92 protein-coding genes and 1 tRNA gene (1 of these 93 running past the window's edge) are annotated in these 115,343 nt (G+C 58.8%); 38 read left to right on the top strand and 55 right to left on the bottom strand.

All coding sequences use genetic code 11. The features are described 5' to 3' along the window. The 3 genes from ACTQ1S_RS03130 to ACTQ1S_RS03120 form a co-directional block, all read right to left on the bottom strand. On the bottom strand, positions 1–550 hold the 5' portion of the coding sequence (locus ACTQ1S_RS03130) for a 3-hydroxyacyl-CoA dehydrogenase (RefSeq protein WP_154514839.1). 410 nt of this gene lie to the left of the window's left edge; 550 of the gene's 960 nt are visible here — the first part of the coding sequence; its start codon is at positions 548–550; the stop codon falls past the left edge of the window. A gap of 280 nt (positions 551–830) precedes the next feature. Beyond that, the gene (locus ACTQ1S_RS03125) at positions 831–5,612 is read right to left on the bottom strand and encodes an acyl-CoA dehydratase activase-related protein (RefSeq protein ID WP_441547047.1); all 4,782 of its coding nucleotides are present in this window, start codon (positions 5,610–5,612) and stop codon (positions 831–833) included. An 11-nt stretch (positions 5,613–5,623) separates the two neighbouring features. Then, the gene (locus ACTQ1S_RS03120) at positions 5,624–6,334 is read right to left on the bottom strand and encodes a TetR/AcrR family transcriptional regulator (RefSeq protein ID WP_154514843.1); all 711 of its coding nucleotides are present in this window, start codon (positions 6,332–6,334) and stop codon (positions 5,624–5,626) included. Positions 6,335–6,420: 86 nt separating this feature from the next. Here ACTQ1S_RS03120 and ACTQ1S_RS03115 point away from each other — a divergent pair, with 86 nt between their 5' ends. The 5 genes from ACTQ1S_RS03115 (at position 6,421) to ACTQ1S_RS03095 (ending at position 14,724) form a co-directional block, all read left to right on the top strand. After that, positions 6,421–8,667 carry a hypothetical protein gene (locus ACTQ1S_RS03115; RefSeq protein ID WP_441547046.1) on the top strand — a complete coding sequence of 749 codons (2,247 nt, stop codon included), beginning with the start codon at positions 6,421–6,423 and terminating at the stop codon, positions 8,665–8,667. A gap of 165 nt (positions 8,668–8,832) precedes the next feature. Continuing rightward, complete coding sequence (locus ACTQ1S_RS03110; RefSeq protein WP_441547045.1) at positions 8,833–10,965, top strand: hypothetical protein; 2,133 nt, start codon at positions 8,833–8,835, stop codon at positions 10,963–10,965. Positions 10,966–10,967: 2 nt separating this feature from the next. Next, complete coding sequence (locus ACTQ1S_RS03105) at positions 10,968–12,041, top strand: hypothetical protein (RefSeq protein WP_441547044.1); 1,074 nt, start codon at positions 10,968–10,970, stop codon at positions 12,039–12,041. A gap of 8 nt (positions 12,042–12,049) precedes the next feature. Further along, positions 12,050–13,084: a hypothetical protein gene (locus ACTQ1S_RS03100; RefSeq protein ID WP_441547043.1), complete on the top strand. Its 1,035-nt coding sequence runs from the start codon at positions 12,050–12,052 to the stop codon at positions 13,082–13,084. A 398-nt stretch (positions 13,085–13,482) separates the two neighbouring features. Next, a complete protein-coding gene (locus ACTQ1S_RS03095; RefSeq protein ID WP_441547042.1) occupies positions 13,483–14,724 on the top strand; it encodes a PD-(D/E)XK nuclease family protein in 1,242 nt (413 codons plus the stop codon). 124 nt (positions 14,725–14,848) lie between these two features. Here the strand turns inward: ACTQ1S_RS03095 and ACTQ1S_RS03090 are convergent, their stop codons facing one another. Together ACTQ1S_RS03090 and ACTQ1S_RS03085 are read right to left on the bottom strand one after the other, a co-directional pair. Next, positions 14,849–15,631, bottom strand: a complete 783-nt coding sequence (locus ACTQ1S_RS03090) for a hypothetical protein (protein ID WP_441547041.1) — start codon at positions 15,629–15,631, stop codon at positions 14,849–14,851. 61 nt (positions 15,632–15,692) lie between these two features. Then, positions 15,693–16,790 (bottom strand): RtcB family protein, encoded by a 1,098-nt coding sequence (locus ACTQ1S_RS03085; protein WP_441547040.1) that lies wholly within the window; start codon positions 16,788–16,790, stop codon positions 15,693–15,695. A 222-nt stretch (positions 16,791–17,012) separates the two neighbouring features. Here ACTQ1S_RS03085 and ACTQ1S_RS03080 point away from each other — a divergent pair, with 222 nt between their 5' ends. Both ACTQ1S_RS03080 and ACTQ1S_RS03075 read left to right on the top strand, forming a co-directional pair. After that, complete coding sequence (locus ACTQ1S_RS03080) at positions 17,013–18,023, top strand: helix-turn-helix transcriptional regulator (protein WP_441547039.1); 1,011 nt, start codon at positions 17,013–17,015, stop codon at positions 18,021–18,023. Between the two features lie 7 nt (positions 18,024–18,030). Then, entirely contained in the window at positions 18,031–21,318 is a 3,288-nt protein-coding gene (locus tag ACTQ1S_RS03075; RefSeq protein ID WP_441547038.1) for an ATP-dependent helicase, read from the top strand. Positions 21,319–21,342: 24 nt separating this feature from the next. On the opposite strand, the gene ACTQ1S_RS03070 is transcribed toward ACTQ1S_RS03075, so the two are convergent. The 5 genes from ACTQ1S_RS03070 to ACTQ1S_RS03050 form a co-directional block, all read right to left on the bottom strand. Further along, the gene (locus ACTQ1S_RS03070) at positions 21,343–22,200 is read right to left on the bottom strand and encodes an HAD-IIB family hydrolase (protein WP_441547037.1); all 858 of its coding nucleotides are present in this window, start codon (positions 22,198–22,200) and stop codon (positions 21,343–21,345) included. Positions 22,201–22,287: 87 nt separating this feature from the next. Beyond that, positions 22,288–22,626: a P-II family nitrogen regulator gene (locus ACTQ1S_RS03065; RefSeq protein WP_441547036.1), complete on the bottom strand. Its 339-nt coding sequence runs from the start codon at positions 22,624–22,626 to the stop codon at positions 22,288–22,290. Positions 22,627–22,818: 192 nt separating this feature from the next. Further along, complete coding sequence (locus ACTQ1S_RS03060; protein ID WP_441547035.1) at positions 22,819–24,096, bottom strand: ammonium transporter; 1,278 nt, start codon at positions 24,094–24,096, stop codon at positions 22,819–22,821. Between the two features lie 198 nt (positions 24,097–24,294). Next, the gene (locus ACTQ1S_RS03055; protein ID WP_441547034.1) at positions 24,295–25,314 is read right to left on the bottom strand and encodes a putative ABC transporter permease; all 1,020 of its coding nucleotides are present in this window, start codon (positions 25,312–25,314) and stop codon (positions 24,295–24,297) included. 3 nt (positions 25,315–25,317) lie between these two features. Further along, positions 25,318–25,854 (bottom strand): HD domain-containing protein, encoded by a 537-nt coding sequence (locus ACTQ1S_RS03050; protein WP_441538196.1) that lies wholly within the window; start codon positions 25,852–25,854, stop codon positions 25,318–25,320. Between the two features lie 227 nt (positions 25,855–26,081). Here ACTQ1S_RS03050 and ACTQ1S_RS03045 point away from each other — a divergent pair, with 227 nt between their 5' ends. The 6 genes from ACTQ1S_RS03045 (at position 26,082) to ACTQ1S_RS03020 (ending at position 32,833) form a co-directional block, all read left to right on the top strand. Then, positions 26,082–27,863 carry a 1-deoxy-D-xylulose-5-phosphate synthase gene (locus ACTQ1S_RS03045; RefSeq protein WP_441538198.1) on the top strand — a complete coding sequence of 594 codons (1,782 nt, stop codon included), beginning with the start codon at positions 26,082–26,084 and terminating at the stop codon, positions 27,861–27,863. A 648-nt stretch (positions 27,864–28,511) separates the two neighbouring features. Continuing rightward, positions 28,512–29,507 carry a glutamate ABC transporter substrate-binding protein gene (locus tag ACTQ1S_RS03040; protein WP_154514875.1) on the top strand — a complete coding sequence of 332 codons (996 nt, stop codon included), beginning with the start codon at positions 28,512–28,514 and terminating at the stop codon, positions 29,505–29,507. A 138-nt stretch (positions 29,508–29,645) separates the two neighbouring features. Beyond that, a complete protein-coding gene (locus ACTQ1S_RS03035) occupies positions 29,646–30,305 on the top strand; it encodes an amino acid ABC transporter permease (RefSeq protein ID WP_154514877.1) in 660 nt (219 codons plus the stop codon). Next, a complete protein-coding gene (locus tag ACTQ1S_RS03030; RefSeq protein ID WP_427747661.1) occupies positions 30,302–31,135 on the top strand; it encodes an amino acid ABC transporter permease in 834 nt (277 codons plus the stop codon). The genes ACTQ1S_RS03035 and ACTQ1S_RS03030 overlap by 4 nt, the downstream gene beginning before the upstream one ends. Before the next feature lie 36 nt (positions 31,136–31,171). Beyond that, the gene (locus tag ACTQ1S_RS03025; protein WP_022094659.1) at positions 31,172–31,936 is read left to right on the top strand and encodes an amino acid ABC transporter ATP-binding protein; all 765 of its coding nucleotides are present in this window, start codon (positions 31,172–31,174) and stop codon (positions 31,934–31,936) included. 87 nt (positions 31,937–32,023) lie between these two features. Beyond that, a complete protein-coding gene (locus tag ACTQ1S_RS03020) occupies positions 32,024–32,833 on the top strand; it encodes a gamma-glutamyl-gamma-aminobutyrate hydrolase family protein (RefSeq protein WP_441547033.1) in 810 nt (269 codons plus the stop codon). 71 nt (positions 32,834–32,904) lie between these two features. Here ACTQ1S_RS03020 and ACTQ1S_RS03015 read toward each other — a convergent pair whose 3' ends face one another. Then, positions 32,905–34,785, bottom strand: a complete 1,881-nt coding sequence (locus tag ACTQ1S_RS03015; protein WP_441547032.1) for a diguanylate cyclase — start codon at positions 34,783–34,785, stop codon at positions 32,905–32,907. 211 nt (positions 34,786–34,996) lie between these two features. Then, the gene (locus ACTQ1S_RS03010; RefSeq protein WP_441547031.1) at positions 34,997–35,794 is read right to left on the bottom strand and encodes an alpha/beta fold hydrolase; all 798 of its coding nucleotides are present in this window, start codon (positions 35,792–35,794) and stop codon (positions 34,997–34,999) included. A 235-nt stretch (positions 35,795–36,029) separates the two neighbouring features. Here ACTQ1S_RS03010 and ACTQ1S_RS03005 point away from each other — a divergent pair, with 235 nt between their 5' ends. The 3 genes from ACTQ1S_RS03005 to ACTQ1S_RS02995 all read left to right on the top strand — a co-directional run bounded on the left by ACTQ1S_RS03005 (position 36,030) and on the right by ACTQ1S_RS02995 (position 38,928). Continuing rightward, entirely contained in the window at positions 36,030–36,806 is a 777-nt protein-coding gene (locus ACTQ1S_RS03005) for a radical SAM protein (RefSeq protein WP_441547030.1), read from the top strand. Between the two features lie 169 nt (positions 36,807–36,975). Further along, on the top strand, positions 36,976–37,863 hold the full coding sequence (gene map / locus ACTQ1S_RS03000) for a type I methionyl aminopeptidase (RefSeq protein WP_441547029.1): 888 nt from the start codon (positions 36,976–36,978) through the stop codon (positions 37,861–37,863). 123 nt (positions 37,864–37,986) lie between these two features. Then, positions 37,987–38,928, top strand: a complete 942-nt coding sequence (locus tag ACTQ1S_RS02995; RefSeq protein WP_441547028.1) for a D-2-hydroxyacid dehydrogenase — start codon at positions 37,987–37,989, stop codon at positions 38,926–38,928. A 285-nt stretch (positions 38,929–39,213) separates the two neighbouring features. Here ACTQ1S_RS02995 and ACTQ1S_RS02990 read toward each other — a convergent pair whose 3' ends face one another. Then, positions 39,214–40,599 (bottom strand): M18 family aminopeptidase, encoded by a 1,386-nt coding sequence (locus ACTQ1S_RS02990; RefSeq protein ID WP_441547027.1) that lies wholly within the window; start codon positions 40,597–40,599, stop codon positions 39,214–39,216. A gap of 161 nt (positions 40,600–40,760) precedes the next feature. On the opposite strand from ACTQ1S_RS02990, the gene ACTQ1S_RS02985 reads away from it, so the two are divergent. Together ACTQ1S_RS02985 and ACTQ1S_RS02980 are read left to right on the top strand one after the other, a co-directional pair. Then, positions 40,761–41,846 (top strand): carcinine hydrolase/isopenicillin-N N-acyltransferase family protein, encoded by a 1,086-nt coding sequence (locus tag ACTQ1S_RS02985; RefSeq protein WP_441547026.1) that lies wholly within the window; start codon positions 40,761–40,763, stop codon positions 41,844–41,846. A gap of 140 nt (positions 41,847–41,986) precedes the next feature. Next, positions 41,987–43,066, top strand: a complete 1,080-nt coding sequence (locus ACTQ1S_RS02980; protein WP_154514896.1) for a 6-phosphofructokinase — start codon at positions 41,987–41,989, stop codon at positions 43,064–43,066. Positions 43,067–43,579: 513 nt separating this feature from the next. Here ACTQ1S_RS02980 and ACTQ1S_RS02975 read toward each other — a convergent pair. Both ACTQ1S_RS02975 and ACTQ1S_RS02970 read right to left on the bottom strand, forming a co-directional pair. After that, a complete protein-coding gene (locus ACTQ1S_RS02975; protein ID WP_441547025.1) occupies positions 43,580–46,345 on the bottom strand; it encodes an FtsX-like permease family protein in 2,766 nt (921 codons plus the stop codon). Positions 46,346–46,350: 5 nt separating this feature from the next. After that, positions 46,351–47,052 (bottom strand): ABC transporter ATP-binding protein, encoded by a 702-nt coding sequence (locus ACTQ1S_RS02970; protein WP_427718202.1) that lies wholly within the window; start codon positions 47,050–47,052, stop codon positions 46,351–46,353. 315 nt (positions 47,053–47,367) lie between these two features. Between ACTQ1S_RS02970 and ACTQ1S_RS02965 the strand changes: the two genes are divergently transcribed. Further along, positions 47,368–48,603 carry a chloride channel protein gene (locus ACTQ1S_RS02965; RefSeq protein ID WP_441547024.1) on the top strand — a complete coding sequence of 412 codons (1,236 nt, stop codon included), beginning with the start codon at positions 47,368–47,370 and terminating at the stop codon, positions 48,601–48,603. A gap of 206 nt (positions 48,604–48,809) precedes the next feature. Here ACTQ1S_RS02965 and ACTQ1S_RS02960 read toward each other — a convergent pair whose 3' ends face one another. From ACTQ1S_RS02960 to ACTQ1S_RS02950, 3 genes are all read right to left on the bottom strand, one after another. Next, complete coding sequence (locus ACTQ1S_RS02960) at positions 48,810–49,388, bottom strand: methylated-DNA--[protein]-cysteine S-methyltransferase (protein WP_441547023.1); 579 nt, start codon at positions 49,386–49,388, stop codon at positions 48,810–48,812. A 697-nt stretch (positions 49,389–50,085) separates the two neighbouring features. Then, entirely contained in the window at positions 50,086–51,111 is a 1,026-nt protein-coding gene (locus ACTQ1S_RS02955) for an aspartate-semialdehyde dehydrogenase (RefSeq protein WP_154514908.1), read from the bottom strand. Positions 51,112–51,330: 219 nt separating this feature from the next. Next, on the bottom strand, positions 51,331–52,719 hold the full coding sequence (locus ACTQ1S_RS02950) for an aspartate kinase (RefSeq protein ID WP_154514910.1): 1,389 nt from the start codon (positions 52,717–52,719) through the stop codon (positions 51,331–51,333). Between the two features lie 103 nt (positions 52,720–52,822). Between ACTQ1S_RS02950 and thrC the strand changes: the two genes are divergently transcribed. Both thrC and thrB read left to right on the top strand, forming a co-directional pair. Next, entirely contained in the window at positions 52,823–54,340 is a 1,518-nt protein-coding gene (gene thrC, locus ACTQ1S_RS02945; RefSeq protein WP_441547022.1) for a threonine synthase, read from the top strand. A gap of 203 nt (positions 54,341–54,543) precedes the next feature. Further along, complete coding sequence (gene thrB / locus ACTQ1S_RS02940) at positions 54,544–55,425, top strand: homoserine kinase (RefSeq protein ID WP_154514914.1); 882 nt, start codon at positions 54,544–54,546, stop codon at positions 55,423–55,425. 395 nt (positions 55,426–55,820) lie between these two features. On the opposite strand, the gene ACTQ1S_RS02935 is transcribed toward thrB, so the two are convergent. The 11 genes from ACTQ1S_RS02935 to ACTQ1S_RS02885 form a co-directional block, all read right to left on the bottom strand. Next, entirely contained in the window at positions 55,821–56,453 is a 633-nt protein-coding gene (locus ACTQ1S_RS02935; protein WP_441547021.1) for a helix-turn-helix transcriptional regulator, read from the bottom strand. A 31-nt stretch (positions 56,454–56,484) separates the two neighbouring features. Further along, positions 56,485–57,168, bottom strand: a complete 684-nt coding sequence (locus ACTQ1S_RS02930; protein ID WP_427748370.1) for a DUF3990 domain-containing protein — start codon at positions 57,166–57,168, stop codon at positions 56,485–56,487. A gap of 101 nt (positions 57,169–57,269) precedes the next feature. After that, positions 57,270–57,860 (bottom strand): ribosome biogenesis GTP-binding protein YihA/YsxC, encoded by a 591-nt coding sequence (yihA, locus tag ACTQ1S_RS02925; RefSeq protein ID WP_055252447.1) that lies wholly within the window; start codon positions 57,858–57,860, stop codon positions 57,270–57,272. Positions 57,861–57,902: 42 nt separating this feature from the next. Continuing rightward, complete coding sequence (gene mtnN, locus ACTQ1S_RS02920) at positions 57,903–58,640, bottom strand: 5'-methylthioadenosine/S-adenosylhomocysteine nucleosidase (RefSeq protein ID WP_441547020.1); 738 nt, start codon at positions 58,638–58,640, stop codon at positions 57,903–57,905. A 79-nt stretch (positions 58,641–58,719) separates the two neighbouring features. Beyond that, a complete protein-coding gene (locus ACTQ1S_RS02915; RefSeq protein ID WP_441547019.1) occupies positions 58,720–59,652 on the bottom strand; it encodes a serine hydrolase in 933 nt (310 codons plus the stop codon). 413 nt (positions 59,653–60,065) lie between these two features. Further along, positions 60,066–60,884, bottom strand: coding sequence for a pyruvate formate-lyase-activating protein (gene pflA / locus ACTQ1S_RS02910; protein WP_427718181.1), 819 nt, complete (start codon positions 60,882–60,884; stop codon positions 60,066–60,068). A gap of 187 nt (positions 60,885–61,071) precedes the next feature. Beyond that, positions 61,072–61,926, bottom strand: coding sequence for a DegV family protein (locus tag ACTQ1S_RS02905; RefSeq protein WP_441547018.1), 855 nt, complete (start codon positions 61,924–61,926; stop codon positions 61,072–61,074). Between the two features lie 549 nt (positions 61,927–62,475). After that, positions 62,476–62,727, bottom strand: a complete 252-nt coding sequence (gene grcA3 / locus ACTQ1S_RS02900) for an autonomous glycyl radical cofactor GrcA3 (RefSeq protein ID WP_055252439.1) — start codon at positions 62,725–62,727, stop codon at positions 62,476–62,478. An 85-nt stretch (positions 62,728–62,812) separates the two neighbouring features. After that, positions 62,813–64,864, bottom strand: coding sequence for a formate C-acetyltransferase (gene pflB / locus ACTQ1S_RS02895; protein ID WP_427718174.1), 2,052 nt, complete (start codon positions 64,862–64,864; stop codon positions 62,813–62,815). A gap of 469 nt (positions 64,865–65,333) precedes the next feature. Next, on the bottom strand, positions 65,334–66,356 hold the full coding sequence (locus tag ACTQ1S_RS02890) for a 2-keto-3-deoxygluconate permease (protein ID WP_441547017.1): 1,023 nt from the start codon (positions 66,354–66,356) through the stop codon (positions 65,334–65,336). Positions 66,357–66,464: 108 nt separating this feature from the next. Beyond that, positions 66,465–67,214 (bottom strand): SDR family NAD(P)-dependent oxidoreductase, encoded by a 750-nt coding sequence (locus ACTQ1S_RS02885; RefSeq protein WP_006234857.1) that lies wholly within the window; start codon positions 67,212–67,214, stop codon positions 66,465–66,467. A gap of 288 nt (positions 67,215–67,502) precedes the next feature. Here ACTQ1S_RS02885 and ACTQ1S_RS02880 point away from each other — a divergent pair, with 288 nt between their 5' ends. The 4 genes from ACTQ1S_RS02880 to ACTQ1S_RS02865 all read left to right on the top strand — a co-directional run bounded on the left by ACTQ1S_RS02880 (position 67,503) and on the right by ACTQ1S_RS02865 (position 73,507). Next, on the top strand, positions 67,503–67,952 hold the full coding sequence (locus ACTQ1S_RS02880) for a MarR family winged helix-turn-helix transcriptional regulator (RefSeq protein ID WP_154514934.1): 450 nt from the start codon (positions 67,503–67,505) through the stop codon (positions 67,950–67,952). Next, positions 67,949–70,315: an ABC transporter ATP-binding protein gene (locus tag ACTQ1S_RS02875; protein WP_441547016.1), complete on the top strand. Its 2,367-nt coding sequence runs from the start codon at positions 67,949–67,951 to the stop codon at positions 70,313–70,315. The genes ACTQ1S_RS02880 and ACTQ1S_RS02875 overlap by 4 nt, the downstream gene beginning before the upstream one ends. Further along, positions 70,315–72,171, top strand: a complete 1,857-nt coding sequence (locus ACTQ1S_RS02870; protein WP_427718168.1) for an ABC transporter ATP-binding protein — start codon at positions 70,315–70,317, stop codon at positions 72,169–72,171. The genes ACTQ1S_RS02875 and ACTQ1S_RS02870 overlap by 1 nt, the downstream gene beginning before the upstream one ends. Before the next feature lie 304 nt (positions 72,172–72,475). Further along, positions 72,476–73,507: a 3-deoxy-7-phosphoheptulonate synthase gene (locus ACTQ1S_RS02865; protein ID WP_441547015.1), complete on the top strand. Its 1,032-nt coding sequence runs from the start codon at positions 72,476–72,478 to the stop codon at positions 73,505–73,507. A gap of 528 nt (positions 73,508–74,035) precedes the next feature. Here the strand turns inward: ACTQ1S_RS02865 and ACTQ1S_RS02860 are convergent. Further along, entirely contained in the window at positions 74,036–76,237 is a 2,202-nt protein-coding gene (locus ACTQ1S_RS02860) for an ABC transporter permease (protein WP_441547014.1), read from the bottom strand. Further along, positions 76,227–77,012, bottom strand: coding sequence for an ABC transporter ATP-binding protein (locus ACTQ1S_RS02855; protein ID WP_427728561.1), 786 nt, complete (start codon positions 77,010–77,012; stop codon positions 76,227–76,229). The genes ACTQ1S_RS02860 and ACTQ1S_RS02855 overlap by 11 nt, the downstream gene beginning before the upstream one ends. A 262-nt stretch (positions 77,013–77,274) precedes the next feature. Here ACTQ1S_RS02855 and vsr point away from each other — a divergent pair, with 262 nt between their 5' ends. Next, on the top strand, positions 77,275–78,264 hold the full coding sequence (vsr, locus tag ACTQ1S_RS02850; protein ID WP_441547013.1) for a DNA mismatch endonuclease Vsr: 990 nt from the start codon (positions 77,275–77,277) through the stop codon (positions 78,262–78,264). A 701-nt stretch (positions 78,265–78,965) separates the two neighbouring features. Here vsr and ACTQ1S_RS02845 read toward each other — a convergent pair. After that, positions 78,966–79,823, bottom strand: a complete 858-nt coding sequence (locus tag ACTQ1S_RS02845; protein WP_022095149.1) for a class II fructose-bisphosphate aldolase — start codon at positions 79,821–79,823, stop codon at positions 78,966–78,968. A 334-nt stretch (positions 79,824–80,157) separates the two neighbouring features. Between ACTQ1S_RS02845 and ACTQ1S_RS02840 the strand changes: the two genes are divergently transcribed. Then, positions 80,158–80,961, top strand: a complete 804-nt coding sequence (locus ACTQ1S_RS02840) for a DeoR/GlpR family DNA-binding transcription regulator (RefSeq protein WP_441054961.1) — start codon at positions 80,158–80,160, stop codon at positions 80,959–80,961. A 64-nt stretch (positions 80,962–81,025) separates the two neighbouring features. Here ACTQ1S_RS02840 and ACTQ1S_RS02835 read toward each other — a convergent pair whose 3' ends face one another. Both ACTQ1S_RS02835 and ACTQ1S_RS02830 read right to left on the bottom strand, forming a co-directional pair. Further along, positions 81,026–82,186: an FprA family A-type flavoprotein gene (locus ACTQ1S_RS02835; protein WP_441547012.1), complete on the bottom strand. Its 1,161-nt coding sequence runs from the start codon at positions 82,184–82,186 to the stop codon at positions 81,026–81,028. Positions 82,187–82,315: 129 nt separating this feature from the next. Further along, positions 82,316–83,302: a LacI family DNA-binding transcriptional regulator gene (locus ACTQ1S_RS02830; protein ID WP_154515200.1), complete on the bottom strand. Its 987-nt coding sequence runs from the start codon at positions 83,300–83,302 to the stop codon at positions 82,316–82,318. Between the two features lie 383 nt (positions 83,303–83,685). On the opposite strand from ACTQ1S_RS02830, the gene ACTQ1S_RS02825 reads away from it, so the two are divergent. Beyond that, entirely contained in the window at positions 83,686–84,891 is a 1,206-nt protein-coding gene (locus ACTQ1S_RS02825; RefSeq protein WP_441547011.1) for a galactokinase, read from the top strand. Next, positions 84,882–86,510, top strand: coding sequence for a UDP-glucose--hexose-1-phosphate uridylyltransferase (locus ACTQ1S_RS02820; RefSeq protein WP_441547010.1), 1,629 nt, complete (start codon positions 84,882–84,884; stop codon positions 86,508–86,510). The genes ACTQ1S_RS02825 and ACTQ1S_RS02820 overlap by 10 nt, the downstream gene beginning before the upstream one ends. Before the next feature lie 269 nt (positions 86,511–86,779). Here ACTQ1S_RS02820 and ACTQ1S_RS02815 read toward each other — a convergent pair whose 3' ends face one another. From ACTQ1S_RS02815 to ACTQ1S_RS02790, 6 genes are all read right to left on the bottom strand, one after another. After that, complete coding sequence (locus ACTQ1S_RS02815; protein ID WP_154514968.1) at positions 86,780–87,715, bottom strand: hexose kinase; 936 nt, start codon at positions 87,713–87,715, stop codon at positions 86,780–86,782. A 342-nt stretch (positions 87,716–88,057) separates the two neighbouring features. Continuing rightward, positions 88,058–88,582, bottom strand: coding sequence for a galactose-6-phosphate isomerase subunit LacB (gene lacB, locus ACTQ1S_RS02810; RefSeq protein WP_346981957.1), 525 nt, complete (start codon positions 88,580–88,582; stop codon positions 88,058–88,060). A gap of 63 nt (positions 88,583–88,645) precedes the next feature. Continuing rightward, a complete protein-coding gene (lacA, locus tag ACTQ1S_RS02805) occupies positions 88,646–89,074 on the bottom strand; it encodes a galactose-6-phosphate isomerase subunit LacA (RefSeq protein WP_006234830.1) in 429 nt (142 codons plus the stop codon). Between the two features lie 310 nt (positions 89,075–89,384). Then, positions 89,385–90,395 carry a hypothetical protein gene (locus ACTQ1S_RS02800; RefSeq protein WP_441547009.1) on the bottom strand — a complete coding sequence of 337 codons (1,011 nt, stop codon included), beginning with the start codon at positions 90,393–90,395 and terminating at the stop codon, positions 89,385–89,387. Between the two features lie 411 nt (positions 90,396–90,806). Then, positions 90,807–91,145 (bottom strand): PTS lactose/cellobiose transporter subunit IIA, encoded by a 339-nt coding sequence (locus ACTQ1S_RS02795; RefSeq protein WP_055252615.1) that lies wholly within the window; start codon positions 91,143–91,145, stop codon positions 90,807–90,809. A 214-nt stretch (positions 91,146–91,359) separates the two neighbouring features. After that, positions 91,360–92,364, bottom strand: a complete 1,005-nt coding sequence (locus ACTQ1S_RS02790) for a LacI family DNA-binding transcriptional regulator (RefSeq protein ID WP_427795504.1) — start codon at positions 92,362–92,364, stop codon at positions 91,360–91,362. 357 nt (positions 92,365–92,721) lie between these two features. On the opposite strand from ACTQ1S_RS02790, the gene ACTQ1S_RS02785 reads away from it, so the two are divergent. Next, on the top strand, positions 92,722–94,497 hold the full coding sequence (locus ACTQ1S_RS02785) for a lactose/cellobiose PTS transporter subunit IIB (RefSeq protein WP_441547008.1): 1,776 nt from the start codon (positions 92,722–92,724) through the stop codon (positions 94,495–94,497). Positions 94,498–94,563: 66 nt separating this feature from the next. Then, complete coding sequence (gene lacG / locus ACTQ1S_RS02780) at positions 94,564–96,003, top strand: 6-phospho-beta-galactosidase (protein ID WP_441547007.1); 1,440 nt, start codon at positions 94,564–94,566, stop codon at positions 96,001–96,003. Positions 96,004–96,360: 357 nt separating this feature from the next. Here the strand turns inward: lacG (ACTQ1S_RS02780) and ACTQ1S_RS02775 are convergent, their stop codons facing one another. Further along, on the bottom strand, positions 96,361–97,362 hold the full coding sequence (locus ACTQ1S_RS02775) for a LacI family DNA-binding transcriptional regulator (RefSeq protein WP_441547006.1): 1,002 nt from the start codon (positions 97,360–97,362) through the stop codon (positions 96,361–96,363). 284 nt (positions 97,363–97,646) lie between these two features. On the opposite strand from ACTQ1S_RS02775, the gene ACTQ1S_RS02770 reads away from it, so the two are divergent. From ACTQ1S_RS02770 to ACTQ1S_RS02755, 4 genes are all read left to right on the top strand, one after another. Beyond that, positions 97,647–99,425 (top strand): PTS lactose transporter subunit IIBC, encoded by a 1,779-nt coding sequence (locus ACTQ1S_RS02770; protein ID WP_441547005.1) that lies wholly within the window; start codon positions 97,647–97,649, stop codon positions 99,423–99,425. 75 nt (positions 99,426–99,500) lie between these two features. Beyond that, positions 99,501–100,922 carry a 6-phospho-beta-galactosidase gene (gene lacG / locus ACTQ1S_RS02765; RefSeq protein ID WP_229770599.1) on the top strand — a complete coding sequence of 474 codons (1,422 nt, stop codon included), beginning with the start codon at positions 99,501–99,503 and terminating at the stop codon, positions 100,920–100,922. A 378-nt stretch (positions 100,923–101,300) separates the two neighbouring features. Next, positions 101,301–101,567 carry a type II toxin-antitoxin system Phd/YefM family antitoxin gene (locus tag ACTQ1S_RS02760; protein ID WP_117564761.1) on the top strand — a complete coding sequence of 89 codons (267 nt, stop codon included), beginning with the start codon at positions 101,301–101,303 and terminating at the stop codon, positions 101,565–101,567. Next, complete coding sequence (locus tag ACTQ1S_RS02755) at positions 101,557–101,862, top strand: type II toxin-antitoxin system RelE/ParE family toxin (protein WP_195240938.1); 306 nt, start codon at positions 101,557–101,559, stop codon at positions 101,860–101,862. The genes ACTQ1S_RS02760 and ACTQ1S_RS02755 overlap by 11 nt, the downstream gene beginning before the upstream one ends. A 202-nt stretch (positions 101,863–102,064) precedes the next feature. Here the strand turns inward: ACTQ1S_RS02755 and ACTQ1S_RS02750 are convergent, their stop codons facing one another. Then, positions 102,065–102,829, bottom strand: a complete 765-nt coding sequence (locus ACTQ1S_RS02750; protein WP_441547004.1) for a DeoR/GlpR family DNA-binding transcription regulator — start codon at positions 102,827–102,829, stop codon at positions 102,065–102,067. A 206-nt stretch (positions 102,830–103,035) separates the two neighbouring features. On the opposite strand from ACTQ1S_RS02750, the gene ACTQ1S_RS02745 reads away from it, so the two are divergent. Beyond that, complete coding sequence (locus ACTQ1S_RS02745; RefSeq protein WP_441547003.1) at positions 103,036–104,088, top strand: aldose epimerase family protein; 1,053 nt, start codon at positions 103,036–103,038, stop codon at positions 104,086–104,088. Positions 104,089–104,294: 206 nt separating this feature from the next. Continuing rightward, positions 104,295–104,370 (top strand) — tRNA-Thr (locus ACTQ1S_RS02740). Positions 104,371–104,582: 212 nt separating this feature from the next. Here the strand turns inward: ACTQ1S_RS02740 and ACTQ1S_RS02735 are convergent. Genes ACTQ1S_RS02735 through ACTQ1S_RS02720 form a run of 4 tightly spaced genes read right to left on the bottom strand, consistent with a single transcriptional unit; the run spans position 104,583 to position 107,136 of the window. Beyond that, a complete protein-coding gene (locus ACTQ1S_RS02735) occupies positions 104,583–105,056 on the bottom strand; it encodes a YhcH/YjgK/YiaL family protein (protein ID WP_117778978.1) in 474 nt (157 codons plus the stop codon). A gap of 32 nt (positions 105,057–105,088) precedes the next feature. Continuing rightward, positions 105,089–105,223: a hypothetical protein gene (locus tag ACTQ1S_RS02730; protein ID WP_441062985.1), complete on the bottom strand. Its 135-nt coding sequence runs from the start codon at positions 105,221–105,223 to the stop codon at positions 105,089–105,091. A gap of 37 nt (positions 105,224–105,260) precedes the next feature. Beyond that, complete coding sequence (locus tag ACTQ1S_RS02725) at positions 105,261–106,196, bottom strand: hexose kinase (protein ID WP_441062984.1); 936 nt, start codon at positions 106,194–106,196, stop codon at positions 105,261–105,263. Between the two features lie 58 nt (positions 106,197–106,254). Beyond that, a complete protein-coding gene (locus ACTQ1S_RS02720) occupies positions 106,255–107,136 on the bottom strand; it encodes an aldose 1-epimerase family protein (protein ID WP_154514986.1) in 882 nt (293 codons plus the stop codon). A 155-nt stretch (positions 107,137–107,291) separates the two neighbouring features. Between ACTQ1S_RS02720 and ACTQ1S_RS02715 the strand changes: the two genes are divergently transcribed. Then, a complete protein-coding gene (locus tag ACTQ1S_RS02715; RefSeq protein ID WP_229770598.1) occupies positions 107,292–107,876 on the top strand; it encodes a flavodoxin domain-containing protein in 585 nt (194 codons plus the stop codon). A gap of 75 nt (positions 107,877–107,951) precedes the next feature. Here the strand turns inward: ACTQ1S_RS02715 and nagA are convergent, their stop codons facing one another. From nagA to ACTQ1S_RS02670, 9 genes are all read right to left on the bottom strand, one after another. After that, the gene (nagA, locus tag ACTQ1S_RS02710; protein WP_441547002.1) at positions 107,952–109,121 is read right to left on the bottom strand and encodes an N-acetylglucosamine-6-phosphate deacetylase; all 1,170 of its coding nucleotides are present in this window, start codon (positions 109,119–109,121) and stop codon (positions 107,952–107,954) included. Between the two features lie 117 nt (positions 109,122–109,238). Further along, the gene (gene agaS / locus ACTQ1S_RS02705) at positions 109,239–110,405 is read right to left on the bottom strand and encodes an SIS domain-containing protein (protein ID WP_441016779.1); all 1,167 of its coding nucleotides are present in this window, start codon (positions 110,403–110,405) and stop codon (positions 109,239–109,241) included. Between the two features lie 114 nt (positions 110,406–110,519). After that, positions 110,520–111,251: a GntR family transcriptional regulator gene (locus ACTQ1S_RS02700; protein ID WP_154514994.1), complete on the bottom strand. Its 732-nt coding sequence runs from the start codon at positions 111,249–111,251 to the stop codon at positions 110,520–110,522. A gap of 184 nt (positions 111,252–111,435) precedes the next feature. Further along, positions 111,436–112,518: a PTS system mannose/fructose/sorbose family transporter subunit IID gene (locus tag ACTQ1S_RS02695; protein ID WP_138374505.1), complete on the bottom strand. Its 1,083-nt coding sequence runs from the start codon at positions 112,516–112,518 to the stop codon at positions 111,436–111,438. After that, positions 112,508–113,308: a PTS mannose/fructose/sorbose/N-acetylgalactosamine transporter subunit IIC gene (locus tag ACTQ1S_RS02690; protein WP_154514996.1), complete on the bottom strand. Its 801-nt coding sequence runs from the start codon at positions 113,306–113,308 to the stop codon at positions 112,508–112,510. Before ACTQ1S_RS02690 ends, ACTQ1S_RS02695 begins: the two co-directional genes overlap by 11 nt. Positions 113,309–113,398: 90 nt before the next feature. Beyond that, positions 113,399–113,881 (bottom strand): PTS N-acetylgalactosamine transporter subunit IIB, encoded by a 483-nt coding sequence (gene agaV, locus ACTQ1S_RS02685; RefSeq protein ID WP_154514998.1) that lies wholly within the window; start codon positions 113,879–113,881, stop codon positions 113,399–113,401. A 36-nt stretch (positions 113,882–113,917) separates the two neighbouring features. Then, positions 113,918–114,199, bottom strand: coding sequence for a preprotein translocase subunit YajC (yajC, locus tag ACTQ1S_RS02680; RefSeq protein WP_022094612.1), 282 nt, complete (start codon positions 114,197–114,199; stop codon positions 113,918–113,920). Beyond that, positions 114,199–114,642: a PTS fructose transporter subunit IIA gene (locus ACTQ1S_RS02675; RefSeq protein ID WP_117743271.1), complete on the bottom strand. Its 444-nt coding sequence runs from the start codon at positions 114,640–114,642 to the stop codon at positions 114,199–114,201. Before ACTQ1S_RS02675 ends, yajC begins: the two co-directional genes overlap by 1 nt. Before the next feature lie 628 nt (positions 114,643–115,270). Continuing rightward, the coding region (locus ACTQ1S_RS02670; RefSeq protein ID WP_441015707.1) for an IS3 family transposase at positions 115,271–115,343 on the bottom strand (73 nt) is incomplete at its 5' end.

Here is a 115,343-nt window from a genome sequence, read left to right as displayed (position 1 = left end):
CGGTCTGGTCCTGAGCCATGACCTCGGTCATGTTGTTCTTCCAGATGGAGTTGGCAAAGTGCAGCGACAGGTACTTCTCGGGGCGGCCGGTGTACTTGGCAAAGGTGCTCGGCAGCAGCGTGGAGGAGTTCGTCACGACAACGGTTTTTTGCGGGAGAACCGGGGCGAGCTTCTTGTAGAAGTCGATCTTTGCCTGGGTGTCCTCGGCCATCGACTCGATAACCAGATCGGCGTCGGCCACTGCCTTGGCAAGATCGAGCTCTAGCTTGAGTGTGGAGTAGGCACGCTCGACGGCGGCGAGCGCCGCCTCCTTGTCGAAGGGCTGGTCGCTATCGGCGATACCGGCACACCACTCGCCCGTGCCGTCCGCCATGCCCTCGATAGCCGCGATGTACTCCTCGCGCACATGATCGATCTTGGGCTGAGTGCGGCCGATGCTGCCCTCGCTGCGCAGCCAGATCGTCACATCGAAGCCGCAGTAGGCAGCCTGAAAGGCAATCTGGCTTCCCAACACGCCGCCACCGGCAACGCAAACGGTCTTGTAGCTCATAGGAACAGTCCTCTCTTACGTAATTCCATGGATGTGTATTTATTCAACCGTAAGGATGACGCGCGCTGGGGGTGGGTTCCATAAACGGACGGTAATTTGCGGCGAACGGCTACATATGTTCATTATCTTAGGGTTCCAAGAGCGATTTTTGGTGCCACTGAGACGTCGCATTCGGAAGAGGTGATAGTTGGGGCGTTTACGCAGCATATGTCCAGCAAAACGGGTGGTAGCCGATACGGCTACCACCCGTTTGTCTCATATCTAGCACATAGCAGGCCAACTACCTCTTAATGCCGCGTCCCAGACGCTTGGCGACCGATGCAACGGCCTCCTCGCTGGCCGAGCCACAGCTCACGCAGCCATCATGGTCACGCATCTGGCCAGTGACCTCGTCCATCGCGAGCGGCGCCACCTTCTCGAGCTTAAAGCCCTTACCGGCGCGCATGTTTTCCTTGGCCACGCTGATCATGAGCTTAATGCGGTTGAGCTGGTTGACCTCGGACGCGCCGGGGTCGTAGTCCACCGCGACAATGTTGCTCTCGGGGTGCCGACGGCGCAGCTCCTTGATCACGGCCTTGCCCACCACGTGGTTAGGCAGGCACGCAAAGGGCTGCGTGCAGATGATGTTGGGCGCGCCATGGTCAATCAGGTCGAGCATCTCGGCCGTGAGCAGCCAGCCTTCGCCCATGTTGTTGCAAACCGAAAGCACCGTACGGGCCTTGTCCGCCATGGTGCCGATGCGCTCGGGCGCCTCAAAGCGGCGGGACTTTTGGAGCAGCTCTTCCACCGGCGTACGCATCCAGTCCACGAGCTTGATGAGCGCCTGCATACCAGCGCGCGTGGTTGCAGAGCTTCCGAGCTCATCCTTCTGCAGCTCGGCGTTGCTCATGGAGTACAGGAAGAAGTCCAGCAGGCCCGGCACCACGGCCTCGCAGCCCTCGCGCTCGATAACGTCGACCACGTGGTTGTTGGCTGTGGGGTGGAACTTGACCAAGATCTCGCCGACCACGCCCACGCGCGGCTTGGTGCCCTCACCCACGAGCGGCATGGTGTCGAACGCGCAGATGGCCTCGCGGCACAGCTTGGTGTAGTTGTGGCGGTTAAACTTGGGCGCCAGCTTGCGGGCGCGCGCCATGTACTCCTCGTAGAGTGCGTTGGCGGCACCGGGCGTAGCCTCGTATGGACGACAGCGATAAAGCATCTGCATCATCACGTCGCCAAAGAGCACCGCGTAGACTGCCTGCTTAAGCAGCGCCGGTGTAATCTTAAAGCCGGGGTTGTCCTCACCGAGCGCCACCGCCGAAAGCGAGATCACCGGAATCTCGGGGTGGCCGCTCTCGCGCAGGGCCTTGCGGATGAGTGCGATGTAGTTGGTGGCACGGCAGCCGCCGCCGGTCTGGCTGATAACCACGGCCGTCTTGGACAGGTCGTACCGGCCGCTCTCGATGGCCTCCATAATCTGGCCGGTCACCAAAATGGACGGATAGCAAATGTCATTGTTCACATAGCGCAGGCCGGCCTCGACGGCGTCGTGATCGGTCGAGGGCAGCAGCTCCAAGTTGTAGCCGGCACCGCGGAACACCTCTTTGACCAGGTCAAAGTGGATCGGTGACATCTGCGGGCACAGGATGGTGTAGCCCTCCTCGCGCATCTGCTCGGTAAAGGGCACCTTGGGCCACGCGGTCGATGCGCTCTCGCGCTGAGCCTCGAACGTGTACTTGCGGCTCGCGAATGCGGGAGCATCCGTGGAGGGAGCCACCGGCGCGGCATCGCCCTGCTCGTAGGTCTCGCCCGCGGCCGCGGCCTCGGCCAAGCGCTCAGCCTCCTGGTCCTTAAGCGCGGCCATGAGCGAGCGGATGCGGATGCGCGCGGCGCCCAGGTTGGACACCTCGTCGATCTTGAGCACGGTGTAGATCTTGCCGCTGGCCTCCAGAATCTCCTGCACCTGATCGGTAGTCAGAGCGTCCAGGCCGCAGCCGAAAGAGTTGAGCTGGATCAGGTCCAGGTCGTTGCGCATCGTAACAAAACGGGCGACAGCGTACAGGCGGCTGTGGTACATCCACTGGTCGACGACGCGGATGGGGCGCTCGGGCTTCACCAGGTGCGCAAGCGAATCCTCGGTAAAGACCGCAAAGCCAAAGCTCGAGATAAGCTCGGGCAGGGCGTGGTTGATCTCGGGGTCGTTGTGGTAGGGGCGGCCGGCGAGCACGATGCCGTGACCGCCGTGGTCCTCGACCCACTTAAGGGTCTCCTCGCCCATGGTCTGGATGTCCTCGTGGAAACGCGCATCGGCCTCAAAGGCAGCGTTGACGGCGGCATCGACCTCGGAGCGCGTGATCTTGGGACCGCGCACGCGACCGCGACCGGCCTCAGCATCGGCCACGCGGTCGACGGCAAGCACCTGGTACAAGCGGCGCTTGAGCTCGGTCTTGTCGTGATAGGGCACAAACGGGTACAGGAACTCGATATTCTGCTCACGAATCTCGTCGATATTGAGTGCCAGCGCCGTGGGGTAGCTCATGACGATGGGGCAGTTATAGCAATTGCCAGCCGTCGGATCCTCCTTGCGCTCCCAGCGCACGCACGGCATCCAGATAAAGTCGACATCGCGGTCGATAAGGTTCATCACGTGGCCGTGGCTCATCTTGGCCGGATAGCACACGCTCTCGGACGGCATGGACTCGATGCCTGCCTGGTAGGTCTTCTTGCTCGACTGGTCGGACAGCTGCACGCTAAAGCCCAAGCGCGTAAAGAACGCGTGCCAGAAGGGGTAGTTCTCGTACATGTTGAGTGCGCGCGGGATACCCACGGTGCCGCGCGGGGCCTCGTCGGGGCTCAGCACCTCGCGATTAAAGAGCAACTCGTTTTTCTTTTTGAAGAGGTTAGGGGCCTCGGTTTTTTGCTTTTTGTGGCCGGCGCCCTTCTCGCAGCGGTTGCCGGTAATGAAGCGCCTGCCGCCGCCAAAGTCGTTGACGGTGAGCTGGCAGTTGTTGGAGCAACGGCCGCAGCGGACGTGCTTTTGCGTCACAGTGAGGTGCGCGATGTCCTCGGCCGAAAGGATGGTCGAGGTGCCGTCGGCGCCAGCGCGATCACGGGCGAGCAAGGCCGCACCATAGGCGCCCATGCAGCCGGCGATGTCGGGACGCACGGCGTGAACGCCGGTGAGCTGCTCAAACGCGCGCAGCGTGGCATCGGACATAAAGGTGCCGCCCTGGACGATCACCTGGCTTCCGATCTCCTTGGGATCGCGCAGCTTAATGACCTTGAACAGGGCATTCTTAATGACGGAATAGGACAGACCGGCCGCGATGTCGCCCACCGTGGCACCTTCCTTTTGCGCCTGCTTAACACGCGAATTCATAAAGACCGTGCAGCGACTGCCCAGGTCCACCGGAGCCTTGGTATGGATGGCTGCGTCGGCGAACGCGCGCACGTCCATGTTCATAGAGACGGCGAAGCTCTCGATAAAGCTACCGCAGCCCGACGAGCAGGCCTCGTTGAGCATGATGTGCTCGATAACGCCGTCCTTGACGCGCAGGCACTTCATGTCCTGGCCGCCAATGTCCAGGATAAACTCGACGCCGGGCAGGAACGCCTTGGCGCCGCGCAGGTGCGCGACGGTCTCGATCTCGCCGGAGTCGGCCTTGAGGGCCTCGATGAGCAGCGCCTCGCCGTAACCCGTGGTGGTCACGTGGCCGATGGTGCAGCCGGCGGGGATATGGTTGTAGAAATCGGCCATGATGACCTTGGCCGTACCCAGGATGTCACCGTTGTTGTTGCCGTACCAGGTATGCAGCAACTGGCCGTCCTCGCCCACAAGCGCGGCCTTCATGGTGGTGGAACCGGCGTCGATACCGATGAACACGCGACCGGTGTAGCCTTCGAGCTTGCCCTTGGGGACGACCTCGGTGTCGTGGCGGGTCTTAAACTCGGCAAAGTCCTCGTCGGTGGCAAAGAGCGGATCCAGACGCTCGACCTCGGCGCCCTGCGTGTCACCCAGGGCGTCGATAGCCTCGATGAGCTGCGGGAACGTGCTGAGCTTATTGGACTCGTGCGCCATGGCGGCACCGCTCGCCACAAACAGGTGAGCATTTTGGGGCACGATGCGGTGCTCCTCGTCCAGGTTGAGCGTGAGGTAGAAGCGATGGCGCAGCTCGGAGAGATACTGCAGCGGGCCGCCCAGGAAGGCGACGTTACCGCGGATGGGACGGCCGCACGCCAGGCCCGAGATGGTCTGGGTCACGACGGCTTGGAAGATGGAGGCGGCCACGTCCTCGGGGCGGGCGCCCTCGTTGAGCAGCGGCTGGACGTCGGTCTTGGCAAAAACGCCGCAGCGGCTGGCGATGGGATAGATGGTGGTGGCGTTGGCCGCGAGCTCGTTGAGGCCGCTGGCGTCGGTGTGCAGCAGGGTTGCCATCTGGTCGATGAACGCACCCGTACCGCCGGCACAGGTGCCGTTCATGCGCTGCTCGATGCCGTTATCGAAGTAGATGATCTTGGCGTCCTCGCCGCCCAGCTCGATGGCGACATCGGTGGCAGGTATGAGGGTCTCGACGGCGCGCTTGCTGGCGATGACCTCTTGGACAAACTCCAGGTCGAGCCACTGGGACAGCAGCAGGCCGCCCGAGCCGGTAATGGCGCAGGTCATCTGGGCCGTCGGCAGCACAGTCGCGGCGCCCTCGAACAAGTCGCGGGCGCAAGCGCGGACGTCGGTGTGGTGGCGCTGGTACTTGGCGTAGACGATCTGGTTGTCATCGTTGAGCACGGCGAGCTTGACGGTGGTGGAGCCAACGTCGATGCCCAGGTGCAGGTTGCCGTGGGCGGCCTCGGGGTTGAAGATCGCGCCTTCGGGGGCGTGGGCAGCGGCTGCGGGCTCGGCGGCGGCTGCGGGCTCGCTAGCGACGGACGTCTCCCCTGCCGCATTCTTGGCATCGGCAACTGCCTCGGCAACTTTCTCGGCAGCCGCGGTCGCGGCCTTCTGCGCGGCGTCCACCACGGTGGGCGCAGCCTCGCGTGCGGCGGCGACCATACGGTCCTTGATGCCCTCGACGAGTTTGCTCATTGTCTCTCCTCTTAGTTGTTGGACTCGACGGTTACGGCGGTGTCGGCCGCGTCCTCGAGCTGCAAGTTCAATAGCTTCATGCCGTACTCCGGCACGTTGATATCGATGGGTTGGCCATACAGGTCACCAGGACGCACAAAAGCGAGCACCGTCATCATGCGCGCCATGGCCTCGGGCGATTCGGTGAGCCCACGCTCAAACCAGCGCTGAATCATGCCGACCTCGGCACTCACGACGTAGGTGACGTAGTAGTCAAAGAACGTGCCCAGCGCCAGGCCCAAAATGCCCGTCTGTGCACGCGGCACCACAGCCTCACGCGCGGTGTCGATAATCCTTTTAATGAAGGCCTGGTCGCCGCCCGGACCCAGCAGCGCACCGATCAAGTCGCGGTTGGCCGCAAGATAACGCAGTAGCTCAACCGAACCGGGCGCCGGCTCGAGCTCATCGATGTTGTGATAAAGATCGGGCAGCCGAGCTGCGGTGATGAGCTCAATACGCTCACGGATCTCGGCCAGCAAGCCGTCCTCGATTTGATTGATAAAGTCGGGGATATCGCGGTAGTGCGAATAGAACGTACGGCGCGTAAGGCCGGCGCGCTCGGTGAGCGACGCGACGTTAATGCGCGAAAGGTCGCCGCTTTCGGCAAGCTCGCTGGCAAGTGCCTGGCGAAGGGCACGCTGCGAGCGAAGGGACCGGCGATCGCATTTCTCGAGCTGGGACAAGCGTCCTCCTTGTTACTCTGCCTGTGCGCTATTGCACAGTGCGAGTATTATTGCACGCCGTGTGCATCAACACGTAAAGGCAATATTTGGATGCGACGAAGGGGCAGTCCCTTTGCCACATCGAGCCGCTGCTTGGTCCCGTTAATGGGACCAACAATCGCCACGCCCGTTTCATCATGCCGGTAATGATCGATAAGGAGGCCGACATGAACAATCAGGCATGCGATGGCATCACCGATGCCGGCAAGGACCTCGTCCTCAGCTGCATCAAGAGCCAAGAGCTGCGGGACCACATGCGTAAATACCTATACTGGCCAGCGCCAATCATCGCCGGCTCTCTTAAGACGCTTGATGAAAAACGCACCATGCTCGAGCAACTCCGCAAGGAGGTTTCGCCGGAACTGGTCGAAGATATCGATTCGCATCTCGCCCAGCTCAACAGCGCACTCGATATGCTCCACAACATCGAGCGCGACCGCGGAATCCTCCTGTTGCACGTCATGGTCTACAACGAGGAGGAGCGCGACGCCGACGCCCTCGACGGTCCCTTCCCCACCGCATCGTGGGAGGCCGCGCAGGCACTCATGAAGCGCTACATCGAAGAGTATCCTGAAGACGACTGGTCCGAATCGTACTGGAAGATCGACCTATACACCCCAGAAGACCTTCACGAACATCAAACGGCGCAGTCCTCCCTGGCGTTTGCGGCAACCAAGGATGGCGAGCTTATATTTCTCCGCGATCAGCGCAATAACCGCACTCGCAAATCGTATGTCGAAAGCGCCTGGCGAAACGATAGCAGACGGTTCTGCAACAGCAACGAACCCATCTATACGCCGTGGGTCCCAGGCGACATCCTCAAAATCGACGGTCGCCCCTTTGATCACGGGCCTCGCTTTGCCATTGTGCTCGAAAACGACTACGAGCACACGCTCCGGGGACAGATCTGGTGCGCAGGGCCTAGTAAAGATCACGGCGTTAAGGAGGGTTCACTTTCATCCGGCACCTACAGCGACAGTCTCCTGGACCCCTTCATCCCCTCCGCCCTCTACACCGCCGAGTGCTACACCGGTGAGCTGCCGGACGACTGCGCTTTTATGCTCGAGCTTTCGCAGATGCTGCACGACAACCCCGACTACGGCAAGCAATGGTCCGAAGGCTCGGTCGGACATGACTGCCTTCAGCCGTATCGCAAGCCCGCCAACCAAAGCGAGCTGGATATTCGTCCGGACATCTTCGAGTTTTTAGACTCACAAAGTATTAAGGAGCATCTTCAACGAATCAACTACGAGCTCACCACGCCCGTAGCGGCTTTCATTGTCAATTGCTCGCATAAAGCAACGCTGCAGCAAAAGCTCGAAGGCTGGCAAAAGATCATCGACAATATGCCCAATTGCACTATGAGCCGCAGAAATGACACGGTCAACGTCCCGGACTTCCATGCCTTTCTGCGCAATGTCATCAAGCAGGAGAAACGAAAACTCGCGCACCTTAAAAGGACGGACGGTCAAAGCCTGTACTTCTTTGAGGACTACTCGTGGGACTGGCGCGGGCAGGGCGGCTGTCTTTACGGCCCGTACAGCAGTTATCAAAAGTGCTTCGATGCCATCTGGAAAGAGCTCGACGGTGACGATCCCAAAGCCATCAGGATCACTCGTCGTCCCATCGACCCAGAAGAAGACCACTATGCCGACGACATGGTCTTACTCAATGCGAACGGCGAAGTAATGTCTTGCGATTACCGCAACAAAAGCGAGTGGGACGAGGCGGGCACCGCCAGCGATTTCGAGGACATGTGGTTTGATATCCCGACGCCTTTCCATGCCGGAGACATCGTCTGCAACCTCCAACGCCCCGACAAGCCGATGGTGCTGTTTGACCTGCAAACTTGGGGATCCGAACGAGTCGACAAAGAGCTGGCCTCCTCCGTCTACAAAGAGCGCCTCGTTCAAAAGGCCGACAAGCTATTGCGCTGGCACCGATATGACGGCGACACCAGCGACATGTACGCCTACGGCTGCCAAGTCTCATCCGCCTTGCATTTCCCCTTCTACATTGGGGAGCCTGAGGGCTTTCTTTTGGACATCGACTATTACCGCAAGCCGCTCAAGTCAGAGGAGCGAATCCTTTACGGCGTCAGGGCATATGTCAAAGGCGACCTGGCGGTTGATTCGCTCGCCGCAATGGCCAGCGCATGCGAGCTACAGGCGCTGGCGGAGAAAAAGGCGCGTGGCTTCGAGGATGCAGACGGTTGGCTCAAGGACCGCTACCCAGAACTGTTCGATGCGACGGCCGATCCCTTCTTAGAGGGAGGTTGCACCAGTTACGCTTAGTTTTTGAAACGCCACTACCGATTGTCCTTTCAGTACGCGCACACTCATGTACCAGTGCGTTTCCAAAAGTATGTTTGACGCGAGATTCATATCAGACCCGTTAATGGGACCACAAAGCACAACCTCTGATGGATGCTAACGGCAACGACCGAATTGGAGGTTGCTATGGACAGCCAAGCAGATACCGTGATCACCGATGCCGGCAGGGAGCTCGTTTGCAGTTGCATCAAGGACGATGAGCTGCGTGCTCATATGTTCAAACACATGGGAATGGCAGATGGCTCCCTCTGTAAAACCATCGGCGGCTCCCTCAAGACGCTCGACGAAAAACGGACCATGCTCGAGCAGCTTCGCAAAGAGGTCCCATCGGATTACGCCGAGGCGATCGATTCCGGCCTCGAACAACTCGACACTGCACTCGATATGCTTTACAACGTTGACCGCGACCACGGCATCTTGCTGGTCTCCGGCATGTTTTACAGTGAAGAGGAGCGCGGGCACGACACCTTTGACGGCCCCTTCCCCGTTGCCTCATGGGATGCCGCTCAAACCCTCATGAAGCAATACGTCGATGATGACCCCGATGAAGATTGGTCCGAATCATTCTGGCAGATTAAGCTCTATACCGCCGAAGACTTACACGACCGCCCGTGCGCTCAAGCCTCGCTGATATTCGCCGCGACCATGGCTGGCGATTTGGTCTTTTTGAGCGATCGCCGGAATCAGCGGACTCCGCACCAAAGCATCGATCACTTGCCGTGGAACAATAGCAAGCACTTCTGCGCCAATGGCGAGGTCTTTTACACTCCCTGGGTCCCCGGCGACATCATCAAGATCGACGGTCGGCCCTTCGACCACGGCCCTCGTTTCGCCATCGTGCTCGAAGACGACTACGATAGTTCGTTCAAAGGCCAGGTTTGGTGCACCTATCCGAGCAAAATCTACGGCGTTGAGGAAGACAATCTCCGCTTGAGGGATTTCACGGACGGCTTCCTCGACGACTTCACACCCTCTGCGCTCTACACCGCCGAACGCTATATCGGCGACTCGCCCGATGATTGCTCCTTTATGCTCGAACTCTCGAAAAAGCTGCACGATGACCCCGGCTGTGGCAAACATTGGTCGGATGGATCGGTCGTACACGACTGCTTGCAGCCATATCGCACATCGGCCGGCGCCGGCGTCAACGCCATACGTTCGGACGTTCTCGAGTTTCTCGACTCGCCCGATATCAGAGAGCATTTGGAAGGCATCGGCTACGAGCCCACCACGCCCGAGGCAGCGTTCATCGTCGACCATTCGAACGAGAAGACGCTGCAACAGAAGATTGAGGCCTGGCAAAAGATTCTCGAAAACATGCCCAATTGTGCGATGAACAGGCGATACGGCACGTTCAATATCCCCAACTTCCATGTCTTTCTTCGCGACGTCATCAGATGGGAGCGCAAGAAAATCGCCCGGTTCAAACAGCCTGGCAAGCACATGTATTTCTTTGAGGACAAGACGGGAAGTTCCCATGAGAGCGGGTGCAATTATGGCCCCTACACCAGCTACGAAAAATGTTTCGAGGCAATCTGGAATGAGCTTGAGGAGGAAAATCCTACCTCGATAGAAATAACGCGCCGCCCGATCGATCCGGACGAAGACTACTATGCCGCCGACAGGCTCATGCTCAACGCAAAAGGCGAAATTATGGACTGCCAGCTGAGCTGCATCGACATGGAACGCGAGGGCGAAGACCCCACTTTCGCTTTTGAGTTGATGTGGTTTGACATCCCGACGCCATTCCACGCCGGCGACATCATTTGTCGTCACGGCGACCCTGGCGACCCCATGCTGCTTCTCAATATGCAGACATGGACCACGCAGCGGGTCATAGATGAGCTTCTGCCTTCCACCTACAGGGAATGCGCTGCAAAAAAGGCCGATGACCTGCTCAGGCACCATCGGCAAAATGGCGATACGAGCGACATGTACGCCTACGGCTGTCAGATTGAATATCCCCTGGAGTACCCCGTCTATATCGGAGAGCCGAGTTGTTTTCTTCTCGATATGGAATACTGCCGTACCCCGCTCAAGCCGGAGGCGAGAATTCTGTACGGCGTGCGGGCATATCTCGATGGCAATCTGGGTCTTGACTCACTTATTGCGCTATCAAGTCTTTTCGAGCTGCAGGCGCTGGTCAAGAAAAAAGCCGAGCGGTTTGAAGGGGAAGACGGCGGGCTCAAGATCCGCTATCCGGAGCTGTTCGATGATGCGATAACCCCGCCGGAGCGATTCGAAACAAAGAGGAGCTAGCCATGGACATCTTGGATTTTGTGGACTCCCGGGACATTCGGGAGCATCTCCGCCGCATCAATTTTCAACCCAACACCATTGAGGCCGCCTATCTGGTTTGGTTTTCGAAGACCGCCACGCTCGATCAGAAATGCGAAGCTTGGCAAGAGATCGCTCGCACTATGCCCAATTGTTCGCTGGAGGCAACCCATGCCGGTCTTGGAAGGCCGGCCATCCCCGATTTTCATGCTTTTTTGCGCTGGACAATCGATTACAACAAGCGGTGCGTCGATGCGTTTGCGAGTGGGACGGGCTACGTTTATCAGTATGAAGAGGAGATTGTGCCCGACGGGCAACTTTGTGGGGCCTTCGGCGCGCCATTCAGCTGTTATGGGAAATGTGCCGAGGCGTTGCGCGGTGATGATGAACTGGCGAGCCGTCCAGAGGCACGCGTACGCATCACCCGGTGCCCGCTCGATGCCGACGAAGAACATCGCCGGGAAGATTGGCTCCTAGTGAACGGCAAAGGTGAGGCCCTTTCCGTTTATTGCCCTTCAGCCGGCCCCATTGAGAACGATTGGGAGATCGCGTTCGAGTTCATCTGGGTCGATATCCCCACGCCGTTCCACACCGGCGATATCGTCTGGACGCCACAAGGCAGTGCCCGCGAGCCGTTCACGTTGCTCGATCTGTCCACGTGGGACCGGACACAGCTTGAGGCAGAGCTTCGGCAGGTAGACCGTTCTGACGAATGGCTTGATCATGCGCAGCAGCGCCTCGAGCACTATCGCCATGCAGGAGATATCAGCAACATGCGTTCCACTGGCTGCTCGATTACCTACAACGAGACGTTTCCCCTCTACATCGGCGAACCGGAGCCGCTCTACCTAAATCTCGAGTACTACCGCAAGCCACTCGAAGACGAACAACGGATTTTAGTCGCAGCCCAGGCATATCTGCGCGGCGACCTGTATGTCGACTCACTTGTAGCGTTTATCGACACCATAAGGATGGAGTCCAAGGCAAAGCGCAACCTGAAAGAGCTACGTCTGGATCAGGCGCCGCTCAAGAAAAAGTATCCGCAGCTATTTGAATAGAGGTCGTCATGCCCGAATCCACAAGAAGTCGCACCAACAACTCGGAGACTATCGTGCACGAAGAAATAATCAACTTGATCGACTCTCCGGAGCTGCGAGAGCATTTGCTGCATAATCCGCAGCTCCTGAGCGGCGACCATTACATGCAGATTGTCGGTGGAGCACCGGTTGAAATTACCCGCAAACGAGAGCTACTCGGCAGACTGGTTGCTGGCGGGTGCAACTCGTCAGACGACACCCCTTACTGGCACTATCGGCAGATTTGCATCGACTACATCGATGACTGCATGAATACGCTAAACGCCGTCGACGGAAACAGGAAGGTGCTGCTTATTAGCGAAATTAGCTTTGTCGACAACAAAGTGGGATCCGCCATCACGCATGGCCCCTTCCCCGTGGCATCCTGGCAGGCCGCCCTTGCGGCAATGAAGGCATACGCAGACAAGTGGAGCGAAATGACAGACTTATCGTCCTCATACTGGATGATCGAGCTGTTCAACCTTGCCAACGACCCGAGCTGTTCATATCCATACGACGGCTTTCTACAGCCAGACTACACTTACTACGCAAACGCCTCCGGCGAAATCCAGTACATCTGCAGGGAAGAAGAGGGCGAATGTGGCGAGGTGCTCGACTGCATTGTGGGTGGAATTTTTGGGCCATGGTTTAAGGGGGCATATGTCGACCTGCCCACGCCGTACAAAAAGGGCGACATTCTCGAGATTGACTGCAGGCCATGGGCGCCGGGACCTTGCTATTGCCTGGTAGCAAACTCGAAATTGGACTGTCTGTATCCCGATGGCAATGGGCAGATCAGATGTGGCTCTATCCCCTACGGCAGCTGCTTTGCCGGATGGGCGTATACGAACTTGATGCTGTCGCCCGTGTTCAGGGCGAGGAAGGTAGCGCGGCCCTTGCCGGAAGCATGCGTGACCTTGCAAGCGGTCGAGCTGGACAGGATAGAAGGCTTGCTTGAAGAGTACGCCGACAACAAGGAGAACGAGCCTGGCTGGCTGGATATATATCGGCATCGCGCGCGTTGACGAACACGGGGTTCCACACCGATACTCAGACGAAATAAATAACAGGTGCGACGGACCCATCCGACGACGAGAGCCAGATACAGTGGCGGCGCAGACTTTTTGAAGAGAGACCCAGACGCCGGTATTTGAATATTTTCCCGTTCACCCGTCCAGATCGTCCGTACATCTTTGTTGCTCAACAAATTCACAAGGTCCGCGTTCTACTATTTTTGTTATAGAGGCCGCTAAAGACGGGAGCAGAATGGGCACCGAAAAGAAGGCCACCTGCGTCGATTCCTATACAACAATCGCTCAAAAACTGTTGGCTATGCGAAACGACGTTGAAACCCTTCTCAAAATCTGTAAGCCCCCGCATTTACAACGAAATGATTGGATCGAGTATTAACTGGAGGTCGATAATGAACAACAACGAGCAAAAAGAAGTTTTAATCGCCAAGGTTTTTTGTGGTAGATATCTTTTCGATGGTGAGAACATTGGCCATGAAGTCATTGATTTTTTTGACACAGATAATGGTGAAAGATATCTATATATAGCTCCTGACGGAATCGTTAATGACCACCCCAATGTTGAAGCAGTGCTTCTAATCCGATCATATGGAAACACGCTGGGTGAAGTCGTTGGTCTAGCATGCGACCTTGAAAACATTTGTCCCCCGAGGAACAAGAAGGAAGCTCTTCCAATGCCATACGGCAGTGTTTCCTATAACGGCGTTTCGGTGGATAAGATATTTGCCGAAAACGTTTACAAAGGAGAAAAAGAAGAAGCGTTTAGAACTCTCAGCTACCATGCAGGATCGTTTAAGGTCCCCAGTCCCAAGCATCAGATCTTTATTTCCATGGGCAAAGCAAAAAACGAAGACGAGCGTCATCATCCAATTGAACTAATATGCAACGATAAGGAGCAGTGGGGACATCAACGAACATATATCTCCAGCGTCAATCATCCAGAAGCTTATGCACGGTTAAAAGAACTGATGGCGGATGAGGAAAAATGGGAGGAACAAATCGGGATAAAAACCGTTAAGTCGGCGAGTTGCGATAAAACGCAGCCCTCGTTCCTTGAAATTATCAGAAAAGAAGACGATGAGCTCGTGTTCTCCAATTTGCTGGCACATTACCTAAGTTGTAGCAAAAAAGGATTTGAAGCGTTTACCAAAGAGGTTCTCGATATTAACGACTTCGGCCCGCACCCCACGATCATTCGCGAATCAAAAGACCACGTGGATTTATGGATTGAAAATGATCGGCACATCGTTGTGATCGAAAACAAAATCCATTCGGCGATTAATGGCATTAAACCCGATTGCAAGGAAACGCAGCTTTCACGATATCGAGAAGCGGCGGAAAAGGAATGCAAAGACAGAACAGTTAAGTGCTATTTATTTGCGCCGGATTTCAATAATGTCGACGAGGCCGAGGCAAAAGCAGCAAGATTCAGTGTTAAACACTATAGTGAGCTATATGCATTTTTTAAAACTAATAAAAGCCTATTTACCGGAGATGAACGCTACGGCGTAGATGAACATTACGATGAATTCCTCATTGGGCTGAAACGGCATACCCTGGCTCCCGCGGAGCGTAATGAGCAAGCGATGCTCGAAAGGTTCTCGTACATGATAGATAGAGCAAAACAGAACTGAGCGAATACCGACTCAGCCGGCAAGACTGCAACCGTCATCTCGATCGCTCCAATCACCTCTCAATAAAAAATCGACCCGTGGTGCAAGCGCGCCACGGGTCGAGCTGTCGCTATCGGCTATGGCCTCAGCCAAAGACTCGCGCACAGGAAGGCTCCATGCCATCGGCACTCATGCGGGCGAGGGCATCTGCGTTGCAATGAGTCTCGGCGAACGTTGCGTCGTCCTCTCTGCCCTCCACCGCAAAGCAGCCTGCTAAGATCGCCGCCGTTGGGCTGAGCATGTTGCGCAGGTCGCGCAGGATCGCATTTATCGGGCGGTTGTCGTCGAGCATTTCGAGTCCGTCGATTACGACTACGACGTCCTTTAGCACCGCCCTATTCCACGCCTGGTCGCCGAGCAGCCAACTCGTTAAAAGGTCTATGGTCATGTTGTCTTCGGCAAAGATGCCCAAGTCGCGCTGCTTGAGGCGCATCGTTGCGCGGATTGCCTCAACCTGTTGTTCCTCAGGATCCTCTGACACCTTGTCATCCATCTCGGCACGAATAAGCCGGGCAACCGCATCCTCTTCACGCTCCCGCATCGGCACGTAAAGCACAGCGCACTGCTCGCTCAGGCATAAAACCGCATGCGCCAGTACGTTCGAAACGTCTTCATGCGCGCCGCCAATCACGCTAAGCTTGCCTAGTCCAATACCGCCGCCCAGGATGTCATCAACAGGCATACCAGTCTTCAATACCTGTAGGACCTCGAACACCGATGTTTCCATGGCATGATCGAGCCCGGAAGTCAGTCGATCATGGAAACGGCTTATGTCAAAGCCGCCATCGCCCCGTTCTTCACGAATCCAACCACGCTGGCTCGCATCTGTCGGCGGCATAACGCCTGGCAGGCCCATTATCTCGCCCATGCTCACAGAGTGTCCAATTCGGTCGTCCCTGGAGTCCAACTTTAGCGTCATCGCAACCCTCCTAACGCCTACCACGCTTGCCAGTGGCCTTAAAATTCCAAATCGGCTTGAGTCGGTGAATAACATCAACCGTCGGGTCCATGAGTCTCAGTGCATCATCCGCAGGCTTATACGCTTCGGGCGACTCATCGAGCGTCGTCTCGCATGCACTCGGACAGTAGATGCCGGCATCGCGCATCTCGTTAACGAACGACCTGGTGTCGAGCGTTTGGAACGCTTTGGCGCGGCTCATCGCGCGACCCGTCCCGTGCGGCGCCGAACAGTTCCAGTCCTCGTTTCCCTTGCCGCGTGCGATAACGGCACCGTCGCGCATGTTGAACGGAATCAGCACCATCTCGCCCGCATGAGCGCTAATGGCGCCCTTGCGAATCATGCCGCCTTCCGAGATGTAGTTGTGCATGGTGGTAAAGCCGTCTCCGTCGAGCCGAATTCCCGTACGCTCAATAATCTGTGCGACAATCGCCTTGCGGTTCTGATTCGAGAAGCGTTGGCAGTTATGCATATCGACGAGATACTCGGCAGAAAGATCTCCCACGAGATACTTAAGCTCGTCGGGGATATCTGCCGTGCACGTCTTCTGCGCCAGCGCCTGATGATGCTCCGCCGTCTGCTTGCCCATGTTGCGCGAGCCGGTGTGCACGACCAGATATTGGCACCCATCCTCGTCCTCGTCGAGTTCAATGAAGTGATTGCCGCCGCCCAGCGTGCCCATGGAGCGCTCAACCTTGCGCTTGTCCTGAAGCCAATCGCGCGACTCCATGTCAAAGTCCGCGAGTACGCAGGCAGGATCGCGATGAAGGCTAAAGCCCGTGGGCACCGCGCGCTTCACATCGCGATTGAACTGAATGAGGTCGTCGCGCGCGATGGTTTCCGCAAGCGGCACGCAGTACATCCCGCATCCGATGTCGACCCCCACCAGGTTGGGAATCACCTTGTCGCCCAAGTTTGCCGTAAAGCCAATCACGCAGCCCTTGCCCTTATGGGCATCGGGCATGATGCGGATCTTGGCGCCTTCAAACGCCGGGCAGCTGGAAATCTCCTCGATCTGCTCCTTGGTTGAATCCTCAAGATTCTCGGCAAAGACTTTGATGTCTGCCATCGCATTTCTCCTGTTCTGATCCTTGTAAACCGGAACCGGCCCCAAGCCAATAGAGCGCATGTCACACCATCCAGCCAAACCGCCGATTTCCGTTTAACCACCTTTCGCCCTATTCGAGCTCTTATTGCTGCGAATACTACGGTCGCGCGGACTACAATGAGTCCCAATAACGGGTCTTGTTTTGTATCTCCGGTTGGTACCCTGCCGGCGAAAGGAGACAACGTGGCGAACAGACCAAATCAAAAGCTCAGGCTTCTGTTCCTGCTTAAAACCTTGATGGAAAAGACCGACAGCACGCACGGACTCACAACGCAGCAGATCATCGAGGAGCTCGCCTATCACGACCTCGAAGCCGAACGCAAGGCCATCTATCGCGACCTGCAAACGCTTCGCGACTTTGGGCTCAACATCGACCAGCGCGGTGGCAGGGAATGGGCCCTGGTCTCACGCCCGCTCGACCTGCAAGAGCTCATCATGCTTGTTGACGCCGTGCAGAGTTCGCCGTTTTTGACCGATGAGTTGACCGACCACCTCATCGGCAAGCTGCAGAGCCTCGCCAGCCTGGGCGAACGCAAGCTGATGCACAAGCGCGTCGATGTGCCTTCGCGCGTGAAGATGCAAAACTCTGATGCCCTGCTCAACATCGACTTGATTCAGCAGGCTATGCGCGAAAAACGCAAGATTCGGTTTCGTTACTTCCACTACGACGCCGCCAAGCAAAAGGCCCTTAATCATGACGGAAAGGCCTACGAACTCACACCCGTGCGCCTTATCTACTCCGACGAACTCTATTACATGATTGGCTTTAGAGATAAATGGGCTAATGCCGGCTCGGGTCATCAGCCGTTCACGCCCTACCGCGTCGACCGCATGCTCGATGTTGCGGTGTCCGAAGAACCCGCGCCCAAAGATCCGCGTATCGCGGGCTATGTGCTCGAGGACCACGTTTCGCCATCGTTTGGAGTCTATGCGGCCGATAAGACCACCGTGGTGCTGGAACTCGATGACCGCGCAATGAACCCGCTCATCGACAAGTTCGGGCTCGATGCCGTTGTGTTTGAGAACCAGGATGGGCGCCTGTTGGCGACCGTCAAAGCCCCGCTGTCGCCTCAGTTCTTTGGCTGGCTGCTGCAACTCAGCACCTTCATTAAGATCGTTCAACCTCAAAGTGCCATCGATACGTATCTTGACTATCTCGATAGCACGCGTGCGCTCTACCAGGAAGACAGGTAGTACTGCCATGAACATGACCCCCAACTTTAACGTATCGTTCGAGCGCCTGAATCCCGAACAGCGCGAGGCCGTCGAATGCCTAGATGGTCCGTTGCTCGTCATTGCCGGCCCCGGCACCGGCAAGACGCAGCTGCTGAGCCTGCGCGCGGCGAACATCTTGGCCAAACGCGACGCCGCCCCTAGCAACATCCTCTGCCTCACCTATACCGAGGCGGGCGCGGAAGCCATGCGCAAACGCCTGATTGAGCTCATTGGGCGCGACGCCTACGGCATCGAAGTCGGCACGTTCCACGGATTTGCAAGCAGCATCAGGTCGCGCTATCCCGAGTACTTCGTACGCCCTTCGACCGACACGCTTGTTACCAGCCTGCACCAGCAAGAGATTTTTGATCGGCTGCTCAAATCGCTGCCCTTTGGTTCTCCGCTAGGCGGAGGGTCACCTGATATGCCTGCGCAAAACATCGGTAAGATGATCGGCTTTGTCTCCAAAATCAAACGCAGTGGCCTGGACTACGACACGCTGAGCGCCATCACGCAGCAGAATATCGACGCCGCTACCTGGCTCACCGAACATTCCGAGCTGCTTACGCTCGTCTGTGGAAGGGCAAGCGCCGCGTTGGCCGAACGCTTTGAGGAAGAGGTTGAGCGTGTCTGCGCCATGGCGCCTACATCGCTCACCCGCCCTATCGACTGTCCTGCCGGCACGTACGTGCCGTACATTCTTGAGTTGCGCGACACCGTTCGCCGCACCGAACTTATTGACGAGAAGGGAAAGTCGTCGGGGTACACCAAGGTGCGCGATGTCTTCTTTGGAGGCAGCAACTCGCAGGGACGCACCTTTAAGATTGCGGAGCAGAGCGAGCGACTTAAGACCGCTTGCGACGTCGCGCGTCGCTACCAGAGCGAGCTCGACCAGCACCATCTCTACGATTACGACGACATGATCGGCGACTTCGTTAACGCCGTCGAGCACAACGACGCGTTGCGCCAAGTGCTCCAGGACACCTATACCTATATCCAAGTTGACGAGTTCCAGGACACCAATGGTGCCCAGATGCGCATCATCGAGCTGCTCTGCGACGGCGTTGATGCGCCCAATATTATGGCCGTTGGCGATGACGATCAAGCCATCATGCGTTTTCAGGGCGCCACGATCGAATGCGCCAACCAGTTTGCGGCCGAGTTCTCGCCCCGGAGCATCGTGCTCAAGACCAACTATCGCTCCACGCCCGCCATCGTTGAGCTTGGTCAAGCTATCGCACGGCAAATTGAATATCGCCTCGACGCCAGCTCGAACAAATCGATCGTGGCGTTTAGGCCCCAAGGTGATCAGGTCGGCTTTAGCGAGAACGTTTACACCGGCAAAGCCGAGGAATACGCCGCCGTCGCCGCAAGCATTAAGCAGCGACTTGAGGCCGGTTACCTCAATGACTGCGAAGATCCCAATGAAGGAATTGCAGTCATCTCTGCCAAACACGCCGCATTGCGCTCGCTGATTCCCTTCCTCGTTAAGGAGAACGTGCCGTTTTCCTATCGCGAACGACAGAATCTCTTTGCTTCCGAGCGCATGCAGACGACGCTGGCGCTGCTGCGCTGCGTTGCCGCGCTTACTCGCGGGCAGAAGGAGCTCGCCAGCAGCTATCTTCCGCAGATCATCTGTGCCACCGAGCTGGGCGGCGACCATCCATCGTCCGTGACGTTTGCGCTCAGCGCCAAGCGAGACCAGCATGGCGACTGGATGGCCGCCATGCGCGAGAGCAATATCGCCCGCGTCAAAGAGCTGCACGACGACCTTATGCAGTGGGCGGCCGAGGCCGGCGCCTCCCCGGTCAGAGCGTTGCTCTTTAAGATTGTAGAACGCAGCCTTGGCTATTATCAGGATCATAAAAAACAGGATCCGCTGGGTGCCGCCGAATTCAATGCCGGCATCCGCGCCCTGCTCACCTTTGCCGAAGGTGAAATGGGAGACGCGCGCCGCATGGGACGCGCGCTTCGCCTGCCCGATATTGTCGACAAGCTCGATGCCGCTCAAAAGTTTGGCGTGAGTATCGACGCATCGATCGACCTCGGCACGCCGGGAGCTGTTCGCCTCACCAGCGCCCATAGCTCTAAGGGCCTGGAATTCGACTGCGTCTACCTGCTCGATGCCGACGACTCCACTTGGCACAAAGGCGCCGGCGGCATGAGCTTGTACCCGTCCAACCTGCTGATTCGCGATGAAAAGGATGACGACGACGCGCGCCGCCTGTTGTTTGTCGCCATCACGCGCGCTAAACGACACCTCGAGCTGTGCCGCGCCGGCGGGTTGGCGCTGCAGGAGCTCACGGGACTTATCGACTCTTGCGAAGTTTCTGCTGAAGCAAACCAGCTCAGCGTTGCAATCGAAACCGAGTGGCGCGACAACTACGTGCTCGATACGCCCGAGCTCCGCGCGCTTCTGGAACCTCATACCGACGTGAAGTTTCTTTCTGCCACAGCGCTCAACAACTTTGTGACGTACGAACCTGGATGCGCAAATAGTCTGCACTTCCCTGAGAAGCAGATTGTGCGCCTGCCCACGGCGCCCACGATCCAAACCGAATTCGGCACCATCGTTCACGCGATGTTCGAGGAGATCGTTAATAGAATGGCAGCCGATGGCGAGGCGGCGATTGAGACAATTGAGGCCGAGTATCGCCAGCAGATTTCGTGGCTCGATTTTGCCCCCGAGGACGTCCATCGCTATTCGGAGCGCTTCGAACGCATTTGTCGTGCATTCGTCCCCTGGCTTGTCGAGCATGTACATGGCTATCGCTGCGTCACAGAGGCGAATATGCAGTGCCTGACCACCGAAGGAACTCCGCTCTTTGGTTTTCTCGACCTGCTCCTCGTTGACGATGCAGTTAAAACGGTACAGATCGTTGACTATAAGACTGGCTTTGGCAAAGAAGTCCCTGCAGGCTACCAACGTCAGCTCAAGTTTTACAAACTGCTGGTCGAAGCATCACCCGAGTTTTATGGCTACACCGTCACTTCCATGGGCGACTACTATGTAGAACCCGACAAGACAACGGGCGAGCTCCGCCCGCCGTTCGCGACAACCGCCAACGCCGACGACATTGCCGAGCTCGAACAACTCATTGATGCCGTATGGTCGCGCATTGAACACGGTGCTTGGGACACCAGCGCCTTTGAGCAGAGTGGTGCTTATGGACTGGCCGTTGAGGAACAAAAGGGCTGCCGCAAAAAAGCCGATAAAACCGAGGTCATGCAGCGCGCCTACGAGCACTGGCTAGTCGAGAACCTCGGAATGTGACGAAGGGGCAGTCCCTCTGTCACATCATTCGATGATGGTGCGGGAGTTTTGCTTATGCATGGTGGCGAGCATGTGTTTGGGGACAGCGTGGACCATGCAGCTGCCGATAGTCGCGCTCGCGGCGGCCTTGGCGGCATCGCTGCCGTTTTTGGTCGCGTAGCTGTGGCGGAAGCGCTTGAGCATGGCGATGTCGTTGCCGCCGTCGCCGTAAACCGCGACCTCGTCCTCGGCAATGCCGTAGTAGCCCGCCAGCCAGGCCACGCTCTCACCCTTGTTGCACGCCACGTCCGTGATCTCAAACATCACCGGATCGAACGGCGCGTTGACCACGCGGTCCGAGCGCTCGGCCAAATATGCCTTAAGGTCGCGCTCCAGCTCGGGCGAGGTCACGCGACAATTGATCTTGCATACGTCATGACGCAGGATGTCACCGATCGACTGGTCGAAATATTGCTCCTCGTGATACCCCCCACGTGCACGCATGCCGCGCATCACGATGCGCTTGATAGGGCTGTCCTTCTTAAAACCCGCCTGGTGCATCTCGAACGAACCGCTCGAGAACATGCCGTCGGGCGTGGAGCAATCAAAGCAAATGTCCGGGAACGCCTTGAGCAGCTCCTCGGTGATCTGTGGGTCGATGGTCCAGGTCTTGAGCACCTCGCCATGGCTGTTGCGCACGATGGACCCATTGGAGCAGCAGGCGTCAAGCGCCAGGCCCGTAAAGCCATGCTCGCCGATCGGCAGCGTTGAGCGTCCGGTCGCGGGAACCACATGCAGGCCAGCCTCGGTCAGCTCGCGAATGGCACGGCGGATGGTCCCATCTGCCTCGTGCAGGGCGTTCAGCAGCGTTCCGTCTAAGTCACTCGCAAACATCTTGATCATGGGCATGCCTCTCCTTCGTCTGCACGATATTGTAGACGAGAACGGGCGCGCCCCAAGAGAGGCACGCCCGTCAGGCGAAAGATTGTCCTACACCGCGGCGGGGCCGTGTTCGCCGGTGCGGATGCGGATAACTTCCTCGACCGGCTCGACCCAGATCTTGCCGTCGCCGACGGCGCCGGTGCGGGCGGCGTTGCAGATGATGTCGACAATGCCGCCAACATGCTCATCGGCGCAGATAAGGGTGAACTGTACCTTAGGGATCGTGTTGACAAGCAACTCGTTGCCGCGCACGTATTCCTTCCAGCCATGCTGCGCGCCGCAGCCCTGCACCTGGTTAATAGTCATGCCACGAACATCAGCAGCAAACAGCGCGTCTTTAAGAACCTCAAGCTTTTCGGCACGAACGATCGCCGTAATCTTCTTCATAGTGAATTCCTCTCTTTAATAAAGAAATGAACCGCTCATTCATGTGGCACGGGTTTTCCAGGTGCCCGAGATTGCCCCGAAAGAGGAGCGCCGCGTACTTCGGTACGCAAGCGACGGTTTGAGGGGTAAGGTCGGGTGCCTGGGAAAGCCGCGCGACGATTGAACGGCAAGGTGCGGTGCTTGGGGAAGCTGCTAATCGAGCCCGGAGAACGAGGGATACGCGCTCTCGCCGTGCTGACTCGCATCCAGGCCCAGCGCCTCGTCTGCCTCGTCCACGCGCAGGCTGCCGCGGAACAGCGCCTTGACCACCGCGGCGATCACCAAATCGAGCACCAGTACAAGAGCGACCGTCACCACAATGCCCAAGATCTGCGAGATGAGCAGCGACACGTCGCCCGTGTAGAACAGGCCGCCCTTACCGGTCCACGAAAGCTCCGGCACGCAGAACAGGCCCGTGAGCACGCTGCCCAAGATGCCGCCGATGCCGTGACAGCCAAACGCGTCGAGCGCATCGTCGTAGCCAAACTTGGTCTTGAGATGGCTAATGGCCAGGTAGCAGACAGGCGATACGATCAGGCCCATGACCAGCGCTGCCCACGGCTCGACAAAGCCCGCACCCGGCGTGACCACCACAAGGCCCGCAACCAGACCGGTGCTGGCACCCACCAGCGTGGGGCGACCGGTGCGCACGCGCTCAACGGCAAGCCACGAGACCATGCCCGCCGCGCTGGCCGTCACGGTGTTGAGGATGGCGAGCGCGGCCACGGCGTCGGCCTTAAACTCGCTGCCGCCGTTAAAGCCAAACCAGCCAAACCAAAGCAGGCCGGCGCCCAGCGCCACAAACGGCACGTTGTGCGGGCGGTAGCTCACCATGCCAAAGCCGCGACGACGGCCGAGCATTAAGCAGAGAATCAGGCCCGTGAGACCGGACGAGATGTGCACCACGTCGCCGCCCGCAAAGTCGAGCGCACCGATGACGTCGCCGATAAAGGAACCCTCACCGCCCCAGACCATGTGGGCGAGCGGCGCATAGACCACGAGCAGCCAAATGCCCAGGAAGGCCGTCATGGCACCAAACTTAACGCGGCCGGCCAGGCTGCCCGTGACGATAGCAGCCGTGATCATGGCAAACGCCATTTGGAAGGTGATGTTGATGATTTGAGGGTAGACGGCACCGTCCGCAGCGTTGCCCTCGGCCGCCTGCAGCACCTGGTTGAGCACCGGCAAGCACAGCAGCTGGTCAAGGCCTCCAATAAACGGGCTCGAGCCGTCGCCGCCGTAGGCCAGCGACCAGCCGGCAACAATCCACAGCACACCAACCAGACCAATGGCGCCAAAGCACATAAGCATGGTGTTGATGACATTTTTGCGCCTGGACAGGCCGCCATAGAAAAACGCCAGACCCGGTGTCATTAAAAACACGAGCATGGTGCAGATGAGCATAAACGTTGTCGATCCCGTATCGTACATTCGCTCCCCTTTGGTCGCATGAACGTTGTCGGCGCCCATAATGCGGCCGAGGGGCAACTGGTGTAGACCAGATACGGCGTTGTTAAACGCTGCGTTGTCGAATGGAAACGGTGCCGCAATCTTGGAAACGGCGCGGCAACGGACGCGAAACGAACGGGAAATACGCGAGCAAGAGAGCCGTGTGCGCGCCCATCCCGGCTAGCGCCGAAACAGCTCGTGGGCGCGGTCGCGGAGATTAGTTGCTCGAATGACGCCCTCGTAGCGATTGATGCGCAGACGCGGGAAGGCATTGAAAAAGCGCAGGTCGCGACGGCTGAGCGACACACTCGGCACCGGACGGCTCATGCGCTTACCGGCAAGGCGACGACTGAGCGACGGACGCGGCATGCTCGGCGCAGCATCGGCCACGCGGCGGGCGGCAAGCGCCAGGCCGCGAGCACCATCCGAGATAAACGTCGGCATCGAAGCCTTCTCACGAAGGGCATCGAGCGCCGCGTCGCCCAGCTCGGCCAGCCACGCGTTAACGGCGCGGCTACGGATATGCGTCTGCGCTACCGAGTCGATCGTCGAATCGGGAATACGTTCGAGCATGGAGTCCGAGGCATCGGCAAGCGACTCATTGATGCGGTCGGCAAGGTCGGCGCGCACACGCTCCAGCTGATCGGACAGGCGACGCCAACTGGCCAAAGAGAACACCGCGTCGACCATCATCGCAACCGCGACGATAAAGGCGGACAGCCGCACAATCAGCACCGGCAGATGGCCAAGCAGTCCCAGCAATGCCGGCTCCACTAAACGACAAATGCACAACGCGCCCAGGCCAAACGCGCAGGCCCAGTACAGGCAGATACGTCCGTGCAAGTTAAACGGCAGGTGCGAGTAGTCCCAAAAGCGTGCGCCTGTTGTCTTTTCCAATAGAAGGCCCACACTGTACTCGATTACGCTGCACAAAAGCGCCGCGGCGACAAATTGGCTCGAGGCATCCGGAATCCCGCGCAGCAAAAGCCAGCAGGCTATGCCGCCCACACCATAGATAGGGCAACACGGCCCCAGCAAGAATCCGCTGTTGGCAAAGCGTCCTTGGTTGAGCATGGCGCAGACTGTTGACTCCCATGCCCAACCGCAAAACCCGTAAAAGGCAAACGAGAGCACCAGTGCCGAGAGCGGACAGGCGGCAAGCGTCGCGCCGTCAAATGCCATGTCGATCGCGGTCCCCACCGTCTACCCTCTCCTCTTTTCGCTCGATTCTTCACTCACGCCATCGTCTGCCTCGTCCTTGCGCGGCAGACGGCCGGCGATCGTCTCGCGCAGAGCACACCATTTATCCGCCAGGCACACAATCCATGCCTCACGACACGTCGGCGGCACCGGCACCAGCGGAAACATATGCCGCACAATAATATTCCGCTCGCGAGACGTCAGCTCAAAATCTTCCTCCGCACGCGCCAGGGCAAAAAACGGATGCCGAAATCCGTGCAGGCGATGGCTTGGGTCGGGATCGTGCCAATCGTAGAGAAAGTAATCGTGCAGCAGGGCCCCGCGCAGCAACGAGGCGCGGTCGACCGAGATACCGACACGGCCCAAGCGCTCGGCAAAGGACAGGCTCGCCCGCGCTACCGAAGTCACATGTGCATAGACCGTCACATCGCCATGCTGGATAAACTCGCGCGTCAGGTCCAAGCGGCCCGCCTGGGCGAGCTGACGGGCGGCATAGTCGACCTCGTGCGCGATTTTCTCGGCACGAACGACATCGGACATGCTGCCTCCTTCCAGCGACACACGGCGACAAGCCACAGCCTGCACGCATTGAATAAATCATCATCGAATCTACCAGTATGGCATCGGACAAAGCGTTTTGCCCCACCAGTTGGCGAATTACCGCGCCGCCGTCACATATCAAACGCCAAAATGTGCGAGACTGTTTTGTGCAATTGTGCCGGCCGAGGGAGCGCCGGCGCTCGATTCGCATGGAGTAACCCACAACGATGCTGCTTACGCAAACGACAACGCCCGAGGACGTCAAGGCTCTCGACCGCGCCGAGCTTCCGCTGCTCTGCGGCGAGATCCGCCAGGCAATCCTCGAAAGCTCCGCCGCCGTCGGTGGGCACGTTGCCCCCAACCTGGGCGTCGTTGAGCTTACGGTTGCGCTTCATCGCGTGTTTAACTCCCCCATCGACAAGATTGTCTTTGACGTTTCGCACCAGACCTACGCCCACAAGGCGCTGACGGGGCGCGCGTACACCTATATCGATCCGGAGCGTTATGGTGAGGCTTCTGGCTTTGCCAATCCCGACGAGTCCGAGCACGACCTGTTTGCCATGGGCCATACCTCCACGTCGGTGAGCCTGGGCTGCGGCCTTGCGCACGCTCGTGACCTGGCGGGCGACACGTATAACGTCATTACCGTTATTGGCGACGGCTCGCTTTCGGGCGGCCTGGCGTTTGAGGGCTTTAACAACGCCGCCGAGCTCGACAGCAACTTGATCATCATCGTCAACGATAACGACCAGTCCATCGCCGAAAACCATGGCGGCCTGTATCGCAATCTGGCCGAACTGCGCGCCAGCAACGGCGCCTGTGAGCGCAACGTTTTCCGCGCGATGGGGCTCGACTACCGCTATCTGGACACCGGTAACGATGTGTTAGCCCTCGTCGACGCGCTGCAGGAACTGCGCAATATCGATCATCCCATCGTGCTGCACGTCTCCACCGCCAAGGGCAAGGGCTTTGAGCCAGCCCAGAGCGACCCCGAGCGCTGGCACCATGTGGGTCCGTTTGACATGGCAACCGGGCGCAAGCTCTGCCCGGGCCATCCGAGCGAGCCTGCGCCGCGCACCTATGCCGACATTACGGGTGAGGCGCTCAGCGCCGCCATCGAGCGCGATCCGCAGGTCGTGGGCATCACGGCCGCCACGCCCTACATCATGGGCTTTACACCCGAGCTTCGCGCTGCCGCCGGCAAACAGTTCGTCGATGTGGGCATTGCCGAGGAGCACGCCGTGACCTTTGCCACCGCGCTTGCGCGCTCGGGCGCCAAGCCAGTCTTTGGTGTGTACGGCACGTTTTTGCAGCGCGCCTACGACGAGCTGTGGCACGACCTGTGCCTCAACGACACCCCCGCAACTATCCTGGTGTTTGGCGCGTCGATCTTTGGCACCACTTCCGAGACGCACCTCTCGTTCTTTGATATATCCATGCTGGGCGGACTTCCCAACATGCGCTATCTGGCACCGGCCTGCATGGAGGAATACCTGTCCATGCTGAGCTGGTCGCTCGACCACCGCGAGCATCCCGTGGCGATCCGCGTTCCGGGCATTGGCCTGGTTAGCCGCCCCGATTTGGCGCCCGCCGAGGACACCGACTACAGCGCCGTTCGCTACGACGTGGTGCGTCAGGGCCGCGACGTTGCCGTGCTCGCGCTTGGCGATTTCTTTGAGCTGGGCGAGCGCGTGACAAACCGCTTGGCTGCCGAATACGGCATAGAGGCCACGCTCGTCAACCCGCGCTTTGCAACCGAGCTTGACCGCGAGTCTCTCGATGGCCTTGCCGCCGAGCATCGCGTTGTCGTCACCCTCGAGGACGGCATCTTGGACGGTGGCTGGGGCGAGCGCGTCGCGTGCTACTTGTCCTGCACGCCCGTGCGCACGCGCACCTTTGGCATCGCCAAGGGCTTTCCCGACCGCTACGATCCCAACGAGTTGCTTGCTCAGAACGGCATGACGGTTGAGAATATGGCCGCCGAAGCGGTACGCCTGCTGAACGAGTAGAAAACCTCCGCAAGGGAAGCACCCCTGCGGAGGTTTTTATTTTCCCAACTCAATTGTCTCGATCTGTAACACCTAGAGGACAAATCCTCGCCCAATTGTTACAGATCTAGACAAACCGTCTTTGCCCCTGTTGTTTATCTCAATCTGTAACAGATAGAGACCTTTTGTCCGTCCAGATGTTACAGATCGAGACACTCAAGTCCCCCTAAAGAGAAAATCTCAATCTGTAACAGTTACTCGGCAAAAATGGCTGCAGATGTTACAGATCGAGACAAAACAGCGAGGCAAGCCGCCACATCTGCAAGAATCACCACAAAGGTGCCCGTCCCCTTTGTGGTAGTTTTAAGTCATGGTCGGCGCGAAAAACGAATAGCCGTTCATACGCGATCTCCTTACTTATATATGTCGCGTTGCCGCCATTATAGCGACCGCCGCGAGCGACCATGCCGTCCGCAAAACGCTATCTCAGCTGCAATAACTGACGTTTGCCCAGATAAAACCTGCCAAAATAAACCTGTCCCTTTTTGGTAGGTAGAATTACCCATAAGGTAAGTATGTTTCTGAGTTATTTCGTGTTGACCCATTTGAGCGCGATAGGGTATAACTCTATTCAACCGCTAGGGATTTTATTGAGAAAGGTGTTCTACCATGAGCAAGAACCTCTCCCAGCAGGTCGTTTTCGACCGTCGCGGCTTCATCGCCGCCACCTTTGCAACCGTCGCCGGCCTTGGTCTTGCCGGCTGCTCCGACACCAGCGCCGAGGCCGACAAGGGTTCCGCCGCCGGCTCCTCCAAGAGCCCCGAGGACACCGAGGCTTCCACCACGCTCGATGCCAAGGCATTCGACAAGCTCGTCGACAACGGCCCCAAGGCCGATGATGACGCCATCGCCGCCAGCACCTGGGCCACGGCCGTCAAGGACGCCGGCGTCTTTAAGATCGGTGGCGTTCAGACCTCCACGCTCTTCTCCCTCCTCAACGAGAAGGACGGCAAGACCCGTGGCTTCGACGCCGGCATCGCGCAGCTCCTGTCCAACTACATTCTGGGCGAGAACAAGGTCGAGATCACCCAGGTGACCTCGGACACGCGTGAGTCCGTCCTGCAGAACGGCCAGGTCGACGCCGTCTTTGCCACCTACACTATTACCGATGAGCGCAAGAAGCTTGTCTCCTTTGCCGGCCCCTACTACTACACCCAGCAGGCCATCCTGGTGCTCGCCGACAACGACGACATCAAGAGCGTCGACGACCTGGCCGACAAGAACGTCGCCGTCCAGTCCGGCTCCAACGGCCCCGCCATCCTGGAGGAGTTCGCCCCCAAGGCCAGCCAGCAGGAGTTCAAGACCGACGAGGAGGCCCGCCAGGCACTTCAGCAGGGCCGCGTTGACGCCTACGTCATCGACAACAACATGCAGCAGAGCGCCCTGGTCCGCGAGCCCGGTAAGTACAAGATCGCCGGCAAGCCCTTCGGCAGCAAAGAGCCCTACGGCATCGGCCTGCCGCTCGATTCCGACGGCGTCGCCTTTGTCAACGACTTCCTTAAGAAGATCGAGGACGATGGCACCTGGACCGAGCTGTGGCAGATCTGCATCGGCGATCGCACGGGCGACACCAACGTTCCCGAGCTGCCCGAGATCGGCGCCTAGACAGCGAGCCCAGTAACGGCCGCTACGAAACCATACGGAAACGCACGATGCGCTTTATTGCGCTAAACTGTTTCCACACTGAGTTGTCGGGGCTTCCGTACACACGGGAGCCCCTTTCCTTATCGGCGGGAGGTCCGCATGAGTCTCTCCGAGCTCTGGTCGCTCTATGGCCAGAACTATATCGACGCGCTGCTAGCAACCTGGGGCATGACGCTTGAGTCGTTTGCCATCGCCATGGTGCTGGCCGTCGCTGTCACCGTGATGCGCGTGTCGCCGCTCAAGCCGCTGCGCATTTTTGGCGACCTGTATGTTCAGGTCTTCCGTAACATCCCCGGCATCGCGCTGCTTATCATCGTCGTCTATGCGCTGCCGCCGCTCAAGGTCGTCCTGCCCTACCGCACCTGCGTTATCGTCGCCACGGTCCTTTTGGGCTCGGCCTTTGGCTCCGAGAACTTTATGAGCGGCATCAACACCGTCGGCGTCGGCCAGGTGGAAGCCGCGCGCTCGCTCGGCATGAGCTTCAGCCGTATCCTCGCCAAGATCGTGATTCCGCAGGCGCTGCGCTCGAGCGTGCTGCCCATGACCAACCTCTTTATCGCCGTCATGCTCACCACCGCACTCGGCAGCCAGGTACCGCTTCAACCGCAGGAGCTCACCGGCGTGGTGAGCTACATCAACACGCGCTCGCTCGGCGGCGTCGCCGCGTTCTTTATCTCGGCGCTCGGCTACCTGGGCACGGCCTTTGTGGTGAGCCACATTGGTAACTACATCGATAAGAAGGTGAGGATCCTCCGATGAGCAAGCACTCCTCTTCTGCGCTCACCATGCGCGATGCGCTTTACGAGGCTCCCGGCCCCAAGATGCGCGCCAAGATTCGCATCGGCACCGCTATCTCGCTTGTTGCCGTCGCTGCGCTCGCCGTCCTCGTGTTGCAGCGCTTTTATGTGACCGGTCAGCTTTCGGTCCACTATTGGTATTTCTTTACGCACCTCACCACCTGGAAGTTCCTGCTTGCCGGCTTTGAGGGCACCGTTAAAGTCGCACTCACCGCTGGCGCCATCGCGCTGGTGTTGGGCCTAGCCCTTATGCTCGGCCGCACCAGCGACATTAAGCCGCTGCAGCTGGTCTGCCGCGTGCTCACCGATTTCTTCCGCGGCGTACCGAGCCTGCTGTTCATCTACTTCTTCTTTTTGGTGCTGCCTCAGTACAAAATTGCGCTGCCGTCGTTTTGGATGCTCACGCTCCCCGTCGCGCTCGCTGCAGCCGGTGTGCTGGCCGAGATCTTTCGCGCGGGCGTCAACGCCGTACCGCGCGGGCAGGTCGAGGCAGCCCAAGCGCTCGGTCTCTCCAAAGCTAAAATCACCTTTAAAATCGTGCTGCCGCAGGCGATTCGGTTTATCATTCCCTCGTTGATTTCGCAGCTTGTGGTCGTAGTCAAAGACACCACCGTCGCTTACGTGGTGAGCTACCCCGACCTCATGCAAAATGCCCGCGTGCTCATTACCAACTACGACGCCCTCGTGTCGGTCTACCTGGTAATCGCGGTCATCTACATCCTCATCAACGTCGCGATCAACAAGGCCGCTGTCTACGTTTCGCACAAAACCGGCGCGACCATCATCCGCTAACGCTTTACCATTTCCAGTCATAAGGAGCCGAGCACCATGGCACAGAGCACCTCTTCCACCGGCAATCAGCCGCTGATCGAGCTCAGGCACGTCGATAAGCACTATGGCGATCTGCACGTCCTCAACGACATCAATCTCTCGGTCGACCGCGGCGAGGTCGTCGTCGTGATCGGCCCCTCGGGCTCGGGCAAGTCGACCATGTGCCGAACCATCAACCGCTTGGAAACCATCGACTCGGGCGAGATCCTCATCGAAGGCGAGCCCCTGCCGCAGGAAGGCAAGGACCTTGCCCGTATGCGTGCCGAGCTGGGCATGGTGTTTCAGCAGTTCAACCTGTTCGCACATATGACCGTGCTGCAGAACGTCATGCTGGGACCGGTCGACGTGCTGGGCGTCTCCAAGGACGAGGCCCGCGAGCGCGCCATGGACCTGCTGGGCCGCGTGGGCGTTGCCGAACAGGCCGATAAGGTGCCCGCACAGCTCTCGGGCGGCCAGCAGCAGCGCGTAGCCATCGCCCGCTCGCTTGCCATGCAACCCAAGGCCATGCTTTTTGACGAGCCCACGAGCGCCCTTGACCCCGAGATGATCAACGAGGTGCTCGAGGTCATGGTCCGTCTGGCCCAGCAGGGCATGACGATGATCGTCATTACGCACGAGATGAACTTTGCCCGCCGCGTGGCCGACCGCGTCGTGTTTATGGCCGACGGCCAAATCGTGGAAACCGGCACGCCCGACGAGTTCTTCGACCACCCCCAGACCAAGCGCGCCCAGGACTTCCTCAACTCCATCAAGGGCCACTAACCAGCAACCCCTTGGGACAAATCCATTGAAAGTGTTGTCCCACGTCTCTCATGCGCCCTGTCACCTTCAGATTCGAAAGCAGCACCCATGATCGGAACACGTACTTCCTCGTCCTATACCCCGTACGTCGACGTTGCCCCCGCCGACCGCCCGCTCATCCTGGTGGCGCCGCGCTGGGAAGAGGCAAAGCCGTTTTTAAGCGAGACGCTCTCCCCCAACGAGGAAATCGCCAGTGTCTTTGTCGATGCCATCCTTGCCGCCGGCGGCCTGCCGCTGCAGATGTCCATCACCGAGGACATTGATGTTATCCGTCATTACGTCGATATCGCCGACGGCATCGCCATTCCCGGCGGCCCCGATGTCAATCCCAAACGTTGGGGCGATGATCGACCCTACGACCCCACCCTCTGCTGCGAGATCCGCGATAGCTTTGAGTTTAAGCTGGTCGACGAGGTGCTCCGCGCCAAAAAGCCGCTCTTTACCACCTGCCGCGGCACGCAGCTGCTCAATGTCGCCACCGGCGGCACCCTGTGCATGGACGTACCGAGCCTGGGCGCGCGCGAGGGCCGCACGCAGTGGCGCCATACCCACGTGCTCAACGACCCCGTGCATCCCGTCGAGGTCGTGCCGGGCTCGCTTCTGGAGCGCGCGGTTGGCGGGCACAGGCTGATCCAGACCAACTCCGCACACCACTGCTGCGTCGAGCGTCTGGGTAAGAGCACGCGCTTGGTCGCCAAGGCAACCGACGGCGTTCCCGAGTGCATCGAGGTCGAAGGCCAGCCTTTCTGCCTGGGCGTGCAATGGCATCCCGAGTACACCTGGCAGACGCTCGAGACCGACTTTAACCTGTGGAAGTCGTTTGTCGAGGCGGCGGCCAAGGTAAAGCAGGCCCGCTAGTTCGCGAACCGCACAACAGATAAGGACGCCCCGCCGGCCACATGGTCCGACGGGGCGTCCCTTTGCCTAGCTTAAACCGAAGGGAACGCGACAACGTCCGCAGGGCGCTCCAGCGTCTCGGCAATGCGATCGCGCACTTCGAGCAGACACTCGATAAGCAGCGGATTGAAAGCGCCGCACTCACCGTCCAGAATCATCCGAATCGCCTCTTCTTGCGAAATGGCGTCCTTGTACACACGCACGCTCGTCAACGCATCGTACACATCGGCCACCGAGACCACCTGAGCGGCAATGGGGATATCGTCGCCCTTAAGACCGTCAGGATAGCCCGTACCATCCCAACGTTCATGATGCCAGCGGGCGATTTGGTACGCATAGTCCAAAAGGGCACTTCCTTCATGGTTTCTGCCCAGATTGCGCAGCATGTCGGCGCCAATGGTAGTATGCGTCTTCATTATTTCAAACTCTTCGGGCGTCAGACGTCCGGGCTTGTTGAGAATCGCATCGTCGATCGACATCTTGCCGATATCGTGCAGCGCCGACGCCAACGCAATCGAAGAACGCTCCTCGTTGCCAAGAGAGTACTTGTCGCTCCGTCGCGCCAAGTCGCCAAGCAGCAGCTCAGTCAACTTCTCGATATGCGTGACATGCCTGCCGCTTTCGCCATTACGGACTTCCATGACGCTCGCCATGATGTCGACGAGTATACGGCTGTTATTGACGCGCGCATTGTACTGCTGCGACAGCAGACTCGTCAGACGACGCTGTTTGGTATACAGTCGAATAATATTGTTGACGCGACGACGCACAATGCGGTCATCGAACGGGCGACTGATATAGTCCGAGGCGCCCAAATCGTAAGCACGTAACACCACGTCGTCGGTGTCTTCGCTCGAGATCACAATAACAGGTAGGCTATCGAGGGCTGCCTGACGCGAAAGCTCGGCCAGCACCTCACAGCCGCTCATGTCCGACATGACAATATCGAGCAGCACGAGGGACAGGTCGCCACCATAACGGTCAACCGCATCGAGCGTGGCACGACCGCTATCGGCTTCTAGAATGCGATAGTCGTCCTTGAGCATCTCACCGAGGATGGACCGGCTCACTTTGGAATCGTCGGCAATCAGCACCAGGGGCTTTTGGCTTTGGAAGGCCTCGATGGAATCGGCATCGGTCACGACCGTACCGGCTTTTGTCTTAGCGTGGCTCAGTAACTGGACAGCGCGGCCAACGCCCTCATCGACCGTCTCGCCATGAATGCGAACGCCACCAACACATGCCGTCAAGCTCACGTACTCATGGCCCGGAATAATCGTGGCATGAACGGCATCGGATACCTGATGCAGGCGACGGGTGAAGTCATCGGAGGGAATATTGGGCATGACGACCACAAACTTGTCGCAGCCATAGCGCACAAGCTCGTCAGTCGAACGGATTCCGCTGCGTATGGCTGTCGCCACAGCACCGAGCGCAAGGTCGCCGGCATGACGGCCACACGTATCATTGACGACCCTAAAATCATCAAGGTCGATCATCGCAACGCCGGCATTCATGCGGGCGCTACGGAGCTTTTCCTCGTAATATCGGCGATTGCGCACGCCCGTCAGCACGTCGGTGTAGACAAGGTCCTCTTCTGTGGCCTCTTGCTCATCAATCGGACGCACCATCAGCAAGACGTGAGGCTCACCCTCGACCTTTAGAGGGCGCAGACGGGCGCGGTACTCAACACCATCGTTGAGCAGTTGCTCCGACACCTCATCGGAGTCTTCCAAGGCCTCAAGACTCGACTGACGCAGACAAGGGCAGCGATCGCCGGCGAGCAAGCAGTTAGGCTCGCTCTTAATCTGATCGGCCGACAGCAAACGCACCACGGGGTAGGTCTTCGCGACGCGGGCGACCTCAGCGGCAGCCTCCTCGTCGGTTAGATTGGCCTCGTGACTATTGAGCATATGGGGCCCTTTCGATAGTTTCGCATGGTAGCGATGGGTTCCAATTGTTACAAGGGTAACACCTTGCCGATGCAGGTAAGCACGTGAATGCTGTTACATTTTTATGAGTTGGCAGGCGACGCGATTGAAGCCGCAGACGTGAGGTTTTGAGCACATTTGTTAACACGGCCGAAACGTTTGCGGGTGAAGGCTGTTTCGGCTATTGCAAGCGCTAGAGCCCCAGGATGCCACGAACAGTCTGGGCAGCCGCTGCCGGGCGATCGCGCAGGCCGTTGTGCGCGCCGGGAACCATTACGAGTGGACAGTCCAAAAGCTCAGCCGCCATCCTCGTGCCCGCCTCGCGGGGCGTGCCAATCGAGAGTTCACCCAAGAGCACGGCGGCCACCGTTTTCGACGCGCGAACGCTATCCCAATCGGGAACGCAGGTCATAGTAATCCCGTATTCGTTTGCCATGAAACTGCGGCCGTTGCGCAGGGCATGCTTGGCTTCTGCCTCGGTTAACTTGGGGGCCTCAGGGTCCGAATCGCCGATGGCGCCAAGGAAGGCCCGTAACGCCCTGGAGACCTTTCCCGCAGCGATCATCTCGAGCAAAACCGGGGCCGCGCCCAGGCCGGCGCCCTCATCCGTCACGGCAGGTTCATGCAGAATCGCACGCGAGATTATGGCGGGGTTTGCACGGAGAAGCTCCAGGGCCACCAACGTACCGGCACTGTGCGCGAGGACATTTGCCGGGGCGCCGGCATGTTGGATAACAGCTCGCAGGTCGGCAGCCTGAACTGCCAGATCGTAGCGTCCGTCTGCCGCATCGTCGCTCTCGCCGCAACCACGGCGGTCATAGGCAATGACGCGATAGCCACAGGCGAGCTCGCGAGCGATGCCGTCAAAAAATGTGCCGTCGACGCACGCACCGTGCACGCACACCAAGGCGGGCGCATCGGACGATACATCCGGGCCGGCATACTCGCGGCAGGCAATCGTGGTGCCCGCATTTTCGACCGTAAAATCCATGTTGTGATCCTATCGTCAACGCCATCAGGCCGCACCGAGGTGCAACTTGGACAGTCTGGCGCCATGTTGCGCATACTTAAATGCGTTTACTGTACCCGACTCGCACCCTTTTATGATAGGGTTCCGAAAACTCACCAGGCTGCACAGTTTCGGCTTAGACAACAGTGTCCAGACCCGCGATTGGCACGGGGCCAATGCTATGCTTAAGTGCAACTGTCCCGAGGAGCATATGCCTATGTCTACGTTTTTGAATGCCAGCCCCATCTTTGGGCCCGTCCGCAGCCGACGCCTTGGACTCTCGCTCGGCGTCAACATGATGCCTGCCAGCGGCAAGATTTGCACCTTTGACTGCATTTACTGCGAAAACGGACTCAACGCCGAACGCCCCTGCCACGAGCCACACAACACGGCTGCCGTGGTGCTCGACGCACTCGAAGCCAAACTACGCGAGATGACGGTCGAGGGTGAGCTTCCCGATGTAATCACGTTTGCCGGCAACGGCGAGCCCACCGCCGCACCGGAGTTCCCGCAGGCTATCGCCGGCGCTGTCGCGCTTCGCGACCAGTTGGCCCCGAACACCAAGATTGCCGTGCTTTCCAACGGCACGCGCGCCGACCGTCCCCAGGTGCATGATGCGCTCATGATGGTCGACGACAACATCCTCAAGCTCGATACGGTCGATCCAGCATTTATCCAGCTGCTCGACCAGCCCGTCGGTCCCTACGACGTCGAGCACCAGATCGAGACGTTCGCGAGCTTTGAGGGCCACGTTATTATCCAGACGATCTTTTTGACCGGTGAGTATCAGGGCAAGCCCATCGACAACACCGGCGAGGAGTACGTTGCCCCCTGGCTCGCGGCGCTTGAGCGCATTCGTCCACAAGAAGCAACCATTTACACGGTGGCGCGCGAGACACCGATCGCTGGCCTTGCCAAAGCGGCGCCTGAGGTGCTCGACGCCATTGCCGCGCGCGTGCGCGCCCTCGGCATCCCCTGCCAGGTGAGCTACTAGCACCCGTCTGCCCAAGAGCAGCTAATTTGGGACGGGGCTTTTTTGACTGCTTTTGGGAGCGATATGGGCGGCGCAAGGCCGCGCGGACAAAAGCAGCCAAAAAAGCCCCGTCCCAAATTAGCTGCTCTGCGGGTGGGCTATACTAGCCTCGGATGAAAGGAAGTTAGCCATGTTTGACAATGGACCCGTGCCTGGCCGCAACGACGCTTGCTGGTGCGGCAGCGGCAAAAAATACAAGAAATGTCACAGCTCCTTTGATGAGCGCCTCGAGCGCCTGTGGGAAGAGGGCTGGAACGTCCTGCCCCGCACGCTCTATAAGACGCCTGCCGATATCGAGGGCATCAAGCGCTCGGCCGCCATCAACGTGGGCGTGCTCGATTATGTGGGTGAGCATATCACCGCGGGCATGACCACCAACCAGATCGACCAGATGATCTACGACTACACCGTCGAGCATGGTGGAACGCCGGCCGACCTCAACTACGAGGGCTACCCCAAGAGCGTGTGTACCTCGATCAATGACGTAGTCTGCCACGGTATCCCCTGCGATGCGGATGTGCTGCACGAGGGCGACATCATCAACGTGGACTGCTCAACGATCTTAGACGGCTATTTTAGCGACTCGAGCCGCATGTTCTGCATCGGCAAGGTCTCGGCCGAGCGCCAGCGCTTGGTCGACGTCACCCGCGCCAGCGTGGAGGCGGGTCTGGCAGCCGTCAAGCCATGGCTGTCGCTCTCCGTGATGGCCGAGGCCGTACAAAAGACGGTCGAGGACGCCGGCTTTAGCGTGGTGCGCGAGTACGGTGGCCACGGCATTGGTAAGGAGTTCCACGAGGACCCGTTTGTGGGCTTTACCACCGAGGCGCCCGACGTGGACACTATCATGGTTCCGGGCATGGTCTTTACTATCGAGCCCATGGTCAACGCCGGAGCACCCGACATTAAGATTAGCAAGGGCGATGGGTGGTGCGTGCGCACCAAGGACGGCAGCGACTCGGCCCAGTGCGAGGTACAGCTCGTGGTGACCGAGGACGGCTACGAGCTGCTGAGCTGGTAGCCGTAGATGCGCCGGATGCTGACGGGCACGCTCGTCTTACATCCGGCGTTTTATTTGAACGTTTTGCCAGATAAAACCTGCCAAAATAAACCTGTCCCTTTTTGGCAGGTTGAGCGGAGAGGAATGCTTGTGAACATCCTGGTTTTGCTGCCCGTCAACGACCGCCATCGTGCAATTCTTGAGTCGAGCGCTCCGGGCGAGGATTTTATCTACACGAGCGCCGGCGACATCACGCGCGAACAGGTCGCCGATGCCGACGTGATCCTGGGCAACATCGACCCTGACATGCTCACGGCATGCGACCATCTCCAGCTGTTGCAATTGCAGACCGCCGGCTATGACGACTACCTTGCCGCCGGCACCGTGCCGGCTAAAGCCAAGCTGTCTTGCTCGATCGGCGCCTACGGTCAGGCCGTGAGCGAGCACATGTTTGCCATGGTCCTTTCCATGATGAAGCGCCTGCCCGGCTATCACGACTTGCAGCGCGAGCATCGCTGGGAGGATTTGGGGCCGGTCACCTCGCTCAAAAACGCCAGCGTGCTGGTGCTGGGCGCAGGCGATATCGGCGGCCACTTTGCCACGCTCTGCCGCAGCATGGGTGCGCACGTCCGCGGCATCAAGCGCCATCCGCTCGTCTACCCCATTGTGTTTGAGGACATGGACGGCATGGATGCCCTGTCTGAGCGCCTGGCAGAGGCCGACATCGTCGCATCCTTTATGCCCAGCACGCCCGAGACCCGCGGCCTGGCGAACGCCGAGTTCTTCGCCGCGATGAAACCGGGCGCGTTCTTTGCCAACGGCGGCCGCGGCGATCTTGTGGTCGCCGACGACCTGGTTGCCGCTCTGGAATCGGGACATCTCGCCGGCGCCGCGGTCGACGTCACCGATCCCGAGCCGCTGCCCGCCACAAGCCCGCTGTGGGATGCACCCAACATGCTCATCACGCCGCATGTCTCGGGCTGGTTCCACCTAGCCGCCACGCTCAATAACGTGGTCGACATCGCCGCGGAGAATCTGCGTCACCTGCTGGCCGGCGAAACTTTACGTTGTTGGATTGAGCATTAGATTGTTCCGGCGTTTTACCAAACGCCGGAACCCCTCGACGCTGCGAGCCCGCCGTTTGGCCAATCTGCCGTTCAATTTCAAAGGCGCGACCAGAAGGTCAGCGCCTTTTCATTTCACGGCACCTTGGCTCAAACGGCGGGCTCTCGCTGACTTTTGCTCTCCCTGCGGCGGTTCCGCTGGCGTCGGCTTCATCTGCAAGCCTTAGCAGCTCCGTCTTACCGTTGACATTGCGGCATTTGCCCAGATAAAACCTGCCAAAATAAACCCGTCCTTTTTTGGCAGGTTTTAAAGCTCCACACTTTCGGCGCCGTTGATGTTTAGGTCGCGCTCGTAGAAAGCCGTGAGGGCACGAATCGCGCACATCACGTCGCGCACGCCACCGGTCTCGTAGCTCGAGTGCATGGCCAGCTGCGGCAGGCCCACGTCCACGGCGTGCATGCTCGCCTGCATATTGGACAGATTGCCGAGCGTGGAGCCACCCGCCATATCGCTCTTGTTGGCAAAGGCTTGCGTGGGCACGTCTGCGTCATCGCAGATGGCCTGGAACACTGCGCGGCTAAAGGCATCGGTGCAGTAGTGCTGGTTGGCGGCTTCCTTGATGACGATACCGCCGTTGAGCACGACCTGGTTGTGGGCATCGCACTTCTCGGCGTGGTTGGGATGCACGGCGTGCGCGTTGTCGCAGCTCACGAGCATCGAGGCGGCAAGCGCACGGTGGTACGACTCGTCATCAAAGCCCAGCGACCCGTTAATGCGACGCAACGCATCGGCCAAGAACGTCGACATAGCGCCCTGCTTGGTCTCGGAGCCAACCTCCTCGTTGTCGAAGCAGCAAAAGACCGAGATGTCATGCGCATTCTCGGCGCCCAAAAATGCCTGCAGCGAGGTGTAGGCGCAGGCTAGGTCGTCGAGCTTGGGCGTCGAGATAAACTCGTCGGCCCAGCCCCAAATGCGCGCGTCCTGACGATTGACCAGGAACAGATCGCGGCCCAAAATCTGTTCGGGCTCGACGTCCAGTTCGTCGGCGATCAGAGCATCAAAGTCGCCCTGCTTAAGCTCGCCGGCGCTGATGAGCGGGCACAGGTCGACAGCGCGGCTGGGTGCAAAGCCCTCATTGACGCCACGGTTCATATGGATAGCAAGGCTCGGAATGATAGCGACCTCGCGCTCGGTGGCAAGCAGGCGGCTCTCAATCCGGTCGCCCTCGCGCACCAGCACGCGTCCAGCCAGCGCCAACGGGCGATCGAACCAGGTGTAGTCGATCATGCCGCCGTAGGCCTCGGTGTTCAGGCGCAGCGTCTCGCCCGCGCCGTCAAGCTCGGGCACGGCCTTGACCTTAAACGTCGGAGAATCGCTGTGCGACGCCGTGAGCTGAAAATGATAGTCACCGGCAACGCCGTCCTCGCCCCACGTCGCGGCCAGGTCCTCGCCCACCTTAAAGGCGATAACGCTCGAGGTGTTGCGCTGCGTGTAATAACGCCCGCCCGGCTCGATGTCCCACGCCGCATTCTCGGGCAGGTAGGTAAAGCCCGCCTCGTCGAGCTCGGCCATAATGGTCGCCGCCGTATGGAACATGCTGGGGCACGCCTCGATAAAGTCGATAAGGTCGTTGGCGGCCTCGATATCGTCGGCCGTCACATGCGCGCGTTCGGGCGTTTCCTGATCCGTCATGCTCTCCCCTTTCGCTGGGTTGATGGTCCCCTCCAGCATACCCCGCCACGCCAGCGCCGCACTCTTCATTCCATGTTTAATCCCGTGCCACTCACCAGGTTGAGCCATCATGCCCGCGCTCCTTTTGCGATAATTACGCTAACAGGACGAGAGGAGCCGTCATGAAGCCACGTAACATTGCCATCGTCTGCGGTGTCGCGGGAGTCGCCGTCGGCCTTGCCGCTGCCACCGGTATCGTTTACCGCAAGCAAATCAAGTCCGCCGCGTCGCTCAAACGCTTGACCGGCTACGCGGATGGCTATGACCTGTACGCAATCGACATTGCCTACGACTACGATCTTGATCGCATCATCGCCGCTGGCGTGCGCGACGACCAGGCCTACATCGATGCCGTGGTGGCGCAGGTGCTGCCCGGTGTGCCGGCACATGTCCAGGCTCCCCAGTTTGCCTGCAGCGCTTTTGTCGCCGTAGATGCCGAAGGCCGCGTGCGCACCGGTCGCAATTACGACTTTAAGGACGACACCTCGGCGCTGCTGGTGCGCAATCACCCACGCGGCGGCTATGCCTCCATCGGGTTTGCCGCCCTTAACAACCTGGGCGATAACACTCCGCTTGACTCCGTCGCCGGACGCGCCGCCGCACTCATGGGTCCGTTTGCCCAGCTCGACGGTGTTAACGAATGCGGCGTGTCCGTTGCCGTGCTCACCCTGGATTCCAAGCCCTGTGACCAGGACACGCAACGCCCTGTCATCAATACCTCGCTCGCCATCCGTCTGGTACTCGACCGTGCCGCCACCACACAAGAAGCTGTCGACCTGCTTTCCGCCTACGATATGCACGCCATGGCGGGACGCGATTATCACTTCTTTATCAACGACGCCACCGGCGACGCGCGCGTAGTAGAGTGGGATCCGCACGATCCGGACCGCGCTTTCAAAGCGACTCCTGTACGCCAGGTTACGAACTTCTACCCCTGCTATGGCGACGAAGTGCTGCCCAACCAAAAGAACGGCGAGCTGGGCCATGGTAAAGAGCGCGCCGTCGCAATCGCCGATGTCCTTGACGCCCATGTCGGTGCCCAGGACGAAACGATTGCCTGGGAAGCCCTGCGCGCCGCAGCGCAAGAGCCCAATCCGGAAGACATCACCAGCAATACGCAATGGTCGGTCGTCTTTGACAATACCGAACCCGCCGCCGCTATTACGCTGCGCCGCCACTGGGGCGACGTCGACGCCTTCGCACTGTAAGGAGCCAGGCCCGTCGACCTTACGCTCGCCTGACGTTGTTTACATTTCTATACGCTTGAGCTAACACGTTTTACCCCCGTATCAGCAGTGTGCGGGGGTAAACTTATGCGCATGTTATAACTTGCCCGGAAGGATTCATCATGCTTAGGATCGGTCTTCTTACCAGTGGCGGCGACTGTCAGGCGCTCAACGCCACCATGCGCGGCATCGTCAAAACGCTTATGACCAATAGCGAAGAACCTATCGAGATCTATGGTTTTGAGGACGGCTACCAGGGCCTTATCTACAGCAGGTTCCGCGTCATGACGCCCGCCGATTTTAGCGGCATCCTCACCCGCGGCGGCACCATTTTGGGCACGAGCCGCACGCCGTTCAAGCGCCTGGACATTCCCGAGGCCGACGGTGTCGAGAAGGTGCCCGCGATGGTCCACACCTATCACAAGCTGCAACTCGACTGCCTGTTTATGCTGGGCGGCAACGGCTCCACCAAGACCGCCAACCGCCTGCGCGAAGAGGGCCTCAACGTTATCGCTCTGCCCAAGACCATCGATAACGACACCTGGGGCACCGAAATGACGTTTGGCTTTACGAGCGCCATCGACGTCGCCACCAAGTGCATCGACGACATCCACACCACCGCCTCGAGTCACGGCCGCGTGTTCGTTATCGAGATCATGGGCCACAAGGTTGGCTGGATCCCGCTGTACGCCGGCGTCGCGGGCGGCGCGGACGTCATCCTGATTCCCGAGATTCCCTACGACATGGGTAACGTCATCAAGACCATCGAGCATCGCATGGAGACCGGCAGCCGCTTTACAATCGTGGCCGTCGCCGAGGGCGCTATCTCCAAGGAGGACGCGGCGCTGCCCAAGAAGGAGTACAAGAAGAAGCTCGCCGAGCGCACGAGTCCGTCGATTGTCTACGACATTGCCAAGGAAATCGAGGCCAAGACCGGTCGCGAGACCCGCGTCGCCATCCCCGGCCACACGCAGCGCGGCGGTCAGCCCGACGCCCAGGACCGCATCTTTGCGACCCAGTGCGGCGTCGAGGCGGCACTGGGCTGCCTACGCGGCGAGTTTGGCTACATGATTGCCCTGCGTGACGGCAAGATGTGCCACATGCCGCTCGAGGAGGTCGCCGGCAAGCTCAAGTTTGTCGATCCCCAGAGCGACCTGGTACGCGAGGCCAAGGCGCTGGGCATCAGCTTCGGCGACGAATAGCCTCGGCCGAAATCCATCCCATCGGGCCCTCCGACCCCGCCCGACGTATTTCGATTTGGCTCCTCCCTTGACTCCGTCAAAGGTCGCCAATCGAAATCGTCGGGCGGGGTCGGAGGGCCCTGCGTTTACATGCTCGCCGAGGCTATTCGACTTCTTGCTGCGGGTGCCTAGGGCAGGAGGCGCCGTGCATTTTTGGGAGTTTTCAGCAGCCGAGGGTGCCTGCATACTGAATTTTGGGCGAAAGGCAGGCGCCATGGGCCGCATCTTGTAAAAACGAGCGGCTCTTGAGGCGTTGGGAGCTCAGAATCAGGGCTTTCAGCGCAGTTTTGTGCGCCCGCTCCCATACTCGTGGACTCCGGAATGCTGAATTCTCCGGAATTTGCACGCCGCCCCTGGGGGTACCTGCGGGTAAAAAGCAACCGCCCCGCCAAAATATGCATTCCGCGGGGCGGTTTATGCAATAAAGCGACTGCGGAACGTCGCAGCTCGCTACAACTTGAATCCAAGAACAGGTTACTCGGCGCTCTTGAGGGCACCGACCATGTCAATCTTGTTGAGGGTACGGTTGGTGGCGAGGTTGACGATAAACGTAAAGCCAAACGAAAGCACCACAGCGAGCACGAAACTCAGCGGCTCGACCTCAACATCAAAGTACAGCGACGGCATCTGAAGAACGTACGTAAAGCTCTCGGCAAGCAGGCCACCCAGCGGCACGCCCAGTGCGGTGCCAATCGCCGTAAGGATCAACGTCTCCTTATTGACGTAGTGGTGCACCTCGCCACGGCGGAAGCCCAGCACCTTGATGGTCGCCAGCTCGCGTTCGCGCTCCGAAATATTCGTATTAGACAGCGTAAACACCACCACAAACGACAGGCACGCCGCCATAAAGGTCACAAGCACTACGACCGAATTGATAATCGTAAAGTTCGACTCATAGTTCTCCCAATGCTCGGCCGTACTCGAAATCGTAAGCCAACCGTCACTCTTAAGCTTCTTGCTAAACGCAATCTGGTCGGCCGACGAGCCCTTAAGCAGCACAAAGATCCCGTTAAGACGCGCGCTTCGGCCGAACGCGCGCTCATAGGTGCCCTGCGTCATATAAAGCGTGTTGCCCAAATAATTGAGCGAGATATCGCTAACCTTGACCTTGGTAACATTGAGCGACGAATCCTGGACCTGCGCCGTATCGCCCGGCTGAATCCCCAGCACCAGCTGTGAACTCTTGCTTAAATACACGTCCCCGTCACGCAGGGCGAGCGGTTCTTTGGACTCATCCTCCAGGCGCACGTAATCGTCCAGATCATTCGTGCGGTCATCGGGCACCACGATGAGCTGTACGGTCTCGCTCTTACCGCCAAACGTAAAGGTGACGTTGTCGGTCATAATCGGCAGGGTTGAGGTCACGCGTACGCCGGAGTCGCTGGCCGCGCTACGCTCTTCCAGCGCCGCACACGTCTGAGCATAGTCATCGGGATTGGCGACCGCCAGCAAGTCATAGCGCGTGATATGCCCGTACTGTTTGGGCGAAAGCGCCACCGACGTATCGCGGATGCCCATACCGCAGATCACGAGCGCCGTGCAGCCGGCGATACCGAAGATGGTCATAAAGGCACGTTTTTTGTAGCGGAACAGGTTACGCGCTGCCACCTTGTTCAAAAAGCCCATGCGGCGCCAAATAAAGCCGATGCGCTCAAGCAAGATGCGCGAGCCGGCTCGCGGGGCCTTGGGACGCATAAGTGAGGCTGGGGTCTCGGCCATCTCGTGGCGGCAGGCGATAATCGTGGCACCCACCACGCCCACGGTAAACAGCGCCACCGAGACGATCGAGGACACGATGTCGTACGAAAGCAGCATCTGGGGCAGTGAGTACATGTCGTCGAACACCGTAAACAGGAACAGCGGCAACCCCACAAATCCGATGATGTTGCCGAGTACGCCGCCGAACAGACAAGCCCACATCGAGTAGTCCACGTATTTGGACAGGATTCGCCCGCGTGAATAGCCGAGCGCCTTGTATAAGCCAATGAGCGTGCGCTCCTCCTCGACCATACGAGTGGCGGTGGTAAGGCTGATGAGCACGGCTACGACAAAGAAAATAAATGGGAAAACCGTGGCGATGGCCTCAATCGAAGAGCTGTCGCTCTCGACGCTTGAGTAGCTTGCGATGTTACCGCGATCCTGGATGTACCAAGTGCATTCGCCCAGATCGGAAAGCTCGGCGCGTGCATCGGCAAACTGCTGGTCGGTGGCGGCGCGGCGCTGGTCCAAATCGGCCTGAGCCCGAGCGCGCTCCTCACTGCCCTGGGGCATGCGGTTGATGTTGTCCTGCTCAATCCCAAAGAGCATATTCGCCTGGCGCTCGGAGGCATCCAATCTTGCCGGCGCGTCGACCGTCAGCTCTTGGGCGCGCACCTTCTCACGCTCGTCGCGAATCTTCTCGATATTACCCTTGACCTCGTTGATCTTTGTCGTGTAGGCATCTGAATAGGAGTTGAGGCTCTTGGCTCCCTCGACGATCACGTGGACCGCGGAGTAGGAAGAAGATGTCGCGGCATCCTCACTCACATAGAACTTATAGTCCGCAGCCGAAGCAGCGCGAAAGGCGTTGACTGTCGAGTCGGAGCTCACATCAGTAGGATCGAGGACCTCGGCCGTAATGGTGTAATCACCCGCGGCAAACTGGTCCTTGGCGCTTTGGTTCGACGAGCTCGCGTCATTGGCGGCAAAACTCACCGTGTCGCCGAGCTTTTTGCCCGAAGCCTTCAGGAACTTCGAAGTCACCGCGACCTCGCCGGCGCTCTCGGGCAAATCGCCGCTCACCAGCACCGGTTGATCGATATTCTTCCTGGAAAGGCTCTGCACGACTACACGCTCACGCGTGGTACCCACGGCGGTGTAGGCGGTCTCGGTGTAGATGCCCTCGGCCGTCTCGACGCCGTCGACCTCTTGAATGGCCGCAAGATCGTCGCGCGTAAGGCCATAGGTCGACTGCACGTTAATGTCATAGACATTCTGCTGGTCAAAATAGACGTCGACCGAATCGCGCAGATCCTCGCAGCCCGCCTTAAGACCGCACATCACGCTCACGCCGAGCGCGGTAATGACCACGATAGATAGGAAGCGCTTAAGACTGCCTCGGATTGTGCGGGAGATGCCACGGTGAAAAACCGTCGACGCCATATCATTTGAGCTTTGAGCGGTACGGTAGGTCGCGAACTCCCGATCGTGACCCACGTGCTCCGTATCGTGGTTTTGGCTGTTTTGGCGATCTTGGTCCATGGGCGCTACCACTCGATCGTCTCGATAGGCACGGGATTTTGCTGGACCGTCTCGCTCTCCACACGACCGCTCTTAAAGCAGATCAGGCGATCGGCCATGGGCGCGAGCGCGGAATTGTGCGTGATGATGATGACCGTAATGCCCTGCTTGCGGCAGGTATCCTGCAGCAGCTGCAAGATCTGCTTGCCGGTTTTATAGTCGAGCGCGCCCGTGGGCTCATCGCACAGGAGCAGCTTGGGGTTCTTGGCCAGTGCGCGGGCGATGGACACGCGCTGCTGCTCGCCGCCCGAAAGCTGCGCGGGGAAGTTGGCGAGGCGCTCGCCCAGGCCAACCTGGCGAAGTGTCTGTTCGGCATCGAACGAATCGGGGCAGATTTGCGCCGCAAGCTCGACGTTTTCGAGCGCCGTCAGGTTGGGAACCAGGTTATAGAACTGGAAGACAAAGCCGACGTCGGCGCGGCGGTATTCCACGAGCTGCGCCTCATTGGCGGAACTCACATCGCGCCCATCCACCGTTACGGTGCCGGAAGTCGCCGTATCCATGCCGCCCAGAATGTTGAGCGCCGTGGTCTTGCCGGCACCCGAAGCACCCAAAATGATGGCGAGCTCGCCACGCTCGACCGTAAAGCTCGCGCCGTCCAGCGCGTGAATGCGGGCGTCACCCTCGCCGTATGCTTTGACGACGTCTTTGAATTCGATATAAGCCATCGATTAATTCCCATCTGGTCGGATAACTCTTTAGTATTACCCATTTCGCACCGACCAAAAAGGGACAGGTTTATTTTGGCAGGTTTTATATGGGGAAACGAGGGGTGCGGGCAGGCACCAGGACTGTCCACGGCAACCATTTGACCCAAACCGTATCCACCGCTATGATGCCACTGCGGAATGAATGTCTCCGTTGGGTGCGCCAGCCAAGCTGCCGCGTTATCCTAAACCGCCTTGTTGCTGATGACTTCTGCTGTTACGTGATGCCCCTAGGCATCACGCTGCGGCAGGAGTCTTTTTTGTTTTGGAGGAGAAGTGTCGGAAAGCAGCGCATCGAGCAGAATCAAACGTCTGCTCAACACCTATAGCGGTCTTGTGCTTATGGGTGCCGTCGGAATCCCCGTCGGTATCATCGTTGGCGCCATCTGCGCGCTCTTTGGACGCGTGCTTTTGGCGATCGGCGCCTTCCGCGACGAACACATCACCCTGCTCCTCCCCTTCCTCGCCCTTATGGGCCTTGCCATCGTGTTTGCCTACCGCGCTTGGGGCAAGGGCACCGACCGCGGCATGAGCCTGGTATTCGACGTAGGCCACGGGCGTGAGGACGCCATCTCGCCGCGCTTGGTGCCGCTCATTATGCTGAGCACGTGGGGGACGCACCTCTTTGGCGGCAGTGCGGGACGCGAGGGGGTGGCCGTGCAGATCGGTGCAACCGTCTCACATTGGATCGGCCGACGTCTACCTTTCCGAGACCCCGGCAACACGTTTTTGCTTATCGGCATGGCCGCCGGCTTTGCCGGGCTCTTTCGAACGCCCCTTGCTGCCACGGTCTTTGCTATCGAAGTACTGGTCGCAGGACGCATGGAATACCGCGCGCTGTTTCCCGCGCTTACAGCCTCGCTCGCCGCAAGTATGACCTCCGGTGCCCTGGGACTCGAGAAGTTCGAGGTCGCCGTTGTCGCCTCATGCGCGCTTGATCTCCCCGGTCTTGGACGGCTTGCGGTACTAGGCATCGCGTTTGGCATGGTAGGCGGTGCCTTTGCCTGGTGCCTTGCGCATGCCAAGACCCTTGCGGCGCGGCTGCTCCCCAACCCCTATGCGCGCATCGCCGCTATCGGCATCGCGCTATCGGCGATTCTGTTCGCACTGTGGCAGGGTCGATACTGCGGCCTTGGCACCAACCTGATATCGGCGGCACTCAACGGTAACGGTAAGGTCGCCATCATGCCTTGGGACTGGGCACTCAAATTCGTACTCACCATCGCCACACTTGCCGCAGGATATCAGGGTGGTGAGGTGACGCCGCTGTTTTCCATCGGAGCCAGCCTGGGTGTCGTACTCGCCGGGATTCTCGGCATGCCCGCCGAACTCTGCGCCGCGCTGGGCTACGCAGCCGTCTTTGGCAGCGCCACCAATACGCTGCTCGCACCCATCCTTATTGGCTGCGAAGTCTTCGGCTTTGGTAATCTGCCGATGTTCTTTATTGTCTGCGTCGTGGCTTACCTGTTCAACATGGATAAGTCGATCTACGCCCTGCAGAAGCGGGCGTAGAAAGATGTCCAAGCAGGTGGTCTCAACCGGAAACGGCGTCCCACTCTGAGGCTGTATTCCGGGACACGGTTTCCGCTTGGGACGCCATTCGGAAAGCGCATCCCGCTTTAAAACGGAATTCCGGGACGTGGTTTCCGTCTGAGTCTCCATTCGGAAAGCGTGTCCCGTTCTTTCACGGCATCTTGGCTATGCAAAGTGCTCGAACGTTATTCCTCGTACGCGCCCTCAAGCCGAAGCAGCCACTCCTTGCGATCGAGCCCGCCGGCATATCCGTTAAGCGAGCCGTCGGCGGCAACCACGCGATGGCACGGCACGATAATCGAAATAGGGTTGCGAGCGACCGCAGCCCCCACCGCACGAGGAGACACAACGGGGTCCTCGTTCCCCGGCACCCGATGGCGGGCGGCGACACGAGCCGCAATCTCGCCATACGTAGCGACCTCGCCACGCGGAATAGAAAGCAGCTCAAACCAAACTTCACGCTGAAACGCCGTACCGATCATATGCAACGGCGGCGTATACCGAGGCTCCTGCCCTGCAAAATAAGCATTCAGCCATGCCCACGAACGCTCAAGCACAGAAGAAGCCGCACCATGAGCCGGACTCGCCGACGACATGCCACCAGCACCGGAAACCGCATCGACCCCTTCAACATGTTCGGAGTCTTCCCGGAGAAGCGTGGAGCCAAAGTGCTCCTGCCCCTCAAACCAAAGCCCCGTCAGACCGCGGCCATCAGCGGCAAGCAGGATTTCGCCCAAAGGCGAAGCAAACGTCGTCGTGACCACCAGCGGCTCCTTTCAAAACTCCGCACCATAATACCGCGAATTGTGCAGACAACCTGTCTGATACGCCCGGGCAGGCTCGTAATTGTTTAAGCGAGGCCGCTTTCCCCAATCAAGCGGAGAAGACGCGGGGCTTCGACGCCAGAGCGGTACCCATGCCAGCTGAGCTCTAATACTTTTCCCGAGAAGTGAACGAGTAAAAACGAAGCCCCGAAGCATCCACACCTTTAGACCGTAAAACCGCAGGATTCGCGCAGCAAAACCGCAGGAAATAGCGGTCAAAATATGCCAATGCTTCGGGGGTCCAAAATAGGTCGTTCACTTCTCGGGAAAAGTATTCAACTTCAATTCACCCCAACCCCAAAGTCACCTCAGGCAGCAGGCGCGAAGCGCCGCAGCTGCCGTCACGATCCCGCAGTCCCCAAAGGAGGCAGGCGCAAAGCGCCGAGGCCGCCGCCGGGACCAGGGCCCGCAACGGCCACGTGCCCTCACATCAGCCCAGCGGCCCCAACCAACAACGGCCCCATCGCAGGCCGCTCGCAGCCGAGTCACCGCAGGCGGGGGCCGGGCTTAGCTTTCAGAACACTCCGCAGACCAGTGCGGCGCCTTGTCCGCAGCTCCGAAGGAGCAGGACAAGGCGCCGCACATGGTCGAGGACGTTCTGAAAGCTAAGTCCGGCCCCCGCCGGACAGTTCCACCGCTACTCGCAGAGCAGTTTGGCGATCTGGACGGCGTTGGTTGCCGCGCCCTTACGGATTTGGTCGCCACAGCACCAGAAGGTGATGCCACGCGCGGCCTCGGGGTTCGAGATGTCGCGGCGCACGCGACCGACCCAAATCAGGTCCTGGTCGGAGGTGTCCATCGGCATGGGGAATCGGTCGTGCGCATCCTCGGCGCCCAAGTCGTCGACCAGCTTGACACCCGGGGCAGAAGCCAGCGCAGCACGGGCCTCCTCGACCGTAATGTCGCGCTCAAACTCGAGCGTAATGCTCTCGGAGTGCGAGCGCAGCACAGGCACGCGCACACAAGTGCAGTTCACGCGCAGCTCGGGCAGGTGCATAATCTTGCGACCCTCGTTTTGCAACTTCATCTCCTCGGAGGTAAAGCCCTCCTCCTTGACGCCGCCAATCTGCGGAATCAGGTTGCTCGCCAACTGGGCGGCAAATGCGCGCGGCTCGGGAATCTCCTCGCCACGACCCAGGGCGGCCAGCTGGGCCTCGAGCTCGGCCATACCGGGAGCACCAGCGCCCGAAGCCGCCTGGTACGTCGAGACGATCATGCGCTTCACGCCGGCGAGCTTGTGCAGCGGCCAGGTGGGAACCAGGCCGATGATGGTTGCGCAGTTAGGGTTAGCGATAAGGCCGTGATGCCACTTGATGTCGTCGGCATTGATCTCGGGCACGACGAGCGGCACCTCGGGATCCATACGGAAGGCGTGGCTGTTGTCGACCACGACGGCGCCACGCTTGACGGCCTCGGGCAGCAGCTCCTTGGCGATATCGTCGCCGGCAGCGCCGAGTACGATGTCGCAGCCCTCAAAGGCCTCGGGGCAAGCCTCCTCAATAACAACCTGCTCGCCGCGGAACTCGACGGTCTTGCCCGCAGAGCGCGCGCTCGCCAGCAGCTTGAGCTTGCCAACCGGAAACTCCTGCTCGTTGAGGCACTCGAGCATCTGGGTGCCCACGGCCCCTGTCGCGCCCAAAATAGCAACCGTGTACTGTTTCATGCTTCCCCCTTTAAAGGTTGTGGCTTTTGCCCGCACGCCACGCAGGCAGGATATTCTTGCCCAGTGTATACAAGAACGGGGCGGACACGAAACCCACCCCGTCGAAACGAAACCGAAACGAAACGCCCCGCGCTAGATTTTTGGAACATGCCTCAAAACCCACTCGTGCGCCAAAAGGTAGATTTCTAGACATATCCCAAAAATCTACCGGAATGGTCGCTATTTGTGGAGGGCAGCCAGGGCGGGTTCAATCGGTGCAGGAGCCTCCAGATCGGAGACCTTCACAATGCCGTTCTCGTCGGAGAAGGCACGGTAAATGGTCTGAATCGCCAGGTCGAAGTCCTTATCCTCGACACCGATAATGATGTTGATCTCGTCGCAGCTCTGCGAAATCATGCGCACGCTCACGCCAGCCTGGCCGAGCATGCCAAACAGGTGGCCAGAAATACCTGCGCGGCCGCGCAGGTTACGGCCGACGGTCGCGATGAGCGCCAGGCCCTCGACAACCTCAATCTCGAGCGGCTCAACCTCCTGCTGGATGTCGCCCACGAGCGAGTACAGCGAATCGTGCACATCCTGCTCCTGCACCACGGCGCCAAAGCGGTCGACGCCGGTGGGCATGTGCTCGACGGAAACGTCATAGCGCTCGAAGACCGAAAGTGCACGGCGCATAAAGCCGACGCGGGGCTTGGTGCGATCGCGGGCCACGTTGATGGCGACAAAACCGCGCTTGCCGGTCACGCCGGTAATGATGGGCTCCGCCTCGCCCTCATCAGCCGTCTCGCTAATGATGGTGCCGGGGTCCTGCGGCGCATTGGTGTTCTTGATGACCAGCGGAATACCCGCCTCGCGCACGGGGAACACGGCCTCCTCGTGCAGGACGCTTGCGCCCATGTACGAAAGCTCGCGCAGCTCCTCGTAGGTAACGCGCGCAATGGGCTGAGCCTCGGGAACAATACGCGGATCGGCAGAGTAGAAGCCCGAGACGTCGGTCCAGTTCTCGTAAAGGTCGGCGTCCAGACACTTGGCCAGGATCGAGCCCGAGATATCGCCGCCGCCACGATCGAGCAGCTTAATCTGGCCCTCACGCGTCGCGCCGTAGAAACCGGGCATAACAAAGCCGCCCTGCTGACCGTACTCCTGCACCAGCTCGGAGGTGCGGTTCATGCTGAGCGTACCGTCGTGATGGAACGCCACAACCGTCGCGGCGTCCAGGAACGGCAGGCCCAGGTACTCGGCCATCAGGCGAGCGGTGAAGTACTCGCCGCGGCTCACAAGCTCCTCGGTGGAGTAGCCGCCCGAGCGGGCGCGCTCGGCAAAGGCCGCGAACTCCTCACGGATGGGATAGGTGAGCTCCAGCTCGTCAGCGATATCAAAATAGCGCTGGCCAATGTCCTCGAGCAACTCCTCACACGACACGTGATACTTAACGTGCGCGTTAACCAGGTAGAGCAGGTCGGTCACCTTGGTGTCGCCCTTAAAGCGGCGACCGCAGGCGGAAACCACCACAAAACGGCGGGCCGGGTCGGCATCGACGATGGCCTTGATCTTCTTAAAGTGTTCGGCGTCGGCGACCGACGAGCCGCCAAATTTGGCAATCTTAATCATGGGCTGGAGGTTACCTTTCTAAAAGCCTCTGCGAACCTGTTTTGCGCGCTCTGATACCATGGTTTCACCGATTGGGACCAAGGCATCCGAGGAGCAGTGTTATATGGGAACTTATCATAGTACACGAGGACGCGCTTTATCGTGCTCAAGTAAGGTGGCAATCCGCACCGGCATCGCTCCCGACGGGGGTTTGTTTGTCTCGGACGAGCTCGGCACCCAGCAGGTCGATATCAGCTCGCTTGCAGATAAATCGTACTTTGAAATCGCTCAAGATGTGTTGAGAATGTTACTGAATGATTACACGGGCGAAGAAATTTCCGCCTGTGTGAATGAGGCATATCGCGGCACGTTCGCGAGTGAAGAGGTTACGCCGCTCGTCAAACTCGCCGCTGCGCCGGGCGCTGACGCCCCTCAGACCTATGTGATGGAGCTCTTTGGCGGCCCCACGAGTGCCTTTAAGGACGTCGCCCTGCAGATGCTCCCCCGCCTCATGGCCCGCACTTCCGCCAAGGACGGCGGCGCCGAACGCATCATGATCGTCACCGCCACGTCGGGCGACACCGGCAAGGCCGCACTCGCCGGTTTTGCCGACGCTCCGGGCACGGGCATCACCGTCTTTTATCCCGAAGGCAAAGTCAGCCGCGTGCAGAATCTGCAGATGTCCACACAGGAAGGCGATAACGTCGCCGTCTGCGGCATTCGCGGCAACTTCGACGATGCCCAGAGTGCCGTCAAGCGCATCTTTGCCGATAAGGAGCTTGCCGAGCGCTTGGAGGCCGCCGGAACGGTGCTTTCGAGTGCCAACTCCATCAACGTCGGCCGTCTGGTGCCGCAGGTCGTCTACTACTTTGCCGCCTATGCGCAGCTGTTGCGCGCCGGCGCCATCGAGGCCGGCGACGCTGTGGAGTTCTGCGTACCGACCGGCAACTTTGGCGATATCCTGGCCGGCTACTATGCCAAGCGCATGGGTTTGCCCGTCGCCAAGCTCATTGTCGCGAGCGACAAGAACAACGTGCTGGCTGACTTCCTGACCACCGGCGTCTACGACCGCAACCGTCCGTTCTTCACGACCATCTCGCCGTCGATGGACATCCTCATCAGCTCCAACCTGGAACGCATGCTCTACTTCCTGTCCGATGGCGACTGCGAGCTTGTTGCCAGCCTTATGGAGCAGCTGGCAAAGACTGGTCACTATGAGGTTCCCGCCGACCTGCTGGCAAAGATTCAGAGCGTCTTTGGCTGCGGCTGGGCCAGCGAGGACGAGGTCCTCGCTGCCATCAAGAGCTGCTGGGATGCGAACGGCTACGTGATCGACCCGCACACCGCTTGCGGCTATCACGTCTTTGAAAAGGTCGCTCCCGCCGAAGGGGCCAAGGCCCGTGTGCTGCTTTCGACCGCCAGCCCCTACAAGTTCCCGCGTGCCTGCTGCGATGCTCTGGGTCTCAACGTTCCCGAGGACGACTTTGAGGCCATGCGCGTGCTCGAGCAGGCCACCAATACGACCGCACCGGCACAGCTCGCCGAGCTCGAGTCCAAACCCGTCCGCTTCGAAGACGTCTGCGACGTCGATGAGATGGCAAGCTACGTCGAGTCTGCAGCAAAAAAGATGGCTACCAACTAAAACCCTTATTAAGCGCCGGCGAAAGCCGGCGCACCTTCTTTTATCAGATAACCCCCGGGATGATGACGAACGCGCACAGCGTGCCTGGCTGTTGAGTTCGTCGCGAGTTCCGCACGCAAAGGAAAGCACTTAATGTGCTTTCCGTCTTGCGCAGGACTGCCCGAGCAGCGAACTAAACAGCCAGGCACGCCAGGAGGACCCACATGATCAAGATCACCGTCCCAGCAACCAGCGCCAACTTGGGCATCGGCTACGACACCCTCGGCATGGCCGTCAGCCTCTACTCGCACTTCACCTTCGAGCGCGCTGACAAGCTCACCATCACGGGCTGCCCCGAGGAGTTCCAAAACGAGAACAACCTGGTCTACGTCAGCTTTGTCGATGCGCTGGCCGCATGGGGCGAGCCGGCTTTTCCCGTTGCCATCGACATTCAAACCGATGTACCCGTCGCTCGCGGCCTGGGTTCCAGCTCCACTTGCGTCGTCGCTGGCATTATGGCCGCCGCCGCACTGACAGGCCACACCGTCGACCGCGCTGAGCTCGTCCGCATTGCCACCGAGGTCGAGGGCCATCCCGATAACGTCGCTCCCGCCATCCTGGGCGGCGCCGTCTGCTCCTTTACGCCGACCGATTCGCTCCCCCAGTGCCTGCGCTACGAGGTGAGCGATCGCTTGCGTTTTATTACCGTGATTCCGCCCTACGAGGTTCACACGAGCGAGGCGCGCAAGGTCGTGCCGCAGGAGATTCCGCTCTCCACCGCCGTATGGCAAATGGGCCGTATCGCCGGCATGACGCGAGGCCTGGAGGCCGGCGACCTCGACCTGATTGCCGCCGCCAATGACGACCGCATCCAGGAGCCCTATCGTCGTCGCCTGATTCCCGACTACAACGCTGTGCGCGACACCTGCCTTAACGGCGGCGCCAAGACCATCTGGATCAGCGGTTCGGGCTCTACCCTTATGGCTGTGACCGACGACACCATCGTGGCAAAATTCCTGCAGGTCAAGCTGCGCGAGCAGTTCCCCAAGTGTGAGACGCATATTCTAACGTGCGACACCGAGGGCGCTCAAATCGAGTACCTGTAGCGCCCTGTCTCATTGCTCTCACCGGTCTCCTTGGGGCTTCCCCTGAAAACGTCCTCGATCATGAATTGCCCCGTCGTGCGCTACCCGCGACGGGCCAATTCGATCTGCGGATTGTTTTCAGGGGAAGCCCCAAGGAGACCTACGCGACCTCGACAGGATAATCGCATTCGCTGATTTAATATTGCGCTCCTTCGGAGCTGCGGATAAGCGGGCCTCGTGCTGCGGAATGTTTTTAAGGGGATGCCCCCGGGTGGCCCTATGGCAACGTGGCTAGCGATGTCTATAGGGACCCACGCTTTGAAGGAGCGCCGGGCTGAAATTATGGCCCTTTATTGATAGGGGCTCTTACTAGGCTGGAGCACTTACTAGTGACAGGCTTCGACTGTGTGCTTGGTTTACGCCGCACTGGGTTCCTTGTATTCGAAGACTGGTTCTAGGAGGTCTTCGATGTTGCAGTGGAGGGCTTTTGCTATGGCTCTTACGCTTGTTACCGAAGCTTCATTGATGTTTCTCTGGCGCTGCTCGTACATTTGGATTGAGCGGAGTGACACACCCGATTCGTATGCTAGGTCTTGTTGGGTTTTCTTAAGCTTCTTTCTTGCTAACGCAAGTTTGGTTTGCCTGGACGCTTTTTTCGCCATATTGCAGACGAGGCGAGCCACTCGTTCCTCCGATGCTTCGTGCCAGGGGTAATACAGACTGCGCAGCACATCAAATGGAACGACATGCAGCAAATCTTCGAAAGACTCTCCTAGGCGCCACTGCAGGTATGCCAGCATCCAGCCCGCCCAATATTCCGGCGTCTTCTCAAATCGATAGGTGCAGTCCGGTATGGGCCTGTTTTGATAGCCCGACCTTTCAGCGATAAGCGCGAACAGCTCAACACCCGATTTTCCCGACACTACCCATGCGTTGCCGCGTTCAAACTCGCGAGCAACCCCGCTCAGGCAAAAGAATTCAGCAACTTCAGATCCTTCTGCTCCATAGTCATTGACGGCAAAGTCGAAGCAGTCGCCGAGGTTGTTCATTGCGTCCTCAAGGTAGTAGACGGGATATGTCCTACTCGGTCCACGATCTGTTAACTCTTGGATCATTTAAATCAACCCTCCCTGCCATTAAATCCCTAATGTCGATACCTTCGGAATCGAACCCATTGACCGTATCCAAGTATTTGCGTCGAGCATTCTGCTCTCGCTCAAAACGCTTGGGATAAAACTCAGACCCCGAAGCCCGCTTCCAATCGCAGAATCTAATCATCGAAAATGCGCGCTCGCTCATAAGGGCATATTGGATACCCAAATCACCCAAGCACATGATACGTTGCAGCTGTCTGAGCGATATCATGCCGCTGACAAACTGTCTTGCAAACGAAAAATAGGAGTCGTCAGCACGATAGCCTCGAATAACGTCATAAGGAGATGTATCAATTAAGCAGTTATCAAGTAGATAGCGAAGCCCTTCACGCGCCAATGGCGTCGAAACATTGAACTCTCTGTTATTCGCCAGAATTGCAAGCCAATTGAGGATTGAAAACTCCCCAGACTCCAAATCCAAGACCGAAAGGCCATCTAAATCAAGCTCATATCGATTGGCAACGCCATCAGACTCGGTCCGGCATGCCCATTCCATCGCCATTTCCTCATGTGACGTGCAATAAAACCCGCGCCCATAGTCATTGAATTGTCTGCATTTATCCAACGACGGACGTTCGACAACAACCTCCGACCCGTGCCAAAGCTCCATATCGACCTCCAAACAAAAATATCACCCCAGTGATAGTGTACCAACAACTATCACTGGGGTGATATAGATGGATGAATACTATTGTCTGCCAAGAGCCCCTACTAGAGGCAGGCCTCGGCAATGCGGCGCTTGAGCTCGTCGATGCCGGTGCCGGTCTGGGAGCTTGTGATGATTACGTTTTCGGCCGGGACGTTGAGTTGCTTTTTGATGGCTGCCGCTTGGCGGGCCTGCTGGGTGCGGCTGAGTTTGTCGGCCTTGGTGAGGCAGACGATAAAGTTGAACTCGTTGCCCTGCAGGTAGTCGATCATGTCATGGTCGAGCTTGCTGGGGTCATGGCGAATGTCCACCAGCGACACAACCAGGTTAAAGCTGCGCTCGGAGTCGAAGAAGTCGCCGATGAGCTCGGCCCAGCGGTCGCGCTCGGCCTTGGAACGACGGGCGAAACCGTAGCCCGGCAGGTCCACAAAGTGCACGTCGTCGGCCTCGAAGAAATTGATATTGCTCGTCTTGCCCGGCGTGCTCGAAACCTTGACCAGGTTCTTGCGGCCAAAGAGCTTGTTCATGATGGACGACTTGCCCACATTGGAGCGGCCCACAAAGCTCACCTCGGGACAGGTGGACTCGGGGATCTGCGAAACCTTGCCGTAGCTGGCGACGAACTTGGCAAGCTGGTAGTTAATGGAATCGGCCATAGATACTCCTTGGTCGTAGGTTCTTACAATAGGGATGCACGATTACGCAGCGGCGATGCAGCGGACGATATCGAGTGTAATGCCGCTCGCGGTGCGGGCGTACTCGCCCAAATCGAACTCTCGCTCGCAAAACGCGTCATATGCCTCGTCACAATTATCGCTGATAGCACGCAGCACCAGACAATCGACACCGTTCTTGGCTGCAATATGGGCAATCGCAGCACCTTCCATCTCAACGCAATCGGCATGCGTCGCCTCGATGGCGGCGGTGCGCATGGCGTCGCCCGTTACAAAGCGGTCGCCTGTAGCGATAGTGCCAACCAGGAACTGTTTAGGGTCCTTCTCCGCAGCGGAATCAGAAGCGTAAGCATCGATAAACCCATGTTCGGCAAGCACGGTGGTGGCGATGTCAACCAGAGCCGGTGTCGAGGCAAACTCCTCAAGCTCCGGCGCCGACTCGGCGATGAGCGCCGTGTCGGTATCCAGATAGCGCAGACACTTGCCAATAACCACGTCATTGATATGGAGTCTGGAGTTTAAGCCACCCGCAATGCCCGAAAACACAACGGCCTGCGGAGCATATCTGCTGATGAGATGCTGTGTTGCACTAGCGGCGTTTACGGTTCCCATGCCAGCGGTCGTGGCGACCACTGACAGACCGTTGAGCTCGCCGCTTACAACGCTCAAGCCTGCCTCTTGCGACACATGGGCGCCGTTCAGTTCTTCTTTAATCTGCGCAACCTCTTTTTCGAGTGCACCGATGATTGCGATGGTAGGCATACCATCCCCCAAACCTGTGAAAACTGTTTATCCACGGTATGGTACCAGCATTTTGACTCAACCGCGCAATACGAAGCTGTTAGGCCAGCGCAGCGCGGGTATCGTAGAGCGCCTTGGCGATGGCGGCCACGGCCTCACTCGAACGGTCACTCCACGGCATCGATGACATGATGCTCATAATGTAGGTGTCGCCATCGACATCGATGAGGCCAGCATCGCACGTCGCATTGCAACCTGCCTCGCTGATCCAGCCGGCCTTGTTACGCACCATGGCATGGTCGTCCGCAATGCCGTCACGGATAAAGGACCGGGTCGTAGAGGCCAGAAGGCCCGACAGCCATTGCGACGTCTCGCTCTCACGGATCAAATACTCGCTCATCTCGCGCCACAACTTGGCCGAGGTGCGCGGGCAGTAGGTTGGGAAATCGCTCATCGAATCGAGCGCGACCTCGTCTTCGACGCCGAGTGCGGCAATCCAATCCTCGTAGCCATCTTGATCAAACGTTGCACGCAACGCGACAAACGAGTCGTTATCCGAGTTGACGACCGAGGTCTCGATCAGGTCGCGAACCGTCAGCCAGCCCATACTGTAGCCGCCATAGGTGCCCAGAGTATCATCGAGCGATACTTGCCCTGTCTCGACCAGTAACTCGCAGACGTAGAGTACATAGAGCGCCTTGTAGCTGCTCGCACCGTACACCTCGGCGTCCGCGTTATACGTCACGCCCTTGCCGCTCGACAGATCGTAAAACACCACGCCCACGTCGCCCAATTCCTGGGCCTGATCAAGGGTATCTTGGAGCGCGGCGAGGCTCTCATCCTCCAGGGCGGGGATCTGGTCATCAACCAGTGAGAAGGCCTGCACGGTATCGCCTGAGGGAATATCGTTAAAGTCCGCCTTCGAAAGCCTCGTCTTGAGGCTCGCTGTCGACAGGGTTTGACTTGCGGTGGCTTTAGATTTAGAGACCTTTTTGTTTTGCGTCTGTACCGTTGACGCATCTGAGGGTGCCATTCGCTCCGACGCGTAGGTTTTAGCGGTAATTCCGAGGATAATAACCGCCAACGTTAGCATCCCAATGGCGGCAATCTTCGTCACGCGGATGCAAGCGTCGGCAAGGCCACGCGAAGACGTGCCCTTCGTCTCATATCTGCTGCTATGCTGCGACACATACTCGTCCCGCGATGCGTTGTTTCGCACATGGTCTCCTGGCTGCTCCCGTTCATATACGAGCAGCATAATACCGAGCAGGCATTTCTTTCCAAAGATATTCAGAAGCGTTTAAGGTGTCTTTAAAGAAACCACAAGCGTATTTATCCAAATGGCACGATTCTGTTGCGCATCTCACCGCAACCCAGAGAGCAGTCTTTTTAGGACGGGGCTCTTTTAGCTACTTCTCCACCCTACCGGCCCCAAATGAGCTACCCCTAGCCGATAGCGTTTTTGAGTTCCGCGCGGCGCTTTTTCATGCCCGTCATGACGGCGTTGCGCAGCTCGGGCATGCGCGCGGTATCCATCTGTGGAACGCCCTCGAGCTTATAGGGAATCCCCAGCTGCTCATACTTGACGACGCCCATCGTGTGATACGGCAGCATTTCCAGGCCCACCACGTTATGCCACGGGGCAATCAGACGACCGAGTGCCTCGCACTCCTCTGCCGTGTCGGTAATGCCCGGTACTACCACGTGACGGATAACGACCTTGATCCTGCGACGCGCCAGCTCATCGCCAAACGCCAGGATGCGCGCAGGATCGCAACCGGTCAGCTTTTTATGCTCGACGGGATCGGCGTGTTTAATGTCGAGCAGCACCATATCGGTCTCGTTGAGTACGGCATCGAACTTCTCGGGATGCGCGGGGTCGAACGCATAGCCGCAACTATCCAAGCAGGTATGTACGCGACCATCGGGGTTGTTGTGCATTGCGCGGAACAGGTCGGCCAAGAACTCAGGCTGCAGGAGCGGCTCGCCGCCGGATACCGTAATACCACCGCTGCGGTAAAACTCATGGTTGCTCTGGAACTCGTCTATCAGGTGCTCGACGGTCACCATGGTGCCGCCGTTAACCGACCAGGTATCGGGGTTGTGGCAATACGCACAGCGCATGGGGCAGCCCTGAACAAACACCACAAAGCGGATGCCGGGTCCATCGACCGTTCCCATCGTCTCGATCGAATGCACGCGGCCCAGGGCAAACGCGGAGTCCTCAGGACGAGCGTCCATACCCTCGAGCTTCATCTCAGCCATTCCCGCTACCTTGCCTCTCATTGGTTTTTAGATACATAAATGCCAGAGTCATTCTAGCCTATATGCTTGATGGCGAAACGGTTTAGCGGTCAATTGGATTGTCCTATTTGGCCCCATGCAAAAGCGGCGGGAAGGTTGTCGCAACCCGCCCGCCGCCGAGGCAATAGAAATCGATAGACACCAGGCGTTACGCCTTGAGCGTGAGCACCGCGCCGAAGGCGGTCGGGCCGCAATGGCTCGAGATGACGCCGCCGACCTGAGTCCAGGTAACGTCCTTAAAGCCCAGGTCGTGCGCATAGACTTCCATGTCGTCGCGCAGCTCCTCGGAAAGGCCTACCGAATACGCCAGGCCAATGTGCGAGTAGTCAATTTCGCCCTTCGCAACCATGTGGTCAATAAAGGCGCGGGCGCACTTGAGCATAGAGCCGCGGAACTTCTTGGTCGCCACAAACTTGCCACCCGTTACCTCAATGCAGGGCTTAATCTTGAGCAGATGGGCGCCCAGGAACGCCACGTTGGACAAGCGACCGCCCGCCTTAAGGAAGGCAAGGTCGGTAGGAACAAAGCCCAGCAACACGCGGTCCATAACGGAGTTCGTAAAAGCAAAGATCTCGTCGACGGTGGCATCGGGATGAGCCTCGATGTATTTGGCGGTCTCGACGACAACAAGCGACTGGCCCACCGAGACAAAACGCGTGTCCATGGAGAACACGTAGTCGCGCCCCTCTGCCGCGATCTTCGAGGACTGATGCGAACAGGTCGTGGCCTCGGAATACGCAAGATACAAAATGGTCGCGTCGGGCTGCTCGGCGTGAATGCGGTCGTACACGCGAGAGAAATCTGCCGGCGCGCAGCCGCTGGTCTTGGGCATCACGCCAAACTCGTTGCAGCGCGAATAGATCTCGAGCGGATCGATCGAGCCGTCCTCGACGGTCTCGTCACCAATCGTGACATGCATGGGCACACGCACAATGCCGTAGCGTTCGCAGAGCTCTGGCGTCACATCCGAACCAGATTCAACCACGATTACGTACTTGCCCATTCTTATCACGACCCATCTCGACGTTGACTTTTTAATATGTGACGCACGTCCGCCGTCCTGCTACAGAACGGTCTCCAAGCGCCAAAGAGACGCCGTCCCTTGCACAAAACAAAGGACAGCGTCTCCCTGGAAAACTCCGTTCTTAACTGAGATTTTACACGGTTTATTACTAAGTGTTACTTACTCCGCAAACGGTAGCTATACGCGATAAACGGTAGCAAGTAAGTATCCAGAACGCTCAGCCCATTAGGAGAGTTCCGCCTAAAGGGTGACTACACAGGACCCCGCCGGGGCTGTTTGGGCTACCTCCCAAAACATTCCACAGGACGCAAGAAGCCCTCGCCGCACGAAGTGCGCAGCGAGGGCTTCTTGCATGTCCGAGGACACCAATTTAATTTAGCGTGGTTCCCTAAAGTGCGATAACGCAGGAGGCCCGGTAAGGCCGGGAGCACTTTGCCTCGCAAACATTCCGCAGCCGCGAAGCGGCGAGGACGTTTGAGAGGCAAAGTGCGTAGGCCTTACCGGGTCTCCGGTGGGAGTTGAGTCCCTTTAGAACTTGTTGTGGAAGGTACGCGAAATGACCTCGTCCTGCTGCTCCTTGGTGAGCGTGTGGAAGTTCACGGCATAGCCGGAAACGCGGATGGTCAGCTGCGGGTACTTCTCGGGGTGAGCCTGAGCGTCGAGCAGCGTCTCACGGTTGAAGACGTTGATGTTCAGGTGGTGGCCACCCTTCTCGGCGTAAGCGTCGAGCATGTGGACCAGGTTGTCGGCCTGAGTCTCGGAAACTTCAGAAACCTTCATAATGTGTCTCCTTCAATCGATCGGCGCCGGCCGAAACCGGCGCACTAATCAGTAATCGTTATTGTTAGTATAGCACTAACAATAGTTACTCGCCCAGCTGATCAAGGTCGATATCACCAAAGAACACCTGGTCCTCCTTGCCGAGCGCGCCCGGGATGATGGAGAAGGTGTTGGAGATGCCGTCCTGGGCATCGCGGAACGGGAGCTTGGAAACCGAAGACAGCGAAGCGATGGCGCCCTGGCTATCGCGCTTGTGCATGGGGTTAGCACCCGGGGCGAACGGCTGGCCAGCCTTGCGGCCGTCGGGCGTGGAGCCGGTCTTCTTACCGTACACGACGTTGGAGGTAATGGTCAGAACCGAGGTCGTGGGCACGGAGTTGCGGTAGGTGTCGTTCATGCGGATGTACTCCATGAACTGGTGCACAACGTCGTGAGCGATCTGGTCGACGCGGTCGTCGTCGTTACCGTACTTGGGGAACTCGCCCTCGGTCTCGAAGTCGACGATGATGCCGTTCTCGTCACGGACGGGGTGAACCTTGGCGTACTTGATGGCGGACAGGGAGTCAGCCACGACGGAAAGGCCAGCGATGCCCGTAGCGAACCAGCGGTGCACGTGCTTGTCGTGCAGAGCCATCTGGATGCGCTCGTAGCAATACTTGTCGTGCATGTAGTGAATGATGTTCAGCGAGTTGACGTACACGCCAGCGAGCCACTTCATCATGTCGTTGTACTTGGCCATAACGTCATCGTAATCGAGCGTGTCGCCCTCGACGGCGCGATACTTGGGGCCGACCTGCTTCTTGGAGACCTCGTCAACACCGCCGTTGAGTGCGTACAGCAGGCACTTGGCCAGGTTGGCACGAGCGCCGAAGAACTGCATCTCCTTGCCAATGCGCATGGAGGACACGCAGCAGGCGATGCCGTAGTCGTCGCCGTGGTAAACGCGCATGAGGTCGTCGTTCTCGTACTGGACCGAGGAGCTGGCGACAGAAGTCTTGGCGCAGAACTTCTTGAAGTTCTCGGGAAGACGGGTCGACCACAGAACGGTCATGTTGGGCTCGGGGCTGGTGCCCATGTTCTCGAGCGTGTGCAGGTAGCGGAAGCTCATCTTGGTAACGAGCGTACGGCCGTCAACACCCATGCCGCCGATGGACTCGGTGACCCACTGCGGATCGCCGGTAAACAGGGCCTGGTACTCGGGGGTACGGGCAAACTTGACCATGCGGAGCTTCATGATGAAGTGATCCACGAACTCCTGGATCTGCTCCTCGGTAAAGGTACCGTTGGCAAGGTCGCGCTCAGCGTAGATGTCGATGAACGTAGAGGTACGGCCGATGGACATAGCGGCGCCGTTCTGCTCCTTGACGGCAGCGAGGTAGGCGAAGTACATCCACTGGATGGCCTCCTGCGTGTTGGTAGCAGGTTTGGAAATATCGAAACCATAGGTCTCGGCCATCATCTTGAGCTCGCCGAGGGCGCGGATCTGCTCCTGCAGCTCCTCGCGATCGCGGATGTTGTCGGCGGTCATGACCGTCGGGGTGGAAGCCTTCTGGGCCTCCTTGTCCTTGATCAGGTAGTCGACGCCGTACAGGGCGACACGACGGTAGTCGCCGATGATGCGGCCGCGGCCATAGCCATCGGGCAGACCGGTGATAATGTGAGCCGAGCGGCAAGCACGCATCTCGGGGGTGTAGACATCGAAGACGCCGGCGTTGTGGGTCTTGCGCTCGAAGGTGTAGCGCTCGACGACGTTCTCGTCGATCTTGTAGCCGTGCTGGCTGGCAGCCTGGCAAGCGATGCGGATACCACCGTTGACGTGCAGAGCGCGCTTGAGCGGCTTGTCAGTCTGGAGGCCAACAATGGTCTCCTTCTCGCGGTGGGCGTTATCGATGTAGCCAGCGGGGTGGCTCACGATACCCGTGACAGTCTTGGTGTCCATATCGAGGACGCCGCCCTGCTCGCGCTCCTTGAGCAGCAGGTCGAGAACCTCGCCCCACAGCTCCTTGGTACGCTCGGTCGGACCGGCGAGGAACGATTCGTCGCCCTCGTAGGGGGTGTAGTTCTTCTGGATGAAGTCTCGGACGTCAACCTCTCCCGTCCAGATGCCTTCTTTGAAGCCTTCCCATGCCTCCTGCATTGTGTAACCACGCTCCTAGTTACGTATAATGCGGCGCTCTCTCACACCGCTGCTTATTGAATTCTTGAATGTTCGGGTTGCATGACCGGCTTCATTCGCCTTCCATCGCGCGTTAGCACAGGGAAAAACGTTTGTCCACCTTGGAACTGCAACCCAAAACCCAAGATTTCACCCGTCTGAGAAGGATAACATAGCCACCCCCTTCATCAGGGCTGTTATATGTTTCTTTTTTTATACCATTAGGGCGTTTTTAACAAATCCGCAGGAAATGCGAGCGCGAACAACTACCGTTCACCGATTTGTTTGGTATTTTTCCTTGCCTTTGTACGACGTTCACTCTAGCTGTTATGCCAGCTTTAGCAGGGTAAAGTGCCCCAGAGACCCACAGAAACTGCAGGGCGGCCACGGGATTTCCCCCGGGGCCGCCCTGTGGCGTGGCTAGTTCTTTAGCTTTGATTGCCGCTTGGCATTAAGCGGCTGCGGTGACCCTGTCGGCCGCGGCCTTTTTGCTGTCGCCGTGACCCTGGCCCTCAAAATGCTTGTAGCACCAGCTGGTGACCAGCGGGGTCAAAATGGCCGTCACGATGGCGCACGCTGCAACCTGCGCCGTAGCCGTCGCGAGCACGGCGCCACCGTACATGGCCTCGTTGACACTCGCCATGGCGGCAGGCGTGGCCACATTGGCTCCGGCGCAGCTCGAAATGGCCGCACCTGCGACACCCGTGCCGCCCGTGAACTTATCGACCGCGATGACGGGAATTGCAAAGACCACCGAGCAGATCACGCCGAGCAGGATGCCGGGAAGACCGCCGTTGATGAGCTGGCCAAAGGTCATGGTCGAGCCCATGGCAAAGAAGACGAGCACGATGATGGCGGAAAGTGCCGGAGCCATCATCTTCTTAAAGCTCGGGAAGAGGTTACCCAGAATAATGCCGACGACGATCGGCAGGATGGCGCCCACGAGCGACCAGCCGATCGGAGCCTGGCCAGCAGCGCCGAGCACGATCATTGTGACCGGAGGGCCGACAACGAGTGTGGTGATGGCGACGGCGCCACGTTCGGCCTCGTTGCCCATGGTGCCCATCAGACCAGCGTACATAGCGTTGTTGGCGCCGGTGCAAGCCGCCAGCATCACCATGGCAGAGATACCAAACAGGTTGTCGTTGAATACATAAAGGATGAGCAGCGACACGGCAACGACCACGATCTGCTTGACAGCGATGATGATGGCGCCGCGTGCAGCGGCGGCAGGAGCACTTTTAAACGAAATCGTCGTACCGACGATGAGCAAAAAAGCGCCCACGAGCGGGCTTGCACCCTGCTGGGTCATGCCAAGCGTAAAGCTGCCGAGCGTTTTGAACAGGTTGGGGAATAGCGTGTTGAGCAAGCAGCCCAGCAAAAGCGGCACCAAAATATTGGCGCCCGGGATGGAGGACATCTTAAAGAACGGCTCCTTTGCAGCCGGCGCCTCCACCGCAGTCGATTCACTCATATATATCTCCTTTGGATGCATGCGAATCGTAGCCGCACGCGCCTATGTCAGAAAGAAGGCGACAACCCCGATTCTCCAGGGTCGCCGCCAAACGATTACCGCGGGGTATTACCCGTCCAGGACGATGCCGCCGTCGCAGTCACCGATCTCGCCGTTCACGAAGCTGGCGAGATCGGAAGCGAAGAACAGCACCATCTGCGCAGGCTCGCTGGCCTGGGCGGCGCGGCCCAGAGGAATACCGTTGATGATGCGCTGAGAGTTCTCGTCAGAAAGGATCGACGTCATGTCGGTAAGCGTGAGCGACGGGCACACAGCGTTGCAGCGGACGCCGAACTTACCGCCCTCCTTGGCGACCGCCTTGGTAAGGCCGTTGACACCGGCCTTGGAGCTCGCGTAGGCCGCGGTGCCGAGCAGGCCGCCGCCGATCTTGCCAGCAACGGAGCTCACGTTGACGATAGTGCCGGCATGTGCCGCCTTAAAGTGCGGGTACACGGCATTCATCATGGTAAAGGTGCCGTTGAGGTTGATGTCGATGGTGCGACGCCACTCGGTGTCGTCGATCTCGTCAAACTTCTTGGTGCTGATGACACCGGCGCAGTTGATCAGGATGTTGGTTTGCGGCAGGTCCGTAAAAATCTGCTCGACGGTCTCGCGCGCCTTGGGCGCATCGGCGACATCGAGCTGATAGAACTTGTTGCCCTCGCCAAGCTCGGCCACAGCCGCCTCGCCCTTAGCAGCGTTCCTTGCGATGAGCGCGACGTGTCCGCCGCCCGCAACGATACCCTTGGCAATCTCGAGGCCAATGCCCTGAGTGCCACCGGTAACGATCGCGGTTTTACCCGTGAAGTCAAATGCCATGACTCCAACCCCCTTGATTCAGATGTCTCCTTGCGGGAAGTTGGAGCATCGCACATGGCGATAAATGAGTCCCAGTCGTCATGGTGGTGACAACCCCTCGCCTAACCGCGGGCATGATAGTTCTTTGAAACGCTTCAGCAATTGAATTATTTTAAGTCTTTATGCGCTCTTTATATTGCCTAGTGGCCAAGTAGATTTTTGGGACATGTCCAGAAATCTACCGAATAGGATGGTTGAGTGGGGGTATTATTTTTCACCGAAAATAGTTTCTAGTGTTAGGGGTTTTCGGTGAAAGATACCGATTTCCGTGAACTTGGGCGTCAGCTCCTTACCGAGTTCGGCAGTATGCATCAGCGCATTTCGCGCTTTGCGGACAAAGCCCTCAGTGGTGAGATGGCCGTCATGCGCGCCCTCATGCTCGCTGGCGGTTCGCTCACGCCAAGCGAACTCGCCGATCGTGCCTGGGTCTCGAGCGCCCGCATCGCCAATATCCTGCGCGCTCTCGAAGCCAAAGGCTGGGTCGAGCGCGAGCACTCAAAGACCGACCGTCGTCGCGTACACGTCACGGTGACCGACAAGGGATTCCATGATCTCGAAATCAAGCATCGGGAATTCGAGGACCGCACCGCGGCCTTCCTCGAGCAGCTCGGCGAAACAGATACCCAAGAGATGGTGCGCCTTCTTAGGCGTGCCAACGAAATTATCGACCGCAATCAAGAAAGGAGAGATGCCGAGTGAGGATTCTCAAGCTCTTTAAAAAGCATGTCCTGGCACTGTTCGCAGCTATCGTACTTATCGTAATCAGCTGCAACGCCGATCTGGCGCTGCCTACGTATATGAGCGACATCGTCGACGTGGGCGTGCAGCAAGGCGGTATCGCCTCGCCCGTACCTGACACCATTCGCACCGAATCGCTCGACGACCTCGAACTCTTTATGAGCGATAAGGACGCCAAAGCTGTGGAGGCCGTGTTTAGCAAGGCGGATAATAACGGCATTCGAACGTACAAGGGCACCGAGGAAGAGCGCGCCGACGGCGGCAAGATTGCCGACATCGTGAGCCTGCCCGAGACCGTCGTCCTTTCGTTCAACCAGGGCATTGACGCCAACTCCATGGATGACATGATGGGTTCGTCCAGCGAGAATAACAACAACGCCGCCCAGGCCATGCCCACCCCCGAGCAGATGGCGGCAATGACGCCCGAGCAGCTCGCCGAGATGCAGCAGAAGGCCGCGGCGGCGCAGAACATGCAAAAGCAGATTGATACCGACGGCGGTAAGATCACCATGAAGAGCCTGCGCCTAGGCATTGAAGGCGGCCTAATCGACCAGGGCAAGCTCGTCGAGGGCGCCAACGATATGGCGGACAAAATGGGCTCCATGTCGGGTTCCATCGTGACCCAACGCGCCGTGAGCTATGTACAAGACGAGTACAAGGCGCAGGGCATCGACCCCGCCGACGTGCAGAACGCCTATCTGGGCCGCATGGCAACCACGATGTTTGGTCTGTGCCTGATCTCGCTCATCGCCACCATCCTGACCGGCGCCGTGGCCTCGCGCACCGCCTGTTCCATCGCACGCGACCTGCGCCGCGAGACCTTCAACAAGGTTATGCACTTCTCGCCGGCCGAGGTGGGCAAGTTTAGCCAGGCCTCGCTCATCACCCGCTGCACCAACGACATTCAGCAGATTCAGATGGCCGCAACCCTGTTTATCCGCATGTGCCTGATGGCCCCCGTCATGGGCATCGTCGCCGTCATGCGCGTCCTGGCCAACCACACCGGCCTGGAGTGGACCATCGCCGTGGCCATCATCGCGGTCTCGGCCGTCGTCGGCGTGCTTATGGGCCTCACCATGCCCAAGTTCAAAAAGATGCAGAGCTTTGTGGACCGCGTGAACCTCACTGCCCGCGAGCTGCTCGACGGCCTTATGCCCATCCGCTCGTTCAACCGCGAGGAGCATGAGCTCGAGCGTTTTGACAAGGCTTCGCTCGACCTAATGACCACGCAGCTCTACACCAATCGCGCCATGAGCTTTATGATGCCGCTCATGATGCTCGTCATGAACTGCATCACCGTGCTTATCGTCTGGTTTGGCGCGCAGGGCGTGTCCGATGGCGTGATGCAGGTCGGCAACATGATGGCGTTTATCTCCTATACCATGCAGATCGTCATGGCGTTTATGATCCTCACCATGGTTTCGGTCATCCTGCCCCGCGCCGAGGTCGCAGCCGAGCGCGTGGAAGAGGTCATCACCTGCCCCACGAGCATCAACGACCCCGCCTCGCCCAAACTGCCCGCGGCCAGCGCACCGCGCGGTGAGCTCACCTTCCGCGACGTGAGCTTCCAGTATCCCGATGCCCGCGCCGACGTCATTAGCGGCGTGAACTTCACCACGCATGCCGGTCAGATGCTCGGCATCATTGGTTCCACGGGCTCGGGCAAGTCCACGCTCGTACAGCTGATTCCGCGCTTATACGACGTCACGGGCGGCAGCATTTCGCTCGACGGCATCGACGTGCGCGATATGACCCTTTCCGAGCTTCGCCGCCGCATTGGTTACATCCCTCAGCAGGGGCGTCTGTTCTCGGGCACCGTGGAGAGCAACCTTAAGTTTGCCGGCGACATGGTAAGCGACGAGAACATGCACGAGGCCGCGCGCATCGCCCAAGCCGAGGACTTTATCGCCGAGCGCGAGGGCGGCTACTACTCCCCCATCAGCCAGGGCGGCTCCAATGTCTCGGGCGGTCAGCGCCAGCGTCTGGCCATCGCCCGCGCGTTGGCAAAAAAGCCCGAGGTCCTGGTGTTCGATGACTCGTTTAGCGCCCTCGACTACAAGACCGACGCGCGCCTGCGCGAAGAGCTTGCCAAAAACGTTACCGACGCCGCGCTCGTTGTCGTAGCCCAGCGCATCGCGACCATCATGCACGCCGACCAGATCATCGTGCTCGACGACGGCCACGTGGTGGGCACTGGTACGCACGAGGAGCTGCTGCACAGCTGCCCGGCGTACCTGGAGATCGCACAGTCGCAGCTTTCCGCCGAGGAGCTGGGGCTCACTCAAGAAGAAATTGCAGCCGTTATGGAGGGAGGCGAGCACTAATGGCAGACGAGACCAAGACTCAGATTCCCAAGCCCACCCGCCAGCGCGGTCCCATGGGCCGCATGGGTGGCATGGGCCGCGGCGAGAAGGCCAAGGACTTTAAGGGCGCCATGCGGCAGTTGCTCGGCTATATCGGTCAACACAAGGTTGCCGTGCTTGCCGCCGTCGCCTTTGCCGTGTGCTCGGTCGTCTTTAACATTGTGGGACCCAAGGTGCTCGGCCAGGTTACGACCAAGCTGTTCGAAGGCCTGGTCGCCAAGGTCAACGGTACCGGCGATGTCGACTTTGCCTGGATCGCCAAGACGCTCGGCTTTTTGCTCTGCCTGTATCTGGCAAGCTCTGTTTGCAGCCTCATCCAGGGCTGGCTCATGACCGGCGTCACGCAAAAGATTTGCTACCGCATGCGCAAGGAGATCGCCGCCAAGATTGCCGTCGTGCCGATGAGCTACTTTAACGGACACAGCAAGGGCGATGTGCTCAGCCGCATCACCAACGACGTCGATACGCTGGGTCAGTCGCTCAACCAGAGCGTGACGCAGCTCATCACGTCGGTGACGCAGATTATCGGCGTGCTCGTCATGATGCTGTCGATCAGCCTGCCGCTTACCGGCGTCACCGTGCTCACACTGCCGGCCGCCGCGATTATCCTGACCGTGATGATTCATTTCTCGCAGCCGTACTTCCGCGAGCAGCAGCAGGTCCTGGGCACCGTCAACGGCATTATCGAGGAGGACTTTGCCGGCCAGAACGTCATTCAGGTGTTCGACCGCGCCGAGGCCTCAATCGAAGAGTTTGACCGTCAAAACGACCGCCTCTTTATTAGTGGCTGGCGCTCGCAGTTCCTGTCGGGCCTGATGATGCCGCTTATGAGCTTGGTGGGCAACATGGGCTACGTGGGCGTCGTCGTGGTGGGCGCACAGCTCGCGCTGACCGGCAATGCCACGCCCGGCGACATCCAGAGCTTTATCCAGTACGTTCGCAACTTTACGCAACCCGTGCAGCAGCTGGGCAACGTGAGCAACACGATGCAGTCTATGGCCGCTGCCACCGAGCGCGTCTTTGAGTTCCTGGCCGCGCCCGAGGAGGAGCAGAAGGCCGACGCGCAGATTCCCGAAAAGCGCCCTGGCCATGTGGAGTTTGACCACGTCAAGTTTGGCTACACGCCCGACAAGACCATCATCCACAACTTTAGCTGCGAGGCACAGCCCGGCCAGACCATCGCCATCGTCGGTCCCACCGGCGCGGGCAAGACCACGCTCATTAAGCTGCTTCAGCGCTTCTACGACGTGGACGGCGGCTCGCTGCGCGTCGATGGCGTCGACGTACGCGATTGGGACCGCGCGGCACTGCGCGGCGAGTTTGCCATGGTGTTGCAGGATACGTGGCTGTTTAACGGCACCATCCGCGAGAACATCCGTTACGGACGCCCCGATGCAAGCGATGCCGAGGTCGAGGCCGCTGCACGCGCTGCACGCTGCGACCACTTTATCCATACGCTCGCCGGCGGTTACAACTTTATGATCAACGAGGAAGGCACCAACCTTTCGCAGGGCCAACGCCAGCTCGTGACCATTGCCCGCGCCATTTTGGCCGACCGCCCGGCGCTGATTTTGGACGAGGCGACATCCAACGTCGATACCCGCACCGAGGAGCTTATTCAGCGCGCCACGGATGCGCTGATGCAGGGCCGCACCAGCTTTGTTATCGCACACCGCCTGTCCACGATCCGCAACGCCGACGTGATCTTGGTAATTCGCGACGGCGACATCGTCGAGAAGGGCACGCACGACGAGCTGCTCGCCCAAGGCGGCTTCTACGCCGACCTGTACAACTCGCAGTTCGACGAAGCGGCGTAAATTCTGCCGCAGGGAACGAATAACACCCGAGAACGGGGGCGCAGGACAACCTGTGCCCCGTTTTTTGTTCTGCGACCCTCAAACCGCCTCCCCTGGGACCAAATCGACGGCCTCTTCCAAGCCGCGTGGCATCATTCCATTCCAGGGCCAGCCAACGTTTGCCCAGATAAAACCTGCCAAAATAAACCTGTCCCTTTTTGGCAGGTTTTGGGGTGACGAGGGCTTGCACTTTAGCGTGCGACAGCGGATAATGCCGAGCATTCGACAATGCACACTTTGTCTTATTTGATTGAGGAGGCCCCGTATGGCCATGGAATTCAAGCGCAGGTTGCCGATCCCCATGGAAATCCGCGAGGAAATGCCGCTTTCCGCCGATCTTACCGCCAAAAAACAGGCATTCGACGCCGAGGTCGCCAAGGTCTTTACCGGCGAGGACGCGCGCAAGGTGCTCATCATCGGCCCGTGCTCTGCCGACCGCGAGGACTCGGTGCTTGAGTACATGAGCCGACTGGCCAAGGTCGCCGAAGAGGTCAAGGACAAACTCATCATCATTCCGCGCGTCTATACCAACAAGCCGCGCACCAAGGGCACTGGCTACAAGGGCCTGCTGCACAACCCCGATCCCGAGGCGCCCGATGACCTGCTCGAAGGCGTTAAAGCCATCCGCCATATGCACCTGCGCGTCATCGAGGAGACCGGTTTCTTTACCGCCGATGAGATGCTCTACCCGTCCAACTACCAGTACCTCGTCGACCTGCTGAGCTACGTCGCCGTGGGCGCGCGCTCGGTCGAGAACCAGGAGCATCGTCTGGTGTCGAGCGGCATTTCGGTGCCTGTGGGCATGAAGAACCCCACCGCCGGTTCCACCACCGTTATGCTCAACTCCATCTACGCCGCCCAGGCACATCAAAGCTTCATCTTCCGCAACTGGGAGGTCGAGTGCGACGGCAATCCGCTCGCGCACGCCGTCATGCGTGGCTACATTGGTCTCGACGGTCGCACCTACCCCAATTACCACTACGAGCATCTGGAGCGTCTGGCTGAGCGCTATACCGAGCATGCCGGCTACGCCAACCCGGCGGCGATCATCGACTGCAACCACGACAACTCGGGCAAGCGCCCGCTGGAGCAGCACCGCATCTGCAAGGAGGTGCTCGACAGCTGCCGCCGCAACGAGTCCATCTCCAAGCTGGTCAAGGGCTTTATGATCGAATCCTACCTGGAGGACGGCAACCAGTCTGTCAACGGCGGCGTCTTTGGCAAGTCCATCACCGACCCGTGCCTGGGCTGGGAAAAGACCGACTACCTCATCCACGAGATCGCAGAGCGGGTGTAGGTTACGGCGTTTTACCAAACGCCGTAACCGGCCGACGCTGCAAACCCGTACACGCGAGCAATCTGCCTTTCAGCTTCGACGGCATGACCAAAAGGTCAATGCCGCCTCGCTTCAAGGCACATTGCTCGCGTGTACGGGTTTTCGCTGACGTTTTTCTACCAGCGTCGTTGCCAAAGCTAGCACTTGGGGACGCTCCTTTTGGGGTGGTCGTTGGGGACGCTCTTGTTTGACTAGTCGTTTAAGAACGTCCCCAACGACTACCCGGGGGAGTTGCCTTCCCTCGCGGCGGTCTTCTAGCAGAAAAACCAAGTGAGTAGGCTTTTTGCAGGAGGCCAAGCACGCCCCAAAACGCCACAGCTCTGACCTGCGGTTTTATTGAGCATTTGTCGCGATGTGCTCGTCAGGTTCAAAAAAGTCTACTCACTTGTATCTGAGACGCACCAGGTTGGAAAAAACCGCCGCGAAAGGGCCCCTGGCCCCTTCGCGGCGGTCATACGCCTCTGATTTTGCGACGATTTTGCCCGCTTGTTACTCGCTGTAGCGGGTGGCTATGGCAGCTCGCACCATTCCGGTGCTCATGAGGTAGGTCACCAGGAAGTAGCCACCGTATGCTGCCAGGAAGATCGCGCAGGTGAGGCCCACAGTGCCGCCGATGCTCATATTTCCGAATATGCTCACCAGCTCGATAATCACCTTAAGTGCCACAAAGGAGTGCGCCAGACCCACTGCCAGCGGGAACAGGAAGAATACCGCCTGCTGCGCCATCACCGAATGGCGAATCTGGCGGTCGTCGCAGCCGATCTGTGCCAGCACACGATAGCTGCGGCTGCCGTCGGCCACGTTGGAGAGTTGCTGGATCGACAGAATCGCCGCGCATGCAACGACCAATACAAAGCCGATGTAGATGGCTAGGTAGCTAATAAGACCGTTCATTTGCGCTGCTTGTGTGTACATCTCGGAGCGTGTGATGAAGATTCCCCACGATCCCGGCTCCTTGCCGTCAACGAGCAGATTGTCGAGCACAGTGTATTCAATGCTCTCGTCTGCCTCGGTCGTATCCATCCCCTGTTTGTAGTTAGCGAGCAGGCTACTGGAATACGGCTGCAGATTAATTTGGGACAACAGCTCGTCGGCAACGACGACGGTACCCGGATTACTGCCCATCGCCGAGTTGGCGATGGCCGCCGTGTCCTCGTCCGACTTATCGGTTGCGGGCTTGAGCGTATGCCCGCCCAAGGTAAGGGCATGGCCGCCAGCCATATACTTGGTGTACAGGTCGACCAGCTCACCGCCCATATCACACGTAAGCAAGTACTGGTCGCGGCCAATGCTCACCGGCTGCTCGCCCATCATCTGACGCAGCTTGTTGTACTGGCTCGCCGGCGTCACAAGCAGACCTATCGCATCGGGCTTGCTACCCCCGAACGCCTTGGGAAGCTTTTCGCCCATGGTCTTGCACATCTCACCCGCAGACACCGAAGGGCTCGAACCGCCGAACGGGTAACTTAGATACGAATCGATCTGCACATGCTCACCGGCAACATCGGCGATATTGACCTTCTTGCCGGTCTCGTCGTTGTTGTCCGCCGACTTGTCCTTACCGTGCCATGCGGAGTACAAATCGACCGTACTATCGGCCAGCACCATGCGATCGGCCTCAGACGGATTGACATACTCTTTGTAGTAGTCGAGCGTATCGGGCGTGTAATAGACATACGTCTGCGACATATCGGCCGGCGTATAGCGCTCCAGATTCTCGTTCATCACATTGGCAATCGACATACCGCACGTCACCGAGGTGATGGCCAAAAACAGGAGCATCGCGATGACGCCCATCGAAAAGCACACCGTGTTGACCTTGGCCGCAAGCTGGCGCACGATAAACATGTTGAGGCCGCGCCAATACACGCCGCGCAGGCTCTGCAGCAGCTTGATAAGCATGCCCGAGAGTCCCCAAAACAGGGCAAAGGTACCCACGGTAACCATAGCGGTCGTAATGCCAAACTGGTTCATGGCCTCTTGCAGCTTGCTGTCCGTCGCGGTTAGCGGGAACCCATCACGTAGCAGACGGTAATAGGCCACGCCCACAAGCACCACGCCCACGGCAAAGATGGCAATCGCGATCCAGGGGTTGCGTGTCTTGATGCTCTCGTTGCGACGCTCGGCACCCATAAGCTCGATGAGTTTGGTACGACGCACGGCGCGAAGGTTCAGCAGTAGCGTGAGCACAAACATTACGAGCATGCAGGCAAGGGTCAGGTTGAACGCATGCACCGAGAAAAAGAAGTGGAAATTGGCGATCTGTGTCTTAAAGAGCGAGGCCGTAAAGAACGTCATGAGCTGGGAGAGTCCCACACCCAGCACAATGCCGGCGACAAAGGCCACAACCGATACTATCACGGTCTCGAGCGCCATGATCGTGGCGACGCGCCCGCGCCCCATACCGAGCACCTGGTACAGGCCAAACTCCTTCTTGCGGCGTTTCATGATGAAGTTATTGGCATACACCATCAAAAAGGCCATGACACCGGCCAAAAAGTACGTCAGGTAGCCGAGCATGCTGCCCATAACCTGCGCCAAGCCCTCTTCATCGATTCCGGCGATGTCGACCTGCATCGAGATGGTGTTAAAGGCATAGAAGACCGTGACGCCCAGGGTGAGCGTCAAAAGGTAGACGAGGTAGTCGCGGCCGGCGCGGCGGACGTTGCCCCAAGCGAGTTTACAGAGCATCGGAGCCCTCACCGCCCATCATGGCAACGACCTCCATAATGCGGTCGAAGAACTCGCGGCGGTCGGTGTCTCCGCGGCGCAGCTCGGTGAAGATCTTGCCGTCGCGAATAAACAGCACACGGCTCGTGTAGCTGGCGGCAAAGCTGTCGTGCGTGACCATGAGCACGGTGGCGCGCAGGCGGCGGTTAAGGGCCTCCAGGCTCTCGAGCAGCAGGCGAGCGCTCTTGGAATCGAGGGCGCCGGTGGGCTCGTCGGCCATGATCATGGTGGGGTCGGTGACGAGCGCGCGAGCCGCGGCAACGCGCTGCTGCTGACCGCCGGACATCTGGTAGGGATACTTGTCGAGCACCTGACTGATGGACAGGCGCGCTGCCACATCCTGCACGCGGGTCGAGATCTCTGCCGAGCTTGTGCGGGCGATGGTGAGCGGCAGGGCGATGTTCTCGCGTGCCGTGAGCGTATCGAGCAGGTTGGAGTCCTGGAAGATAAAGCCGAGCTCCTCGCGGCGGAACTGCGAAAGCTTAGCCTGCTTCATGCGCGTCACGTCCTGGCCGTTGATGCGGATCGTGCCACTTGTGGCACTATCGATGGTCGACACGCAGTTGAGCAACGTCGACTTGCCCGAGCCCGAAGCGCCCATGATGCCAACGAATTCGCCGCGGTTGACGGTAAAGCTGACGTCGTTGAGCGCGCGGGTCACGTTGCCCAGCGCTCCGTATACCTTTTCGAGATGCACGACTTCCAGTACCGGGGTCGCCATGTGCGTGGTTTGCATACCGAGTCCTTTCTTGCAATTAGTCTACGGCATCTATAGTCGCAAGAAGCCGAGTCGGCTACCATCGATATGGCTTACGCTTGCCTTACCGTTGCGTAAGGTAGGGGTAGTCTTTTTGGGACGGGGCTTTTTTAGCTACCCTATGTCAAATGCGGCCTCATGCTTCGAGGGCTACGGATGGGGTAGCTAAAAAAGCCCCGTCCCAAAAAGACTACCCAAATGAGCTACCCTGCCACGTGTCGATGTTGAGAGAGGACTCCTGTTGAAAACTGTTCATGTTGCCGCTGGGATCATTCGCAAGGAAGGATCTGACGAGCTGCTTGCCGTGCAGCGCGGCTATGGCGACATGCGGGGACTTTGGGAGTTCCCCGGTGGCAAGCTCATGCGCGGCGAGACGCCCGAGGACGCCGTACGCCGCGAGCTCATAGAAGAGCTGCAGGTAAAAGTCACCAACCTGCGCGATTTCTATACCGTTGAGTACGACTACCCCGATTTTCATCTCTCCATGGAGTGCTACTACTGCTCGCTCGCCGATGACTCCGATGAGCCCCAGAAGCACGACCGCCAGCTCGATATCCGCTGGATTCCGCGCACCTCGCTTGCTACGGTGGAATGGATGCCCGCCGACAAAGGGCTTATCGATGCTCTGATTGAGTTGAAGGAAGATCGGCTTGAGGCCAACGGCGCCGCCGATGACGCCACGCCCAACACGTCCGACAAACCCGCCACCAAGCCCAAGCGCGCACCTAAGCGCCGCAGCAAAAAGCGTCCCAAGCCAGGTCTGCTCGACGGCATCGATACCTCGGACCTCTCCGCTGACGAGCGCGAACTGGTGCGCCGTCGCGCCGCTATAAAAAAGTCCATGAAGGGCAACAAGCGCGCCAACACCAAACCCGAGCTGCTCGTTCGCCAGCGCCTGCGGGCAGCGGGCCTTACGGGATACCGTCTGGAATGGAAGGTACCCGGCAAGCCTGACATCGCCTTTCCCGGGCGCAAGATCGCCATTTTCGTCAACGGCTGCTTTTGGCATCGCTGCCCTAAGTGCAATCCGAGCCAGCCCAAGCGCAATGTTGAGTTTTGGGAGGCAAAGTTTCGCCGCAACGTCGAGCGCGACCGAGCCGCCATCGACGCGCTTACCCAAATGGGCTGGACGCCCATCACCGTCTGGGAATGTGAGCTCAAGAAAGACCGCATTGACGCCACCATGGAAAAGGTCATCGAACAGGTACGCGCCGCCGCACCGCAGCGCTAACAGCGATCATTCACACGCTCCGCACGTCCGCGCCACATCCGAGCCGCAAACCTTAGAAAGCCCTTAAGCTCAAAACCTTTCAAGAGTGTTATTCGATACCTTTGACCTGCAGTTTCACTGTTATAACAAACCTGATTAAGCCTTTCTTTAGTGCTTCTTTGCAGCAGCCGCGGCATAATACTGCCAACGAACGGGACCTAGCAGCACACCCCGTGCGCAACCTTTTGGTGGACATCGAGGAGGCCGCATAAGCATGCATTCTTCCAATGACGCAACACAGCAGCCATCCCTAAAACATGCAGACCTTTTCTCCTTCCCCCCGACACAGAGAAACGGCCTCCTCGACTCCCCCACCACAAAAGCCAAACGCTCAACCGATCAGAATCTCAACTTGCGAATATCCTTCGATAAGCTCCAAGCATCCCTAAACAAGTCATTTCCCAACCAAGCCCGGGCATACTAGTCCCCCATCAACAAAGAAGCCCTAACGCCCCACCAATTTCCGCCCCAACGCCACAAGGGCGATCGAGCAGGGCCGTCCGGAAACGGAAAAGGGCCTATCTCTCAGAACATTCCGCAGGACGGAGGAAGCCCCGCAGCGCGTAGCGCGCAGCGGGGCTTCCGACATGTCCGAGGACGTTCTGAGAGATAGGCCCTTTTCCGTTTCCGGACGGCCCGGTGGGATCAGAGTACCCTTGCTGTTACTCTGCTTTGCCCACAGAGTTGAGGTTGGTCATGCGGATCTTAACCAGCTCGGTGATCTCACGCATGCCCTCCTTGGCCGGCTTCTTGGGATCGAAGCAGGCGGGGTTCTCGGCCATGTAGGCCATGAAGCCCTTGGTGTAGGCCTGACGCAGCTCGGTAGCGTAGTTAACCTTGCAGATGCCGTTCTTCACAGCCTCGGCAACCTGCTCATCGGGCACACCGGAAGTGCCGTGCAGAACCAGCGGCACGTCGACGGCGTCGCGGATGGCCTTGACCACGGACTGCTCGATGTGCGGATCGCTCGTGTACACGCCGTGGCTGGTGCCAACACCAATGGCCAGCGAGGTGCAGCCGGTGCGCTCGACGAACTCCTTGGCCTCGGCAGGATCGGTGTAGGGGCTCTCGCCCTCAACCGCGGGACCGTCGTCCTCCTTGCCGCCAACCTTGCCGAGCTCGGCCTCGACGGGCACGCCCATGGCGCGGCCAGCGTCGGCGACGGACTTGGTCAGGGCAATGTTGTCCTCGAAGGACTCGTGCGAGCCGTCGATCATGACGGAGGTGTAGCCCGTGCGGAAAGCCTGCATGCAGCGGTCATAGCCATCGCCGTGATCGAGGTGCAGAGCGACGGGCACGGAAGCGCGCTCGGCAGCGGCCTTCACCATGCCGTAGAAGTAGTCCAGACCAGCGGTCTTGATGGTGCCCGGGGTGGTCTGCATGATGACGGGGGACTTGGTCTCCTCGGCAGCGGCCAGAACGGCCATAACAAACTCGAGGTTCTCGACGTTGAACGCGCCGACGGCGTAGTGGCCGGCCTGAGCGTCCTTGAGCATCTTTTCGGTGGTAACAAGTGCCATGAGCGTTTGCTCCTCTCCCTCGCCCGCATCTGGACATCGGGCGTAGTTGTTCACAAGGCGTTTTACCTTGCGTTTTACTGCGCTCATTGTATGAAATTCAGCGGCTTTGCACGTGCGAGATATTGAGTCCATGCAGGCCAATACAGTCGTTTTTGAAAAGTAAACGGAAGGAATTGGAACCGAGTGGGCGTGTTCGATATTGGATTTTGAGCGTTTAGCGTCTTTCTTTTATAGAAAAGATAAGTAATCGAAAGGTGTTTTCTTACTCAAAAAGAAAATGAACGAAAATAGAGTCAACACAATTCCTGCAAATTTAGCCGAGAATGGAGCAAACATGGCCCAAGCTACCAACCGTGCTTTTGCTGACGAGCGCCGTACCGCCATTATGGAAATACTCGAGCATAACGCCTCGGTGCAGGTAGCAGAAATCGCCCAGACCTTTGGTGTGTCCTCCGTCACCGCCCGCGCCGACCTAGACGCGCTCGCCGAAGCAGGCAAGCTGCGTCGCACACATGGTGGTGCCGTATCGCTCCACAAACGCCTGACCGTCTCCACGCAAGATCGCCGCATCAATGTCAACGTCGCCGCCAAGCAGGCCATCGCGCAAAGCGCCATCGAGCTCGTTAATGACGGCGACACGCTGCTCGTCGACTCGGGCACCACGGCGCTCGAATTCGTCCGGCTCCTCGATCAGCGCGACGGCATCACCGTTATCACGGCCGACATTACCATCGCCGATTATATTGACGAGAGCATGCCCTCGGTCGATGTCGTCATGCTGGGCGGGGCACTGCGCAAAGGCCATCGCTATCTGTACGGCCCACTTACCATGCAGGCGCTCCAAATGGTCCACGCCGACCTTGCCGTCATGTGTCCTGGCGCTTTTGTTCCCGGCTGCGGCTTTACGACCGACTTTCCGCAGATGGCCGAGACCAAAGCGGCTATGGTCGGTGCCACCCGTCAAAGCGTCGCCCTCATGGATGCCAGTAAGGTCAACGGACGCGGCATGTACCGTTTTGCCGAGCTTGCCGACGTCGACATCATCGTGATGGACAGCGACCCCGACGCCGCCGTCGCCACCTCAATCGCCGAGGCCGCCGACAGCGCACGTCCAGCCCTCATCATCGCCGGCGCTTAAACAAAAACCACCACAAAGGGCCTGTCCCTTTGTGGTGGTTTTGCCCGTTAAAAGCGAAATATCGCTACTTGGAAAGCTCGTCGGCGAGGGCCTCGATCTGGGCGCGCGATGTGTCGTTGAGCGATCCCAGCACGGTCACCTTGTTCTGCGCCAGGGTGATGTCCTTCATGCCCTCGAGCTCCTTGGTCATAACCTTGGCAGCGGCGGGCGCCCAGGAACCGGCCTCGACGAGCGCCACGGTGCGGTTCTGGTAGGCATGCTCGGCAAGCGTGTGGATAAAGGTGCTCATGAACGGGAAGATCTCGCCCTGATAGGTGATAGAGGCGAGCACCAGGCGGTCATAGCGGAACGCATCCTCAACGGCCTCGGCCATGTCGTCGCGAGCCAGGTCAAAGACGGAAACCTTCTGGCCGCGAGCCTCGAGCGCTGCGGCGAGCTCCTCGACAGCGGCCTTCAGATGGCCGTAGACACTCGCATAGGCAATCGTGATGCCCTCGTCCTCGGGCTGATAGCTCGACCAGGTGTTGTAGGTGTCGAGGTAATAGCCCAGATTCTCGGTAAGGACAGGACCGTGGAGCGGGCAGATGATCTGGATATCCAGATCAGCAGCCTTTTTGAGCACGGCCTGCACGAACTTGCCGAACTTACCGACGATGCCAAAGTAGTAGCGGCGAGCCTCGCAGGCCCAGCCCTCGGGATCCTCGATGTCGTTGGCGCCAAACTTGCCAAAGCCGTCGGCGCTAAAGAGCACCTTGTCGGTGGCCTCATAGGAGAAGAGTACCTCGGGCCAGTGAACGTTGGGGGCGCCGATAAAGGTCAGGCTGTGGCCGCCCAGGTCGAGCACATCGCCCTCTTTGACAACCATTTTGCGCTCGGGGAAGTCGGTGCCAAAGTAGTTGACCATCATGCGGAAAGCACCCATGCTGGCCACAATCTGCGCCTGGGGATAGCGCTCCATAAAGGCGGCGATACCGGCGGAGTGATCAGGCTCCATATGATGGATGACCAGGTAGTCGGGCGTACGGCCATCGAGCGCGGCCTCGAGGTTGCCGAGCCACTCGTCGACAAAACCACCGTCGACCGAATCGGCGACAGCGATTTTATCGCCCAAGATAACGTAGCTGTTGTATGCCATACCGTTCTCGGACACATCGTACTGGCCCTCGAACAGGTCAATGTCGTGATCGTCGACGCCAATGTAGCGGATATCCTTGGTGATCTCCATCAGGCAAAGCCTCCTAGATAGACAAAATAACCTGTCTATCATAGCACTTGGCAGCATTCCAACTGTTATCTGCCGGCATCCTTACCGATTGTTATTAAAATACGATAAATCGCCGTTTACCTGCGCAAACTATGAGCGTGGCATCGCCGTGCTATGTCGAATAATGAGCTGGCCGGGAATACGAATAGCAACGGTTTTGCCCGCCGTACCCGCCTCGGGAACCGCGTGCTCAAACACCTCGCGTCCACGCTGATGTAAATCGAATCGAACGGTCGTGAGCTCGTTATGCGCGACAAAGTCGTCGAGCGAATCGTCGACGCCCACCACGCTTACGTCCTCGGGCACGCGCAGGCCGCTATCACGCAGCGCGGCAATCGCGCCATTTGCCATCTGATCGTTTGCCGCATAAATCGCCGTCATGGTGCGATCGTGCTCGGCCAGGTACCTGCCGGCCTCGTAGCCGCTGTTGGCAGACCAGTCGCCCTCGAGCGGCGCCTGCGGCTTAATGTGCTTATGCTCGAGCGCATCCTGCCAGCCGGCGCGACGAAATTGCTCGTCGACCGAGAACGACGGGCCGCCAATATAGCGAATTTGCTCGTGCCCCAGCTCAAACAGATGATCCATAAGCAAGAGCGAGCAGCCGTAATGGTCGGAGTCGACCGTGGTCACCCGCGGGTGCGCGTACATGGTAACAATAACCGTGCCAATGCCCGGCAGCGGATCAAACGTCTCAAAATCGGGCGCCATACGACTCATGCCGATGATAATGCCGTCCACCGGCAGCGCAGCCATACGACGCGTGGCCTCGGCAAGCGAAAACTCCTCGGTCTTGGACATCTCGACCAGTGTGATGGCGCAATTATGCTCGCGAGCAGCGCTGGCGATGCCGTCGATCATTGAGAGGTTGCCAAACTTGGTGATATCGTTGACGCACAGACCGACCGAATGGTAACGGCCGTCGCGCAGCGAGCGACCGGCATAACTCGGACGAAAACCGAGCTCTTGCATAGCGGCCTGCACGCGCTGGCGCGTCTGCTCGTTAACGTTGGGCAAGCCGTTGGCGACGCGCGAAACCGTCTGCTGCGAAACACCGGCAGCGCGGGCGACGTCGGCCATGGAGACCGGACGCGTACCTGTATCGTTGGACGAGTGCCTTGCCACAGAACCACCTTCACCCTTGCGAGATCTGAATAGCGTGCATGCCGACCCGGGCAGAAATATATCCCGCTCCGAAGCCCGCTATCGTCGGACGCATGTTAACGTACTCTACTTTTTCTATCTGCATCTCTTCTGCTTTATAAGTCCATACGGCGGTACCGTTCACGGCTGTAATTCTACCGACTACCAGATTCTCAAAAAGTGACAAGCGATCTGTTATGAGTACGTTAACATAGCCCGTAACGTGCGGCATCGTGAACACTTGGTTCATGCCGCTTCAAGTTGTTAACGTACTCATAACGACGCAAAACTCACCCGTGCGCGCCAAGGAAAGGACTCCCATGACCACCCCCGACGAAAAGACACTCACCATGCTCACCAAGCTGTTTGAGGAGGAGTTTGGACCCATCGGCGACCGCCAGGTGCTCTACGTGCACGCGCCCGGCCGTTCCGAGATCAGCGGCAATCACACCGACCACGAGGGCGGCCATGTTATCGCCGGCTCGCTCGATGTCGCCGTTGACGGTATCGCCGTGGCAACCGACTCCAACAAGATCCGCGTCGCCGACGAGGGCTATCCTACCTTTGAGATCACGCTCGATACGCTAGATGTTCAGGAGTCCGAGAAGGGCACGTCCGCAAGCCTCGTCCGCGGCATGGCCCATGAGATTGCAGCTCTGGGCGTTGAGCCCCAGGGCTTCGACTTCGCCTTCACCTGCTCCGTCCCCTCGGGCGGCGGCCTTTCGAGCTCTGCTGCTGTCGAGGCGGCGTACGGTCGTGCCATGGAGACGCTCTGGGGCGCACCCGCCATTGAGCCCGTCGCGCTCGCCCAGATGAGCCAGCGCACCGAGAACAACTATTACGGCAAGCCCTGCGGTCTTATGGACCAGGCCGCCGTTTGCTTGGGCGGCCTCGCCTACATGGACTTTGAGGACCAGGCTCAGCCTAAAACCCAGAAGCTCGAACTCAACTTTGAGGATCACGGCTACGCGCTCGTGCTCGTTAAGGTTGGCGCCGACCATGTGGCCGCCACCGACGACTACGCCGCCGTTCCGCGCGAGATGCAGGACGTCGCCGCCGAGTTTGGCAAGACGCGCCTGTGCGAGGTAAACGTGGCGGATTTTGACGCCAAGCTCCCTGAGCTACGCGCCAAGCTGGGCGACCGTGCCTGCCTGCGCGCCGTTCACTACTGGTACGAGAACGGCCTGGTCGATAAGCGCTGGGCAGCCCTTAGCGCCGGCGACATCGACCAGTTCCTGGTCCTGACGCGCGAGTCCGGTGCCAGCTCCGCCATGTACCTGCAGAATGTCGTCGCCAAACTGGGCTCCGAGCAACCTTCCATGTATGCCTTGGCGCTGGCCGAGCATGTGCTCGACGGCCGCGGCGCCGTCCGCATCCACGGTGGCGGCTTTGGTGGCACCATCCAGGCCTTCGTGCCGCTCGACCTGGTCGACACCTTCATCACCAAGATGAACGGCTGGCTGGGCGAAGGCTCTGCCCGCCACTACGCAATTTCTGACAAGGGGGCTTACGCGGCATGGCTGTAATGACTGATGTGCGCGAGGCCGCGCAGGGCCTGATTGAGTATGCCATCCATCGATCCATGATCGGACAGGATGACCGCATCTGGGCCTACAACACCATTCTCGAGTGCATCGGCGCCACGGGTCCTGCGCTCGACATGGCTTGGGCGATGCAGAACGAGAAGCTCTCGCTCTTGCACCCCGATACGCTCCCCAATTTTGACCTGGAGGGCACGCTTGCCGCGCTTTCCGAGGACGCCGTTGCCAACGGCGCTGCCGAGGACACGGCGTCGGGCCGCGACCGCATCGCCATGCGCATCATGGGCGCGCTCATGCCGAGGCCTTCGGTTGTAAACGAGGAGTTCAACGGACGCATGGGCGTCAACGAGCCCCGCGCCGCGACCGACTGGTTCTATGGTCTGTGCTGTGACGCCGGTTACGTGCGCCGCGCCGCCATCGCGCGCAATATCAAATGGAGCACCCCCACCAACTGGGGCGACCTGGAAATCACCATCAACCTGTCAAAGCCCGAGAAGGACCCGCGCGACATTGCCGCGGCCGGCGCCGCAAAGAACACGGGCGAGAAGTATCCCGCCTGTCAACTGTGCATCGAGAACGAGGGCTACCCTGGACGCTCCGCCGCAGCCGACGGCGGCGCCCATCCCGCTCGCCAGAACCTGCGCGTTATCCCCATCCAGCTCAACGGCGAGCGCTGGGGCTTCCAGTACAGCCCGTACGCGTACTTTAACGAGCACTGCATTGCTATGAGCGCCGAGCATCGCCCGATGCACGTCGACCGTAAGGGACTGACCTGCCTGCTCGATTTTGTGGACCTGTTCCCGCACTACTTTATTGGCTCCAACGCCGACCTGCCCATCGTGGGCGGCTCGATTCTGTCGCACGATCACTTCCAGGGCGGCGCGCACGAGTTCCCCATGATGCATGCCGCCGAGGTCTCGCAGTTTAACGTGCCCGGCTTTGACCAGGTCAGCGGCACCGTGTTGCAGTGGCCGCTTTCGGTGCTGAGACTGCGCTCGCACGACCGCGCCCAGCTGCTCGACGCCGCCGAGAAGATTATCCTCGCCTGGCGCGAGTGGACCGATGAGTCTGTGGGCGTCATCGCGCACACAGCCGACGGCGTGGCGCATAACACTGTGACGCCCGTCATCCGCCGCGTCGACTCTCGCGGCAATGCCGGCGGCGAGATCTACGAGGCCTACCTGGCGCTTCGCTGCAACATCACAACCGACGAGCATCCGCTGGGCGTATTTCACCCGCATGCCGAGTACCACCACATCAAGAAAGAGAACATCGGCCTGATCGAGGTCATGGGCCTGGCCATTTTGCCGCCGCGCCTGGTTCCCGAGCTTGGCGCTGTCCGCGAGCAACTGCTGGCGGCCAAGGTCGATGCCAGCTACGATCTTGCCAGCGCGCTCGAGGGCGACGACCTTTGCCGCAGCCACGCCGCATGGGCCGAGGACGTCTTTGCCCGCCGCGCCGACGAGCTTACGGCGGATAGCGCCATCGACATCCTGCATGAGGAGGTCGGCATGGTGTTTGGCCACGTGCTCGACAACGCCGGCGTCTTTAAATGGGACGAAGCCGGTCGCGCCGCCCAGCAGCGCTTTATCAACTCGCTGTAATGATCCCTTGGGGACGGAGGAAAACGGATCATTTCGTCTTCAAGACAACGGCGCCCGCCGGCAACATCGCCGGCGGGCGCCGTTTTTGGTGCAAGGGCAGCTAATTTGGGACGGGGCTATTTTGACTACTTTGCATCTAGAAGTAGTCAAAATAGCCCCGTCCCAAATTAGCTGCCTCTCATGAGAGTGGAAAATCTCCCACTCTAAGCCCGCTTGCGAGCCCAAAATGGGAGATTATCCACTCTCGTTTTGTTCGGTACGCCGTAACTCTAAAGTTCGGTTACCTCTACGCTGTTGTAGACCTCGTCCCAGCGGTCCATGACCAGGTGGCCGGTCTTGGGATCCATGGCGTTGAGCTTGCCGCAGGTATTGGCGGTCTTGAGCACCGTGACGTCGTCGGCACCAGCAGCAATGGCATGCGCAAAACCGGCGATGGTCGAGTCACCGGAACCCGTCGCGTTTACAGCCGCAATCGCGGGCGTCTTGGCGCGGAACGCGCGGCCCTCATGGAAGCCCACCGAGCCGGCAGCGCCCATCGAAACGACGACCCAGGGGATACCGGCAAAACGGTCATCGGCGGCAAGCGCCTCGCGCAGGGCATCGACATCATCGGTCGTAAAGGACGTACCCAGTAGGCCGTTAATCTCGGTCAGGTTGGGCTTTACGAGCTCAGGCTTAGCGTCGGACTCCAGCGCGGCCTCCAGCGATGCACCCGAAGTGTCGAGCAGCACCTTGGCACCCGCCTCCTCGGCGATCTTGACGAGCTCGGCATAGTAGCCGGCATCGACGCCGCGCGGCAGCGAGCCCGAAAGCGTCACAACGTCCGCCTTCGCTGCAAGCTCGGCAAACTTGGCCGTAAAGGCCTCGAGCTCGGCCGGAGCGATCTGCGGGCCGCTCTCCAGCAGCTCGGTCTGATTACCCTCGTGCAGAATATTCAGGCAAATGCGCGTCTCACCGGCGATGGGCACAAAGTCGTTCTTGACGCCGTCGGCATCCATGAGCTCGGCCATATAGGCGCCCATGTGACCGCCAAGCAGGCCAGTCGCGAGCACATCGTCGCCCAACTGCAGCAGCACACGGCTCACGTTGAGGCCCTTACCGCCAGCGGTCTTTTCGGGCGTCACACGGTTAACATCGTCGATGACCAGCTTATCGAGCTGATAGCGCGTATCAATCGACGGGTTCATGGTAACGGTCAGAATCATGTTGAACTCCTGTTTAGAAAACCGGCCCGCGCCCCATCACAGAAACGCGAGCCGTCAATTAAAAAGCTGCAGAATGCCGGGTCCGTCAATAACGAAGCACACAAGTCAAGCCAAGCAAACGTGTTATCGGAGCAGCTTACCGAACCAGAAAGCTTCGCAACAACAGCGGTAACCCCACAGGTACCCCCAACGTCAGCGAGAAGCCAGCTGGCGAGGCAAGGTGCCGTGAAGCGAGGCGGCATTGACCTTCTGGTCATGCCGTCGAAGCTGAACGGCAGATTGCCCGCCAGATGGCTTCGCAGCGTCGGCCGGTCCGGCGTTCGGCAGAACGCCGGAATCTCCTTAGTCGTGGTATTCGCCGCGGTCCCACTTCTCCAGGAACTCGTCAAAGAAGTGTGGGTCAGCCTGAGCCTCGGCGTCGGCCTTATTGCAGGCATCGATCTTGGCGATCAGGGCATCGTGCTCGGGGGTCTTCTCGTAAGGCTCCTCCAGGAAGGCAAGCATGATGTCGGCCATCAGAAACTCGCCGGTGATCTTGCCACCAAAGCCCACGATGTTGGCGTTGAGCTCACGACGGGCATACAGGGCAGAGGTCATGTCGCGAACCAGGGCGCAGCGGGCGCCGGGAACCTTGTTGACGGCGTTGGTGATGCCGATGCCGGTGCCGCACAGGGCCACGCCAAAGTCGGCCTTGCCGCTGGCAACAGCCTCGCCCACGGCCTTACCGTAGATGGGATAGTGCGTACGGGTGTGGCTGTAGGTGCCGCAGTCGAGCACCTGGTAGCCAGCCTGCTCCAGGCGGTCGGCCAGATAGATCTTCTCGTCCGTAACGATATGGTCGCAACCGATTGCGATGGTCTTCTTCATCAGAACGTCCTTTCGTCTGAATTCACAAGTTGAGATAGAAGTTCGAGTTCTCGGTGGCTCTCGTTAGGCCATCTTGTTGAGCATGTCGACACGGATCTGGTGACGACCGCCGGCGTACTGTGCACGCAGGAACTCGCGGGCGATCTTCTTGGCGACCTCGGTGCCCACAACGCCCGGGCCCATGGTGACCATGCGCGAGCCGTTGTGCTCGCGGGTCATGTAGGCGGAACGCTCGTCGGAAATGTTAGCGACGACCATGCCCTTGATCTTGACGGCGGCCATATAGGAGCCGACACCGTACTTATCGAATGCGAAGCCCTGGGAATCCTTGTGCTCCAGCAGGTCCTTGGCAACGGCGGTAGCGGAATCGACAAAGTCCGCGGCAGGGGTCTCGGAATAGTCGACGACCTCGTGACCATCGGCGATGAGCATCTCCTTGATGGACTCCTTCATCGACATGCCGTCGGCATCGGAAGCGATTACAACCCTCATGACATCCTCCTTGAGAGATACGCAGGTGCGTTGTTTCTGTTTGGAAGTGTTGAATCTCGTTCAGGTCCGGGCATCTGAATGTGCGATTCTTCACTGTTCATGTTTATTTGAACACATTCGAACAGTAACTGCAACAACTTTTTGTTTATCTTTGTTCTTTTTTGAACAAATACCGTTCACGGATGATTGCTGACCGTTTGGACCGGGCGCGGGCGTAGCGACCATGTGTTCAATAAACAAAAGGGCGGCCGAGAACGTGTCTCGGCCGCCCTTCGGCGGTATTCCACGGTATATACAGCTGTTTTAGCTACTAGGACTGCCCGCCCTTCTTGGCATGCTTGGACGGATTGCCCAGAAAGCGGCCCGTCAAATAATTCGTCGGCCCGGAAATATCAATCCCCAGCAGTGTGTGCCCCAGCCACAAAAACGCCGCGAGCACCAGCAATGGGATAACGCACGAGGTCACTATCATCACAATGACGCCTTCGATCAGATCGGTCACCTGCTGCACAATCTCATCGGTCATCTGCTTGGCGCCGCTGGTCACCGTCGTGACGAGACCCGAGGCACCGTCGGCAAGCTGTTCAAGCACGTTCTTGGACTCTGCGGACTCAGTCTTTTTCTTGTTTGCTTTGGAGCTATCGCTATCTGCCGCACTCGCAGCGTCAGTCGCCTTTTGCTCGGCCGCCTCGATGCTCACTCGATACGTTTCATCAACCTTCTGCGACACCCATACGCTCGCGGGCACCAACACCATGCTAATGATGGCGACCACCAGCACACGCGTTGCCACGCGACGAATGACCGTGCTCGTGCTCCAGCGTCCGTGAATGCCAAGCGACGCTGCAAAGAGCACCAGCGCAAACGGGATCAGGATGCCCAGGCCAACCGACCACATAATCGTGAGTAAATATTTCTCTAGGTATAGCACGGCAAGCACGATACCAAGATTACCCGAAAGCTGTGCGAGCTGCTCGGCAACCGGCGTTCCCGTATCGCCCGGCAGCGCAGTGATACCCGCAGATAGGGCGACGCACGAGGTCGTGAGCGCCAATACATTGCCCTTCTTTTGATCGATGACCTCGATGGTGGAGTCCCAAGTCTTGGTATCGGCAAAATGCGGACGAGCCACAAACCCCGACAGCAGCGCCAGTGCCACGAGCGCAACGATGAGGCCAATCTGCAGTTTTTTGTTTGCGCACACGACATCGGATAGGCTGGGCTGCAGCTCGGTCACCGTTGTTTGCTCGGTTATCTGGACAGGACGCCCATGAGCCATCTCGCTCGCGTCTCTCTTTTGAATCGATCCGTTGTCCGGCATTTGGATACCTCCTCATTCCGGCCTGTATTGCGGATGGAAGTATACCCACCCAGCGAAAAACCGAACGGCAAGAGGCGCAACAGACTGCTGCATGACCTGCCCGCCATGAAATGGGCCCATCTACTACGTTTAACTGCCCATCCCCGACCATGCCCCGTGGCGTAAAAACAAAACCACAGGTAGAACGCCTGCAGTTTTTCATGAAACGCAGGTGTGTTCGGGGGCACCGGGTTAAACGTAGTAGATGGTCCAGTTTCGTGGCGACGCTGCCAACCGATCCCCTGGGGACGGAGGAGAACGGATCATTTTGGGCCGTCAGCCCCTATTTCACCGCAACTTGGAGGAGAACAGAAAAAGCCCTGCTGCGGGTGGCGGCAGGACTTTTGGAAGGGGCTTGGTTGTGAGGGCTCGTTAGGCGAGCTTGGCCTCGAGCTCGGCGATGCGCTTGTAGGCATCGATGGTAAAGCGGGCCTGCTTCTCCAAGATCATAGTGGTCATGAGAGTGTCCTGAGCGTGAGCCATGATGAAGGTCATCTCCATCTCGCCGCCGCCGGCCTCCTGCGAAAGCAGCTTGGTCTGCGTGTCGTGGGCGCCGATAAGTGCATCGCTGGCATCCTTGTGCAGCTGTTCGGCCTTCTCAAAGTCACCCTCGCGAGCAGCATCGAGCGCTGCAAGCAGATCGGTCTGGGCGTCACCTGCGTATGCGACAATCTCGAATCCAACCATCGAGATTTCTTCTTTGGTTGCCATATTGCGTTCCTTTCACATATGAACCAATGGAGAGCATCGCGTCCGGGCATGCGCGCTGCGCTGTGTATGACAGAAACAATAACATTCAAACAAAAAAGAACAATACAAAACGTAATTTCGAGCTATGAACGGTCACTTTTAAGCCGCGAACGGTTTCCAAACCATTTCAAACAATATCAAACATGATTAACGGAAACCCAAACAGGACCGCGCCCTAACGCAAATCGCGCACCGTATCGCCCTCTACGAGCACGCCGGGGATCAGCATGTGCTCCACGCCAGACGCAACTCCCTCGGCGCCGGCGATCTTGTCGACTGCCCACATGCCGACACGCTTGTTGTCAAAGCGCACGGTGGTCAGGCGACGATCGGGCACGATGTCGCCCAGACTATCATCAACCCCCACCACGCTCACGTCCTCGGGCACACGCCTTCCGCGCGACTCGAGTCCGCGAATGCAGCCGTAGGCCATGGCGTCATTGGAGGCATAGATGGCAGTACAGGTCGGATCGTCCGCCAGAGCCTGGCCTGCGGCATATCCACTCCGCGCCGTCCAGTCGCCACGGATGAGTCGCGGCAGCTCAATACCATGCGCGCGCAATGTCTCGCGCCAGCCCTCCTCGCGCTGCATGCCCGAAAGCGAGCGTTCGGGACACGAGATAAAGTGCACGGTCTTGTGCCCCTGCCCCAGCAAGTACTCGACAACCTGGCGCGAGCAATCGAACTGATCGTTATCGACCGTCGAGCACAGCGGGTGCTCCAGCATGGTAACGAGCACCGTCTGCATACCAGGCAGAGGCTCAAAGGTGCCAAAGTCCGCCGGCATGCGATTCATGATCACAACCATGCCATCCACCGGCAGTGCGCTCATGCGCGACGATGCGCTCTCGAGGGTATACGGATGTCCATCTACTTTAGTGAGGGTAATGGCGTAGCCGTGCTTATCGGCGGCGGCGGCAAAGCCCTCCATACGGTCGAGGTTGCCGGTACCGGTAATGTTGAACATGGCGACGCCGACGGTCTTAAACTTGCCGCGGCGCAGCGATCGACCGGCAAAATTGGGGCGATACCCCAGCTCGCGCATGGCGGCACGCACGCGCTCCTTGGTCTCGGGGCGCACGCTGGGCGAATCGTGGACGGTGCGCGAGACCGTCTGTTCTGAGACGCCCGCGAGGCGCGCCACATCCTTAACGGAAACCGATTTTTTAACAGCGGCCATAGGTCGATCTTTCTATGTCAACGATGCCATTGGTGGCACCCTACGCAGTCAAATGAAACGTCTTCAAGTATATCTAACGCCTCCCCCACCATACGCTCACCACCCAAAACCTACCGTTCACCGACATTTTTGCTTCCCCGAACGGCTTTTATCGCCCAAATGTTAACGTTGCCATTGTGCAAACACAGAGCCACCGGGCGGCTCAAACGTTTGCGCGCAAGAAATCGACGGTCCGCAGGCACAGGGGCCATCGGTTCGCGTCTTATTTTCTGTCACAAAATGGCAACGTCAACATTTTGGCAACCAAACGTCAAAAGCTACTATCGTTGCTAACCCACCGACTCTTAGGAGCTTTGCATGAAGCAACTCATCGCCACCATCGAAAAGGGCCAGCCCTTTTTCAACGCGATCGCCCGCAACAAGTACCTCAAGGCGATCCGCGACGGTTTTATCTCCGTCATCCCCATCATCATCTTCTCGTCCATCTTCTGCCTGGTAGCCTCGGTCCCCAACATCTGGGGTTTCTACTGGCCCGATGACATCAACAACGCCCTGTGGAAGTGCTACAACTACTCCATGGGCATCCTGGCCATCGCCTGCGCCGCTACCACGGCCAAGCATTTCGCCGACGCCCAGAACCGCGATCTGCCCAAGAATAACCAGATCAACTTTATCTCGTGCATGTGCGCGGCCATCATCGGCTTCTTGCTCCTTTCGAGCGACACCATCGCCACGGATGCCGCCAGTGGCTTCAACACCACCTACCTTGGTTCCAAGGGCCTACTGACCGCCTTCATCGCTGCGTTTGTGACCGGCATCATCTACAAGTTCTTTATCAAGCGCAACATCACCGTCAAGATGCCCGAGCAGGTTCCGCCCAACATCTCGCAGACCTTTAAGGACATCATCCCCTTCTCCGTCTGCATCACCGTCTTTTGGGTCTTTGACATCGTCTTCCGCGCTGCCTTTGGCTTCTGCTTTGCCCAGGGCGTCATCCAGGTGTTCCAGCCCCTGTTCACCGCTGCCGACGGCTACATCGGCCTTGCTGTGATTTACGGCGCCATGAGCCTGTTCTGGTTCGTGGGCGTCCACGGCCCCTCGATCGTCGAGCCCGCCATCGCCGCCGCCCTCGTTTCCAACATGACCGACAACCTGGCTGCGTTCCAGGCCGGCCAGCACGCTTCCGCTGTCCTGACCCAGGGTGCCCAGTACTTCGTCGTCTGCATGGGCGGCACCGGCGCCACGCTCGTCCTGGTCTTTATGTTCTGCTTCCTGGCCAAGTCCCAGGAGATGCGCGCTGTCGGTAAGGCCGCCATCGTCCCCGTGTGCTTTGCCGTCAACGAGCCGCTGCTGTTCGCCGCGCCTATCGTGCTCAACCCCGTCTTCTTTGTCCCGTTTGTCTTTGCCCCGATCGCCAACATCTGGATCCTCAAGATCTTTATCGACTTCTTGGGCATGAACGGCTTTATGTACACCCTGCCTTGGACCGTCCCCGGCCCCATCGGCACCATCATGGGCCTGGGCTTCCAGCCGCTCGCCTTTGTGATGCTCGCCCTTATCCTGGTCGTCGACTTCGTTCTGTACTATCCGTTCTTCCGTGCCTATGACGCCCAGAAGTGCGCCGAGGAGGCCGAGATTTCCCAGGAGGAGCTCGCCGCCAAGAACGCCGAGAAGGCCGCCAAGCTCAACGATGCCTTCCAGGGCAAGGCCGACGCCAAGAGCGTTGCCGCCGGCGCTGCTGCCGAGGCCGTGGAAGCCGGCGCTCCCGCCGCTTCCGCAGCACCCGCTGCCGAGGCAACGGCCACCAGCGACCTCAACGGCAAACGCGTGCTCGTGCTCTGCCAGGGCGGCGGTACCTCGGGCCTGCTCGCCAACGCGCTGGCCAAGGCCGCCAAGGAGCGCGGCATCAATCTTGAAACCGCTGCCGAGGCCTATGGCAACCACGTGGACATGCTCCCCGACTTCGATCTGGTCGTCCTGGCCCCGCAAGCCGCAAGCTACCTGGCCGACCTGCAGAAGGACTGCGAGCGCGTGGGCAACAAGTGCGTCGCCTGCCGCGGTAAGCAGTACATTGAGCTTTCCCAGAACGGCGATAAGTCTCTCGCCTTCGTAAGCGAGCAACTCTCGAAGTAAGTAACGCACAGGGCCAGCCGACCATCCAAGACCGGCTGGCCCTTCGCTTTAGACGATTGGATCATCATGTCCGTTAACCCTGCTAGCGTCACCAACCCGCCTGCGCAGTTTCCCGAGGACTTTGTCTTTGGCGGCGCCACTGCTGCCTACCAGGTAGAGGGCGAGACCCGCACCCACGGTAAAGGCAAGGTTGCCTGGGACGACTTCCTGGAGGCCCAGGGGCGCTTTTCCCCCGATCCCGCTTCGGACTTCTACAACCAGTACCCCGTCGATCTGGAGCTGTGCGAGGAGTTCGGCATCAACGGCATTCGCCTCTCCATTGCCTGGAGCCGCATCTTCCCCAACGGCACCGACGAGATCAACCCTGAGGGCGTGCAGTTCTACCACGATCTCTTCGCCGAGTGCCACAAGCACCACGTTGAGCCGTTTGTCACGCTGCATCACTTCGACACGCCGCTTGCCCTCTTTGAGAAGGGCGACTTCCTCAACCGCGAGACCATCGATGCCTTTGTGGACTTTGCCACCTTCTGCTTTAAGGAGTACGCCGACCAGGTGACCTACTGGTTCACCTTTAACGAGATTTGGGCCGATGCCTCCAACACCTACATCGAGGGCACCTTCCCCGGCGGCGTCAAGGCGCATCTGGCCGAGGCTTTCCAGTGCGAGCACAACATGATGCTCGCCCACGCCAAGGCCGTACTGGCCTTCCACAACGGCGGTTTTAAGGGCAAAATCGGCGTCATTCAGTCGTTGGAGTTTAAGTATCCGCTCAACGAGAACGACCCCGCCGACATCAAAGCCGCCAACAACGAGCACGTGTTGCAGAACCAGTTCTTGCTCGACGCCACCTTCCGCGGCGACTACGCGCCCGACACCCTCGAGTGCGCCAACCGTCTGGCTGCCGTCTCGGGCGGCACCATCGAGATCCTGGACGAGGACCTCGAGATTATGCGCGAGGCCGCGCTCTACAACGACTACCTGGGCGTCAACAACTACCAGTGCCGCTTCTTGAAGGCTTACGACGGCGAGAACGACCTGCACCACAACGGTACGGGCGAGAAGGGCACCGGCCGCTGGCGCGTTAAGGGTATTGGCGAGCACGTGAACAAGCCTGGCATCCCCACCACCGACTGGGACTGGATCATCTATCCCGAGGGCCTGTTCGATCTGCTCGTCTACATTAAGCAGCGCTACCCCAACTACAAGCAGATCTTCATTACAGAAAACGGCATGGGCTACAAGGATCCCTACAAGGACGGTTTTGTGGACGATCAGCCGCGCATCGACTACATCGAGCAGCACTTGCGCTGGCTGCTCAAGGCCATGGAGGTGGGCGTCAACGTGGGCGGCTACTTCCTGTGGAGTCTGCAGGATCAGTTCTCCTGGACCAATGGTTACAACAAGCGCTATGGCTTCTTCTACGTTGACTTTGAAACCCAGAAGCGCACGCCCAAGGCAAGCGCCTACTGGTACAAGCACGTGGCGCAGACCCGTCGCCTGGACTAGCGGCTGGCGACCAGAGGAATTGCCCCGCTCACATAACCTGTCCCCATTTCTCAGCCGGGGGTGGCACGTCACACGGCGCGCCGCCCCCGGCCTTTTGTTTTTGTTCGGCTGGGGGGCCGTTTGTCTCGATCTGTAACATCTAGCCGAGTTTTTGGTCCCTAGCTGTTACAAATCAAGACAAACCGGGAAGACGGGGCCGAATTGTCTAAATCTGTAACACTAAAACCGGTTTTGGACGTCTGGTTGTTACAGATTGAGATAAACGCACAGGACAATCCTCTCAATCTCGATCTGTAACATCTAGCCGAGTATTTCGGTCCTACCTGTTACAGATTGAGATGAACGAGTTGAGCACGTCTACGCCCGCAGGTCTTTCACGCTGGAACGCTCGATCAGCACGCCCGACACAAGCGTGCGGCTTCTGGAGCTCGGAGCCTCAAGACCTGCGACGACCTCGTTAAGCGCACGGATGCCCAGCTCGCGGTGGCGAAACTTCACCGACGTCAGAATCGAGTTGGGAATCGTCTTGTAGAGCTCATCGTCGAAGCCGATCACGGACACATCATTGGGCACACTGAGCCCTTTGTCACGTAGAGCCATCATCACGCCGTTTGCCATGCAGTCGTTAGCAGCGAGGACCGCCGTGCAATCGGGTTTATCGGCAAGCACAAGGCCCGCGGCATAGCCACTATCCGCATTCCAATCACCTTGCAGAGGCTCGGGCGGCTCAATGCCACGCGTCTCGAGTGCTGCACGCCAACCTTTCATACGGCACTGGCTCGACAGCGACTCTTTTTTACCAGAAACGAAATACACGTTCTTGTGCCCGCGATTTAAGAAGTACTCGCACGCCATGCGCGCGCCGCCCTCTTGGTCGTCACTGACGGTAGAGCAGGTAGGATGCTCCATCGGTGTGATAATCACCGTCTTGAGGTCTTTCGGCGCCTCAAAGGTATCAAAGTCATCGACCATCTGACGTAGGTTGAAGATCATGCCATCAACAGGCAGCTGCGACATCCTGCGCGCCGCTTCGGCAAGGGTCATCTTCTCCCCCGCCCGCTTTTTGATCATCGTGAGCGCAAAGCCTCGCTCTTCGGCGGCATCGGCGATACCGTCAATCATGTCCACGGCGCCGCCCGACAAGTGGAACATCACCACGCCGATGCACCCGTAACGGCCCAACTTGAGTGAACGCGCGGCAAAGTTCGCCCGGAACCCAAGCGCCTCCATGGCAGCATGGACCCTATCGCGTGTCGACTCTCGTACGCTATCGGGCTCGTTGATTACGCGCGACACCGTCTTGAGAGAAACGCCCGCGGCAATCGCCACATCATTCATTGAGACATTTTTCTTGTCCATCGTTGCCACTGCTTCTCCAGTCGGTTCTCTATCGCTTGTTTTTTGTGTTCTAGCATACACTACCTGCCTGACTGATAAATCAGCCGTTTATCGGACAATATCGACCGTTCACCCGTAAATCCTTGTTGCTCTTCCAAAAATGTCTTACGTTGTCATTAACGAAATGACAACGTTGTCATTTCGCAATGCCTTCCTTAAGCGGGAAGGTTTCCGGGCAGTCCTGACCATCCATCGACGACCAGTTCCATCCACATGCATCGCGCATCAAGTAGCAAAGGAGCTCTATGGACGCCATCGTAAAGATGCTCGAAAAGCATCAACCGTTCTTTGAGAAGATCTCGAGGAACATCTACCTCCAGGCCATCAAGGACGGATTCCTTGGGTGCATGCCCATTGTCCTCACCTCTTCGATCTTCCTGTTGATCGCCACCCTTCCTGGCGTAGTTGGCATCACGCTGCCCCAGCCGCTCATCGACTGGTGCAACAAGCTGTACAACTTCACCATGGGCGTTATGGGCATCATGGTTGCCGGCACCACCGCCAAGAACTTCACGGCTTCCATGAACCGTCGCATGCCCGCCGGCAAGGTGCTCAACGACGGCTCCACCATGGTGGCCGCCCAGTGCAGCATGCTGCTGCTCGCTGTTACGCAGTTCACCACCAAGTTCGACGGCTCCGAGCTTTCGGTCTTCGATTGCACCAGCATGGGTACGCGCGGTCTGTTCTCGGCCTATATCGCCGCGTTCATTACCGTGTGGGTCTATAAGTTCTGCGTCTCGCGCGATCTGACCATTAAGCTGCCCAAGGAGGTTCCGGGCGCCATCGCTCAGAACTTCCGCGACATCATCCCCTTTGGCGGCGCCGTCATCATCTGCGGCATCATCGATGTCGTCGTGCGCAACCTCATGGGCGTTCCGTTCTCCGAGCTGCTCATCAAACTGCTCTCCCCGCTCTTTACCGCTGCAGAAACCTATCCTGGCCTTATCCTTATCCAGGCAGCCACCGCGTTCTTCTGGTTCATCGGTGTCCATGGTCCTTCGATTGTCCAGCCGGGCATCGACCCCATCCGTCTTGCCAACCAGGCCGAGAACCTGCAGGTTCTGCTGGCCGGTGGTCACCCCGCCCACTCCCTCACCTTTAACATGTCGCTCGTGGGTGAGTTCGGAGGCACCGGCGCCACGTTCATCGTGCCGCTTCTGCTGATTCTCTTTATGAAGTCCAAGCAGCTCAAAGCCGTCGGTAAGGCCTCGATCGTACCGGTCGCCTTTGCTGTCAACGAGCCGCTGCTCTTTGGCGCGCCCATGATCCTCAACCCCTACATGCTCATCCCCTTTGTTGCTGCCGGCTGCGTCAACGTAAGTGTTGCCAAGTTCTTTATCGATAACGTGGGTATGAACGGCTTCTCCTTCGTGGTGCCTTGGGCTACCCCTGCCCCCATCGGCATCTTCATCACCACGAACTTCCAGCTCATCGCCCTGGTGTTTGTCGCAATCATCATCTTGCTGGATGCCATCATCTACCTGCCGTTCTTGAAGGCATACGACAAGCTGCTCTGCGACCAGGAGGCCGAGCGCGCCGCCGAGCTGGGTCTTGAGTCCGATGGTGCTGCCACCATCGCCGCCAGCACCTCCGCGCCCGCTGTCGAGCAGGCTACCGCTTCCGTCGAGCCGACCGCCGCTGCCACCGACAGCAAGCCTGTCGCCGATCAGCCCGAGCCCGCCGCCGATGCATCCGCCAAGAAGGATGTCGACGGTCTGAAGGTCCTCGTCCTGTGCGCCGGCGCCGGCACCTCTGCCATGCTTGCCAACGCCATCAAGGAAGGTGCCGCGCAGACCGGAGAGAACATCGCTTCCTCTGCCGGCGCTTATGGCCAGCACACTGCCATCATGGATCAGTACGACGTTATCGTGCTTGCCCCGCAGGTCCGTAGCTACTACAACGACATGAAGGCCGACACCGATCGTCTGGGCATTAAGCTGCTCGCCCCGCGCGGTAAGGAATATATCGACCTTACTCGCGACCCCGCTGGCGCCATCAAGTGGCTCCGCGAGAACCTCGACTAGTTCCTCCCTCTGTTGGTGCCCGGATCCCCAGTTCGGGCACCTCTCCCTATTCGTATCCCACAGAAAGGATGACTCATGACCAACCCCATGCAGTTCCCCGACGGCTTCGTGTTTGGCGGTGCCACCGCCGCTTACCAAGTTGAGGGCGAGACCCGCACGCACGGCAAGGGCAAAGTGCCCTGGGACGATTTCCTGGCCGCTCAGGGTCGCTTCTCCCCCGATCCCGCAAGCGATTTCTACAACAAGTACCCGGTCGATATCGACCTGTGCCAGCGCTTCGGCATCAACGGTATCCGCGTCTCCATCGCTTGGAGCCGTATCTTCCCCAACGGCACCGGTGAGATTAACCCCGAGGGTGTTGCCTTCTATCACGAGCTCTTTGCCACCTGCAACAATGCCGGCGTTATCCCCTATGTCACGCTCGATCACTTCGATACGCCCGAGGCCTTTTACCAGAACGGCGGCGAAGGCTTCCTGACGCGCACGACGATCGACGCCTTTGTCGAGTACGCCAAGTTCTGCTTTGCCGAGTTCACCGAGGTCAAGCACTGGTTCACCTTTAACGAGATTCCCGCGACCGCCGAGGGCAGCTTTATCGTCGGCAACTGGCCGCACGGCGAGAAGTACCGCCTGGACAAGGCCTTCCAGCTCATGCACAACATGATGGTGGCCCACGCCAAGGCTGTCGTCGCCTTCCATGAGGGCGGCTTTGAGGGCGAGATCGGCATTGTCCAGAACCTGGAGCCCAAGTATCCCCTCGACCCCAACAACGCTGCCGACTGCGAGGCCGCCCGCATGGCCGACGTCATCAACAACCGCTGGGTACTCGACGCCACCTTCCGCGGCCACTATGCCGCCGACACCATGGAGGCTGCGACCAAGCTGGCCCATATCGCCGGCGGCGAGCTCGACGTCCGTGACGAGGACATCGCCGCGCTGACCGCCGCGCTCCCCTACAACGATTGCCTGGGCGTCAACACCTACAAGTGCCAGTTCCTGCGTGCTGCCGAGGGCGAAAACGACATCAACCACAATGGCACCGGCGACAAGGGATCTTCGCGCTGGTTCCTCAAGGGCGTGGGCGAGTCGTGCGTGCGCGAAGGCGTACCCACCACCGATTGGGACTGGATCATCTATCCCGAGGGCCTGTACGACCTGCTGCTGCGCATTAAGAACGATTACCCCAACTACAAGAAGATCTACATCACCGAGAACGGCATGGGCTATAAGGACGACTTCGAGGATGGCTTTATCGACGACGCCCCTCGTATCGACTACATGCGCCAGCATCTCGCGTGGATCCTCAAGGCGATCGACGGCGGCGTGAACGTCGACGGCTACTTTGTGTGGTCGCTGCAGGACCAGTTCTCCTGGACCAACGGCTACAACAAGCGCTACGGCCTGTTCTACATCGACTTTGAGACCCAGGCCCGCTATCCCAAGGCGAGCGCGTACTGGTACAAGAACGTCGCGGAGACCGGCCTGCTCATGGCCTAGTTTCCGCCGCATACCCCCTGTCGGCCGCATACGAATCCCTCCACGGGTTCGCATGCGGCCTTTTTGTTTTGGCTCGGCCCGAGCAGGTCGTTTATCTCGATTTGTAACATCTAGCCGAATATTTCGGCCCTAGCTGTTACAGATCAAGACAAACAGAACGCCCGAGCAGAAATATCTCAATCTGTAACATCTAACTCGCTTTTAACCGTCTAACTGTTACAGATCAAGACAAACGCCACAGGTCAATCCCTTTAATCTCAATCTGTAACATCTAGCCGAGTTTTCCGATCCCAACTGTTACAGATTGAGACGATTCGACGGTATCGTCCACATGGACACACCGTGGTACAATTGTGTCCCAACGTAAAGGAGGTACCTATGTCAGCTTGTGTGCCCGTCCGAGATATGAAGGACACTGCTGCATTCACTACGCTTGTTGAGTCTGAGCGCGACGTCACCGTAACCAAGAACGGCTACGAGGCCATGCACTGCATCAGCAGCGACCAGTATCGCCTCATGCAAGAAGAAATCGCCAAGGCAAAACTGCTGTCTCGTATGATGTTGGCAGAAGACGAAATATCGCAAGGCGACTACAGCGACTACGAATCCTTCGCGGCTTCGATACGAGACAAATATGACCTATAACGTCGTAATCCTCAAAAGCGCGCGATATGAGTACGAGAGTATTGTCGGATACCTTGCCCAAATCCTCAAAAATCCGCGTGCAGCAGGCAATTTTGTCGCTGAGTTTGAATATCAGCTTGATCTGCTTCGCGAGCAGCCGCTCCTACGTCCCCTCTCGCACATGCAAGAGCTGGCGGCACGTAATTACCGATCGTTTCCCATCAACAACTACGTGTGCCTTTATAAGTTTGAGCACGAAACAATCTATATCGCCCACATCTTTCATCAGTCACAGGACTACGCCCGTCTGGTCTAGCCCACAAGCTGAGTACTTGGCCCGAGCACATTTGCGTGTCATATCGCGTCACGTTGACGCGTAAAATGACGCGCAAATTGTTACGCGTCATCAAATTTGACGCACAAATGGTGTTTTTACTTATACGTGTCATTCTGCACGTCATATTGAAACGATAATCCCCGCGCCGGCAGGGGGGCAGAAGTATCGCCTGCAGCGTTAGCTAACAAATAACCTGCGTATGCTCCTCGATGGCGGCGCGATCCTCGACGGTAATACCCGGCTCGCACACCATGGCATCCAAATTGTCCAGGCGGCAGAAGGTGTAGAAGTCGCGCTTGCCGATCTTGCTGGAATCGGCGATCAGATAGCGCGAGTCTGCCTTGCTAAAAGCGAGCTGCTGGATACGGCCCTCGTCCATGTTGGACGTAGATACGTCACCGTCCAAGATGCCGTTGGCGCCGATAAACGCCGCATCGATCCCCAGTGCGCGCAAGGTATCCTCGGCCGTGGGGCCCACAAAGGCGGCAGTGCGGCGGCGGTACACGCCGCCCACCAGGCACAGTTCGCAGTCTTCGCGCGCCTCGAGCAGGTTAAACACCGAAAGCGAATTGGTCACAATGCGCAGGCGAAACGCCGGCAGCATCGAGGCCATCTGCTCCACCGTAGTACCCGTGCCCAAAAAGATGGTCGAGCCTTCCTCGATAAGCTCCACAGAACGGCGCGCAATCTGCAGCTTTTCCTCGGCATGCTTGGTGCGCTTTTCGCTGTGCGAGTACTCGTGGCGCAACATAGCGTGGGGACGACCCTGCGCACTGCGGGCGCCGCCGTGCACGCGCTCGATCTCGCCCAGGCTCGCAAGCTCCTCAAGGTCGCGACGGATCGTCATATCCGAGACGCCCAGTGCATCCGAAATCTCCTTGACCGAGACCGTGCCCTGCTCCTCGAGCAGCTGACGAACCTTATCCTGTCGCTCCGCTTTAATCACGATGAATCCTCGCCGTTCTTTGCGCGCATATCATTCAAACAGTAACGAACAAATTGTATCAGACTCGTGCGCGTCAAAAATGAACGCCCGCACAGCTCCAATCATCACTTTTTTGAGAAAAATACCCCCTGCTTTAGTGGGATGTAGTGATAATCTCACCTGTTCGCGCTACAGTTTGTCGGAAATACCTCGATGTTAGGAACCAAATGATCACTTCTGAGCTTTTCGGCACCGCGCCGTGCGGTACCCCCGTTCATCGTTACACCCTCAACGGGCCCGAGATCTGCGTTCGCATTATGGACTATGGCGCCACCGTGCTGGGTATCGATGTGCCCGACATTCCCGGCAACGTGCGCGATGTGGTGCTGGGCTTCGATAAGCTCGAGGATTACTTTGACAACCCCGCCTGCTTTGGCGCGACCATCGGCCCCGTGGCAAACCGCACCGCGGGCGCCACGATCACCATCGACGGTACGGACTGGCATATGCCCGCCAACGAGGGCGCCAACAACCTGCACAGCGATCTTGAGCACGGCCTGCACAAGCGCGTGTGGGATGTTGAGCTCGACGAGGCCCACAACGCCGTGCGCATGACCACCTCACTTGAGGATGGCGAGTTGGGCCTGCCCGGCAACCGCACCTTTACTGCCGTGTTTACCGTGACGCACACCGGCCGCTTCCGTATCGAATATGGCTGCGAGAGCGACCGCGCCACGTACGTGTCCATGACCAACCACACGTACTTTAACCTTGCCGGTCATAATGCCGGCATGGACTGCGAGCACTTCTTTGTTGCTAACGCTGCTCACTACCTGCCCATCGACGACCAGAACATTCCTACTGGCGAGATTGCTCCGGTCGAGGGAACACCGTTTGATTTTCGCGAGTTACGCCCCGTCGCGCCTGGCATGGAGGCCGACCATCCGCAGATTAAGCAGGCACGCGGCTACGATCACTGCCTGTGCATTGGCGGCTATCAGTACGGCCGCAATCTGCGCCGTGCCCTGCACGTCGAGGAGATGTGGACCGGCCGTGAGCTGGACTACTACACCACCGCCCCGGGCGTGCAGCTCTACACCGGCAACTGGCTGGGCGACGAGCACGCCAAGGACAACGCCAACTATGGTTGGGGCGCCGGCTTTGCCCTCGAAGCCGAGATGTACCCCGACACGCCGCACCAGCCGCTGTTCCCGCAGGGCATTGTGGGCCCGGGTCACCCTTACAGCAATGTGATCGAGTACCACTTTATGAGGCACTAAGCCCGCAACGCGACATATCGCACAGCAGCGCCCGCCGGCACACCGCCGACGGGCGTTTTTCTACCTAGTTGTAGGCAACCAGGCACATCCCGGCTTGAGTGATTAGTGCATTTAACGTGAGAAAAGCCGTCAGAACACTTGCGCGGATTTGCGATGTCCCGTATCATAGACAGCCGTTGACGCCTCAGCTGCGTCACCACATGGCCGCCAGCGTAGCTCAGTTGGTAGAGCACCGCTCTCGTAAAGCGGGGGTCACCGGTTCGAGCCCGGTCGCTGGCTCCATTGCACAAGACAGCCGCCTTCGGGCGGCTTTTTTGTTGCCGATTTTGAGTGCGCGCGCCCACCCACGCATCGCAACAGCGTCAGCTCCCCTATTCAAAAACAGAAACCCCGTTAATCGTGATTCCCCTAGGGAAAACACGATTAACGGGGTCGTAGCGTGCTTCCCTTAGAGAAAACACGCCAGCATACGAACAGCTCAGTCGGGCAGCGCGCTATTCCTCCCAGTAGGCGTCTGCAAGCAGCTTAAAGCAGATCTTCTTGACCGGCTGCGCGCCATCGCCCGGGAACTCGAGCGTGGGCATGTGAGGCTCGCCGGCAACGAACAGCGCGAACTTGTCGTCGGCAAGATCGCCGGCGATCGAGGCGTCGGAATCGACCAGATCGTAGTCGTCCTTCTCGTCAAACTCCTGGACCAGCGTCAGGCTACCCGTAGCGACCTTAAAGGCCTCGCGACCCTCGACGTCGATCTGCAGGTCGTGATAGCGCTGATGCGTCTCATAGTGAGCCTCGGCCTCGGGACGCGTCGTGGGAGCCATGACGTTTGCAAAGACCTTGTCGCCCAAAATCGGATGGCTGCCGACCTCGAGCTCCGCCGGGTCGTTCTCCTCGAGCCAGTCGATCAGCACGTCGAGGCCCTTGAGCATTCCGCGATACTCCTCGATATCGCCCAATGCACCGTAAATCATCTAAATCCCCTCTCGGATCGTTTCTTTGGCGGCTACTCGGCAAACGCGTCGCCAAAGCTGTTGCCACCCGCATACGTCTCGACCAGGGTAAGGTCGGGAATGAACACGACAGCATCGGCGTCGCGCCCCGGCATAATGCTACCGCACTTGTCGTTGGCTCTAACCACAAGCAAACAACCAATGCCGGAGCCGACGCCCAAGTTCTTACAGCTCGGCCACGACAACGCCGTTGTAAACCTCGTCCCAACGGTCCATGACCAGATGACCGGTCATGGGATCCATGGCATTGAGCTTGCCGCAGGTGTTGGCGGTACGCAGCACCGTCTCGTCGTCCGCGCCGGCAGCGATGGCATGCGCGAAACCGGCGATAGTGGAGTCGCCGGAACCCGTAGCGTTAACGGCAGGAATATCGGGGGTCTTGGCACGGAACGCACGTCCGTTGTGGAAGCCCACGGAGCCGGCAGCGCCCATGGACACGACGACCCAGGGGATATCGGAGAAGCGGTCATCAGAGGCAAGTGCGGCCCGGAGCTCGTCCACATCGTCGGTGGTAAAGCTCGTGCCCAGAAGACCGTTGATCTCGGTTAGGTTAGGCTTGACCAGCTCGGGCTTGACCTCGGACTTGAGGGCAGCCTCAAGCGAAGCGCCCGAGGTATCGAGCAGCACCTTGGCGCCGGCGTTCTCGGCAATGCCCGTAATCTTGGCATAGTAGTCCGCCTCGACGCCGCGGGGCAGCGAACCCGAAATAGTGACGACGTCGGCCTTGCCAGCCAGCTCGGTAAACTTGGCGGTAAAGGCATCCAGCTCCTCGGGGGCAATCGTCGGGCCGCTCTCGAGCAGCTCGGTCTGGTTGCCGGCGTGGAGGATGTTGAGGCAAATGCGAGTCTCGCCCTTGATGGGCACAAAGTCGTTGTTAATACCGTTGGCATCCATGAGCTCTGCCATATAGGCGCCCATATGGCCACCGAGCAGACCGGTTGCCACAACGTCGTCGCCCAGCTGGCCCAGCACACGGGCCACGTTGAGACCCTTGCCGCCGGCGGTCTTTTCGGGCGTCACACGGTTGACGTCGTCGATAATGAGCTCATCGAGCTGATAGCGCGTATCGACAGACGGGTTCATCGTAACGGTGAGGATCATTTTAGCTCCTTATCTCGCGGGCTCCTTGTGCCTCGCGATACGAGTCGACAAAACGGAATTACAGAATCTCAATCGTGAACGAGCGAACGACAGTCTCCTTGGGCTTGGCGACAAGGCAGCCGCGCTTATGCTCAAGTACGTCGTCCTCATCGGAGCAGGTCGAGAGGCCGCCCCAGGGCTCAACTGCCACAAAATCGCCCTCGGGCTTACTCCACACGATGAGGTACGGGAAACCCTCAAAACTCAAGCGAACGCCCTTGTCCTCGCCCTTCTTGGAAAGCGTGACCTGACGACTCTCGAGCACGTCAAAGATGGTCTCCGCAAAATCGAAGAGCTCATGCGACAGGGGCAGCGTCTTTCCCACCATGGGGTTCTTTGAACGGTTAGCTACATCAATCAAGCCAGTCGAGGGTACGGCGGTGCAAAGCTCCGCGGCCTCGTCTTTCTCGAAGCGCAACTCGTAGTCCGTGTAGGCCTCGCCCTCGTCGAGCGGGCACCTAAAGCCGGGGTGTCCACCGATAAAGAACGGCATGTCCTCGGTTCCCTCGTTGGTCACCTCATAGGAAACGCGCACGGCAGCGTCCTCGAGCGTATAACGAGCGACAAGCTTAAACGGGTAGGGATAATCTCTCAGCAGCGCGGCGTTATCCTCCGAAGCCAGGCACATAGCCAGCTCGTTTGCGCTTTGGCTCAGCAGCTTCCACTCCTGTTTGCGCGCAAAGCCGTGGCGAGCGAGCTTTACATGATGCCCGGCAAACGTCATGGCGCTGCCATCGCGCAGGCCTCCACAAATCGGGAAGCAAATCGGTGCCTGGCCGGACCACACGGCGGGATCGCCCTGCCACAAGTACTCGCGGCCTCCGGCCTCAATCGAGGTAAACGAACCACCAGCCGTGGACACCTTAATAGAAATCGAATCGTTGGAGAGAGCGTATACCATTGCCCATCCTTTCGAACAACTGCTTTTGCTCGCAAGTATCCGTCTCGGCCCTGACCAAAGGACAAACCCGCACGCTCAACGATGTGTCCGGTATCCCAGCCATGCAACGGGGTACCATACAGACATTGATGCAATTACAGCTGGAAGGCCTTCTTATGCGAACCATCATCCTCTACGCCTCGCGCCATCACGGCAATACGAAAAAGCTCGTGGACGCCATCGTCGAGGCACACCCCGAGATCGATACCCTCGATGTCAAGGCGCTCGGCAAAAACGAGTATCCCAACCTGCACGAATATCATCTGATCGGTGTCGCCACGGGCATCTATTACTCCGAGATCGACAAGGACATGGCACGCGTGCTCACCAACGTGCTGCAGCCGCAGGACAAGGTGTTTGGCCTTATGACCTACGGCGGCAAAAACAAGTGGTATGGCAAGGATATCGACGGCATCTGCCGCATGAGGCAGGCCATCTTTATGGGTGTCTACGGCTGCCCCGGCTTTGATACGTGGGGGCCGTTCAAACTCACCGGCGGTGTCCAAAAGGGACACCCGACCGCTGAGGAAATTAAGGGTGCCGTCGACTTCTTCGACAAGATCGAAGACGAGTATGGCGACATCATCGTCGAAGAGTACGCCAAGCGCGAGAAGCGCCTAGCATACGAGAAGGAGCATCCTGCAGGAGGCCTGGTGGCCGGCGTTAAGCGCACGGTAAAGAAGATCGCTAACAAGCTGTAACTGTGAAGGTACTTTTGAGCGTTTAACCCATGCGGCGGGTCCGAGCAGATTCGGACCCGCCGTCTTTTTCTATCGTTACTCGGTAAAGGCGTTACCGACGCTCTGACCGCCAACATACGTCTCGACGAGGGTGAGCTCATGGTCGAACACGACAAAGTCGGCGTCGCGACCCGGCATGATGCTGCCGCACTTATCCTCGATGTGCACGGAGCGTGCCGGCACCTCGGTTGCCATGCGAATGGCGATATCGGCACTGGCGATGCCCCAGTCGACGATGTTCTTGACGCCCTGGGCAAGCGTGAGCACCGAGCCGGCAATGCTCTTGCCGTCGGCGAGCCAGCACAGGTTGTCCTTCATGATGACGTCCATGCCGCCACTGGTGTAGCTGCCCTCGGGCATGCCGCCGCAACCCAGGCAGTCGGTGATGAGCACCGTATGCTGCCAGCCCTTTGCCTGCAGCAGCGCCTTGATAGCGCCAGGGTTTACGTGCTTGCCGTCACAGATGATCTCGGCGTAGGTCTCGGGCGTGGACATGGCAGCACCCACAACACCGGGCTCACGGTGATGCAGTCCGCGCTGGCCGTTATAGGTATGCGTAAAGCAGCTGGCACCGGCGTTGATGGCGGCGATGCACTCATCGTAGGTGGCGTCGGAGTGACCGATGCTGGTCACCACACCCTTGGCGTTCAGGGCAGCCGCATAAGCAGCGGCACCGTCGTGCTCGGCTGCCATGGCACTCTTAACGATGCGACCACCCGCAGCCTCCTGCCACTGATCGAAGACCTCCTCGGAGGGACCGATAAGATAAGCGGGGTTCTGCGCGCCCACGTGCTTCATGGTAAAGAAAGGGCCTTCCAGGTAGATGCCCTGAATGCGAGCACCGCAGAAGTCGGGGCCACGGCCCTCGTCCGCCTGAGCGATGGCAGCGCAGGCGTCCTTGATCTGCTCGACGCCATCGGTGAACGTCGTGGGCAGCCAGCTGGTGGTACCGCGACGGGCGAGCTCGGTCGAGCTGATATCGATGCCCTCGGGATCGTTATCGGTAGTCGAATGGTTATAGAAGCCATGGATGTGGGTGTCGACCATGCCCGGAGCGATCCACGATCCCGTGTAGTCCTTGATCTCGCAGGAGGGCTCGTCGGCCTGCCAAGCGCCAAAGACGCCGTCCTCGACCATAAGATAGCCGCCCAGTTGCGGGCCTGCCGGCAAGAAGAACTTGTCAGCCTTAATTGCATACGTGCTCATATGTACTCCTTACTTCTAAAGCAGTTGACTGTGGTGATGTTTATACCCAGCTCACGTAAAACAAAAAGCGCCCGCCCGCCGTTATGAGCGGACGGGCGCCCTTACAGGGGGACGCGATTAAGCGGTGAAGGGGTGAATCGTCACACCCTTGACCACGCGGTTGACCGTGCCGGTGGGGCTCGGCGTGTCGGGCGTGTTGCCCACGCGCACGGAGTTAAGCAGGCTGATAGCCTGGGCAAACATCACGAACGGCAGAGCAAGGTAGCCCTCGGGAAGTGCCTCGTAGCCCTTAAAGGTGAAGGACTCACCCTCGTAGACAGTAGCGCCATCCTGCTGAACGGCAACGGTGTGCTGAGCGATCTCGTCGCCACCGATCTCATTGAGGATGTCGATGTCGTACTGACGGGTGTAGGCGTCGTTGTTGACGAACACGAACACGAGGGTCTTGTCGTCGACGAAGGACTTGGGTCCGTGACGATAGCCCATGGAAGTGTCGTAAGAAGTGGCGACCAGACCGTGAGCGAGCTCGAGGATCTTGAGCTGGCTCTCCTGGGCAAGGCCACCGAAGGAGCCAGAACCCAAGTAGGTCACGCGGTTGAAGTCTCCAGCGAGGTAATCGGCGATCTCGGGCTCACGGGAGATGACCTCCTCGCCCATCTTGGCAATCGTCTCGACCCACTCGGCCTTCTGCTCGTCAGAGGCAGTGTCGAAAATAAGGGTGGCGAGCAGGGTCATGCAGGAATAAGAACCGGTCATGGCGAAGCCCTTGTCGTTGGCGCGCGGAATGAGCAGCGTCAGCGCGTTGGGATCATCGGCAGACTCGACGGCGAGCTTGCCCTCGGGAGCGCAGGTGATGTTGAGGAATTTGACGTTGTGGACGAGCTCCTTGGCAACGGCAACGGCGGCAAGGCTCTCGGGGCTGTTGCCAGAGCGGGCAAAGGAAACCACGAGCGTGGGATCCTCGGCACGCAGGAAGTCGCGCGGGGCGCTCACGATGTCGGTCGTGGCAATGGGCTTAAAGTCGTAGAGATCAGTGTTGCCAGCGTGACGCAGGTACGGGGCGCAGGTATCGCCAACGTAGTCAGACGTACCGGCACCGGTGAAGACAACGGACAGACGGCCCTCGCCCATAGCGCGAGCCTCGGCCAGAAAGGCCTCGATGGCCTCCTTGTTCTCACGATAGATGTTGAGCGTATCACGCCAAAGCTCGGGCTGCTGAGCAATCTCGGCCGTGGTGATCTGGGCGCCGAGCTCGGTGAGCTCCTCGACACTCTTCTCGAACATTTCTAATACCTCTCTCTAGAAGTAATCCTCTGACGTGCAATTATACACTTCGGTTGGTTATCTGGTAGTAACCAGTTAAATGCAAGGAATCACCATATGGAAACGATGCGAACACTAGTTGCTACGCTGGTGGTAAACCTTGTATTTAAACTGATCGGCACGAGCAACCGAGAGCGTATACTCCACAACCTCGTTTGACTCGTTATACGTAGTCCTGACCAAATCGAGCACAGGCGACCCCTCGACAATTGCCAAAAGGTGGGCATCGGTGGGACGGGCTATGCTCGCATAGAACTCCTCTTCGGCCACGCGAATCTTTTGCTGAAAGTCCTGCTCAATCACATCGTAAAGCGGCTTACTCTCCAGCAGTGGTCGCTTTAGGGACAGAAATTGACGAACCGGCAGATAGCTGCGTTCGACCATCATGGGCATGTTGTCGGCAGAACGAAGGCGCTTGAGCTTAAAAACGCGATCACCGATATGCAATCCCATATGCTCGGCCAGATTCTTATCGGCCTCCATCTCGCAAAACTCGAGAATCGTGGTCTCGGGGTCGCGACCCATCGCGCGCATCTGTTCGGTAAAGCTGTAGGACTGCATAAGATTGGTTGCCTTTGCCGAACGGTCGGTCACAAAGGTACCGCGACCGTGCTGCCGAACCACCAGTCCTAAACGCTCCAGTTCCTGCAGAGCCAGGCGTACCGTGGTGCGCGAGAGACCATAGCGCTCCGAAAGTTCGCGCTCGGAAGGAATCATGTCACCGGCGCGATATTCATGGTCAATCTTTTCGGTCAGAATATCGACCAGCTGATCGTACAGCGGTTGCTTACGCGCCCCGATCGCCATCCTATCCTCCCATTTTCTCAAACTCGGCTACTACCTTGGGTGGTTAACATTATCTGTCTGCCACATCCGAATCATCAAGAAAACAAAAGCCGCGCGCTCATTCGAGCACGCGGCTTTTAACATACACATGGCTTAAGGGGTCGGGGTGTGAGCCGCGTAGGGACACACCCCTCAAGCTAGAGCCTTACCAGATGCTCGGCCAGAGACCAAGCGGGCCAGCGCCCAGGATGCCCAGGACGAAGAGCAGCAGAATGCCCTTGGTCGGGGTCCAGCTGTGCTTAGCGAACATGTAGTAAAGCAGCAGCGTAAGCATAAGCGGGACGAGCTTCGGGACGATGGTGTTGAGGGTGTCGGCAACAGAGAAGTTGACCGGATCCTCGGTAACGGTGCCGTAGGTCACGGACTCCATGCCGTTGCCCAGATCGGTGACGCCGCACTCGACAGCGTTGCCGTCGGCATCGGAAGCGGTGAGGGCGTTGCCGTCCTTATCGGTCATGGCGATGGTACCGGCCTCAGCGGTCTCGGTATCGATGCCCTCCATACCGGTGAAGTTCTCGGCCTCCTTCTCGGAGACGATCACGGTAGTAGCGGAGAGGCCACGGGTGGTGCCGTTGGGAATCTGGAGGTTGATCTGGGTGCCACCCATGGTGACGACCAGGCAACCGACGACGAAGACGCCCATGATGGAAGCGGCGCGCGTGAAGGCCTGCATGTTGGCGGTCAGAGCGTCAATAGCGCTGGTGCCAAGCTTGTAGGACCAGTTCATGAGCCAGAAGCGCAGTGCGAACTGGACGGCGTTGAAGATCACCAGGAAGATGATCGGCGCAGCGGCGTTGCCGTTGATGGCCATGTTGGAGGTGATGCCAGCCGTGATAGGCACGAGCGTCAGCCAGAACAGGGCGTCACCGATACCACCGAGCGGGCCCATTGCGGCGACGCGGACGGCGCGAATCGTGGGGATGTCAACCTTGTTCTGCTCGAGCGAAAGCACGATGCCCATAACAAAGGTGACGAGGAACGGGTGAGTGTTGAAGAACTCCAGGTTGTGGCTCATGGAAGCCGCGAGGTCGTTCTTGTTGGTGTGGATCTTCTCCAGACCGGGGATGATGGAGTAGAGCCAGCCAGCGGCCTGCATACGCTCGTAGTTGAACGAGGCCTGCAGGAAGCAGGAGCGCCAAGCCATCTTGTTGAGGGTCTTCTGGTCGAGCTGCGGAGCAGGAGTGAGATCCTCGTAGTGCTCCGGGATCACATACTCATTAGATGCCATCTTCGAAGTCACCTCCGTCAGAAACAGCTGCACCCTTCAGCTCGGTCTGCTGCTGGAAGTCCCAGAAAGCGATGCCGAAGCCGATGAGAGCGAGGATGAGCAGGGCAGGAGTTGCCAGAGAATCGTTGGCAACGGTGATGATCGCGAGGCCAAAGCCCATGAGGAAGAAGCCCCACATATCGCGGTTCATCATAACCTTGAGCAGGACGGCGAAGCCGACGAAGCGCATCATGCCGCCTGCAGCGGAGAGACCGGTCTGCAGCCAAGCCGGGATGGCGGAAGCGATGGTCTGACCGATGGTAGCGCCAGCGATGAAGAACAGGGTGACGACGATAGCGAAGATCAGGCCGAGCAGAGCCATGGCGAAGTAGTTCAGACGCTCGATACCCTTGGTGTCAGCGTTGTGAGCCATGTTGTCCGCGGAGGACATGAGCGGCGACATAAGCGTGAAGACCAGGGTAACGCCGAGCTGACCAAGCAGAGCGAACGGAATGGCAAGGCCGACTGCCGCGTTAGGCTCGAGGCCCGTGGCGATTGCGAGAATGGCTGCCATGATGCCGCCGATGACGGCGTTAGGCGGCTGAGCGCCTCCGATCGGCATGTTGCCGATCGTCATGAGCTGATAGGTACCACCCACGAGAAGACCGGTGTTGAGGTCGCCAAGGATAAGACCGATGACGGCGCCGGTGACGATGGGCTGATAGAGAGACTCGAGGAAGTTGAACTGGTCGATTGCCGCGACGAACGTGACGATGAAGACCAGAGCGACCTGGATGATCGAGTATTCCATCTTGCTCCTCCTTTCAAAATGCATGTACGCACTTTTGATATCACGTACAGAACGTCAGGGTTTCACTCCTGACAATGTGGATCACGAGGATTACGAGAAGAGCTTGCTCGTGTCCTCAACAGGCGTGCTCGGAACGCGCCTGATCTCCAGCTCCACCCCCAATTCCTGCAGCTCTTTAAACGCAGCGACATCCTCGTCGTTAACTGCGACAGAGGTGGCGACTTGGCGCTTTCCTTCCGACATGTGCATGTTGCCGATGTTTACCTTCTTTATAGGCACACCGCCCTTGACGAGCGTAAGCACGTCTTCCGGTGTTTCGGCCACGATGAAGATCTTCTGGCGCGGGCTCGCCTTGCCGATGACGTCGATGGTCTTCTGCAGGGAGAAGAAACGCGTAGCGACGCCGGCGGGAGCGGCCATCTTCATGAGGTTCTGGCGCATGGTATTGGTTGACACGTCGTCGTTGGCGACGAGGATGAGGTTGGAGCCCAGAGTGGAGTTCCACTGGGTGGCAACCTGACCATGAATCAGTCGGTTATCGATGCGGGTAAGAAGAATGTTGGGTTCTGCCATGTTGATCAGCTTCCTTTCGCTATTTGCTGACGACAGTTACTTGATCTCCTGAATCGCGTAACGCGAAACATCTACGACGGCTCCGGATCGGACTTTGATCTGGACCTTCTCGCCTTCGATGCCCTTGACGGTTCCGTAGATACCGCCGGCGAAAAGAACCTCCTGACCCGGCTTGAGCTCGGTGTGCAGCTCCTTGAAGTACTTCTGCTTCTTCTTCATGTTGATTTGCGACCAGATGGTGTAAATCAAGCCCATGATGACAAGCAGGCCTAAAAGAGCGACCGAGGAGCTCAGGACGTTGGCTCCGAAATCGGCCATTAGATGCCGTCCTCGTCGCCGAAGATATCCTCTTCGTCGGAGCCGGCAACGGATGCGACCGTCTGGGCGGTGATGCCCGTCTGGCCAACGGTCACTGCCTGCTCGCCAAGCTCGGCGAGCGTGGCATTGCCGCGGAGGAACAGAAGCTCAATAACCATGGGGAGGTTGGTGCCGGTCAGAACCTCGACGTTGTCGACATCCTGGGCAATCATCATCGACTGGTTAAACGGGGTGCCGCCAAGCAGGTCGGTAAAGACAAGCACGCCATCGCACTCCTCGCGCATGGCGGTAATAGCGGCGCGGAGATCCTCACCGTAGGAAGCAGCCTGATCGCCCTCAAAAGGAACGACGGTAAAAGCGGGCTGGTCACCGGCAACCATAGCGATAGCGCTTGCGAGACCGGGTGCGAACTGTCCATGACCGGTAAGAATAAAGCCAACCATTCAAATTTCCCTTCCGAAGGTGTGTACGATCTGAGTCCGATGATTTTCGGAAGCCAGCGGGCGCTCGCCCTTAAAGCTTCTTAGAAAGCGTTCTTTGAAGACCAGTGGTTTCTCAACTGGTAGTAACCACGTGACGTGTTGTTGTCACTATATCACCCCAGAAGAGGTCGCTTTCGTTGATTCATACAGTAAAACGTTTTTGCACCGCTCACGGTGATATTTCGACCGTTTACCGGTCGTTAACACATCTACCTGCGGTTTTGAAACCGTTTCGAAATGCTTTGGCAAAAGATCGAATCTTTTTCCGTGTCTAAACAACGCAGGGCGGCTAAAAATAGCGTGTAGAAAAATTGCAGGTCATTGTGAAGATATGTGAATTGGTCTTTTTGACTTAATACCAGTCTGAACCAGTTTTGAGATTATCGGCGAACGGTCGTTTTCGACCGTTCACCGGTTACTTGCAATCGTTTGCAGTTGTTTTCCCAGATGAATTAGGGAGACCCGATGAAGCACGTGCGCGATCATTCAATCTGCCCTTTCCGTCTCAATAGATAGCCCTCCAACGCAAAAAGCCCCCTAGAACGATGTCCTGAACTGCACCCCAAAACTTGGACGGCTTAAATAAGAACTACGCCGCAAGGGACTGTCTCCGGAACTCCTCCGGGGTCAGTCCCTTCAGTTTAACCTGGCGCCTCCTCGTG

The sequence above is a fragment of the Collinsella sp. LCP21S3_D3 genome, from assembly GCF_052118305.1.
Classification (GTDB): Bacteria; Actinomycetota; Coriobacteriia; order Coriobacteriales; family Coriobacteriaceae; genus Collinsella.
Note: the sequence above shows the minus strand (reverse complement) of the source record. Positions and strands in the feature narration are given on the sequence as shown.

Excerpts from the sequence above, each read along its gene's own strand:
- ACTQ1S_RS03125 (WP_441547047.1), bottom strand. The coding sequence starts at position 5,612 with ATGAGCAAACTCGTCGAGGGCATCAAGGACCGTATGGTCGCCGCCGCA.
- ACTQ1S_RS03110 (WP_441547045.1), top strand. The coding sequence starts at position 8,833 with ATGGACAGCCAAGCAGATACCGTGATCACCGATGCCGGCAGGGAGCTC.
- ACTQ1S_RS03105 (WP_441547044.1), top strand. The coding sequence starts at position 10,968 with ATGGACATCTTGGATTTTGTGGACTCCCGGGACATTCGGGAGCATCTC.
- ACTQ1S_RS03100 (WP_441547043.1), top strand. The coding sequence starts at position 12,050 with ATGCCCGAATCCACAAGAAGTCGCACCAACAACTCGGAGACTATCGTG.
- ACTQ1S_RS03095 (WP_441547042.1), top strand. The coding sequence starts at position 13,483 with ATGAACAACAACGAGCAAAAAGAAGTTTTAATCGCCAAGGTTTTTTGT.
- ACTQ1S_RS03090 (WP_441547041.1), bottom strand. The coding sequence starts at position 15,631 with ATGGGCGAGATAATGGGCCTGCCAGGCGTTATGCCGCCGACAGATGCG.
- ACTQ1S_RS03085 (WP_441547040.1), bottom strand. The coding sequence starts at position 16,790 with ATGGCAGACATCAAAGTCTTTGCCGAGAATCTTGAGGATTCAACCAAG.
- ACTQ1S_RS03075 (WP_441547038.1), top strand. The coding sequence starts at position 18,031 with ATGAACATGACCCCCAACTTTAACGTATCGTTCGAGCGCCTGAATCCC.
- ACTQ1S_RS03070 (WP_441547037.1), bottom strand. The coding sequence starts at position 22,200 with ATGATCAAGATGTTTGCGAGTGACTTAGACGGAACGCTGCTGAACGCC.
- ACTQ1S_RS03065 (WP_441547036.1), bottom strand. The coding sequence starts at position 22,626 with ATGAAGAAGATTACGGCGATCGTTCGTGCCGAAAAGCTTGAGGTTCTT.
- ACTQ1S_RS03060 (WP_441547035.1), bottom strand. The coding sequence starts at position 24,096 with ATGTACGATACGGGATCGACAACGTTTATGCTCATCTGCACCATGCTC.
- ACTQ1S_RS03050 (WP_441538196.1), bottom strand. The coding sequence starts at position 25,854 with ATGTCCGATGTCGTTCGTGCCGAGAAAATCGCGCACGAGGTCGACTAT.
- ACTQ1S_RS03045 (WP_441538198.1), top strand. The coding sequence starts at position 26,082 with ATGCTGCTTACGCAAACGACAACGCCCGAGGACGTCAAGGCTCTCGAC.
- ACTQ1S_RS03040 (WP_154514875.1), top strand. The coding sequence starts at position 28,512 with ATGAGCAAGAACCTCTCCCAGCAGGTCGTTTTCGACCGTCGCGGCTTC.
- ACTQ1S_RS03035 (WP_154514877.1), top strand. The coding sequence starts at position 29,646 with ATGAGTCTCTCCGAGCTCTGGTCGCTCTATGGCCAGAACTATATCGAC.
- ACTQ1S_RS03030 (WP_427747661.1), top strand. The coding sequence starts at position 30,302 with ATGAGCAAGCACTCCTCTTCTGCGCTCACCATGCGCGATGCGCTTTAC.
- ACTQ1S_RS03025 (WP_022094659.1), top strand. The coding sequence starts at position 31,172 with ATGGCACAGAGCACCTCTTCCACCGGCAATCAGCCGCTGATCGAGCTC.
- ACTQ1S_RS03020 (WP_441547033.1), top strand. The coding sequence starts at position 32,024 with ATGATCGGAACACGTACTTCCTCGTCCTATACCCCGTACGTCGACGTT.
- ACTQ1S_RS03015 (WP_441547032.1), bottom strand. The coding sequence starts at position 34,785 with ATGCTCAATAGTCACGAGGCCAATCTAACCGACGAGGAGGCTGCCGCT.
- ACTQ1S_RS03010 (WP_441547031.1), bottom strand. The coding sequence starts at position 35,794 with ATGGATTTTACGGTCGAAAATGCGGGCACCACGATTGCCTGCCGCGAG.
- ACTQ1S_RS03005 (WP_441547030.1), top strand. The coding sequence starts at position 36,030 with ATGTCTACGTTTTTGAATGCCAGCCCCATCTTTGGGCCCGTCCGCAGC.
- map (WP_441547029.1), top strand. The coding sequence starts at position 36,976 with ATGTTTGACAATGGACCCGTGCCTGGCCGCAACGACGCTTGCTGGTGC.
- ACTQ1S_RS02995 (WP_441547028.1), top strand. The coding sequence starts at position 37,987 with ATGCTTGTGAACATCCTGGTTTTGCTGCCCGTCAACGACCGCCATCGT.
- ACTQ1S_RS02990 (WP_441547027.1), bottom strand. The coding sequence starts at position 40,599 with ATGACGGATCAGGAAACGCCCGAACGCGCGCATGTGACGGCCGACGAT.
- ACTQ1S_RS02985 (WP_441547026.1), top strand. The coding sequence starts at position 40,761 with ATGAAGCCACGTAACATTGCCATCGTCTGCGGTGTCGCGGGAGTCGCC.
- ACTQ1S_RS02980 (WP_154514896.1), top strand. The coding sequence starts at position 41,987 with ATGCTTAGGATCGGTCTTCTTACCAGTGGCGGCGACTGTCAGGCGCTC.
- ACTQ1S_RS02975 (WP_441547025.1), bottom strand. The coding sequence starts at position 46,345 with ATGGACCAAGATCGCCAAAACAGCCAAAACCACGATACGGAGCACGTG.
- ACTQ1S_RS02970 (WP_427718202.1), bottom strand. The coding sequence starts at position 47,052 with ATGGCTTATATCGAATTCAAAGACGTCGTCAAAGCATACGGCGAGGGT.
- ACTQ1S_RS02955 (WP_154514908.1), bottom strand. The coding sequence starts at position 51,111 with ATGAAACAGTACACGGTTGCTATTTTGGGCGCGACAGGGGCCGTGGGC.
- ACTQ1S_RS02950 (WP_154514910.1), bottom strand. The coding sequence starts at position 52,719 with ATGATTAAGATTGCCAAATTTGGCGGCTCGTCGGTCGCCGACGCCGAA.
- thrC (WP_441547022.1), top strand. The coding sequence starts at position 52,823 with ATGGGAACTTATCATAGTACACGAGGACGCGCTTTATCGTGCTCAAGT.
- thrB (WP_154514914.1), top strand. The coding sequence starts at position 54,544 with ATGATCAAGATCACCGTCCCAGCAACCAGCGCCAACTTGGGCATCGGC.
- ACTQ1S_RS02935 (WP_441547021.1), bottom strand. The coding sequence starts at position 56,453 with ATGAACAACCTCGGCGACTGCTTCGACTTTGCCGTCAATGACTATGGA.
- ACTQ1S_RS02930 (WP_427748370.1), bottom strand. The coding sequence starts at position 57,168 with ATGGAGCTTTGGCACGGGTCGGAGGTTGTTGTCGAACGTCCGTCGTTG.
- yihA (WP_055252447.1), bottom strand. The coding sequence starts at position 57,860 with ATGGCCGATTCCATTAACTACCAGCTTGCCAAGTTCGTCGCCAGCTAC.
- mtnN (WP_441547020.1), bottom strand. The coding sequence starts at position 58,640 with ATGCCTACCATCGCAATCATCGGTGCACTCGAAAAAGAGGTTGCGCAG.
- ACTQ1S_RS02915 (WP_441547019.1), bottom strand. The coding sequence starts at position 59,652 with ATGGCACCCTCAGATGCGTCAACGGTACAGACGCAAAACAAAAAGGTC.
- pflA (WP_427718181.1), bottom strand. The coding sequence starts at position 60,884 with ATGGCTGAGATGAAGCTCGAGGGTATGGACGCTCGTCCTGAGGACTCC.
- ACTQ1S_RS02905 (WP_441547018.1), bottom strand. The coding sequence starts at position 61,926 with ATGGGCAAGTACGTAATCGTGGTTGAATCTGGTTCGGATGTGACGCCA.
- grcA3 (WP_055252439.1), bottom strand. The coding sequence starts at position 62,727 with ATGAAGGTTTCTGAAGTTTCCGAGACTCAGGCCGACAACCTGGTCCAC.
- pflB (WP_427718174.1), bottom strand. The coding sequence starts at position 64,864 with ATGCAGGAGGCATGGGAAGGCTTCAAAGAAGGCATCTGGACGGGAGAG.
- ACTQ1S_RS02890 (WP_441547017.1), bottom strand. The coding sequence starts at position 66,356 with ATGAGTGAATCGACTGCGGTGGAGGCGCCGGCTGCAAAGGAGCCGTTC.
- ACTQ1S_RS02885 (WP_006234857.1), bottom strand. The coding sequence starts at position 67,214 with ATGGCATTTGACTTCACGGGTAAAACCGCGATCGTTACCGGTGGCACT.
- ACTQ1S_RS02870 (WP_427718168.1), top strand. The coding sequence starts at position 70,315 with ATGGCAGACGAGACCAAGACTCAGATTCCCAAGCCCACCCGCCAGCGC.
- ACTQ1S_RS02865 (WP_441547015.1), top strand. The coding sequence starts at position 72,476 with ATGGCCATGGAATTCAAGCGCAGGTTGCCGATCCCCATGGAAATCCGC.
- ACTQ1S_RS02860 (WP_441547014.1), bottom strand. The coding sequence starts at position 76,237 with ATGCTCTGTAAACTCGCTTGGGGCAACGTCCGCCGCGCCGGCCGCGAC.
- ACTQ1S_RS02855 (WP_427728561.1), bottom strand. The coding sequence starts at position 77,012 with ATGCAAACCACGCACATGGCGACCCCGGTACTGGAAGTCGTGCATCTC.
- ACTQ1S_RS02845 (WP_022095149.1), bottom strand. The coding sequence starts at position 79,823 with ATGGCACTTGTTACCACCGAAAAGATGCTCAAGGACGCTCAGGCCGGC.
- ACTQ1S_RS02840 (WP_441054961.1), top strand. The coding sequence starts at position 80,158 with ATGGCCCAAGCTACCAACCGTGCTTTTGCTGACGAGCGCCGTACCGCC.
- ACTQ1S_RS02835 (WP_441547012.1), bottom strand. The coding sequence starts at position 82,186 with ATGGAGATCACCAAGGATATCCGCTACATTGGCGTCGACGATCACGAC.
- ACTQ1S_RS02830 (WP_154515200.1), bottom strand. The coding sequence starts at position 83,302 with ATGGCCGACGTCGCCCGCGCTGCCGGTGTTTCGCAGCAGACGGTTTCG.
- ACTQ1S_RS02825 (WP_441547011.1), top strand. The coding sequence starts at position 83,686 with ATGACCACCCCCGACGAAAAGACACTCACCATGCTCACCAAGCTGTTT.
- ACTQ1S_RS02820 (WP_441547010.1), top strand. The coding sequence starts at position 84,882 with ATGGCTGTAATGACTGATGTGCGCGAGGCCGCGCAGGGCCTGATTGAG.
- ACTQ1S_RS02815 (WP_154514968.1), bottom strand. The coding sequence starts at position 87,715 with ATGATTCTGACCGTTACCATGAACCCGTCGATTGATACGCGCTATCAG.
- lacB (WP_346981957.1), bottom strand. The coding sequence starts at position 88,582 with ATGAAGAAGACCATCGCAATCGGTTGCGACCATATCGTTACGGACGAG.
- lacA (WP_006234830.1), bottom strand. The coding sequence starts at position 89,074 with ATGAGGGTTGTAATCGCTTCCGATGCCGACGGCATGTCGATGAAGGAG.
- ACTQ1S_RS02800 (WP_441547009.1), bottom strand. The coding sequence starts at position 90,395 with ATGCCGGACAACGGATCGATTCAAAAGAGAGACGCGAGCGAGATGGCT.
- ACTQ1S_RS02795 (WP_055252615.1), bottom strand. The coding sequence starts at position 91,145 with ATGGCAACCAAAGAAGAAATCTCGATGGTTGGATTCGAGATTGTCGCA.
- ACTQ1S_RS02790 (WP_427795504.1), bottom strand. The coding sequence starts at position 92,364 with ATGGCCGCTGTTAAAAAATCGGTTTCCGTTAAGGATGTGGCGCGCCTC.
- ACTQ1S_RS02785 (WP_441547008.1), top strand. The coding sequence starts at position 92,722 with ATGAAGCAACTCATCGCCACCATCGAAAAGGGCCAGCCCTTTTTCAAC.
- lacG (WP_441547007.1), top strand. The coding sequence starts at position 94,564 with ATGTCCGTTAACCCTGCTAGCGTCACCAACCCGCCTGCGCAGTTTCCC.
- ACTQ1S_RS02775 (WP_441547006.1), bottom strand. The coding sequence starts at position 97,362 with ATGGACAAGAAAAATGTCTCAATGAATGATGTGGCGATTGCCGCGGGC.
- ACTQ1S_RS02770 (WP_441547005.1), top strand. The coding sequence starts at position 97,647 with ATGGACGCCATCGTAAAGATGCTCGAAAAGCATCAACCGTTCTTTGAG.
- lacG (WP_229770599.1), top strand. The coding sequence starts at position 99,501 with ATGACCAACCCCATGCAGTTCCCCGACGGCTTCGTGTTTGGCGGTGCC.
- ACTQ1S_RS02760 (WP_117564761.1), top strand. The coding sequence starts at position 101,301 with ATGTCAGCTTGTGTGCCCGTCCGAGATATGAAGGACACTGCTGCATTC.
- ACTQ1S_RS02755 (WP_195240938.1), top strand. The coding sequence starts at position 101,557 with ATGACCTATAACGTCGTAATCCTCAAAAGCGCGCGATATGAGTACGAG.
- ACTQ1S_RS02745 (WP_441547003.1), top strand. The coding sequence starts at position 103,036 with ATGATCACTTCTGAGCTTTTCGGCACCGCGCCGTGCGGTACCCCCGTT.
- ACTQ1S_RS02735 (WP_117778978.1), bottom strand. The coding sequence starts at position 105,056 with ATGATTTACGGTGCATTGGGCGATATCGAGGAGTATCGCGGAATGCTC.
- ACTQ1S_RS02725 (WP_441062984.1), bottom strand. The coding sequence starts at position 106,196 with ATGATCCTCACCGTTACGATGAACCCGTCTGTCGATACGCGCTATCAG.
- ACTQ1S_RS02720 (WP_154514986.1), bottom strand. The coding sequence starts at position 107,136 with ATGGTATACGCTCTCTCCAACGATTCGATTTCTATTAAGGTGTCCACG.
- ACTQ1S_RS02715 (WP_229770598.1), top strand. The coding sequence starts at position 107,292 with ATGCGAACCATCATCCTCTACGCCTCGCGCCATCACGGCAATACGAAA.
- nagA (WP_441547002.1), bottom strand. The coding sequence starts at position 109,121 with ATGAGCACGTATGCAATTAAGGCTGACAAGTTCTTCTTGCCGGCAGGC.
- agaS (WP_441016779.1), bottom strand. The coding sequence starts at position 110,405 with ATGTTCGAGAAGAGTGTCGAGGAGCTCACCGAGCTCGGCGCCCAGATC.
- ACTQ1S_RS02700 (WP_154514994.1), bottom strand. The coding sequence starts at position 111,251 with ATGGCGATCGGGGCGCGTAAGCAACCGCTGTACGATCAGCTGGTCGAT.
- ACTQ1S_RS02695 (WP_138374505.1), bottom strand. The coding sequence starts at position 112,518 with ATGGCATCTAATGAGTATGTGATCCCGGAGCACTACGAGGATCTCACT.
- ACTQ1S_RS02690 (WP_154514996.1), bottom strand. The coding sequence starts at position 113,308 with ATGGAATACTCGATCATCCAGGTCGCTCTGGTCTTCATCGTCACGTTC.
- agaV (WP_154514998.1), bottom strand. The coding sequence starts at position 113,881 with ATGGCAGAACCCAACATTCTTCTTACCCGCATCGATAACCGACTGATT.
- yajC (WP_022094612.1), bottom strand. The coding sequence starts at position 114,199 with ATGGCCGATTTCGGAGCCAACGTCCTGAGCTCCTCGGTCGCTCTTTTA.
- ACTQ1S_RS02675 (WP_117743271.1), bottom strand. The coding sequence starts at position 114,642 with ATGGTTGGCTTTATTCTTACCGGTCATGGACAGTTCGCACCCGGTCTC.